We start from the raw sequence: 115,343 nt of genomic DNA, 5'->3' as shown, positions 1-115,343 counted from the left end.
GACGTAGTCGATCGCGAATCGCTCTGCGGCCCAGAGTTGGCCGTTGATGGGGTTGAGGGCGGTGCGGTGCGCGCTGGTGTCACAGCAGCCGTCAGCGTCGACCCAGCCCGGCCCCCTCAGCGGCGGATCGATGACCACCGGTTTGCGACTCTGCACGGTCACGGGTGCGACGTCGATGGTCTGCGTGGCGGGAAACAGCGGTGGCTGCGGTGCCGAGTTGGACAGCGAGATGGCGTGCGTCAGACGCGTCGGCGCCGGTGCGTCCTTGTCGATCGCGACGTCGAGCCAGATCGCCGCACTTTGCCCCGGGCCGATTGTCGTTGTGGGAGCGGTGTTTCCGAGTATGCGCATCCATGGCGTCAGCTGGTCGCCTGCGAGGTTGAGCATCGCGACGTCGCGGTCCAGCACCGTCACCGACGTCAGCGTCACCTCCTGGGCCAACACGTTGGTCAGCCGGATCTCGTACGCCAGATGGGTTTTGCCGTCGGTGGCAGGCACGGGGACGGGTTCGGCCACCGCCTCGCCGATCAGCGGCGTCGCGACCGACGGTGCGGGCCCACGGGTGGGTCCGGCGGCCGTCGACTCGGCCGGCGACGCCGGCGGTGACTGGTCGGCCGCCGGTGCGCACGCCGTCAGCAGCACGGCGGCGCCCAGCACCGTCAGCGCCGTTCTCACGCGACTTCGCCCGGGGTGGCGTCGGGGTCGATCTCGGTTTCGGTGCGGAACATGAAGAAGAACACCGCCCAACCGATGGCCGCGATGAAGATCCAGCTGATCAGCCGGTAGATGAGCATCGCGGAGATGGCCGATGCCAACGTCATACCGCTCGACACCAGGCCGGGCACCAGGACCGCCTCCACGACCAGCAGACCACCCGGCATCAGCGGGATCGATCCGACCGCCCGCGCCGCGACGTAGGCCACGATCACCCCGAGTAGCGACGGCTTGCCGCCGGCGGCGTAGCAGGCGCACAGCAGCGTGCCGACACCGGTGACGAGCGTGAACATCGACCAGACGAACGCCACCCCGAGCTGCCGCTGGCTGAGCTTCACCGATTCGAGTTGCTCCAGCGTCTCGCGCCACTTGCCCAACCCGTTGTGGGCCGGCTTGGCGCGCAGGTAGTTCACCCACGACAGCACCCGGACGCCGACCCCGTCGAGCAGATCCGGCCGCGACGCGACCGTCTGCGCGAGCAGGATCAGCATGATGAACCCGCCCAGCGTGAAGATCAGCGAGAACGGATTGTGCCTGGCGCCGAGGAAGAACGCGCTGCCCAGCCCGAGCAGGGTCAGGCTGATGACCTGCAGCGCCCCCGACATGACCAGCTGCCAGGACGCGATGACCGGCGTGGCGCCCCAGAGGCGCTGCTGGCGGTAGATGAAGGTGGCCGACAGCACCGGTCCGCCGGGCAGCGTGGTGCTCAGCGAGTTGCCGGCGTAGAAGGCGGCCTGCGAACGCCACTGCCGCACCGGAACCCCGGCCGAGCGCAGCAGCTTGCGCTGGATGTCGCCGAAGAAGTGCATCGACGCGAGCGCGGCGCCGACCGCGGCCAGCGCCCACCACCAGTCGGCGGTGTAGAGGCTGTGCCACGCCTTGGCCAGTTGGTCCCACACCAGACCGAGTTCGACGGTGAGCACCACGACCGCGACGGCGAGGATCGTCCACCGCAGCCACCAGTGCTTCCCGCGCGCGGGCCGCCCCTGGCTGCGGGCTCCGCTCGCAGGCGCGTCGTGGGCCACGTCATAGAGAGTAAGGCGTGGCGTGGCGGAGTCCGCGAGATCCGTCCGCTGCGCGCGCAGGCCGTTACGCTATCGGGATGCCCGCCGGCTCATTCACCGATGACGAGGCGGTCACGCCACTGGTTCGCAAGGCCGCGGCCTGGTCCTGGCGGTTGCTGATGATCTTCGCCGCCGTCTTCGTGCTGCTGTGGACGGTCAAGCGACTGGAGATCATCGTCGTGCCGGTGGCACTGGCCACGATCCTGGCCGCGCTGCTGCTGCCTGCGGTCGACTTCCTCGACCGGCGCGGCGCACCGCGGGGTGGCGCGGTGGCGCTGATGCTGCTCAGCGGCTTCGCGGTGGTGGGCGGGATTCTCGCATTCGTCGTCAGCCAGTTCGTCGAGGGCATACCGGGCCTGGTCAACGAGGTCAGCCGCAGCATCGACGGCGTGCGGAACTGGTTGATCGACGGCCCGCTGAATTTGAGCAGAGCGCAGGTCGACAACGCGGGCAACGCGGCGATCGAAGCCCTGCAGAGCAATCAGGAGAGGGTTACCTCCGGCGCGCTGTCGACGGCAGGCACGGTGACGGAGATCGTGACCGGCGCCGTGTTGGTGTTGTTCACGCTGATCTTCCTGCTGCAGGGCGGGCGCAACATCTATGAGTTCCTCACCCGGATCTTTCCGGTGAGCGTGCGCGAGCGGGTCCGCGAGGCGGGTAAGGCGGGCTTCCGCTCGTTGATCGGCTACATCCGCGCGACGTTCCTGGTGGCCCTCGTCGACGCCGTCGGCATCGGCACCGGCCTGGCCATCATGGGGATCCCGCTGGCGCTCCCGCTGGCCTCGCTGGTGTTCCTGGGCGCCTTCATCCCGCTGGTCGGCGCGGTGGTGGCCGGTGCGCTCGCGGTCGTGGTCGCGCTGCTCGCCAAGGGCTTCATCTACGCGCTGATCACGCTCGGCCTGGTCATCGCGGTTCAGCAATTGGAGGGCCACGTGCTGCAGCCGCTGGTGATGGGCCGAGCGGTGTCGATCCACCCGCTGGCCATCGTCTTGGCCATTGCCGGCGGCGGTGTGCTGGCAGGCATCGTCGGAGCGCTTCTCGCCGTGCCCGCACTGGCGTTCCTCAACAGCTCGATCCGGGTGCTGACGGCCAGAGACCCCGAGGCCGAACAGGCCGCGCTGGAGTCCGAGGAGGGGCCGCTGGTCAGGGCCGAGTCGGACGACGTCGGCGAGAGCTAGCGGACGTCCGCCGAGAGTAACGCCGTGGCGTTACGTTCGCCGACGGGCGGGCTGGCCGCGGGCCTAGATCCGGCCCTCGCGACGCAGCAGATCCTGCGCGCTGACCCCACCGCCGCGGCGCTTGCGCTCCTCGTCCTCGCGCGTGTTGAGCTTCTCGGTCGCGGCCTCGGCGTCCGGCGTGGTCCCCAGCTTGCGCGGCGTCGGGATGGCCGTGGTCGCATCCGGATCTGCCGTGCCTTCCGGCGGGGTGCCCTGTTGCCGCGGTGTCGGAATCGCGGTCGTCGGCTCGCTGTCCGGAGCGGGCCGTGCCGGACGCGGACCCCGTGCCCGGCCTTCCGGCGGGGTCCCCACCGGCATCGCCCTGGTCGCGTCGCCCGACGGGCGTCCCTGCGGCGCCGGAGGCGGCGGCGCACCGCTGCCACGCAGTTCGCCGAGCCACGACTCGATCTCGCGTTCCTCCCGCGGGCGTGCCGGCGGGGCGGGCGGCCGGGCGGCGTGCCGCGTTGCGGCGGCGGCGTTGGTGACCGCGTTGCGGACGGCGTTCTTCGCGCTCGACAACCGCGTGGTCTGCGGTTCGTCGGAGGGCGCAGCGGGCGGCTGCGCGGTCGGGATGCGCGTCGTCCCCGCGACGGACGGACCACTGGCACGCGGCGGCACGGCCACCCGCGTCGCACCGGGCCGAGACGAGCCCTCGACCGCCGGATGCGTCGGATCGTGCGGCGGCCGGGGCCTCTCAGACGGGCGAGGCGGCACCGGTGCGCCCGCACCGACCAGCGCGCGTTCGTCCTCGACGGAGTCCCGAACCGCGGGCCGCTTGCGCTCGTCGGGCAGCTCGGTCTCGCCCAGGCCGAGCCGTTCCTGGATCCGCTTCATCCAGCGCGGCGCCCACCAGCAGTCGTCGCCGAGCAACTTCATGATCGCCGGGACCAGGAACATTCGGACGATGGTCGCATCCAGCAACAGCGCGATCAGCAGGCCGAACGCCAGGTACTTCATCATCACCAGGTCGGAGAAGACGAATGCGCCCGCGACGACGGCGAGGACCAGCGCGGCGCCGGTGATCAGCCGTCCCGTGGTCGCGGTGCCGATCCGGATCGCCTCGGCGGTGGACAGGCCGCGTTCGCGCGCCTCCACCATGCGGGACACCAGGAACACCTCGTAGTCCGTCGACAGACCCCAGATCACCGCGATGATCAAGCCGATCATCGGCGCCATCAGCGGCTGTGGCGTGTAGTTCATCAGGCCGGCGCCGTGCCCCTCGACGAACATCCACGTGAGCACGCCCATCGTCGACCCGAGCGTGAGCGCGCTCATCACCGCGGCCTTGATGGGCAACACCACCGAGCCGAACGCCAGGAACATCAGGATCGTCGTGGTGATGATCAGGATGGTGACCATCAGCGGCAGCTTGTCGAACAGGCTGTGAATCGAGTCCTGCTCCAGAGCCGGTGTGCCACCGACAGAGATAGTCAGGCCGCGCGGCGGGGTGATCGCCCGCAGTTCGGCGACCTTCTTCGCGGCGTCGTTGCGGTCGACGAGGCCGTTCTGGATGACGCGGACCGACGGGTCGCTCGACTCGCCGCCGCGCGGTTGCCACATCTTCGACGGGTCACCGTCCGGCTCGATGAAGCCGGGGATGGCCAGGGCCTCGCTGCGGATCTCCGCGATCTGCTGATCGGTCACCGGCTGGCCGTCGGTGTTCTGGATGACCAGCGTCAGCGGTTCCGTGCGGAACCCGGGGAAGCTCCTGTCGAAGTCCTCCTGCGCGACCCGGACAGAGTTGTCGGGCGGCAGGTACTTCTCGCTGATGCCGCCGAGCGCGAGTTGGCCCAGCGGGATGATCAGCAGAATCATCGCGATCGCGATGGGTGCGGCGAAGGCGACCGGACGCTTCATCACGACGTTGACCAGCTTGCCCCAGAAGCCCTTCTCGACCTCGGCGCGCGTCTTGGTCTTCTGTGTCTTCTCCGCGAGCCAGTTCAGCCACCACACGATCGGCTTGTGGGCGATCGGGACGAACCGCGCGAGCGTCACGCCGGCGACGACCACGGCGACGAAGATCACGATGCCGAGCAGAACCCAGTACAGCGCGGTTCCGATGACGTCGGCATCCTTCAGCGCGCTCACGCCGTACGCGAGTCCGCCCAGCAGCGTGATGTAACCGAGGATCAACCCGATGAGCGCGAACTGAGCGCCCTGCTCGCCGGTCTCCTTGATGCGCTTGCGCGCGATGTGGCCCAGCGCGATACCGACGGGTGGAAGCAGCAGGCCCGCGGGGATCGAGGCGAGCGCCAATGTGTTGGTGCGCGGGTTGCCGGTGACGGGCGTTGGCGAATTCGGCTGCGTGAACTTCAGCAGCCAACGCACTCCGAGCGCATCCACCCTCGGGCCGAGAATGCCCAGCGCAGCGGGCAGAACGGTGATCGACAGGATCGCCGCGAGCATCACCGACGCGATGATCGCGTAGGTGATCGACTTCAGGAAGCCCTGCGGGAACAGCAGCAGCGGCACCGACGACGCCACGAGGATGACCGCGGAGAACATGATGGTGCGGCCCGACGTCATGACGGCGCGGCGCACGGCGGCCTGGGTGTCGTAGCCCTCGGCCATCTCCTCGCGGAACCGGCTCACCATGAACAGGCCGTAGTCGACCGCGATGCCGAGGCCCATCAGCGTGACGACGGGCTGCGCGAAGAAGTGCACCGGCATGAACTCGGCGAAGAGCCGCATGATGCCCAGCGCGCCCGCGATGGTCAGGCCGCCGATGACGCCCGGGAGGGCCGCCGCGATCACACCGCCGAACACGAAGAACAGCACCACGCACACCAGCGGGATGGCGGCCACCTCGGCTCGCTGCTGGTCCTCGCCGATGGTGCCGGTGAGCTCGCTCGCGAGCGGGTTGAGGCCGGCGAGCTGGATGTTGCCGTCGTTGATGGCCCGCAGGTCGGGTTCGACGGCCTGGTAGTTCTTCAGGATCGAGTCGTCGTCGTCGCCCTTGAGCGGGATGCTGACGAACGTCTTCGAGAGATCCTCGGTCTTCATCTGCTGGACCGTCGCGAGGGTGGTGGTGGGTGCCTTCAGCCACCCCACCCAGGCCTCGATCTGGTCCGGATTGTCGGCCACCAGCTTGTCGAGCTCGTCGGTGGTCTTCTTCATCCAGTCCGGATCGTCGACCTTCTTACCGTCAGGCGGCGTCAGGATCGCGACGACGTGGCTGGTCCGGTCTCGTCCGTAGGCCTTGTCGGCCGCAATCGAGGCGGCCACCGACTGGCTGCCCTCGTCGTAGAAGCCACTCTGGGTGACGTGCTCCCCGAGGCTGATCCCGTACACGCCGCCACCAAGGCACAGCGCCACCATGATTCCGATAACCGCGTATCGGAACTGGTACACCGTTCGACCCCACCAGGCGAACACGTAAGCTCCTTACGTCCACAAAATTTCTAGGCGACTTTCGCGCATTTCAGTTGTTGACGCGCGAGGTCAGTAGCGAGGACAGCGGCCGGAATGGCTGCAGCCATGCCCCCTGCTCGGGCAGCGAATCAAGTCCGATCCGCGGTAGCGGCTCCCGGAAAACACCAGGAATGTCCTCCAGGTCGACGAACTCCAAGGTATCCGACGCTAGCGCCCAGCTCGCATGTTCGCGAAATCCGAGCACCTGGACCGGAATGCCGTCGCGGGCGATTTCCTCCAGCGGCAGTTTGAACGCCTGACCATCGGCGGAGGCGACCAGCACGCCGGCCAGTCCCTCGCTGCGCCGCAGCGCGATGTGGTTCAGCATGTCGCTGTCCACGTCGCTGTCCTCGTCGATCTTCGGCTTCGCGAACACCGCGAAACCCACGTTACGCAACGCCTCCACCCATGGCCGGACCACGTCGGCGCTACCGGGGGCGATGTTGGTGAACACGGTGGCCTCCGGCTCCAGCGAGACAGGCCCGGCCGCGGCCCCGATCTGGGTGGACAACTCGGCGGTGCGCGACAACAGCCACCGGCCCAGGGCGTCGAACCGCGGGCGGTGCGCGGCGGTCGGCCGGCCACCGAGGAGCGAGCCGAGGCCCATGTCGAGGTTGGGGGCGTCCCAGACCAGCAGCACGCGGGCCGTCGCGTCGGCGGCCGCCGGCGGCGGGGGCGTCACGTCCCCGACGTGCTGGATGTCTTCAGTGAGGCTCATGGCTTCTCCCAGAGCAGTTCAGTGACGGCACTGCCCGCATGCTGCGCCTTGTTCTCGTACTTCGTGACGGGCCGTTGCACCGAGATGGGCAGCCCATGGGTGGAGGTGACGCGGCGCAACCGCGGTTCGGCGTCCCCGACCTCGGCGATGTGCTCGGCGTACCCGGCGTGGTCGGTCGCCGCGTGCAGGATCCCGCCCGGGCGCAGCCGGTCGGCGATCAGCGCGACGGTGGCCGGCTGCAGCAGCCGGCGCTTGTGGTGACGGGCCTTGGGCCACGGGTCGGGGAAGAAGACCCGCACCCCGGTCAGGGAGTCGGGGCCGAACATGTGCTCGAGCACGTCGACGCCGTCGCCGCGGACCAGGCGGATGTTCGTCACGCCCGCGCGGTCGATGCCGGACAGCAGCTGAGCCAGCCCGCGCCGGTACACCTCCACGGCGACGACGTCGATGTCCGGCTCGGCCTGGGCCATGGCCAGCGTCGAGGTGCCCGTGCCGCAGCCGATCTCCAGCACCACCGGCGCGGTGCGGCCGAACCACGCCTCGGTGTCCAGCCGGGGAGCGGGGCCGTCGGTATCGCGTGCGTGCATGCCGATCTCCGGCCACAGTCGGTCCCATGTCGCCTGCTGAGCGTGGGACAGCGTGGTGCGCCGGGTGCGGAAGCTGGTCACCCGCGGCAGCCGGTGCTGGCTCTCGGCGAGGACGTCGGGGCCCGCAGCCGACACGTCGGCGACGTCGGACCCGGGCAGATGCATCCGTCCATGGTCGCTCATCGACCGATGAGTACCCGCATCGTGTTACATATTGATACCCAACAGTTGCCTACCACTGGTACTGGCCGGATCTGTCCCCAGACCGCGACCCGACGGCTCGCACCAGGCGCGGGAAGCTGCCACCATCGTCTGGTGGTCCGATGCGGCGCCGTGGTCCCGACCGGGCAGGCCTTGTGAATTTCGCCGACGTGCTCACGGATTTCGTCGACGACGCGTGCGATCGACGAGTGACGCCGGTTGTCCGGCGCGTCACCGCTCCGATCCGCGTCGCGGTGCGGGGTCGCGACGGCGTCGGTCGCGGCACGGTGGCCGCCGCGCTGGCCGGCGCGGGCGTGGCGGTGACGACGGATCCCGCGGCGGCCGACGTCGGCGTGGTGGTGATCGCCGAGGTGCTCAAACCCGAGGACCGCGCACTGCTCGACGGGTTTTCGGGCCCGGCCGTCGTCGTGCTCAACAAGGCCGACACCACCGGATCCGGGACCGGCGGACCCGTGGTGGTGGCGCACCGCCGCGCCGCCGGTTACCGCGCGGTGACCGGGGTCCCCACCGTTCCGATGATCGCGCTGCTCGCCGACGTCGCCCTCGACGACGAGCTGATCGGGGCGCTGCGGACCCTGCGGAATGCGCCGGCCGACCTGTCGTCGGCCGACGCCTTCGTCGCGGGCCCGCACCCGGTGAGCGCACCGGTGCGGCAACGCCTCATCGCCACGTTGGACCGGTTCGGCATCGCGCATGCGGTGCTGGCCCTCGACGGCGGAGTCGCGGCCGGTGCGCTGTCGGGTCACATGCGCCGGCTCAGTGGGCTCGATCGGGTCGTCGAGCAGGTGGACGCCGCGGCCGCACCGCTGCACTATCGCCGGATACGGACGGCAGTCATCGAATTACGGGCGCTGGCCACGCAATCCGGCGACGACCGGCTGACCGCCTTCCTGCGCACCGACACCACCGTGTTGGCGGTCATGACCGCCGCCGTGCACGTCGTGGAAGCCGCCGGGGTGCGCGTCGACAGGGGTGACGATGCGGCGGCTCACCTCCGGCGCGCGGTGCACTGGCGGCGGTACGGCCGCGGGCCCGTCGGTCCGCTGCACCGGGCCTGTGCGGCCGACATCACGCGTGGCTCGCTGCGGCTGCTGGAGCGGGACCGGTGAGCGCCGCGGACGTGGCGGCAGTCGATGCCATGGTCGCCACGATCGGTCCCGAACTCAGCCCGCCCGCCGTGCGCACCCGGGACGTCGTGCTGGTGACCGGACCCTGGCTGGCGGGCACCACGAGTGTGCTCACCGCACTGCGGGAACGCATACCCGAGTGCGTCTTCGTCGAGGAGTTGAGCCGGGCCGACGCCCCCGCCGCGGTGGTGTTCGTGGTGTCGGCAGCGTCCGCGCTGAGCGAATCCGACTGTGCGCTGGTCGATCTGGCCGCAGGCAACACCGACCTGGTGATCGGCGTGGTGTCGAAGATCGACGCGCACCGCAACTGGCGCGAGGTGCTGGCCGCCGACCGCACGCGGCTGGCGGCGCGGTCACCGCGGTACGCGCACGTGGCGTGGGTGGGTGCGGCCGCGGCGCCCGACCTCGGCGAGCCACGCGTCGACGAACTCGTCGGCGCACTGCGGCAGCGGATGGCCGAACCCGACTTGCACAAACGAAACCGGCTGCGCGCGTGGGAGTCTCACCTGCGGACGGTGATGGACCGCTACCGCAGCGAGGGTGAGGGCGTCGATCGGCAGGCGCGGGTGGCGACGCTGCACAGGACCCGCGAGAACATTGTCCGCGGCCGTCGTACCGCCAGATCGGAGCGGACCATCGCGCTGCGCAGCCAGATCCAGCAGGCGCGTGTGCAGCTCGGCTACTTCGCACGCAATCGGTGCAGCTCCGTGCGCGCCGAACTAGCCGAGGACGCCTCCGAGCTGGCGCGCGGGCGGTTGCGGGGATTCGAGCCGCGGGTGCGCGAGCGGATCGCTGCCGTGGCGCTGGAGGTGGATGACGGCATCACCGAGCAACTCGGCGATGCGGCCGGCCAGCTCGGTCTGCCCGCCGCGCCGGTCCCCGCACCGCCGCCGCCGCCCGAGATCGCGCCACCGCCGCTGCAGTCGCGGCGGCTCCAGACCCAGCTGACGACGATCCTCGGGGCGGGATTCGGGCTCGGGGTGGCGCTCCTGGTGACGCGGCTGTTCGCCGGGCAGGCTTCGGGCCCCTCGGTCGGCGGGCTGGTCGCCGGCGGGCTGGTCGGGCTGGTGCTCACCGTGTGGGTGGTGGGCATCCGCGGGTTGCTGCACGACCGGGCGGTGCTGGACCGGTGGGTCACCGAGGTGACCACCACCCTGAAGTCGGCACTCGAGGAACGGGTCGCGACCCGCGTGCTGGCCGCCGAGACCGCCTTGACCTCGGCGGCCGCCGCTCGCGACGAGCGGGAGAGCGCCACGGCCGAGGACCGCGTAGCCGACATCGACGCCGAACTGCGCGCGCATGCCACCCAGACCGCGCGGGCCGCGGTCACGCGGGACCGGCGGCTGCCGTCGCTGCAGCGCGCACTCGAGGTCGTGCGCAGCGAACTGGCCGCCCCGGAGGTCTGCATCGAAGACGCATCGGTACCCCGATAACCCCCGGAAGCGGGTTTTCTGAATCGTTCCTGTGAGTGATCGGACATAGTCCCGATTCACCGCGGGTATCTCACCCGCGTTAACCTCTGTACAGGGAGACCGCGGCGCCGCCTGATTCCTGTTTGGCCGGTGCACACGGATTCTTCGAGTCCTGGCAGACAGATACACAGGAGATTTTGATGACCGCAGCGACCATCCCAGGTCTGGACACCGCACCGACGAAGCATGAAGGTCTGCTCGCTTGGGTCCGGGAGGTCGCCGAGCTGACGCAACCGGATCGCGTGGTGTTCGCCGACGGCTCCGACGAGGAGAACGCGCGCCTGTGCGAGCAACTGGTCGACGCGGGCACCTTCCGGCAGCTTGACGACGAGAAGAAGCCCAACTCCTACCTGGCGCTGTCGGACCCGTCGGACGTGGCGCGCGTCGAGTCGCGCACCTTCATCTGCACCGAGAACGAGATCGACGCCGGCCCCACCAACAACTGGATGGACCCGGCCGAGATGCGCGGCATCATGACCGACCTGTACCGCGGCTGTATGCGTGGCCGCACCATGTACGTGGTGCCGTTCTGCATGGGCCCGCTCGGCGCCGAGGACCCCAAGCTCGGTGTCGAGATCACCGACTCGGAATACGTCGTGGTGTCGATGCGCACGATGACGCGCATGGGCAAGGCCGCGCTGGACAAGATGGGCACCGACGGCTTCTTCGTCAAGGCGCTGCACTCGATCGGCGCGCCGCTGGAGCCCGGCCAGAAGGACGTGCCCTGGCCGTGCAACGACACCAAGTACATCACCCACTTCCCCGAGACCCGCGAGATCTGGAGCTACGGCTCCGGCTACGGCGGCAACGCGCTGCTGGGCAAGAAGTGCTACTCGCTGCGCATCGCTTCGGCGATGGCCCGCGACGAGGGCTGGCTCGCCGAGCACATGCTGATCCTCAAGCTGATCTCGCCGGAGAACAAGGCGTACTTCGTCGCCGCGGCGTTCCCCTCGGCCTGCGGCAAGACCAACCTCGCGATGCTGCAGCCGACCATCCCCGGTTGGCGGGCCGAGACGATCGGCGACGACATCGCGTGGATGCGGTTCGGCAAGGACGGCCGCCTGTACGCGGTCAACCCGGAGTTCGGCTTCTTCGGCGTCGCGCCGGGCACCAACTGGAAGTCCAACCCGAACGCGATGAAGACCATCGAGGCCGGCAATACCGTCTTCACCAACGTCGCGCTGACCGACGACAACGACGTGTGGTGGGAGGGCCTCGAAGGCGAGCCCGATCACCTCATCGATTGGAAGGGCAACGACTGGATCTTGCGCGAGACCGAAAGCAAGGCCGCGCATCCGAACTCGCGCTACTGCACCCCGATGTCGCAGTGCCCGACGCTGGCCCCCGAGTGGGACGACCCGCAGGGCGTGCCGATCTCGGCGATCCTGTTCGGCGCGCGCCGCAAGACCACGGTGCCGCTGGTGACCGAGGCCCGCGACTGGCAGCACGGCGTCTTCATCGGCGCGACCATGGGCTCGGAGCAGACCGCGGCCGCCGAGGGCAAGGTCGGCACCGTGCGCCGCGACCCGATGGCGATGTTGCCGTTCCTGGGCTACAACGTCGGCGACTACTTCGCGCACTGGATCAAGCTGGGCAAGGAGTCCGACGAGTCGAAGATGCCGAAGATCTTCTTCGTCAACTGGTTCCGCCGCGGTGACGACGGCCGCTTCCTGTGGCCGGGCTTCGGCGAGAACAGCCGCGTGATGAAGTGGATCATCGACCGCATCGAGCACCGGGCCGGCGGACGCACCACCCCGATCGGCACCGTGCCGACCGCCGAGGACTTGGATCTCGATGGTCTTGACGTTGATGCCGCCGACGTGGACGCCGCGCTGGCGGTCAACGTGGAGGAGTGGCGCCAGGAGATTCCGCAGATCGAGGAGTGGTTCGAGTTCGTCGGCGAGAAGCTGCCGACCGGCATCAAGGACGAGTTCGACGCCCTGAAGCACCGCCTGGCCGAAGCCGAGTAGCTCGCGAGCAGACGCAAAAGCCTCCGAATCGCGCACCTTTCGGGGGTTTTCGCGTCTGTTCGTGAAGTGACACCCACCCACTTGACACCTGTCAATTCGCGGCGTCGTAAAGTCAGCACATGCAGATCCGCGAACATGCCGAGGCCACCCCCGACAAGCCCGCCGTCATCATGCATCCGTCAGGCGTCGTGGTGACCTTCGGTGAGTTGGAAGCGCGCGCGAACCGGCTGGCCCATCACTTCCGGCAGGCCGGGCTCGCGGAGGGCGACACCGTCGCGATCCTGATGGAGAACAACGAGCACTTTCACACGGTGATGTGGGCGGCCAGGCGCAGCGGGCTCTACTACGTGCCGATCAACACGCACCTCACGGCCGCCGAGGCGGCGTACATCCTCGACAACAGCAACGCCAAGGGCATCATCGGGTCGGCCGCCCTGCACAGGACGCTCGAGGGCCTGGCAGCCGAGCTGCCGCGCGGCCTGCCCGAGCTGCTGCTCATCGCCGACGCCGATCTCGACGGGTGGCAGCGGTACCCCGAATGCGTTGCGGACCAACCCGAAACACCGATCGCCGACGAGATCGAGGGCGATCTGCTGCAGTACTCGTCGGGCACCACCGGCCGGCCCAAGGGCATCAAGCGTGAGTTGCCGCACCTGCCGCCCGCCGAAGCGCCGGGCCTGATGACGATGCTGGTCGCGGTGTGGATGCAGCCCGACTCGGTCTATCTGAGCCCCGCCCCGCTGTACCACACGGCCCCGTCGGTCTGGTCGATGACGGTGCAGTCCGCGGGCTACACCACCGTGGTGCTGGAGAAGTTCGACCCCGAGGGCGCACTCGACGCGATCCAGCGTTACGGCGTGACGCACGGGCAGTTCGTGCCCGCGATGTTCACGCGGATGCTCAAACTCCCGGAGTCCGTGCGCAACTCGTACGACGTGTCCAGCCTCAAGCGGGTCATCCACGCCGCTGCGCCGTGCCCGGTCGAGATCAAGAAGCAGATGATCGACTGGTGGGGGCCGATCGTCGACGAGTACTACGCCTCCTCTGAGGCGCACGGTTCGACACTGATCAGCGCGGAAGACTGGCTGGCGCACCCCGGTTCGGTCGGCAAGCCGATGATGGGCGCCGTGCACATCGTCGACGAGGACGGCAACGAGCTGCCACCCGGTGAGGCGGGCGAGATCTACTTCGAGGGCGGTAACACCTTCGAGTACCTCAACGACCCCGAGAAGACGGCGAAGTCACGCAATACGCACGGCTGGATGACCGTCGGCGACATCGGCTATCTCGACGAGGAGGGCTACCTCTACCTGACCGATCGTCGCCATCACATGATCATCTCGGGTGGTGTGAACATCTATCCGCAGGAAGCCGAGAACATGTTGGTCACGCACCCGAAGGTGTTGGACGCGGCGGTGTTCGGCGTTCCGGACGACGAAATGGGCCAGAGCGTCAAGGGTGTGGTGCAGACCGTTGACCCGGCCGACGCCACCGGTGAGTTCGGCGACGAGCTGCTGGCGTGGCTGCGTGACCGGCTCGCGCACTACAAGTGCCCGCGGTCGCTCTCGTTCGAGGCTCAGCTGCCGCGCACCGACACCGGCAAGCTGTACAAGCAGGAGCTCATCAAGAAGTACTCGTGATCGGCATGAACTCAGTCGAGCTGGCCGCGGGCATCACCGTCGCGATCGAAACACCATCCGACGATGCGAGTTTCACGCTGTCCGAACGCGACGGTGATGACCGGCGCGTCGTCACGGTGCCTTCGGTGGCCGACGCGGTCGACGAGCTTCGGGAGCGCTGTGACCGGTGGCCGCTCGCCGCGGCGATCTGTGACGACGTGTTGCGCGCCGTCGACCCCGACGCACCGGCGTTCGCCGGTCTGATCACCGAGTCGCTGGCGTACTCGACGCTGCAGTCCGGTCCGGAGTTCGCGCGCTGGCTCGCGGGACGCGGCCCGGCGGAGGTTCCTGCGCTCGTCGAACCCGTACTGGTTGACCGCATCGACGACTCGTTGCTGGTGCGGTTCAACCGCCCCCAGCGCCACAACGCGTTCTCCACCGACGCCCGCGCGGCCCTGCTCGACGCGCTGGAGGTCGCCCGCCTGGACCCGTCGGTCACCGAGGTGGTGCTGTCCGGCACCGGTCCGTCGTTCTGCAGCGGCGGTGACCTCGCGGAGTTCGGCTCGTTCGTCGACCCGGCCAGCGCGCATCTCGCACGCACCCGCCACAGCCCGGCACTGGTCCTCGCCGAACTGGCCGGGCGCCTCGGCGATCGTTGCCGCGCCGAGGTGCACGGCCGGGTGCTGGGCAGCGGATTGGAGATGGCGGCGTTCTGCGGGCATGTCCGATCGACCGCCGACGCCGTGTTCGGCCTGCCGGAACTCAGTCTCGGCCTGCTGCCCGGCGCCGGCGGCACCGTCAGCATCACCCGCCGTATCGGCCGGTGGCGCACGGCTTTTCTGGTGCTGTCGGGACGCACCATCGACGCACCGACCGCCCAGCGGTGGGGCCTGATCGACGACATCGCTAGTCCGAGCGGCGCAACGTGACCCGGTAGGTGTACTGCTCGGGCAGAAAGTGGCTGACCGACAACTCGACGGGCCGGCCACCGGCATCGGAGTACAGCCGGTCCACCCGCAGCATCGGATGGCCGAGCCCGCAACCGACCGCGTCGGCCACGTCGGCGGCGGCGGGCGCGACGGTGATCGACTGTGCCGCTTCGGCGATCGGCTCGGTCAGCAGCGGCTCGAGCAGGCCGATGACCGTCTGCGTGCCCACCGAACCGTCGCCGAGGTTCGGCAACACCAGGGCCGCCGCCCACGGCACCAGGTGCACCGTCGTCGACACGAACGGCACGCCTGGATCCGTACCGTGCAGCCGGCGGAACACCACCGTGTAGACGATGTCGTCGTCGAGGCGCAGCCTGCTGGCCGCGTCGACGTCGACCCGCCTGCGCAGCCCGCTGAGCACCTCCATCGTGGTGTCGTCGGACAGGCTCATCAGATCCTCGATCGAGCCGAGCTGGCGCAGGTACCGCCGGCCCGGGTCGCTGGCGTACGTGCCGCGGCCCGGCACCCGGTACACCACCCCCTCGGCGACCAGATCCTGAAACGCCCGTCGCACCGTCTGCCGCGACAACCCGTGCATCGCAACGAGTTCCGACTCCGTCGGCAACCGCACCCCGTCGCCGTACCGCCCCGCCGCGATCTCGTCGCGCAATTGCTCGCGCAGGGCCTGATACGCCGGAGGGGCCTTCACTACAGACCGCCCCGGGCCACCAGTTGCGAGGCGATCACGTTGCGCTGGATCTCGTTGGTGCCCTCGCCGACGATCATCAGCGGGGCGTCGCGGAAGTAGCGCTCGACGTCGAACTCCGTTGAGTAGCCGTACCCGCCGTGGATGCGCACCGCGTTCAACGCGATCTCCATCGCGACCTCGGAGGCGAACAGTTTGGCCATCCCCGCCTCCATGTCGCAGCGTTCACCGCTGTCGTAGCGTTCGGCGGCATACCGGGTCAGCTGGCGCGCCGCCGTCAGCTTGGTTGCCATGTCGGCCAGGTAGTTGCCGATGGACTGGTGCTTCCAGATCGGCTGGCCGAAGCTCTCGCGGTCCTGCGCGTAGCGCAGCGCATCCTCCAGCGCGGCGGTCGCGACGCCGAGTGCGCGCGACGCCACCTGGATCCGACCCGTCTCGAGGCCCTTCATCATCTGGGAGAACCCCTTGCCCGGCTCGCCGCCGAGGATCGCCGAGGCGGGCACGCGGCAGTCCTCGAAGACCAGCTCGCACGATTCAACGCCCTTGTACCCCAGCTTGGGCAGATCCCGCGACACCGACAACCCGGTCGTGCCCTGCTCGACGAGCACCACCGAGATGCCGCGGTGCCTCGGCGTGGCAGTCGGATCGGTCTTGCACAACAGCGCGATGAGCGCGGAGCGGCGCGCATTGGAGATCCAGGTCTTCGAGCCGTTGATCGCGAGTCCGCCGCCCTCGGACGGCACCGCCGTCGTCGCCATGTTCTGCAGGTCCGAGCCGCCGCCCGGCTCGGTCAGCGCCATCGTCGCGCGCACCTCGCCGGTGGCCATCGGCGGCAGGTAGCGGCGCTTCTGCTCCTCGGTGCCGAACAGCGTGAGCAGCTTGGCGACGACGGTGTGCCCGCCCATCGCCCCGGCCAGGCTCATCCAGCCGCGCGACAGCTCCTGGGTCACCTCGACGTAGCACGGCATCGACACCGGCGACCCGCCGTAGGACTCCGGAATCGCCAGGCCGTAGATCCCGATCTGCTTCATCTGCTCGATCCACGCCTCGGGGTAGGTGTTGGCGTGCTCGACCTCGCGAACCCGGGGTTTGACGTCACGGTCGATGAACGCGCGCACGGTCTCGACCAGCATGGCCTCTTCGTCAGTCATTATCCGGCCATATTGACACTTTGTACGGCCAAATGCCAGCATGGCAGCCGTGAGCGGACCGTACTTCGACGACCTAGAGGTCGGTCAGGTCTTCGACACCGCACCCGCGATGACGTTGACCGCGGGCGCGGCGGCCGTGCACCAGTCGATCATCGGCGACCGCCTGCACCTGGCCCTGGACGCCGGTCTCGCGACGGCCGTCACCGGTGCGACGGGCCCGTTGGCGCATCCGGCGCTGGTGTGCGATGTGGCGATCGGCCAGACGACGCTGGTGACTCAGCGGGTGAAGGCCAACCTGTTCTACCGCGGCCTGACCTTCCACCGGTTCCCGGTGATCGGCGACACCCTGTTCACCAGGACGGAAGTGGTTGGTCTGAAGCAGAATTCGGCCAAGCCCGGCCGCGCGGCGACGGGTCTCGCGGCACTGCGCATGACCACCGTGGACGACGTGGGCCGGCTGGTCCTCGACTTCTACCGGTGCGCGATGCTGCCGCTGAGTGACGGTGCCACCGATACCGGCCACCGCGACGACCTGTCGACGGTCGGCGCCGCTTCCCCACCCACACCGGATCCGACCGCGGCCTGGGACGCCGATGCCTACCGCGCCAGGGTCAGGGGCGCGCGGTTCGATCCGACGCTGACGGGCACGGTGCTGCACAGCAGCGCCGACGTGGTGAGCAGTGCACCCGAGTTGGCCCGGTTGTCGCTGAACATCGCCGCCACGCACCATGATTCGCGGGTCGGCGGGCAACGGCTGGTGTACGGCGGGCACACCATCGGCCTGGCGCTGGCCCAGGCCTGTCGCCTGCTCCCCGACCTGGTGACGGTGCTGGGCTGGGCATCGTGCGACCACACCGGGCCGGTGTACGAAGGCGACACCCTCTACAGCGAACTGCACGTGGAGGCCGCGACCCCGTTGTCCGGCGGCCGTGGCGGTGTGCTGAGCCTGCGCTCGATCGTGTCCGCGGCGGGGGAGCCGGAACGGCCGGTGCTGGACTGGCGGTACACCGCGCTGCAGTACTGAGCACAATGGAGTCGTGACGTCGTTGGTCGTCCCGAGCGCTGTGCTCTCCCGGGCACGGCGGGTCGCCGACGCCTTCGAGGTCTTCACCGGCGTCAACGTCGAGGCCGACGAGCTGATCGGCGGGCGGGCCGCGCTCCTCGACATGGCACCGCGGGGACGGATATCGGCGGGCGGTGCGACGCGGCTCATGCCGTGCCGCGACGGGTGGTGCGCGCTGACGCTCTCCCGCGCCGACGACGTCGACGCGGTGCCCGCACTGCTCGGCGTGGACCGGGTCGACGACGTGTGGACCGCGGTGCAGGCCTGGGTCGCCGACAGCGATGCCGCCGATGTGACCGAGCGCGCACGGCTACTCGGCCTGCCCGTGGCTGCGCTCGCCGAGACACCGGCGGAGCCGCCGCGCGTCTACCCGTTCGGCGCCGCGACGACGACCCGCGGACCCGCGGACCTGTTGGTCGCCGACCTGTCGGCCATGTGGGCCGGACCGTTGTGTGGACGGCTGCTGGCACGCGCAGGCGCGACCGTCGTGAAGGTCGAGAGCACGACGCGGCCCGACGGCGCCCGCAGCGGACCGCGGGCCGTCTTCGACTGGCTCAACACCGGCAAGCTCTCCTACGCGGCCGATTTCGCCGACCCGGTGAGCGTGCGCGCTCTGCTCGAGGTCGCCGACGTGGTGATCGAGTCGTCGCGGCCCGCCGCGTTGACGCGCCGCAACCTCGGGGGGACGGACGTGGCGCCCCGCGACGGTCGCGTGTGGCTGCGCATCACCGGCCACGGCACCGACGGCGAGCGCGCGAACTGGGTCGCCTTCGGCGACGACGCGGCGGTGTCCGGCGGACTGGTCTGCGGAACCGCCGACGACCCGACGTTCTGCGGCGACGCGATCGCGGACCCGCTGACCGGCCTGGAAGCCGCGCTCGCGGTGGCGCAGTCGCTTCGCAGCGGCGGCGGTGAGCTCATCGAGATGTCCATGGCGGCCGTCGCCGCGACCTACGCCGAGCAGCCGGTGAGCGGTGATACGGCCTGCACGGCAACGCCGGACACATCGGCGCCCGCCGCGGAACTCGGCGCCGACAACGAGGCCGTCGACGACCTGATCGCCCGGCGGCGGTTCGCGGCGTGCTGATCCAGCGGGCGACGCTGCTCGACGGGGCGGCGGTCGACATCCGCGTCGGTGAACGGATCGTGACCGTGGCCGACCGGCTCGCCCCCCTGGCCGGCGAACAGGTCTACGACGCCGCGGGCAAGACCGTGATCCCCGGCATCCACGACCACCATGTCCACCTGCGCGCGGCCGCCGCCGCACTGACGTCGACCCGCGTCGGCCCCGCCGAGGTGCACGACCGCGCGGAACTGGCCCGCGCGCTGGCCACCGCGCAGGTCGGTGACGACGGGTGGATCCGGGCGGTCGGCTACCACGAGGCCGTTGCGGGACCCCTCGACCGTGCCGTGCTCGACGAGGTGTCGCCGCCGGCTCCGGTTCGCGTGCAGCACCGCAGCGGCGTGCTGTGGACGCTGAACTCCCTCGGCCTTGCCCGTGTCGGCCTGGCCGACCACGCCGACGGACGGCTCCGCAGCGCCGACCGGTCCTGGTCGGATGCGCTGCAGCGCACCGAGATCAAGCTCGAGCAGGTCAGCCGACGGCTTTGTGCGCACGGTGTCACCGGTATCACCGACGCCACGCCCGACTTGGACGGCGCCGACATCGTCAAACTGATGGAGGCGCACCGGCACGGGGAACTGCGGCAGCGGGTGCACTGCCTTGCGCCCGGTAAGCGCATCCTGCACGACACCGAACTCGACCTCGACGATCTCACCGCGTGGGTCGCCGAGCGGCACGCCGACGATGCGCCCGTGGCCGTCCACTGCGTGACCGCCGCCCAGCTCGTCATCGCCCTGGCGGCGCTGCAGAGCACCGGCGCCCACCCGCACGACCGCATCGAACACGCCGCGGTCGTGCCCGACGACAGCGTGGCGGAGCTGGCATCGACCGGGGTCACGGTGGTCACCCAGCCGAACTTCGTCGCCGAGCGCGGCGACCAGTACCTGCACGACGTGCCCGCACCCGAACAGCGCGAGTTGTGGCGGGTGGCTTCGCTTCTGCGTGCCGGGGTGCCCGTCGCTCTGTCCACCGACATGCCGTTCGGCGACGACGACCCGTGGCGGGCGATGCGCGCGGCCGTGCACCGCAGGACTCGCAGCGGCGCGCTGCTGGGCGCCGAGGAGCGCATCTCGCCACCGGTCGCGCTGGGCATGTTCTTCGGGACGGCCGGACAGCCGACGCGTCAGCGCACCGTCGCGCCCGGTCAGCCCGGCGACCTGGCGGTGCTCGCCGCACCGCCCACCGAGGTGCTGGAGGGGCTGGACTGCGGTCTGGTCGCCGCCACGGTCATCGCCGGCGACGTGGTGTACGAGCGGGGCTGAGTCAGGCGGCCGCCGGCGCCAGCGTGCGGCGCAGCATCGCGCACTGGCTGTCGAAGAAGGATCGCGAGACCTCGGCTTTCGGCACGATGCCGTCGAACCCGTGGAAGGCCCCCTCGACCACCTCGACTTCGCACGGCACGCCCGCGGCGCGCAGGCGCTCGGCGTAGGCGAGGTCCTCGTCGTGGAACAGGTCCAGCGTGCCGACGCCGATCCATGCCGGCGGCAGCCCGTCCAGGTCCGTCCGCCGGGCAGGCACCGCGACGTCGCGGTCGGCGTCGCCGAGATAGGCCGACCAACCGAACTTGTTGCTGGACTGGTTCCACAGCCGGTGGCCGGGATGGTCCAGGCTGGCACGGTCGACGGTGCGGTCGTCGAGCATCGGATACACCAACAACTGGGCCGCAGGCGTCACCTCGCCGCGGTCGCGGGCCAGCAGAGCGAGCGTCGCCGCCAGGCCACCGCCCGCGCTGGCGCCGCCGATCGCGACCCGGCCGGGGTCCACCGACGGCAGCGCCGTCAGCCAGGTCAGCGCCGAGTAGCAGTCCTCCAGCGGCGCCGGATAGGCGTGCTCGGGTGCCAACCGGTAGTCGACGGAGGCCACGGTGACGCCGAGCTCCCTGGCGAACCGGCGGCACAGTTCGTCGTCCTGGCCGGGATGGCCGATGACGTAACCGCCGCCGTGGATCCACAGCAGCGCGGGACCGTTTCCCGGGCTGCTCGACGGCCGGAACAGTCGCACGCCGACGCCCGACGACAGGGTGAGCGCCTCGACGTCCTTGGGTACCCGCCGCCACATCTGGCGGGTCACCAGGCGGATCATCGGAAGCGTCACGGGCGTGACGACCTGCTTGGGGATGTAGCGCGCGATGCGGCGCAGGTCGGGGTGGAAGTCGCTGGGCGGCATCGGACCAGTATTACTTGAGCAGCGGGTCGCGGGGCAGGCCGAGGATCCGCTCGGCGATCGTGTTGCGGGTGATCTCCGAGGTGCCGCCCGCGATGGTCATCGCCCGGTTGCCGAGATAGGCCTGCGTCAGCGTCGGAGTCTGCCCGACGACGGCCGCCGACCCCGCCAGTTCCATGGCCAACTCGGTCATCCGCTGACCGCTTTCGGCCACCAGCAGCTTGGTCACGTTGCCCTCGGGCCCCGGCTCGGAACCTGCGATCGCGCGAGTCACCCGCCGCAGGTTCAGCAGCCGCAGCGTGTGTGTCTCCGCGATCACCTCGCCGGCCCGCCGGACGTAGTACGCCCGCGACTCGGCCGGTGCGTTGTCGAGCAGCTTGATGAGGTCCTCGGCGCCGAACCCGGTGGTGCCTCCGGAACCGCCGCCGATCGAGATGCGTTCGTTGCCGAGCGTCGCGCGGGCTACCAGCCAGCCCTTGTTCACGTCGCCGACGACATCGGCGTCGGGCACGAACACATCGTCGAAGAAGACCTCGTTGAAGTGGGCGTGCCCGGTGAGGCCGCGCAGCGGATTCACCGTCACCCCTTCGGCGTTCATGTCGATCGCCATCATCGTCACGCCCGCGTGCTTGGGCGCGTCGGGGTCCGTGCGGACGGTGGCCAGGCCCCACTGGCACATGTGCGCCAGGCTGGTCCACACCTTCTGGCCGGTCACCCGCCAGCCGCCGTCGACCTTCTTGGCCGACGTGCGCACCGCGGCCGCATCGGAGCCCGCGCCGGGTTCGGAGAACAGCTGGCACCACATCACCTTGCCGCGCAGCACCGGTTCCACCCAGCGTTCGCGCTGGTCGTCGGTGCCGGCCTGGGCGATCGTGAGCGTCACCCAGCCGGTGATGCCCATGTCAGGCCGCTCCACACCGCCGAACTCCTCCTCGATGACGAGCTGTTCGAGCACGTCGGCGGCCCGGCCCCACGGCTTGGGCCAGTGCGGGACGAGATAGCCGGAGTCGACGAGGAAGTCGCGCTGGTCCTCGGACGGCAGCGAGCGCAATGTGGCGACGGCCTCGCGGGCGTGCTCGCGGAACTGCTCGGCCTCGGGCGGCAGCGTGAACGACGCGCCGTGCGCCTGGCCGCTGCGCTGCGCCTCGACGACGTCGAGCAGGGGGTCGGCACCCTCGCCCATCAGCGCGGCGAGGGTGCGGGCGCGCCGCAGGTACAGGTGGGCATCGTGCTCCCAGGTGAAGCCGATGCCACCGTGCAGCTGAATATTGTTCTGCACGTTGAAGATCTGGGTGCGGATCGCATGCGACGCGGCCACCGCGGCGGCGAACCACGCGCTGTCCAGATCGTCGGCGCGCGCCGCGTCCCACGTCGCCGCCGTGGTCGCCTCCGCGTTGACCAGCATGTTGGCCGCGTGGTGCTTGACCGCCTGGAAGGTGCCGATGGTGCGGCCGAACTGCTCGCGCACCTTGGCGTAGTCGACGGCCATCTCCAGAGCCGCCCAGCTGACGCCCACCGCCTCGGCCGACGCGAGAATGCGAAACACCGTGCGCGCCTTGCGCGCGGCGCCGCGCAGCAGGTGATCGTCGGCCACCGCCACGCCGCGCAATGCGACGGATCCGATGCTGCGCGTGGTGTCCATCGACTCCAGCGCCGTGACGGTGACCCCGTCCGCTGAGTTCTCTTGGCTGGCGTCGACCACCGCGACGTCGTCCCCCGCCACGATGACCAGCAGGTCCGCGTCCGGGGCGCCCAGCACGGCGGGGCACTCACCGGTCAGCGTCCCGTCCGAACCGACGGTCACGCTGCCCGAGACGGCGAGCGCGCCGACGATGCTCCCGTCGGCGAGACCGGGAAGGCTTTGTGCGCGAACCGAATCCGAAGCGCACCGGTCGATCACCACCGCTGCGGCGACGCTGGGCAGGAACGGACCGGGGCACAGTTCGTGGCCCTGTGCCTCGAGCACCACCGCGAGTTCGGCGAGGCCGAACCCCGATCCGCCGTGTTCCTCGGCGATGGCCAGACCGGTCCAGCCCAGCTCGGCCGCGGCGGTCCAGATCTGTTGCGGATGACACGGCCCGCCGTCCAGGGTGGCGCGGGCTGCCGCCCGGCTGTTGACCCTGCTGAGCTGGCCGAACGCGGAATCGGCCAGGTCGATGTGCTCTTCGGTGATGGCAAGGGCTGACTTACTCACGGTGGAAGTCCTCATTCGCTCGGCTTACAGTTGGCGCTCGTCCTGTCACGCTAGCCCCAATGCGCAGGTCACGGTACGGCGGGAGGCCGTCACATCCGGACCGCGAAAAAGTCACAAGTAGACACTTCGCCGAATGTTGTCCTTGCGGCACGGACCTCGGGGGTACGCTCGCGCCATGTCCCAACGACCGGAGCCCCGGTATCCCGGACCGACCTCTTGGACGCGTGCGCGGTGGTTGTTGAACGCCGGTCCGTCGGACTACATCATGGCGATGGGTGTGGCCTCGGCGTCGCTGCCGGTGATCGGGAAACACCTTAGGCCGCTTGGCGCTGCGACCGCGATGGGCGTCTGGGGCTACCGTCATCTGCCCGAGGTCCTCAACGCGACGGCGAAGTCGTGGTTCAGCCCGGGCAACGCCGAACTGAAGCGATCCGAACGCAACAGCACGAACGCCGTGACCGAGGCCGCGCTGCGCGGCGTCGTCAATGCCAAGGACCTCGCGATCGACTGGCCGGCGCCTGAACCGCTGCCACCGTTGTGGAACATGCGCCAGCACCGGCGCAGCGTCTACCGGACGTCGGTGCAGTACGGCCCGCGGCCCTCCCAACTGCTCGACGTGTGGCGGCCCAAGGAACTGCCGTCGGAGCCCGCGCCCGTGCTGATCTTCGTGCCCGGCGGCGCGTGGGTGCACGGCAGCCGCCTGCTGCAGGGCTACGCCCTGATGTCGCACCTCGCACAGAAGGGCTGGGTGTGCCTGTCCATTGGCTACCGCGTGGCCCCGCACCACCCGTGGCCCGCCCACCTCACCGACGTCAAGACCGCGATCGCCTGGGCCCGCGCCAACGTCGACAAGTTCGGCGGCGACCGTCATTTCGTCACGATCGCGGGCACCTCGGCCGGCGGGCACCTGTCGGCGCTGGCCGGCCTGACCCCCAACGACCCGGAGCTGCAGGCCGAATTGCCGGAAGGCTCCGATACGTCTGTCGACGCGGTCATCCCCATCTACGGCCGGTACTGCTGGGAGGACCGCTCCACCGTCGAGCGGGTGCGGTTCGTCGACTTCCTCGAACGCGTGGTGGTCAAGCGCAGGCTCGCCGAGCACCCCGACGTCTTCCGCAAGGCGTCGCCGATCGCACGGGTCCACCCCGACGCACCGCCGTTCCTGGTCGTCCACGGCACCGGCGACAGCGTCATCCCGGTCGCGCAGGCCCGCTCCTTCGTCGAGCGGCTGCGCGGCGTCTCCCGGTCGGTGGTCAGCTACATCGAGTTGCCGGGCGCGGGCCACGGCTTCGACATGATCGACGGGGCCAGGACCGGTTCGACGACGACCGCAATCGGCTTGTTCCTCAACCAGATTCACCGAAACCGAACGCTGATCGGCGCCAAAGAGGTTATATAGGCACCTCCGGAGAGGGGGTGGCGAGGTGAAGAGGCTCAGCGGCTGGGACGCCGTGCTGCTGTACAGCGAGACGCCGACGGTGCACATGCACACCCTCAAGCTGGCGGTCATCGAGCTGTCCGAACTGGGTGACCGCCGGTTCGGCATCGACGAGTTCCGCCGGGTCATCCACGGCCGGCTGCACAAGCTCGACCCGTTCCGGTACGAACTGGTCGACATCCCGTTCAAGTTCCACCATCCGATGTGGCGGGAGAACTGCGAAGTCGACCTCGACTACCACGTGCGCCCCTATCGGGTCGACAGTCCCGGTGGCCGTCGGCAGCTCGACGAGGCGGTCGGCCGGATCGCCGGCACCCCGCTGGACCGCGGCAGGCCGCTGTGGGAGATGTACTTCATCGAGGGTCTGGCAGGAGGCCGCATCGCCGTGCTCGGCAAGATCCACCACGCGCTGGCCGACGGGGTGGCATCGGCGAACCTGCTGGCGCGCGGCATGGACCTGCAGACCGGGCCGCAGGGCGAACGCGACTCCTACGCAACCGATCCCGCACCCGGCAAGGCCGAGCTGGTGCGGACGGCCTTCGCCGACCACATGCGCCAGATCGGCCGGCTACCGGGCGTCATGCGCTATACGGCGCAGGGCATCCAGCGGGTCCGCAAGAGCAGCAAGAAGCTCTCGCCCGAACTCACCAGGCCGTTCACCCCGCCGCCCTCGTTCATGAACCACCGCGTCGACGCGCAGCGCAGGTTCGCCACCGCGACGCTCTGCCTCGCCGACGTCAAGGAGACGGCCAAGCACCTCGGCGTGACGATCAACGACATGGTGCTCGCGATCTCGGCGGGTGCGCTGCGCAAGCTGTCGCTGATGTACGACGGACACGCCGACCATCCGCTGTTGGCCTCTGTGCCAGTCAGTTTCGACTTCTCACCCGACCGCATCTCGGGCAACTACTTCACCGGCGTGATGATGGTGGTGCCCATTCAGCTCGAGGACCCGGTGGAGCGGGTGCGTGCGGTGCACGAGGCCGCGACGGACGCCAAGGAGACCCACCACCTGATGGGGCCGGAGCTGGTGAGCCGGTGGTCGGCCTACTTCCCGCCCGCGCCCGCCGAACGGCTGTTCGCCAAGCTGGCCGAGAAGGACGGCCAGAACAAGGTGCTCAACCTGCCGATCTCCAACGTGCCAGGCCCGCGTGAGCACGGTCGGGTCGGCGGCGCGCTGGTCACCGAGATCTACTCCGTCGGCCCGCTCACCACCGGCAGCGGCCTGAACATCACCGTGTGGAGCTACGTCGATCAGCTCAACATCTCCGTGCTCTCCGACGGCGCCACGCTGGCGGACCCACACGAGCTGACCGACGCGATGGTCGAGGCGTTTGTCGAGATCCGCCGCGCGGCAGGGCTTTCCGAGCAGCTGACGGTCGTCGAGTCCGCGATGGCGTGAGCGCGGGGCCACGTCAGCGCTGGGCGGCGTCGGCCTGCGGGGTGGCGGCGTTCTCGGTGTACTTGGTGTGCACCCAGGACAGGAACGTCTCGACCGCCTGCGCGCTGTAGTGCGCCCGCGGCGAGCCGTAGAAGTCGAACGCGTGCTGGGCGTGCGGGATCTCCGCATACGCGACGGTGGAGTCCGACACCGCGCGCAGTGCCTCGGCGAACTCACGGCCCTCGCCGACCGGGATGATCGAGTCGTCCTGGCCGTGCAGCACGAAAAACGGTGGCGCATCGGGCCTCAACCGCATGATCGATGACGCGTCGACGTAGACCTGCTTGTGCTCGGCGATGCGCTTCTTGACCACGAACTTCTGCAGGAACGCGATGAACTCCCGGCGACCGGAGCCTTTCGCGGACACCCAGTCGTAGCGGCCGTAGATCGGAACCGCGGCGGCGACGGACGTGTCGACCTGCTCGAAGCCGGGCTGCCATTGCGGGTCGTCGGGCGTCAGCGCCGCCAGCGAGGAGAGGTGGCCGCCGGCCGAACCACCGGTGATCGCAACGAAATCCGGGTTGCCGCCGTAGTCGGCGATGTTCTCCTTGATCCAGGCCAACGCTCGCTTGACGTCCACGATGTGGGCCGGCCACGTGTTGCGCGGGCTGACCCGGTAGTCGATCGACACGCACACCCAGCCACGCTCGGCCAGGTGACTCAACAGCGGATAGGCCTGCGGCCGGCGCATGCCGATCGCCCAGGCGCCGCCGGGCACCTGCAGCAGCACGGGGGCCTTGCCGTCGCGGGGAAGGTCGGAGCGGCGCCAGATGTCGGCCCGGTTCAGGCGGCCGTGCGGGCCGTACTGCACGGTGTCGGCCCGTTCGACGTAGCGGCGCCGGACGAGTTCGTTCGGGGGGATACCGACCAGGCGGCGCCGCCGCGCGGGCTGCGACCTGGCGGCGATCGCCTCGTAGTCGTCGCCCAGCGCCTCGCGTAGCGGCTCCTCGAAATAGGGCCGCGACTTCACATTGCGGTACATGATCAGGCCAAGCAGCGCCCACGCGACGGCGGTCAGCGCCAACGCGATTCGTCCCCGCGCGCCGCGGAAGTCGCCGCGCAGGCCGCGCCGGGCGGCGTCCAGCATCGAGGCGGCCAGGTAGAGGGGCGCGGCCTCGGTCGTGGGCCAGCCGAACGCGAACACGGGCAGCGTGCTGTAGCCGTCGCGGCCGAGGGGTTGCACGCCGTTGGCGGCGTTGGCGAGTTCTGCCGCCGCACGCAGCAGCGGGTAACGGCGTTTAGTCTTTGCGGTCATCCTGCCCCGTCATATCCGCGGCACCGGCCGTTGAAACCACCCCGGTCAGCCCAGGACCGGGAGACGACGTTCGGCGGCCAGTTCGTCGAGCGCGCGCTGCATCACGTGGCGTACGTGGGCGTCGACCTCGTCGATGTCGGGGTTCTCCCCGAACTCCTTGACGATGTCGATCGGCGGCAGCACAGCCATGACGATCTTGGATGGCAGCGGGATGTTGGGCGGTACCACCAGCGACAACCCGAACGGGAAGCCGAACGAGATCGGCACGATCTTGGCGCGGGCCAGGCGAGCGATGGGCCCGAGCCGCTCGGCGAGCCACGTGCCCCGCGACAGGAAGATCTGGGTCTCCTGGCCGCCGATGCCGACCGTCGGGACGATCGGGACGTCGGCGTTCAGCGCCGCCTTCACGTAACCGGTGCGTCCGCCGAAGTCGATCACGTTCTCCGAGAACGTCGGGCGGTACACGTCGTAGTCGCCGCCGGGGAACACCACCACGAGGCCACCGGAGCGCAGTGCCTCGTCGGCGTTGCGGTGGTTGGCGCTGATGTAGCCGATCTTGCGGAAGAACTCCCCCGTCGGGCCGACCATCAGCATGTCGTGGCTCAGCGTGTACAGCGGCCGGTCGTAGCCGTGGTGCTCGTAGAAATCCGCGGCCAGGATGGGCACGTCCATCGGCAGAATGCCGCCGGAATGGTTCGACACCACCAGCGCTCCGCCCGCAGGCAGGTTCTCCAGGCCGCGCACCTCGGACCGGAAGTAGCGTTTGAGGAACGGCCGGGTGATGGCCATGACGCGTTCGGTGAACCCCGGATCCCACTTGGTGAGCTGCGACGGCTCGATGTCGGCGGTGGCCATCGGATCCCCTCCGGTTGAAAAACTGAAACGTGTTCTAGTTTAGCCGAGCGTGTCTGTGCAGGCCAAACGCCACTGGTTTGTGGCCTTGCCGGTGCGGCTACCTTATCCACATGGACGTCCGCGACCTACTTGCGGACCGCTACGAGCTGCGGGGCATCCTCGGCCGCGGCGGGATGGCCGAGGTCCACGACGGATGGGACACCCGGTTGCAGCGGCCGGTGGCGGTCAAGCTGCTGTATCCGGCCTTCAACGCCGACCCCGACATGCGGCGCCGGTTCGAGGACGAAGCTCGTGCGGCCGCGGGGCTCAACCACCCCAACATCGTGGCGGTGCACGACAGCGGTGAGCACGACGGCACCCCGTTCATCGTCATGGAGCGCCTGCCAGGACGCACGCTGCACGACGAGATCGCGATGGGACCGATGCCGCCGGAGCGGGTGCGCGCGATGCTGAACGACGTGCTGGGCGCCCTCAGTTGTGCACACGCCGCTGGCATCCTGCACCGCGACATCAAGCCCGGCAACGTGATGATCGCGCCGACCGCGATGAAGGTGGGCGACTTCGGTATCGCCAAGACCGCCGGTGCCGCGCTCACCGCGACCGGTCAGATCGTCGGCACGATGGCCTACATGAGCCCCGAGAGGGTGGCGGGTGCGCCCGCGTCGGTGGCCGACGACCTGTATGCGGTCGGCGTGATGGCGTATGAGGCGCTGACCGGCACCCGCCCTTACCCGCAGGAGAACCCCGCCGCGCTGCTGCGGGCGATCCTCGACTCCCCGCCGCCACCCATCGGCGCGGTACGCCCCGACGTGGACCCGGTGCTCGCGGCCGTGATCGACCGGGCCATGGTTCGCGACCCGAGTCGGCGGTTCGGCAGCGCCGGGCAGATGCACGCGGTGCTCGCCGGTGCCGCGCCCGCGCTGCCGATGGGAGCCCCGGCCGAGGGTGCGCCGAGGCCCGCGACGAAAGTCCTCGCCGAACCGATCGCTCCGTCCGCCAACTACTTCGTTCCGCCGGCGCCGCGACGCCGGCCGATGAGCCGGGAACGCAAGCTGCTGCTGGCGGCCGCCGCATTCGTCGCGCTGACCGTCGCGGCGCTCGCATTCGCGCTCGACCCGTCGTCGAGCACCCAGACGCCGCAGCCGATCAGCACCAGCACCCCGGTGCAGCCTCCTCCGCCCCCGACAACCTCGGCGCCGCCCCCGCCGCCGCCGTCGACCGCCGCGCCCGTCTTCGAGGAACCCCCGAAACCGAAGAAGGGCGGCAACGGCAACGGTCGCGGCAACGGAAAGAAGGGCGACGACTGACGGGCGTTTAGCCGCCGCAGCCAGCGGCTATCCGACGCCCAACATCATCCCGGTCGGCGTCCCCGCGCAGTGCAGCGGATGGGCGGACTCGACCGTCGAGCAAGGGTCGAAAGCGATGGCGACAGGCAGAGGTCGACTCGTCCGCGGAATGACCGTGGCGGGTCGCTACCGGCTCCTCGCTCCCCACGGTGGTCGCCCGCTTCTGCGGTTCTGGCACGCGGTCGAGATCTCGTCGGGGAGGGAAGTCGGCCTCACGGTGGTCGACCCCCGTGGCGAGTTGCCCACGGAGTTCGTAAACGAGATCCTCGCGCGCACCATCCGGCTCAAGGGTTTGGGTACCGCCGGCATCGCCGCCGTCCTCGACGTCCTGCACACCGGCGCATACGGCGTCGTCGTGTCCGAATGGATCCCCGGCCGGAGCCTGCGGCAGGTTGCAGACACCCAGCCCGCTCCCTCGGCCGTTGCCGCGCTGATGCAGTCACTGGCCGCGGCTGCCGAGGCGGCCCACCGGGCGGGCCTCGTCCTGTCGGTCGATCACCCGGCGCGCCTGCGCGTCAGCGATGACGGACATGTCGCGATGGCGTTCCCCGCGATCCTGCCCGAGGCGACCGTCCAATCGGACCTGCGCGGGATCGGTTGCGCGCTGTACGCCCTGCTACTCCTGCAATGGCCCGAGTCGGGTCTGCCCGCAGCCCCAGCAGACATCGATCCGGCCATCCCGTTCCTGCTCTCGACCACCACCGCGGCGCTGTTCCGCGCGACCGGTGGAATATCGAACGCCGCAACGCTTCTCAATCTCCTCGAGCAGGCCGGCGCCGAGGCCGATCCGGAGTCCGACTGCCGCATCATGCCGCCGTTGCCGCCGCCACCGCCGGGCGGTTACGCCGGATTCCGCAACTTCGGGCCCGAAGAGAAGAAGGAGGCCGCGCGTCGCCTCGTGATCCGCACCGGCCTGGGCGCCGCGGCGGCGATCGTCCTGGTCGGGATCCTGGCGCTGGGTTCCTCGCTCAACGGTTTTCTCGAGGCCAACGACGACGCCGTCGCGATGGACGCCGACCAACTCGGATTAGTGCCCACGCAGGCGGTGACCGCGCCGCCCGAGCAGACCAAGGCCATGGGTGGGGTGGCGGCGCCGGGAGGCCGCGTCGCACTCGCGGCGGCGGGTGTCTTCTCCCCGGACGGCTCGCCCGACAGTCCCGGCGACGCCGGGCTGGCGATCGACGGCAAGCCCGACACCGTGTGGTCCACCGACCGCTACTACGACGCCGATCCCTTCCCGAAGTTCAAACCCGGTGTCGGACTCCTCGTTTCGCTGCGTGAGCCGACACCGATCAACGCCGTCACCGTCGAGCAGAACAGCGCCGGGACATTGATCCAGGTACGCGCCGCCGAGAACCCGGAGCCCAAGTCGCTCGCCGACACCGTGGAGCTCACGCCGCCGACACCCGTGCAGCCGGGCACCACGCGGATCCCGGTCACCGACTCCCGACCGGTGTCCCGCGTCGTGGTGTGGATAACGAAGCTGGGCTCCGCCGACGGGCAGAACCGCGCGGCGATCGCCGAGATCGGTGTTCACGCACCCTCGGCGCCTGCCTGATCCCATTCGCCGGCCGTTACGATCAGCCGCGTGAGTGACAACACCGAACCGGCCGTCCTGGTCGAGCAGCGCGACCGTATCCTGATCATCACCATCAACCGACCGCAGGCCAGGAACGCGGTCAATGCCGAGGTCAGTCGTGGCCTCGCCGACGCGATGGACCGACTCGACGGCGACGCCGGCCTGTCTGTCGGCGTGCTGACCGGCGCCGGGGGCTCGTTCAGCGCCGGCATGGACCTCAAGGCGTTCGCACGCGGAGAGAACGTCGTGGTCGAGGGCCGCGGCATGGGCTTCACCGAGCGCCCGCCCGCCAAGCCGCTGATCGCGGCCGTCGAGGGCTACTGCCTGGCCGGTGGTTGCGAACTCGCGCTGGCCACCGACCTCATCGTCGCATCCAAGGAGTCGGCGTTCGGCATTCCCGAGGTCAAGCGTGGCCTGGTGGCCGGCGGCGGCGGGTTGCTGCGGCTGCCGCAGCGCATCCCACCCGCAGTGGCCATGGAGCTCGCGTTGACCGGCGAGAACCTGCCCGCCGTCCGTGCCAAGGAGCTCGGCCTGGTGAACGTGCTCGCCGAGCCCGGAAAGGCGCTGGACGCAGCGATCGAACTGGCGGAGAAGATCACCGCGAACGGTCCGCTCGCGGTGGCCGCCACCAAACGGATCATCGTGGAGTCGCGCGGCTGGAGCCCCGAGGAGATGTGGGCCAAGCAGACCAAGATCCTGGCGCCGGTCTTCATGTCCAACGACGCCAAGGAAGGCGCGATCGCGTTCGCCGAGAAGCGGCCGCCCAAGTGGACCGGTTGCTGAGAGCGTCGCGACGGGGTTTCGAAGCCCCCGTCGTGGGCAACCGGTAGGCGTGGACACGTTGACCCGGTTGAGGCACACGCAGAAGCGGATCTTCAAAGCGCAGCGCCGATTGGTGGTGGCCCAGGCCCTGTTCTGGCCGACCGTGGCGCTGGCATCGCTTTCGGCGGTCGCCGTCGCGGTGGTGCGGTATCGCAGCCGCGAGACCGACGGCCTGCCGACGCCGGTCGACGGTCTCCCGCATCTGTGACCCCCGAGGAGATACCGCATGGCGCAAAGCGACCTGCCGATAGCCGACTACGACCAGCTGCCCATCACCGAACTGCGGCACCGCATCCGGGCGCTCGACGAACCGCAGCTTCGTGCGGTGTTCGAGCACGAGACCGAGCACGGCAACCGCATCCCGGTGCTCGAGGTGCTGCACGCGCGTCTCAAGGAACTCACCCACGGCGCCGAGCCGTCCGACGGTGATCCGAGCAACGCCCCGGGCGTGACGGGCACCGCGGGCGGGTCGCCCGTGCAGGAGTCGACGGCAGCGCAGGCGAACACCCCCTTGCGCCACGGGGTGGCCTACCAGACGCCGTCGCGGGGCAAGCCGTAGCGGCCGTCGTGCACCCGCCGTTGACCTGAACCGCCGTTGAGGTCGCAGGATGGCCTCATGACGCGCACGGCGGCGGGCCTCGACGTGGCTGCCTATCTCGGCCGCATCGGCTACCGGGGATCGACGGCGGCGGCCGTCGACACCCTGCACGGGTTGGTCGCCGCCCACAACCGGTCCATTCCGTTCGAGAACCTCGACCCGCTGCTCGGCATCCCGGTCGCCGACCTGAGCGCGGGCGCGCTCGCCGACAAGCTGGTCACCCGCCGCCGGGGCGGCTACTGCTACGAGCAGAACGGCGTGATGGGCTACGTGCTCGCCGAGTTGGGGTTCGACGTCGACCGGCTGGCCGGCCGGGTGGTGTGGATGAGCAGCTCGGAGGAACTGCCCGCGCAGACGCACGAGGCGCTGTCGGTGCGGGTGCCCGGCGACGACGAACCGTGGCTGGTCGACGTCGGTTTCGGCGGGCAGACGTTGTCCTCCCCGATCCGGCTCGCGGCCGGGTCCGTGCAGGACACCCGCCACGAGCCCTACCGGTTGCGTGAGCACGTCGACGGCCACCTGCTCGAGGCCCGGATCCGCGGCGAGTGGCAGCCGCTGTACACCTTCGACACCCGGCCGCGTCCGCAGATCGATCTCGAGGTCGGGAGCTGGTATGTGTCAACCCATCCGCGGTCGGGCTTCGTCGTCGGCCTGTCGGCAGCCCTGGTCACCGACGAGGCGCGCTGGAATCTGCGCGGCCGCCACCTGGCGATCCACTCGGCGGGTGACACGGAGCGGATCCGGTTCCGGACGGCCGCCGATGTCCTCGACGCGCTGACCAACCGCTTCGGCATCGACCTCGCCGATCTCGGTGACCAGCGTGACGTCGAGGCACGCGTCGCTGAGGTGCTGGACACCTGATCGCAGCAGGAAACGTCATGTCCATCCGGGCGGAACGCGACCATACTCACCAATTGTGAGCGAGGAAGGCCGCCGGGACCGGTTGCGGGAACTGCTCGACGCGGTCGTCGACGCCGCCAACACCGCCGTCGGCGACATGGCGCGCAGCAGCTTCGCCTCGGAGTTCCACTTCTCGCGGCAGGTCCGCAGGCTGACGGGCGAATCGCCGGCCGCGATGCGGCGCCGGATCATGCTCGAACGCGCGGCGTGGCGGCTGCACCGGGGCGAGGGGGTGGCGGCGGTCGCGGCCGACGAGGGATGGTCCTCGGCCGAGGTGTTCTCGCGCGCATTCCGGCGCACCTTCGGAGTGCCGCCCTCGCAGGCCGCCGACGTCCCGTTCCGGGCGACGGCGCCCAACGGCCTGCACTTCCACCCGCCGCACTCGCTGTGGCTCGACGGCGCCGGTGATACGAAGGAGCCCGACATCTCCGCACTGATGGTGGCGCACGACGTTGCCGACACCGCCTACCTCATCGACCGGGCCGCCGGTCTGACCAAACCTCAGTGGACTCAGGAGATCTCACCGGGTCAGGTGGTGCTCGACTGGGACGGGCCCGAACCCAGTGTCGGCGCGGTGCTCGGCGCGATCGTCTGGAGCAAGGAGGTGTGGCTGGCCACCATCGAGGGCCGGGACTTCCCCGACCGCGCCGCCACTCAACCGGAGTCGGCTTCTGCCGAGCAGCTGGCGAGCCGACACACCGAGATCGGGAAGCGCTGGACGGCAATGGTTTCCGAGTACACGGCCGAAGGGCGACTGGGTGACACCGTCATCGACGCACTGTGTGATCCGCCGGAGTCGTTTCAGCTGTACGGCATCGTCGCGCACGTGCTCACCTACGCCGCGCATCGGCGCGGGTTGGTCCGCGCCATGCTGGCGCGTCACGGCGTGGACGTGCACCGAGGCGACCCGCTGGAATGGATGAGGGGCAACTGAATTGGCGACCGTGTACTACACCGCATCCAGCCTCGACGGCTACATCGTCGACGAGGCCGGCAGTTTGGACTGGCTGACCTCCCGTGACATCGACCAGAGCGGGCCGTTCAATTACGACGACTTCATCGCCACGATCGGTGCGGTGGTGATGGGCTCGGCGACCTACGAGTGGATCGTGGCCAACCACCCCGGCGAGTGGATGTACGAGCAGCCGTCCTGGGTGTTGACCCGGCGACCGCACATCATCGCGGACGGGCATCCGGTGCAGACGTTCGGCGGCGAGGTGACCGAAGTGCACCCGAAGCTGTTGTCCGCGGCTTCGGGTAAGGACGTCTGGGTGGTCGGTGGTGGCGACGTCGCCGCGCAATTCGTCTCGGCCGGCCTCGTCGACGAGATGATCGTCAGCTATGCGCCGTGCTCGCTGGGCGGCGGCTCGCGGGTACTGCCGGTGCGCTCGGAGTGGGAGCTGGTCGACGCCGCGGTCAACCGGGAGTTCGCCTGCGCGCGCTGGCGTAGGGCTCAGTGACCGGGAACGCCGTGCCGACGGACGAATTCGCGTGACTTGATGAGGAATTCGAGTTGTGCGGCGACGTCGCGCAGCGGCTCGACGGTGCGGGTCGACCGGCACAGCACGACGGCGCCCTCGAGCGAGGCGATGCAGGTGGTCGCCAGCGAGCCGGCGTCGGGCTCCTCGAACCCGTCCGAGACGAACGCGCGGGTCAGGGCTTCGCGCCAGTGGCTGAAGATGCTGCCAGCGACGGAGGTCAGCTGGGGTTCGTCGTCGGCCGAGCCGATGGCCGCCGCCACCACCGGGCAGCCCGCGGCGAAGTCGCTCTCGACGAGCAACTCCTCCCAGAACACGACGAACTTACGCACCAGATACAGGCCGCCCTTGGCCGCGGCTTCGTCGATGACTTCGGTGATCTCCTCACCGGCGAACTGAAGGGCCTCGGCCAGGATCTGGTTCCGGCCCGCGGGGAAGTGGTGGTAAACCGATCCCCGCGGTGCGCCGCTGCGGGCCAGCACCTCGTCGATGGTGACGCCGGCGGCGCCCCGCTCGCGCAACACCTCTGCGGCGCTGATCAACATCTTGGTGCGCGTGGACCCGCGCTTGTTCGGGATCTTGGTCGCGGCGGACGACAGAACAACCTCCAACGGACGTGCGCGATCAGGCTGCGGGGGTGCGCCGCAGTTGCGACGCGCGCCAGCCGAAGTTGCGCGGGCTGAAGCGGAAGATCGGTCGACGGCGGTCGTGCACACGGTGCGTGAACTGGTGGCCGGCGAAGTTGACCTCAACGATCCACATCGTGCGCCTCCCTGTCTATGACGACGAGCATAGAACCGGTAACACAAGTGCGCAATTAATGTATTCCCGATCACAGCCGCCGGCCGGTTAACCGCTGGTGAACGCGGATCTCGCTGGTTGCCAGTGTTCGGTGTCGACGACGGACTATGGTCTAGAACATATTCACGACGGGCCGCCATGGGACCGCCGGGATCCGGGCTTGTTGGCGGATGAGGCGGCTACGCTCAGCGCATCGAGTCGAAGGGGCGCCATCATGGGTCACTACAAGAGCAACGTCCGCGACCTGGAGTTCAACCTGTTCGAGGTCCTCGACCTCGAGAAGGTGCTGGCGACGGGTCAGTTCGGCGACCTCGACGGCGAGTCGGTGCACCAGATGCTCGACGAGGCGTCGCGCCTGGCCAAAGGTCCGCTGGCCGAGTCGTTCGCCGAGGCCGACCGTCATCCACCCACCTTCGACCCAGCGACGCACGCCGTCACGCTGCCCGAGCCGTTCAAGGAGTCGTTTCGCGCGTGGCACGGGGCCGAGTGGTCCCGCGTCGGGATGCAGGAGGCCATCGGTGGGGTGCCAGCGCCGGCCATGGTGGAGTGGGCGATCAACGAGCTCGCGCTGGGGGCCCAACCCGCCGCCTTCATGTACGAGGGCGGGTCGAAGATGGCCGAGGTGCTGTACGCGATCGGCAACGAGCAACAACGGCACTGGGCCGCGCTCATGGTCGAGCGCGACTGGGGCGCCACCATGGTGCTCACCGAGCCCGACGCCGGATCGGACGTCGGCGCCGCCCGCACCAAGGCCGTTCAACAGGCCGACGGCTCATGGCATCTCGACGGCGTCAAGCGCTTCATCACCAACGGTGACAGCGACGACCTGTTCGAGAACATCATGCACGTGGTGTTGGCGCGGCCGGAGGGCGCCGGCCCGGGCACCAAGGGGCTCAGCCTGTTCGTCGTGCCGAAGTTCCACTTCGACCCCGAGACCGGTGAACTCGGTGACCGCAACGGCGTGTTCGTCACCGGTCTCGAGCACAAAATGGGCCTGAAGACCTCGGCGACCTGTGAGCTGACCTTCGGCCAGCACGGGTTGCCCGCGGTGGGCTGGCTGGTCAACGACACCCACAACGGCATCGCGCAGATGTTCAGGGTCATCGAGTACGCGCGGATGATGGTGGGCACCAAGGCGATCGCGACGCTGTCGACCGGTTACCTCAACGCGCTGGAGTACGCCAAGACGCGGGTGCAGGGCGCCGACATGACTCAGATGACCGACAAGAACGCCCCGCGCGTGACGATCCTGCACCACCCCGACGTGCGCAGGGCGCTGCTGACCCAGAAGTCCTACGCCGAGGGACTGCGGGCGCTGTACCTGTTCACCGCCGCACACCAGGACGTCGCCGCCGCCAAGGTGGTGTCGGGGGCCGACGCCGAGATGGCCGAGCGGGTCAACGATCTGCTGCTGCCCATCGTCAAGGGGGTGGGCTCCGAGCGCGCGTACCAGTGCCTCACCGAGTCACTGCAGACGTTCGGAGGGTCGGGGTTCCTGCAGGACTATCCGATCGAGCAGTACATCCGCGACGCCAAGATCGACTCGCTGTACGAGGGCACCACCGCGATCCAGGCGCAGGACTTCTTCTTCCGCAAGATCGTCCGCGACAAGGGCGCCGCACTTGCGCATCTGGCGGGCCAGATCGAGCGGTTCGTCGACAGCGACGCCGCGCGTGGTGAACTCACCGGGGCGCGCGCCCTGCTGGGCGCCGCCCTGCAGGACGTGCAGGGCATGGCCGCCGCGATGACCGGCTACCTGATGTCCGCGCAGGAGGACGCCCGCGAGTTGTACCGCGTTGGCCTGGAATCGGTTTCGTTCCTGCTCGCGATGGGCGACCTGCTCATCGCGTGGCTGCTGCTGCACCAGGCCGAGATCGCCCTCGCGGCACTCGACGGCAAGCCCGGCGACGACGACCGCGCCTTCTACACCGGCAAGGTCGCCGCCGCGCAGTTCTTCGCCAAGAACATGCTGCCGCGACTGACCGCCCAGCGCGCGATCACCGAGAAGGTCGACCTCAGCGTGATGGACGTGCGCGAAGAGGCGTTCTAGCTAGTCCTCGGGGGTGTAGCCGAACGGCAGCAGCACGCTCTTGTGCTCGACGTAGGCCTCGATGCCCTCGGGACCGTTCTCGCGGCCGATACCGGAGTTCTTGTAGCCGCCGAACGGCGCACCCGGATCGAACGCGTACATGTTGACCGCGTAGGTGCCGGTGCGGATCTTCGACGCGATCTCGAGTGCCTTCTTGTTGTCGGTCGTCCACACACTGCCGGCCAGTCCGTAGACCGAGTCGTTGGCGATGCGGACCGCGTCCTCCTCGGTCTCGTAGGGGATCACCGCCAGCACCGGCCCGAAGATCTCCTCCTGGGCGATCGTCATCGAGTTGTCGACGTCGGCGAACACGGTCGGCTCCACGAACCAGCCGCTGTCCAGGCCCTCGGGGCGGCCCCCGCCGGTGACCAGCCGCGCCCCCTCCTCGACACCCTTCTTGATGTAGCCCTCGACCCGCTCCCGCTGCTTCTCGCTGATCAGCGGGCCGATCGCGGCGTTCGGGTCGTCGGGAAGGCCGACGGGCATCGCCGAGACGAAGTTGGCGACCTTCTCGACGACCTCGTCGTAGCGCGAGCGCGGCGCCAGGATGCGGGTCTGCGCGACGCAGGCCTGTCCGCTGTTCATCACGCCGGAGAAGCCGAGCATCGGCAGGGTGGCGTCGAGGTCGGCGTCCTCGAGGATGATGGCAGCGGACTTGCCGCCGAGCTCCAGGGTGCACGGCTTGAGCTTCTCGGCGGCGAGCTTGGCGATCTCCTTGCCGACCGCCGAGCTGCCGGTGAACGTGAACTTGTCGAGCTCCGGGTTGGCGGTCAGCGCGCGGCCGGTCTCCGGGCCGCCCGGCACGATCGACAGCACACCCTCGGGCAGGCCGGCCTCGGCGAACATCTCGGCCATCGCGAACACCGACAGGGGCGTCTCGGCGGCGGGCTTGAGCACCACCGTGCAGCCGGCCAGCAGCGCGGGTCCGAGCTTGTTGGCGGCCAGGAAGAACGGCACGTTCCAGGCGGTGACGGCGCCGACGACACCGATCGGCTCGCGCACCACCAGCGTCTGGCCGTAGATGCCGTCGCGGATCTCTTTCCACGCGAACTTGTCCGCGGCGCCTGCGAAGTACTGGAACGCCGACATCGCGGCGCCGTACTGCATCATGTCGACGATGGTCTGCGGCTGTCCCGTCTCGGCGGCCAGCAGGTACTTCAGCTCGTCGCCGCGCTCCTCCATGAGCTTGACGGCGGCGCCGAGGATCGCGGCGCGCTCCTGCGGGGACATGTGGGGCCACGGGCCCTCGTCGAATGCCTTGCGGGCGGCCGCACAGGCGGCGTTGACGTCGGCTTCCTTGGCCAGCGGTACCTTGCCGACGAGTTCACCGGTGGCGGGTGAGTGCACCTCGATGACCTCCGACGAGGACGGCTCGACCCACTTCCCGCCGATGAACAGCTTGTCCCATTCGGTCTTGAACGCCACGCTCTGTGTCATGGGCGTCACACTACCTACGATGCGGCGAAAGTAGAACCTGTTGCAGTCGGTGGGCGCAGGACCAGGACCAGGTTGCTCACCGTGAATTCGCGCAGCAGCGGCACGCCGACCAACCGCCAGGCCCATCGTGGGTGGTAGCGGGGGAATGCCGCGACGAGCATTCCGGTGCTCGCCGCCCACTGCAGGCCGTCGGCCGCCGATACCGCGAACAGTGACGAGCCGTAGTTGTTCTTGGGCGGGTGGCCGTGTCGGCGGGTGTAGCGGCGCGCCGCGCGGGCCCCGCCGAGGTAATGCCACCGCCCGGTCTCGTGGCCGCCGAACGGGCCCAGCCAGACGGTGTAGGACAGCACCACCAGCCCGCCGGGCCTGGTGACGCGCAGCATCTCGGCGCCCAGTCGCCACGGCTGCGGCACATGCTCGGCGACGTTGGACGACAGGCAGATGTCGACGCTGGCGTCGGCGAACGGCAGCGCCATCCCCGACGCCCGGACATAGCTGCCGGTGTCGACGTCGACCGCGGGCCCGGCGTGCATCTCGGCCGGATCGGGCTCGACGCCGATGTAGTGGAAGCCGTTGCCGCCGAAAGATTCTGCGAAGTATCCGGGCCCGCCGCCGACGTCGAGAACCGTGCGGCCGTGTGCCGACGCACCGGTCGCCCCGGTCCACAGGTCGGCGACCATCGCGGCGGTGTCCTCGCCGAGTGCACCGTAGAAGCGGGCCGGATCGGTCTGCTCGAAGCGGAACTCGCCGAGCAGGCGCATCGACCGCGACAGCGTCGCACGCTGCGCGAAGCGGTCGGTCACAGCCATGAATCCGGAGCCTACGCAGCGGCTAGTCTGGTCGGGATGTCTGTCCGTTCCGTCCTGCTGCTGTGCTGGCGCGACACCGGCCACCCACAGGGCGGTGGCAGCGAGGCGTACCTGCAGCGCATCGGCGCCCAGCTGGTCGAGTCCGGTGTCGAGGTCACCATGCGCACGGCCCGCTATCCGGGTGCTCAGCGGCGCGACGTGGTCGACGGCGTGCGTGTCAGCAGGGGTGGCGGCCGCTACAGCGTCTACGTCTGGGCCGGCCTGGCGATGGTGCTCGCCCGCATCGGTCTCGGGCCCCTGCGGCGGGTCCGGCCCGACGTCGTGATCGACACCCAGAACGGCATCCCGTTCCTCGCCCGCCTCGCCTACGGCCGCCGCGTCGCCGTGCTCGTGCACCACTGCCACCGCGAGCAGTGGCCGGTCGCCGGCGCGGTGATCGGCAGGCTGGGCTGGTTCGTCGAATCCCGGCTGTCGCCGCGGGCGCACCGCCGCAACCAGTACGTCACGGTCTCGCTGCCGTCGGCGCGCGACCTGACCACCCTGGGGGTGAACCCGGGCCGCATCGCGGTGGTGCGCAACGGCCTCGACGAGGCGCCCGCCGACACGTTGACCGGGTCGCGGTCGAGCACGCCGCGGATCGCGGTGCTGTCGCGGCTGGTGCCGCACAAGCAGATCGAGGATGCGCTCGACGCCGTCGCGACACTGCGAACCCGGGTGCCGGGCCTGCACCTGGACATCGTCGGCGGCGGCTGGTGGCGGCAGCGGCTCGTCGACCACGCAGGACTGCTCGGCATCACCGACGCGGTGACGTTCCACGGTCACGTCGACGACGACGCCAAACACCGTGTGCTGCAGCAATGCTGGGTGCACCTGCTGCCCTCGCGCAAGGAGGGCTGGGCGCTCGCGGTCATCGAAGCGGCCCAGCACGCGGTGCCGACCATCGGCTACCGGTCCTCCGGGGGCCTGACCGACTCGATCGTCGACGGGGTCACCGGGTTGCTGGTCGACCACCGCGACGGGCTGGTCGAGGGCCTCGAGCGACTGCTCACCGACCGGGTGCTGCGTGAGCAACTCGGCGCCAAGGCCCAGGTTCGCAGCGCAGAGTTCTCCTGGGGGCAGAGCGCCGACGCGATGGTCACGGTGCTCGAGTCGGTGCACCGGCGCCGGTACATCAGCGGCGTCGTCTAGCGCCCCACAGCGTCGCGCCGGCGCCGCCGAACAGCAGCGCCAGCCACGCCAGGTGCGCGGCGAGCACGACGCCACGACCGTCGGCGCGGGGATGGTCGCCGCCGACGCGGTACAGCGCGATGTCGTCGTCGCGGTAGGCCACCGGCAAACCCAGTGTCGCCGAATCGGATTCGACGACCACCCAGCCCACGCCCGCCTCGACCAGCCGGTCGCGGTCGGCCCCGGCGCCCAGGATCTCCCGCACACCGCGCGCCCGCGCACCCTCGCCGGGCACCGTTCGGCCGCCGACGGTGAGGTCACCGGTGGTCAGCACCTCGGCACGGACCCAGCGCGGCAGCGGGTCGAGCACCGGCGCCTCGCCCGCCCATGCGAACTGTCGCATGCTGTCGGCCGGCAGCACGGCCACGGGCCTCGGGTCGGCGTTGATCATCGCCGCGACAACGGCCCAGCCGGGTGGGTAGCGCACGGCGGCCACCTTGCCGCCGACCCCCCATGCGAGGTCCGGCAACGTCGCGATCAGTGCCGCGCAGCAGATCGCCGCCGTCGCCGCAGCGGGACGCCGACGGCGCACGGTGAGGACCGCGGCCGCACCCGCCAACGCGTAGGCGGGCATCGCCAACGCCACCCACTTCTGCGCGTCGCGCACCACGCCGAGTCCGGGTAGCGCGCGGATCGCCGCCTCGACGGCCGCCAGGCCCGGACCCGCCGCCATCAGCGCGGGCACCACCACCGCGACGACGCCCAGCACGACGAGCGGCACCGCGGTGGGACGACGCAGCACGACGGGCAGCCCGAGCGCGACCACACCGAGCAACACCGCCGTCGCCACGACCGCGAAAAGCGTTGTGCGCGAGACAGGCACCGCATCGGCATTCCAGATACCGCCCAGGCCGGCCAGGCTCACCAGCGTGCCCAACCCCGGCTCGGCCCGCGCCGCGAACGCCCCGACACCCTCGGCCTGCGACGACGACAACGTATCGGCCACCAGCGCGGCGGTCAGCCAGGGCAGCGCGGTCACGGCCGCGAACCCCAGCGTCAGCGCGGCGCTCTGCCACCGCGGCCGACCCGCACCCGGCGCGGCCACGCACACCAGCGCGACCGTCGCGGCCAGCATGACCCCGGTCGGCGTCAGTCCCGCCAGCGCGATCCAGAACGCCAGCGCACCGACCGCGGCCCCCGAGGAGGCGCCGCGCAGCCGCACCATCGCCGCGGCGACCCACGGCAGGCAGCCGTAGCCGACCAGCAGGCTCCAGTGCCCCTGCAGGAGTCGTTCGGCGACATAGGGATTCCACACCGCTATCGTCGCCGCGACGCACTGGCCGGGCGGCCCCGAGGCCGGCAACACCTGTGCGGCCAGGCGGGCGGCGCCCCAGCCCGCCAGCCACAGCCCGGCGATCAGCAGCAGCTTGACCACCACGCCGCCGTCGACGACCGTCGACGCCAGCGCGACCGCGAAGTCCTGCGGCAGCGCCCGCGGCGCGGCCTCCGACAGGCCCAGCGCGGCGTCGGTGAGATACGAGCGCGGGGTCGACACCGCATCGCGCAGCAACAGGTAGCCCGGCGCGAGCAGCGGCGCCGTCACCGCCAGGGTGAGCACCAGCGCGTATGCCGGGGGGAGGATCCGAGCCACCAGCGGCCGGACCCGGGCGGACGGGATCGAGCGCGCGATCAGACCGGTCGGTCGGGCGGCAGGTCGGTCGGCCGTTGCGTGGGGATCTTCTCGGTCTTGGCCTCCGCACCCGGCACCTTGATGCCCTGGGTGTCGAAGAAGCCGTGGTCGGCCTCGTCGAGTCCCGGGTCGATCAGCGCGGATTCGGCGCGCAGCGTGAACGAGCCGAGCAGGGCGCCGCCGACCAGCAGCACCAGGCCCATCGCGGTGAAGGTGATCGGCAGGATGCGACCCCACAGCGCCACCCGGTCGCGCTCGTCGCCGGCGGTGGCGACCTGGGCCTCGACGGTCTCCTCGTTGTAGGTGACCGTGTAGTCGACGAAGGTCACCTCGGGCTTGAGCGGTTCGCGGGCGTAGTAGTGATAGCCGTGCTCTTCGCGCTTGACGATGGTGCCCGACACCGGATCGACCCAGAAGGTGCGCTCCGCGGCGTAGTAACGCGACATGGTGATCGACTCGTCGGGCTCGCCCGGCACGCCCCACATCGCGGCGCGCGCGGTGACCTCGCCGTCGGCGTCGTCGTCGTAGAGCGATGCGTACCGCACCGGCTCCACCAGCTTGCCGTCGGCGTCGTAGCCGACGTTCTGGCGGAACTTGTAGGTCGTCATGCCGTTGACGTCTTCCTCGCCGTCATAGTTCGCGTCGAACGGCTTCTGGGCGATCGGGTCGAAGACCGAGTACGTCTTCTTCTCGGTGTCGAAGGGGAAGCGGTAGGCCAGCCCCTCGTGCGGCAGCGCGATGTTGGTCGGCGGCTTGTCGTCGTCGATGGCCCGCGGTTTCTGCACCGCACCACCGGGGTTGCTCTCGCTGGACACCGATTCGGCGGTCGAGCGGTTGAGCGTCACGGTGTCGACCATCGCCAGCAACAGGCCGGCGTCCTGCTGCTTGTCGGTGCGCCGCAGCGAGCTGCCGACCTGCAGGGTGACCACGTCGGCGTTCGACGGCGACTCGACGGAGATCTGCTCCTGCAGCGCAAGCGGCACGTCGCGGTCGACGACGAACTTCTCGGCGTTCAGCGAGTTCGGGTCGAACGCGGTTCCGGTGCCCTCGCTGATCAGCGTGGTGTCCAGGTTGAGCGGGATCTTGGCGATCTTGCCCTCGGTATAGGTGGACAGCAACAGCGCGGCGATCAACAGGGCCGCACCCAGCCCCAAGATCCCGCACGCCGCAATACGCAGCGCGACTGCGCGGTTCAAACCGTGCCTCCTTCGACTGCCCGCAAAATCCGTTCGACCCTAACAGCACAAATTAAGGTCGCTGTTTACTCCGAGCGCATTCGCCCGCGGCCCCATGACTACCCGTATTCAGGGTCTTTGCCTCCTCCCGGCAGACTGGGCGGCGTGGCTGACCAAGAAGTGGGCGGGACCCGTGGGTTTCTGCCCGCCGTGGAGGGCATGCGCGCGTGCGCAGCCGTCGGCGTCGTCGTCACCCACGTCGCCTTCCAGACCGGCCACACCGGCGGGGTCACCGGCAGGCTGTTCGGCCGCTTCGACCTCGCCGTCGCGGTGTTCTTCGCGCTGTCGGGGTTCCTGCTGTGGCGCGGGCACGCCGCGGCCGCGCGGGGCCTGCGTCCGGTGCCGCCGACGGGTCACTACCTGCGCTCGCGGATCGTGCGCATCATGCCCGGTTACCTCGTCGCGGTCGTGGTGATCCTGACGCTGCTGCCCGACGCGAAGGCCGACCTCACGGTGTGGCTGGCCAACCTCACGCTCACCCAGATCTACGTCCCGCTGACGTTGACCGCCGGACTGACGCAGATGTGGAGCCTGTCGGTCGAGGTGGCGTTCTATCTCGCGCTGCCGCTGCTGGCGCTGCTGGTGCGCCGGGTGCCGGTGCGGGCCCGGATCCCGGTGATCGCGGCCGCGGCGGTGGCCAGCCTCGGCTGGGCGCTGCTTCCCCTGCAGGCGCCCGACGGCATCAATCACCTCAACTGGCCACCCGCGTTCTTCTCGTGGTTCGCCGCGGGGATGCTGCTGGCGGAGTTGACGGTCGCCCCGGTCGGCTGGCCGCACCGACTGGCGCGGCGGCGGGTGCTGATGGCCGCGGTCGCGGTGGCGGCGTTCCTGGTCGGGGCGTCGCCGATCGCCGGCCCCGAGGGGCTCACCGCCGGCACGGTCAGCCAATTCATCGTCAAGACCGCGATGGGTGCTGTTGTGGCCGGTGCGCTGCTGGCGCCGTTGGTGCTCGACCGTCCCGACACTGCGCACCGGCTGCTCGGCAACTCGCTGATGGTCACGCTCGGCCGCTGGTCGTACGGCCTGTTCGTCTGGCACCTGGCGGCGCTGGCGATGGTGTTCCCCGTGATCGGCGAGTTCCCGTTCAACGGTCACATGCCGATCGTGTTGCTGCTGACCGTGGTGTTCGGGTTCGCGATCGCGGCGGTGAGCTACGCGCTGGTGGAATGGCCGTGCCGAACAGCGTTGCGCCGCTGGGAGTATCGCCATTCGCGGCCGGTACCCCCGCTGGACTCGTCGGTCAGCAGCGCGCCCGAGCCCGTCGCGCGCTAACTGTATTGCGCGGCCCGCCGCGCGATGACTTCATCGCGGACCGCCGACCTGCGCGCCTTGCCCGCGTCGTCGCGCAGCGGCGCGTCGGTGAACTCGATCGTGCGCGGCACCTTGTGCCGCTCGATGCGACAGGACAGGAACTCCACGACGTCGGCCTCGTCGACGCCGTCGGCGTGAACCAGCGCGTGCGGCACCTGCCCGAGATCGTCGTGGGGCACCCCGACCACCAAGCACGACAACACCTTCGGGTGCGCGGACAGTGCCGACTCGATCTCGGCGGGGTAGACGTTGCGACCGCCGACGGTGAACATGTCGACGCGCCGGTCGTTGAGGTACAAAAAGCCGTCTTCGTCGAAGTAGCCGAGATCGCCCAGCGAGTCCCAGCCGTCACGCGACTTTGCGCTCGCGCCGACGTAGCGGTACGTCGGCGCACTGCCGGGTGCCGGGCGCATGTAGATCTCGCCGACCACGCCGGGCGGGCACTCGTTGCCGTCGTCGTCGAGCACCTTCATCTCGCCGGCCACCACGACGCCGACCGAGCCCGGATGGCTCAGCCACTGATCGCCGGAGATGAACGTCAGTGCCTGTAACTCGGTGCCGCCGTAGAGTTCCCACACCGCGCCGGGCCCGAGGATCTCGATCCACGCCTGTTTGATCGCCGGGGGGCACGGCGATGCCAGATGCCAGAACCGCCGGATCGACGACAGGTCGTACGCGCCCGGATCGGCCCGAAGGGCCGGAAGCAGGCGCTGCATGATCGTCGGCACCGTCGCCAGGAACGTCACCCCGTGATCGGTTACCAGCCGCAGGAACTCGTGCGGTTCGAACCTCGGCATCAACACGAGATGATGGCCCTGCACCAGGCCGATCGCGAACGTGGTGAAGCCGGTGTTGTGACTCAGCGGCACCGAGACGAGGTTGACGTCGCCCTCCTGCGCACCGAGCGGATAGCCGGCCGCGGGCGGGAAGCGGCCGTCGCCGCCGGCCTCGATCAGCTTGGGTCTACCGGTGCTCCCGCCCGAGGCCATCGCCTTGAACACCGGCGACACCGCCTCCGGCAGCGGGGCATCCGACAGGCTCGGGTCGGGAACGAAACCGCTCGGCACATGCGGTGTGCGGCCGGTGGGGTCGGCACGGCCGACCACGAGCGCGCGTGGCTTCAACTCGAGCAGCCCGGCCAGTTCGGCGTCGGGCAGCCGGGGGGACAGCGGCTGCGGGACGGCGCCCAGCTTCCACGTCGCCAGCACCGCCTGCACCCACTCGATGGAGTTGGGCAGCACCACCGTCACGTAATCGCCCTGTCGGACACCGAGTTCGGCGTATGCCCGGGCCAGCCTGTTGGTCGAGGCGTCGAGTTCGGCGCGGGTGAGCGTGACGCCCTCGCAAGTGACCGCGGGTGCCCCTGGCGACGCCTGTGCGAGCAGCGCCGCCTGCGTTCCGATGGGTGCGACGTCGGTCATCGTCAGTAGCCGCCCTGGTTCTCGAAGATCCGGCGCGGGTTGTCGACGAGCATGGTGGCGAGCTGTTCGTCGGTGACGCCGCGTTGCTTCAGTGCCGGAATGACGTCGTTGTGGATGTGCAGGTAGTGCCAGTTCGGCATCGTCTGGGGCACAAGGGCTTCGGGAAGCCAGTCGATGAAGCAGGACGCATCGTGTGATAACACCATCTTGTCGGCGTGGCCGCGCTCGCACATCTTCGCGACGGTGCTCACCCGGTCCTCGAAGGACAGGAACACGTCCACCCCGAACCGGTCCATCCCGATGTAGGACCCGTTGCCGATGAGCGCTTCCAGGTAGTCGAGATCGGTGGTGTCCCCGGAGTGCCCGATGACGACGCGCGACAGGTCGACGCCCTCCTCGGTGAAGATGCGCTGCTGCTCGAGGCCGCGCTCGGTCGCGGCGTGGGTGTGCGTCGAGATCGGCACGCCGGTCCGGCGGTGCGCCTGGGCCACCGCCCGCAACACCCGCTCGACACCCGGGGTCACGCCGGGTTCATCGGTGGCGCACTTGAGGATCGACGCCTTGACCGGTGTGCCGGCGATGCCCTGCTCGATGTCGCGGACGAACATGTCGACCATCGGCTCGCCCAGTGGGGTGTCGGGGCCGCTGAAGTGGAAGAACATCGGCACGTCGTTGTAGGTGTACACACCGGTGGCCACGATGATGTTCAGGTCGGTCTGTTCCGCGATGCGTGCGATACGCGGGATGTACCGGCCCATGCCGATCACGGTCAGGTCGACGATGCTGTCGACGCCGCGCGATTTGAGCTCGTTGAGCCGGCCGATCGCATCGGCCTCCCGCGCAGCCTCGTCACCCCAGACCTCGGGGTAGTTGGCGGTGATATCGGGCGAGGAGATGAAGACGTGCTCATGCATGAGCGTCACGCCCAGGTCCGCGGTGTCGATGCTTCCGCGGGCGGTGTTGAGGTGCGGCACCCTGCCGATGCTAGGAGGCGGACGGACCGCTCCGAGCTCTAATCGGCGGAATCGCCGACGCCGCGACGGCCGCGACGGAGATCAGCGCCAGCAGCTGCACACCCCACGAGTGGCCGACGTAGCCGTCGACCGACCGCCACGGACCCTGGCTGAGCACCGCGCCCGCCGCGATGAGGCCACCGGCCGCGGCGCCGACGGTGAGCGATTCGCAGAGCTTCTCGCGATTGCACAGCCAATGTCTCAGCGCCAGAGCGATACCGATCACGACGGCGCCCGCCCCTCCGGAGATGACCGCGCCGACGGCGAGCACCGCGAGGCTGCCCGCGACCGGGCCGGGCCGCCACACCCGGGCGGGCTCGTCGGGTGGACGGCGTCTGCGCGCCGGGAGCAACGCCAACAATGCCAGCACGGGCAGCAGCGCGAGCCCGCCGATCAGCCCGGCCCGGTAGGGCGCGTTCAACGGGAAGGTCAGCGTGACGGGACCCTCGGTTCCCGGGGGCAGCACCCAGCCCTGCTGCCATCCGTTGACGGTGACCGGCGTCAGGCGTGCCGTGCCCGCGTGGGCCACCCAGCCGGGGTTGACGCTCTCGGGCACGACGAGCACCCGTGAGGCGGGCGACGGTGCGACGGTCACGTCGCGGCGGTCCGGGCCCCAGGCGACGAGTTGCGCGGGAGTGGCCGTGGCCGTGGGTAGTTCGCGCGCGCGGGGGCCGGTCAGCTGCGCACCGTCGACGACGAACGCGGCACCGGGGCTGATCACCAGCTCCTGCTGTCCCGCGGGCAGGGTGATCGGCTTGTCGCGGCACGACCGGGCGGCGATCGGCTCGCCGTCGAGCAGCGCGCCGACGGTGGTGGCCACCGAGGTCTGCACGAACTGCCCCGCGATGCCGATGACCGGCCCACGGCCGCAGGGCAATTCGACCGGACGGTCGCGGTTGCCGGCGGCGTCGGCGGCCGCGATCGGCGCTCCTCGCGCGTCGAGCGCCGTCACCTCCGCCAACCCTGGTGGCTTGAGTTGGTCGAAGCCCAGAGCCGTGCGGTCGATGACGTCGTCCCAGTCCAGGATCGACAGCGTCACGGTGTCGGTGACGCGCGGATCGAGGTCGAGCGTCTGCGCGCCCGCGTCGCCGGCCATCGGCCGCACCTGCGGCCCGTCGCCGAGATCGACGGCGACCAGCGTCGGGTGGGCGGGCAGCGCCGACGAACTCGGCGTCACCCGCAGCGCCGCGACCTCACCGGGCTTCGGCAGTTTCAGCGTCAGCGTGGGTGGCGACTTGTGTTGCACGACGCGCTGTGGCGCCGTCCACGCGGTGCCGGGGTCGCCGTCGGCGGCCGCGTAGGCCGAGCCGAGAACGTCGATCGGGTCGGCCTCGCCCGCGGCGCGGGTGGTGCCCGGCGCGGCGATCAGGTCGGCGAGGTTCGGCCCCTGCCGGGCCCGCACCCACACCGTCGGTGTCACCGTGATCTGCGTGGGCACCGTCAGCGTGCGGCTGAGGTTCACCGGCTCCTCGGGGGACAAGGCCATCGTCGCGGCGCACCTGATGCCCGTCGGGCTGGGCGCGCAGCCGGCCCGGCCCAGCAGCTCCGAACCCAGATCCCATTGCGCGACGGCCGAATCCGGTGGGGGGCCGGGAACGTCGACGGTGCGGCGCAGGTTCACCGGGCTGGCGAAGCCGTTCGCGTCGTACTGGGTGACGGCGACGTCGGTGACGCCGAACTGCACGCCGGCCGACCCGTCGTCGGTGGCGACCGCGGTGATCCGCACCCACGGCGACTCCCCGTAGGGCAGCGCGGCGGTCAGGGGCTTACCCGCCTCGTCGAACCGCAGCGTGCTGGTGCCGTTGACGGTGGCCACCTCGATGCGGCGAACCTGCGCACCGACCGCGGTGGCGCTGGGCGTCACCGTGATGGTGGCGTTGGTGACGGGGCGGTCGAAGTCGACCTGCAACCACTGGCCGATCGCCGACTGTAGCGCGTTGGACACCCAACTCGTCGATGCGTCACCGTCGATCGCGGCGGCCGGGCCCGCGGCCGGTGCGACATTGGGCAGCGCGGTCGAGTCGGCGGCCGAACTCGACACCGAGACCCGCCCGCCGGTCCACCGGCCGTAAGCGAGGTCGGCGCCGGGGGAGGGGTAATTGATGACGCGGTTGTGGGTGTGCCGCGCATCGTCGGGGGTGCGGATCGCCGACGAGTGGTCGTCGACGCGGCCGTAGTCGGTCTCGCGCGCCAGTGGGGTGTCGGTGACGGTGACCACGGGAGCGGACAGGCCGGCCGCGCGGGCGTCCTGGGTGAGCAGCACCGGCCCCAGCGGGGGCTGGTCGAGCAGGCGGCGCCGCTCGTCGAGGCGCAGCACGGCCTCCGGCGCCCCGTCGACGCGGGCCATGCGGTCGGTGTCGACCAGGTGGGGCCCGACGGGGGTGGTCGCGTCGACGCGGTAGACCTCGACGGCCGGGTAGCGCGGCCGCAGTCCGCTGTCGGTGATGAAGCCGGCCAGTGTGCCGGGGCCGACCGGTTCGCCGAACTCGGCGACCTTCTGCAGCCCGGGCGACCCGTCGATCGCGCGGTGCACCAGCACCGGGCGGGCCGACCGGGATGTTTCCGGATCGAGGTCGTTGCGCACGACGACATGCGAAATCCCCTGGCGCGCAAGCGTATCGGCCAGCCCGGCCGAGGGCCGCCCCGCGGCGAACAAACGCTGCACGGAGTCCAGTGCACGGATGGTCTGCGGCGGGGTCAGCGGGATCGAATCGCGCACGCCCCACGCGCTGTCACCGAGCACCTGCAGCGGTTCGTCGTGGCTGTTGCCCCAGACCTGGTTGGCGAACGGGGCGCCCGGCGCCACCAGAACCCGGCCACCGTCGGTGTTGTGGTCGTCGAGCCAAGCGGCGGTGTCATGCCAGTACTGCGGGATGGCGTCGAAAGCGCCTGGCGGCGTGAGCCGTCCGGTCCACGCCAGTGATGTTCCGGCGGCCAGTGCGACCAGGACGACGACGCCGACCGCGACACGTTTGTCGCGTTCGGGATGCGCCAACGCGGTCGTCCACTCGGAGCGCGGTGCGCTGCCGGGCAGCGAGATGCGGCCCAGCAGATGGGCCAGGCCGAGCGCCAGCGGCAGTCGCAGCAGGGGTTCGAGCTTGTGCAGGTTGCGCAGCGGCGTGCCCGCCGCATCGAGGAACTGCTGAACCTGTTGAGCGACGGGCGATCCCAGCCCGCCGGAATAGCCGGCGGCCAAGAGCGCGACACCGATCAGCAGGATGGTGATGAGCCGGCCGCGGGCAGGCATCGATCGCATGGCCAGCCCGGCGAGGCCGGCGGCGGCCACCAGCGTGGTGGCAAGCACCGCGACCGACGCGGTCACAAGCGACGCGCCCGCGGTTGCGTTCGGTGCGACGAACGGCGTCCATGCGTCGGTGCCGCGCAGCATCTCGGTCAGCGACATCCACCGCGTGGTGACACCGGAGGACTCGATGTAGTCCAGGAACGGCGGGCTGATCCGGCCGAGCAGCACCAGTGCGACCACCCACCACAGCACCGCCAGCGTCATGCACAGCCCCCACCACGCGGTGAAGCGCCACCACAACTTGTTCGGCCGGTGGCAGGCGAGCCAGATCACGGCCGCCAGGCACCCGGTCAGTGTGGCCACCGCGTTCACCGCGCCCATCAACGCGATCGCCACGGCGGACCGCGCCGCCAGCACCCGCACATCGCCGGATCCGCGCAGCGCGACGATGACCGGCAGCAGCACCCACGGCGCCAGCATCATCGGCAGCGTCTCGGACGAAATCGCCCCGATCGTGGTCAGCACCCGCGGCGACAGCGCGAACGCGGCCGCGGCGATCACCCGCGACGTCGTGCTGCCGATGCCCCGCCCATCGTTCAAGGCCTCGGCGACCCGCAGCAGTCCCCAGAACCCGACGACGAGCAGCAGCGCCCACCACAACCGCTGCGTCACCCAGCCGGGCAGGCCGAGCACGTCGCCGAGCAGGAAGAAGGTGCCGTGCGGGAAGAGGTAGCCGTAGGCCTGGTTCTGCGCCTGCCCGAACGGCAGTTCGCTGTTCCACAGGTGGAACGCCCGTGCCAGGAACCGCAGCGGATTGGCGGTCAGGTCGAGCTTGGTGTCGGGCGAGATCTGTCCAGGCGACTGGGCGAAAGTCAGGAGCAGTGCCGCCGCGGCGACCATCCACAGCCAGCGCCGCGACAACGGCGCCGGGATCTCAGGTGCGGTCGCCGTACTCGACCCTGTTGAGCACCGATGACGCCGGATCGCCCGCCTGCAGGGGAGGCCTGCTGTCCTGCTGCACCATCAGCGTCACACCGAAGACCGCCGCCGCGCCCAGCAACAGGCCGACCACAATGCTGGCGGCGGCGGGTACGAGGAACCGATCCATGTGGCAAAACTAGCATGCGGCCAATGTCCGCAGCTCAACGCGTGTTCCGGCGCTCACGGACGCGGCGCGACGACCACGGGATAGATCCGCGCGCCCCATGCCGTTAGTGTCGGGGGCCATGGCTCCCACACTGTCGAGGTCGAGAGCACTGCCCGCACTGGCGGCGCTGTCCGGCTTTCTGCTGGCGTGCTCGCCGGCGCAGGAACCCCCGGCCCCATCGTCTGCCATGCCGTCGCCGACGATGGCCGCCACCGCCGTGCCGCAAGCCCCCGCGCCGCCCGCGCCTCCGGCCGCCCCGGCGTGCGGTGACCCGCAGGCGATGCTGGCGGCGATGTCCACCCGCGACAAGCTCGCCCAGCTGCTGATGGTCGGGGTCACCGGCGCGGCCGACGCCCGCGCGGTCGTCGACACCCATCACGTCGGCGGCATCATGATCGGCAGCTGGACCGACCTGTCGATGCTCGGCGCTCCACTGCTTGACATCGCGGGCGCGGCAAACCCGTTGCCGCTGGCCGTGAGCGTCGATGAGGAAGGCGGCCGGGTCTCGCGGCTGGCGTCGATCATCGGTTCGCAGCCGTCGCCGCGGGCGCTGGCGCAGTCCAGCACCCCCGAGCAGGTCTACGACATCGCGCTGCGACGCGGACAGGCGATGCGCGGTCTGGGCATCACCATCGACTTCGCGCCGGTCGTCGACGTCACCGACGCGGCCAACGTCGACGGCGTCATCGGGGACCGGTCGTTCGGATCGGATCCGACCGTCGTCACCGACTTCGCGGGTGCCTACGCCCGCGGACTGCGCGACGCCGGCGTACTGCCGGTCCTCAAGCATTTCCCCGGCCACGGCTCCGGGTCGGGCGATTCGCACACCGGCAGCGTCACCACCCCGCCGATCGCGGATCTGCAAGCCACGGACCTGGTCCCGTACCGGACGCTGAGCGGGCAGGCGCCGGTCGGCGTGATGGTGGGCCACATGCAGGTGCCCGGCCTGACCGGCAGCGATCCGGCCAGCCTGAGCCCGGCGGCGTATGCGCTGCTGCGGTCCGGCAACTACGGTGGCCCGCCCTTCAACGGCCCGGTGTTCACCGACGACCTGTCGTCCATGCAGGCCATCTCCGACCGGTTCGGCGTGGCCGAGGCCGCGCTGCGCGGGCTGCAGGCCGGCGCCGACACCGCGCTGTGGGTGACCACCGGCGAGGTGCCCGCCGTGCTGGACCGGCTGGAGAAGGCCGTCGCCGCCGGCGAGTTGTCGATGGCAGGCGTCGACAACTCGGTGCTGCGGATCGCGGCGATGAAGGGGCCCAACCCGCGCTGCTAGTTCCCGCCCACCAGCCGCTGCTGACGCCTGACGGTCACCCATTGCTTACCCTGGTGGGATGGCCGGAGGTACCAAGCGTCTGCCCCGCGCGGTGCGCGAGCAGCAGATGCTCGACGCCGCGGTGCAGATCTTCTCGGTCAACGGCTATCACGAGACGTCGATGGACGCCATCGCCGCGGAGGCACAGATCTCCAAGCCGATGCTGTACCTGTACTACGGCTCCAAGGAGGAGCTGTTCGCCGCGTGCCTGGACCGCGAGCTGGGGCGGTTCGTCGACGAGGTGCGCAGCCAGATCGACTTCAAGCAGAGCCCGAAGGAACTGCTGCGCAACGCGGTGCTGGCGTTTCTCAACTACATCGACGCCAACCGGGCGTCGTGGATGGTGCTCTACAACCAGGCCACCCACTCGCAGGCGTTCGCGCACACCGTGCGGGAGGGCCGCGAACGGATCATCGACCTGGTCGGCAGGCTGCTGACGGTCGGCACCCGAAATCCCGATCCCGACACCGACTTCGACATGATGGCCGTCGCGCTGGTGGGTGCCGGGGAGGCGATCGCGGCGCGGGTCAGCACCGGCGACGCCGACGTCAACGAGGCCGCCGAACTGATGATCAACCTGTTCTGGCGTGGCCTGAAGGGCACCCCCTCCGACCACTCCGCCGAACCCGCGGGGAGATCGCAGAATTAGGCTGTCTGAAATTCCACCCTGCCCCATAGCCCATACCGAACCGCGCCCGCATTCACCACTTCGACGAGTTCGGACTCGCGCCCGACCCCGGCGACGTCTCATCGATGAAGCCGGCATCAAACCCGCGCGGCTCAAGGAGCCTCTCTTGTGACCGTTGACCGTGTGTGCGGCCGTCCGCGAGAATGCCTGCATGGGCGAGGTTCGAGCCAAGAACCTGATGAGCCCGGACGAGACACTTGAGTTCCAAGGGATAAAGGTCCAGCAGGTCGATATCGGTGACCTGACTGTGGGGCGGATTGTGACGCAGCCAGGATGGCGATGGTCCACGCACGTGCGTCCACATGTCGGCGGGGACTGGTGCGAGGCGCGTCACGTGGGGGTCGTGTTGTCGGGCCGGTTCGAGGTCGTGATGCGCGACGGGACCACGCTCCAGTTCGGGCCGGAGGACGTCTTTGAGATCCCGCCCGGTCATGACGGGTACACCCTCGGGGAGGAGCCGTGCGTCCAGATCGAGTGGTCGGGGTTGCGGGCCTTCGCGGGATTCCGGCTCGCCGGCACATACAACCGGGCTCTGGTCACGCTGCTGTTCACCGATCTCGTGGGCTCTACGGCGATGGCAAAACGACTGGGCGACGCCGCCTGGCGAGATGCGCTCTCCGCACACTACGAGGCGACCCGGGTGGCGTTGGAGCGCCACCACGGCCACGAGGTCAACACCACCGGAGACGGCCTGCTCGCGACCTTCGATGGGCCGGCCGCTGCCTTGCGCTGCGCCGCGGCGGTAGGCCGGGCGGCTCGTCGGGAAGGCCTGCAGATCCGTGCCAGCGTGCACGTCGGAGAGGTGCAACTAGTGGGCAACGACGTGCGCGGCGTCGCGGTGCATGAAGCGGCACGGATCCTCAGCGCGGCGGCGCCCGACGAGATCCTGGTGTCGACCACGACGCGCGCATTGGCGGGCAACGCGGGGTGGGTGTTCCGGCCCCGGGGCACGCACGTTCTCAAGGGTCTGCCGGGCGAATGGGAGCTCTTCGCATGCTTCGAGGTAGAGGAGCCCAAAGCAGGGAACAACGAGTGACCGTCCAGAACCGGGCACTGATCGTCGTCGGAACACCTAGGTACCTGAGAAAGTCGGATGCCCTGTGCGGGGCCGAACGGGTGGTGTGGTTTTCCAGACCTGCGGCCCTTGATCTCGGCTCGATACCACTGGATTGGCAAATCGTGGCCCGGATTTGCGAGCCGAGACTACGATTTTGACGGCAACCGGACGCAGTTGCGAGCGTTCGTCCTGGAGCAATAGCGGCCCCACTTGGGAGGTCCTCTCATGGCTCATCCGTCGATCGATCCGACGTTCTACCGGACCGCTGCCGAGGCTGCGGCCGCCCCCGGCGAGCAGCTCGCATACGTGGTGGCCTTTGACCGCGCCGCGGAGAAGCACGACGCGATGACTGTCATCGATGTGAATCCGGCCTCTGACAGCTATGGGCGAGTGGTCGGCTGGACCGACGTTCCCGGTCGCGGCGACGAGCTTCATCACTTCGGCTGGAACGCCTGCAGCAGCGCCCTGAAACACGAGGGCCACGACATGCACGGTCTTCAGCGCCGCTACCTGCTAGTTCCGGGCCTGCGATCGTCCAGTATCCACGTGTTCGACACCCACACGGACCCACGAAACCCGACGCTGATCAAGACGATCGACAGCGAGAGCCTCTCCGATAAAGCCGGGTACTCGCGTCCGCACACCCTTCACTGCGGACCCGACGGTGTCTTCCTGACCTGCCTGGGTGGCCCTGAGGGCAACGACGACGGACCGGGCGGAATCGCCCTACTCGACCATGCGACCTTCGACGTCCTGCGGGCCTGGGAGACCGACCGCGGGCCGCAGCACTTCCACTACGACGCCTGGTGGCACCTCAATCAGAACGTGCTGATCTCCAGTGAGTGGGGCAGCCCCTCGATGATCGAAAACGGCCTCGTGCCGGAATTGCTGCTGGGCCAGAAGTACGGGCACGCCATCCACTTCTGGGACCTCGCCAAGGGCGAGCACCAACAGCGCGTCGACTTGGGCGCTCAGCACCAGATGGCGTTGGAGGTGCGCCCGTCCCACGACCCCGAGGCGACCTGGGGCTTCGTCGGCGTGGTGATTTCCACCGAGGACTTGTCCGGTTCGGTCTGGCGCTGGTTCCGCGACGAGCACGAGTGGAAGGCCGAAAAGGTCATCACCATCCCGGCCGAGCCCGCCGACCCAGACCTACTGCCTCCGGCGCTCAAGCCGTTCTCCGCGGTCCCACCACTCATCACCGACATCGACCTGTCGGTCGACGACCGGTTCCTCTACGTGTCGTGCTGGGGCACCGGTGAGATGAAGCAGTTCGATGTGTCGGACCCGGCGAAGCCGAAGCAGGCGGGATCCGTGCGGCTCGGCGGGATCGTCGACCGGGCACCACATCCGGCGATGCCCGACATGCCGCTGGCCGGCGGGCCGCAGATGGTCGAGGTGAGCCGCGACGGGAAGCGGGTGTACTTCACCAACTCGCTGTACGGGGCGTGGGATGACCAGTTCTACCCCGACGGCGTCGGCGCGTGGATGGCCAAGCTCGACGCGGATCCCGACGGCGGGCTGAGCATCGACGAGAACTTCTTCCCGCACGGCCAGGAGTTCCGCGGCCTGCGGGTACACCAGATTCGGCTGCAGGGTGGCGACGCGTCGTCGGACTCCTACTGCTACCCCTGATTTGCACCGCACTGCCAGAAAAGCAACATCGCCCCACGCGTCGGCTACAGCTGAGTCACGGTGCCGATCAGATGAGGCTCGCGCTTCTTCATGTCGCGCAGCATCAGTTCCCAGCCACCCGCTGAACTCCGGTTCACGTAGAGTCCGGCGCTCGCGGGCAGCACCACCGGCTTGGCGAACTTCACCGAGTACTTCACCGAGTCCGGCAGCTGACCCTCGATGTTCGCCAGAACCGCAGCGGCGCTGAACATTCCGTGCGCGATGACGCTCGGGAAGCCGAACAGTTTGGCCGCAACCGAATTGGTGTGGATCGGGTTGTGGTCCCCGCCCACCGACGCATACCGGCGAATCTGCCCCGGCGTGATGCGCAGTATCGCGTTCGGCGGGCCGAGTTTCGGCGGCTTCTGCGGTGGCGGCTTCGGCTCGTCGGACAGGCTGGTGCGCTGCTGGTGAAGGAACGTCGTCACCTGGTGCCACGCCTTCTCGTTGCCGACGCTGATATCGGTGACGATGTCGACCAGCAGGCCGCGCCGGTGCTCGCGCAGGTTCTCCGCGCGCACCCGCGCCGACACCGTGTCGGTGACCGCGATCGGGCGGTACTGGATGATGTGGTTCTCGATGTGCACCGAACCCATTGCGGCGAAAGGAAAGTCGAAGCCGGTGACCAGTGACATCAGCGTCGGGAACGTCAGCGCGAACGGATAGGTCAGCGGCACGGTGTCGCCGAAGCGCAGCCCTGTCACCGCCGCGTAGGCCGCCACATTGTCGGGGTCGATGCTCAGGTCCTCGACGGTCAGGGTGCGCTCGGGCAGCGTGCCCCCGCGCGGCACGACGGGCAGGGCGCCCGCGGCGGCGCGCACCAGGTTCATCAGCCCGGACGGTTGCGACACGTCAGGCCCCCAACCAGGCCTGGCCACACACCCGCACCGTATTGCCGGTGACGGCGTTGGACGCCGGGCTGGCGAAGTAGGCGATGGTCTCGGCGACGTCGACCGGTTGCCCGCCCTGGTACAGGGAGTTCAGCCGCCGCCCGACCTCGCGGGTGGCCAGCGGGATGGCCTCGGTCATCTTGGTCTCGATGAAGCCGGGCGCCACGGCGTTGACGGTGACGCCCTTGTCGGCGTAGGCGGCCGACAGGCTGTCGGTGAGCCCGATCATGCCGGCCTTGGTGGCCGCGTAGTTGGTCTGCCCGCGGTTGCCCGCGATGCCCGCCATCGACGACAGCCCGACGATCCGGCCGCCCTCGCCGATCGTGCCGTTGCCCACCAGTCCCTCGGCGAGAGCAAGCGGGGCAACGAGGTTCACCGCGACGACGGAGTCCCAGCGCGCCTCGTCCATGTTGGCGAGCAGCTTGTCGCGGGTGATGCCCGCGTTGTTGACCAGGATGTCGGCACGGCCGCCGTGGTTGTCGCGCACATGCTCGGTGATGCGGTCGACGGCGTCGGGGGCCGTGACGTCCAACGCGAGCGCGGTGCCGCCCACCTTGGTGGCCGTCACGCCCAACGCCTCCTTGGCGCCCTCGACATCGATGCACACCACCTTCGCACCGTCGCGGGCGAAGACCTCCGCGATCGTCGCGCCGATGCCGCGCGCCGCGCCGGTCACGATCGCGACCTTGCCGTCCAGCGGGCGATCCCAGTCGGCCGGCGGCGCCGAGTCGCCCGCGCCGACCCGGAACACCTGGCCGTCGACGTAGGCCGACCTGCCCGACAGCAGGAACCGCATCGTCGACTCCAGGCCGGTGGCGGCCGGCTTGGCGTCGGCAGACAGGTACACCAGGTTCACCGTGGCGCCGCGGCGCAACTCCTTGCCCAGCGAGCGGGTGAACCCCTCGAGCGCACGCTGCGCGATGCGTTCGTGCTCGCCGCCCGCCTCGTCGGGGATGGTGCCGACGACGACGACGCGCCCGGACGGCCCGAGGTTGCGCAGCAGCGGGGTGAAGAATTTGTACAGCCCCTTGAGGCCGGCGGGTTCGGTGATGCCGGTGGCGTCGTAGACCAGCCCGCCGAACGAGTCGGCCCAGCGACCGCCGAGGTTGTTGGAGACGACGTCGTAGTCATCGGTCAGTGCGGCGCGCAGCGGTTCGACGACGCGGCCCTCACCGCCGATGAGCAGCGTGCCCGCCAGCGGGTCCTCGCCGGGCTTGTACCGGCGCAGCGTCTCGGGCTGCGGGACGCCGAGTTGCTTGGCGAGGAACGATCCGGGCGCCGAGTGGACGATTTGCGAATACAGATCGGAAGCCATGGGACGAACTTACTCCAGAGTAAGAAGGGTGGGTACTATGGGTGCATGCCTAGTAATACCCAGCGTCGGGTCGCGATCCTCGGCGGAAACCGGATCCCGTTCGCGCGCTCCGACGGCGCCTACGCCCACGCCTCCAACCAGGACATGTTCACCGCCGCGCTCGGCGGGCTGATCGACCGGTACAACTTGTCGGGGGAGACGCTCGGCGCCGTGATCGGCGGGGCGGTGCTCAAGCACAGCCGCGACTTCAACCTGATCCGCGAGTGCGTGCTCGGCAGCGCGCTGTCGTCGTACACGCCGGCGTTCGACATCCAGCAGGCGTGCGGCACCGGCCTGCAGGCCACGATCGCCGCGGCCGACGGCATCGCGGCAGGGCGCTACGAGGCGGCGGCGGCCGGCGGGGTCGACACCGCCTCGGACGCGCCGATCGCGCTCGGCGACAACCTGCGGCGCACGCTGCTCGGGCTGCGCCGGGCCAAGTCCAACGTCGACCGGCTCAAGCTCGTCGGCAAGCTGCCCGCGTCCGTCGGTATCCAGATCCCGGTCAACAGCGAGCCCCGCACCGGGCTGTCGATGGGTGAGCACGCCGCCATCACCGCCAAGGAGATGGGCATCAAGCGCACCGACCAGGACGAACTGGCCGCCGCCAGCCACCGCAACATGTCCGCCGCCTACGACCGCGGCTTCTTCGACGACCTCGTCACGCCGTTCCTCGGCGTGTACCGCGACAACAACCTGCGCGCCGACTCGTCGGCGGACAAGCTGGCCAAGCTCAAGCCGGTGTTCGGCGTCCGCAACGGCGACGCCACCATGACCGCGGGCAACTCCACGCCGCTGACCGACGGCGCCTCGGTGGCGCTGTTGGCCACCGACGAGTGGGCCACCGCGCACGGCATCGAACCCCTGGCGTACTGGGTCGACGGGGAGACCGCTGCGGTCGACTACGTCAACGGCAAGGACGGCCTGCTGATGGCGCCGACGTACGCGGTGCCGCGGTTGCTGGGCCGAAACGGGTTGTCGTTGCAGGATTTCGACTTCTACGAGATCCACGAGGCGTTCGCGTCGGTGGTGCTCGCGCACCTGCAGGCCTGGGAGTCCGAGGAGTACTGCAAGGAGCGGCTGGGCCTGGATTCCGCGCTCGGCTCGATCGATCGCTCGAAGCTCAACGTCAACGGGTCGTCGTTGGCCGCGGGCCATCCGTTCGCCGCGACGGGCGGCCGCATCGTCGCGCAACTGGCCAAGCAGCTTGCCGAGAAGAAGAAGGAGACGGGCCAACCGGTGCGCGGCCTGATCTCCATCTGCGCGGCGGGCGGACAGGGCGTCGCCGCCATCCTCGAGGCCTAGAAAAAATATCTCGCCGACGCTGTAACGGTCGCCGAAGCGGGGTCGATACACCGGGTAGCTCCGTATTGCCGTCTGACCCCCCGACCCGACGGCAATACGGGGCTCTTAACGTTTCGGCACGCTAACCTTCCGGCGGCGGATCCTTCCTCGCCTTGACCGGCCCGACCGGCGCGGGTGCGAACAGGCTCCCACCGACGCTGCCCCGCGCGGTGCGCACGGCCACCAGTGTCCAGGTGCCCAGCAGGGCGACGTAGGCGATGGCGGCGGCGACCCGGAACGCCGGCAGGCCGGTGTGGTTGGCCAGCTGTGTGGTGCCCGTCACGAACGTCCCCACCGGGAAGGTCAGGCTCCACCACGTCAGCGCGAACGGCATGCCGCGGCGCAGCGTGCGCAGGGTCAGCTCGGTCGCCAGCACGATCCACAGCACCGCGAATCCCCACACCGGCACCCCGAACAAGACCGCGAAGACGTTCATGGCCGAGGCCAGCTCGGGTGGCACCGCCCCGGCGGCGTGCGCGCCGAGCAGGCCCGCCGCGGTGATGCCCTGACCGAGTGGGCCCAGCACGATCCAGAGCGTCGGCACCCGAGCGGTGCCCGAGGTCCCGTACAGGGCCAACCGGCTCCAGATCATCGTGATGATGATCAGCGCGGCGATCAGCGACAGCCCGAACATCGCATAGCAGCCGTACAGCATCGTGGCGCGCCCGGTTCCCGGCGCCATGTGGGGGATCAGCAACGCGCCGGACGCGGCCGAGACCATCGGCGGTACGACGGGCATCAGCCACCCGCCGAACGCCGCGTCCGGTTCGACGTTGAGCTGGGTGAACATCAGGAACGGAATCGTCGCCGCGGTGAACAACCCGCCGATCGTGCCCGCCGTCCACAGCACCCACGCCAGGTCCACGGCCATCCGTTCACCGATCAGGTCCTTGCCGATCAGCAGCGCACCGGACCCGACGGTCAGAAGCGCCATGGGTGCGGCCCCGTAGAAGTGGGTCATCTGCGGGTTGCGGGCGTGGCTGCGCGCCACCACGGGGTGCCGGACGCGTTGGGCGGTCACCGCGACGATCAGCACCACGAGCAGCGCCGCGGCGAACACCCACACCACCCGCGAGAAGACATGCAGGCCGACAACGTGCACGGGCAGCGTGGCGCCGGCCGTCGCGACGATGCCGGTGCCCATCACCGAGGCGAACCAGTTGGGCCCGAGGTGTTGTAGCCGCGCCAGCTCGCTCGTCATCGGCTCAGTATGTTCGCTTCGTCGTGCTTCGATGGACGCATGCAGATCAGCCTGAGCATCGTCGGACTCAATGTCGGAGGTCCCTCGCCGGTCGACGCACTGGTCGGCAATCTCGCCAAGCTGCGCGACGAGGGCTTCCGCAGGATCTGGATGGCCCAGCTGCCCTACGACGCCGACCTCCCCATCGCGCTCGGGATTGCGCTGCGGGAGGTCGACGGCATCGAGGTGGGGTCGGGTGTCATCCCGATTCAGGTGCAGCACCCCATGCAATTGGCTCAGCGTGCGCTCACACTCTCTCTGATCGGCGGTGGGCGCTTCGCTCTCGGTATCGGGATGAGTCATCGGATGGTCGTCGAAGGTGTCTGGGGTGCGTCGTGGGACAAGCCCGTGCGCCAGATGCGCGAGTATCTCGACGGCCTGCAGCCGCTGCTGGCCGGGCGGGCGGCCGACGCGTCGGGCGACTTCTGGACGACGCGGGGTTCGCTGCAGATTCCCGGTGCGCCGGCGCCGGATGTGTACCTCGCCGCGCTCGGTCCGCAGATGCTTCGGCTGGCCGGCCGCCGCACCAGGGGAACGCTGACCTGGATGACCGGACCCCGAACACTCGCTGAGCATGTGGTGCCGACACTGCGCGGGGCGGCGGCCGAGGCGGGCCGCGCCGAAAGCGATGTGCGCGTGGCGGCTTCGCTGCCGGTCAGTGTGACCGACGACGTCGACGGAGCGCGCCGACAAGCCGCCGAGGAGTTCGCGATCTACGGAACGTTGCCCTCATACCGGGCGATGCTGGACCGCGAGGGGTACGCCGGACCCGAGGACGCGGCGATCATCGGGGATGAGCAGACGGTGTCCGAGCGTCTCGACGAGTTGAGCGCGGCGTGCGTGGACGAGTTCACCGCCTCGGTCTTCGACTCCTCGCCGGAAGGCCGGGCGCGCACCCGCGCGCTGCTGCTGACGAAACAGACCTGAGCGGCCGAAATCACCTCTGGTGCGACGCCGTTCACCGGCGTACGATCGATCGCACGACGGGTTCGGGAGTGACTGATCCGAAGAGTCGGCAAGGGTTGAAAGCCGACCGCGCGAGACTAATGTGACGCACCTGGTGTCCTCCCGAACCCGCCCTTTTTGTTCTGGGGCCGGTCTTTACTTGAATTCCTGAATCGACCAGACGGTCAGGTATGCCAGCCCGAAAAACGCCGCGACGGCGATCGCCACTCCGGTGGACGTGGTGTCGGCGAACGGGGACCGGACCCACTCCAAGGTCGATTCGACGACGGCGTCCGGCCGGGTGACCAGATCCCAGGAGTTCCAGCGCTGAAACCGGCCGATGACCACCCCGACCGCACACAGCCCGACCGACACGACCACCGTCGACCACCCGGCCACGGCGCCGAAGTCGCGTTCGATGCGCCCGTGCACCAGTCGCATCGACACCACCCCGAGGATGATGCCCGTCCAGGCGGCGAATCCGTACTGCAGCACGTGACGCCAGAGTTCGTAGCCCTCCCCGAGGTGCACCAGGTCGGTCACCAGGTACGGCGCGTTCGGCAGGAACGCCAGCCAGCCCAGGCCCAACGGCAGCAGCCACAGACGTCGGCGCACCGCTGCGAACGCGGCGGCGACGAACATCGGAGTCCACGCGAGGAACAGATTCCACACCAGGAACTTCGTCGGGTAGTACCGGGACGCCGTCGGATCGGTGATTCCCAGGACCAGCGTCAGCAGGGTCGTCGCGAGCAGCGAGACACTCAGGACGACGACGCGCGACGCCGGAATCATCCGTCCAGTTTGCCCAACGGCCGGCGAGGTGCGGGTGACGCAGAAACGCAAAACGCCCCCGGGAAGAGACCGGGGGCGTTTTGGTCGGAGGTCGGCGAGAAAGCTTAGAACGCCGCCTCGTCCAGTTCCATCACCTCGTTGTCGAGGTTCTCGACGACACTGCGGGTGCTGGTGAGCAGCGGCAGGAAGTTCTTCGCGAAGAACGACGCGACCGCGACCTTGCCCTCGTAGAAGGACTTGTCCTCACCGGTGACACCGCCGTCGAGCGCCTCGATGGCCACCGCGGCCTGCTGGGCCAGCAGCCAGCCGATGACCAGGTCGCCGACGTTCATCAGGAAGCGCACGGAACCGAGGCCCACCTTGTACAGCTCGGCGGGGTTCTCCTGCGCGGCCATCAGGTAGCCGGTCAGCGTCGCGGCCATGCCCTGGACGTCCTCCAGCGCGGTGGCCAGCAGGGCGCGCTCGGCCTTCAGCCGGCCGTTGCCCGACTCGTTGCGGACGAACTGCTCGATCTGGCCCGCCACGTGCGCCAGCGCCTGGCCCTTGTCGCGGACGATCTTGCGGAAGAAGAAGTCCTGCGCCTGGATGGCCGTGGTGCCCTCGTACAGCGAGTCGATCTTGGCGTCGCGGATGTACTGCTCGATCGGGTAGTCCTGCAGGAAGCCGGACCCACCGAAGGTCTGCAGCGACTCGGTGAGCTTGGCATAAGCCTGCTCCGAGCCGACACCCTTGACGATCGGCAGCAGCAGGTCGTTGACCCGGACCGACAGCTCGCCGTCGATACCGTGCACGGCCTCGGCGACCGCCTTGTCCTGGTACGTCGAGGTGTAGAGGTACAGCGCGCGCAGACCCTCGGCGTAGGCCTTCTGGGTCATCAGCGAGCGACGCACGTCGGGGTGGTGCGTGATGGTCACGCGCGGCGCGGTCTTGTCGGTCATCTGCGTCATGTCGGCGCCCTGCACGCGCTCCTTGGCGTACTCGAGGGCGTTGAGATAACCGGTCGACAGCGTGGCGATCGCCTTGGTGCCCACCATCATTCGCGCCTGCTCGATCACGTCGAACATCTGCGCGATGCCGTTGTGCACCTCGCCGACCAGCCAGCCCTTGGCGGGCACGCCGTGCTGGCCGAAGGTCAGCTCACAGGTGGCCGAGACCTTCAGGCCCATCTTGTGCTCGACGTTGGTGACGAAGACGCCGTTGCGCTCGCCGATCTCACCGGTCTCGAAGTCGAAGAGGAACTTCGGCACGAAGAACAGCGACAGACCCTTGGTGCCCGGACCGGCGCCCTCGGGGCGGGCCAGCACCAGGTGGAAGATGTTCTCGAAGAGATCGTCGGAGTCGGCCGATGTGATGAAGCGCTTCACGCCGTCGATGTGCCACGAGCCGTCGTCCTGCTTGACGGCCTTGGTGCGGCCCGCGCCGACGTCGGAGCCGGCATCGGGCTCGGTGAGCACCATGGTGGCGCCCCAGCCGCGCTCCGCGGCGAGGACGGCCCACTTCTTCTGCTCCTCGGTGGCCTGCTTGTAGAAGATGCTGGCGAACCCGGGGCCGCCGGCGTACATCCAGGTGGCCGGGTTGGCGCCGAGCAGGTGCTCGTGCAGCGCCCACACCAACGCGCGGGGCATCGGCATACCGCCGAGCTCCTCTTCGATGCCGACCCGGTCCCAGCCGCCGTCGGTGACGGCGCGCACGGACTTCTTGAACGACTCGGGCAGCGTCACCGAGTGGGTCTTGGGATCGAACACCGGGGGGTTGCGGTCGCCATCGGCGAACGACTCCGCGATCGGCCCCTCGGCCAGGCGGGCCATCTCGGCGAGCATCTCCTTGGCGGTGTCGGCGTCCAGATCGGCGTAGTCGCCCGCGCCGAGCGCCTTGTCAACGCCGAAGACCTCGAACAGGTTGAATACCTGGTCACGGACGTTGCTCTTATAGTGGCTCACAGTTCCTCCTCGGTGAGATAGCCACTTGTGGTTGGGTACTCGGGATAAGTTACCCACCAGTAACTGTCTCGAATAATACCCATCAGTAACTTCAACTCAAACCTGCCGCGAGCAATTTCCGCGGGCGCACTGACCGGCTGGTTGGTCGACCAGCCAAATCTGCAGTTGACACCCGTCTGAGCAGCGGCTTCGCCCCGCTGTGAGAATCGTCACGCCAACGCCGGATAGGGTGTGCCGATGCTTCGTGTCGCGGTCTGGGGGACGGGGAACATGGGGGCGACGGCCATCCGGTCGACGGTGGCCTTTCCGGGCCTACAGCTCTCGGGTGTCATCACGTCGTCGCCGGACAAGCACGGACGCGACGCGGCCTCGTTCGCCGGGCTCGACGTGGCCACCGGCGTCGAGGCCACCACGGACATCGATATCGCGCTGGCCGGCTGCGACGCCGTGGCCTACATGGCCTCCGGCGACATCCGTCCCGACGAGGCGGTCGACGACATCGAGCGCTGCCTGCGCGCCGGCAAGCACGTCGTGACGCCGTCGCTGTATTCGCTCTACGACCCCCGCTCGGCACCCCCGGAATGGGTGGACCGGCTCGCTCACGCCGCCGAGGAGGGTTCGGCCACGCTGCTGGTCAGCGGCGTCGATCCCGGCTGGGGCAACGACGCGCTCGCGGTCATCGCCGCGGGGTTGTGCACCAGGATCAAGACCATCCGCTGCCAGGAGATCTTCGACTACTCCACCTACAACCAGCCCGAGGCGGTGCGGCTGCGCTGCGGTTTTGGGGGGTCCATGGAGGAGGTGCCGATGATGCTGCTGCCGTCCGTCCCGACGATGGTGTGGGGCGGCAACATCCGGCTCGTCGGGCGCGGCCTGGGCATCGAGATCGACGAGATCACCGAGGAAGTGGAGCGCCGCCCGCTCGAGGAGTCCGTCGACACCGTGATGGGCCGCTTCGAGAAGGGCACGCAGGGCGCGTTCTGGTTGAAGGTCATCGGCAAGTCGGGTGGCCGCGAACGCATAGTCATCGACCACATCACCCGCATCCACGTGTCGTGCGCGCCGGACTGGCCGTATCCCGACGAGGGCGTGGGTGACCATCGGGTGATCGTCGACGGCGACCCCCGGCTGACGATCACGACACGCGCCGACGTGCCCGGCGGCACCAGGGCCGACGGCGGCAACACGACCGCGGCCAACCGCCTGCTCGGTGCGCTCGACTGGCTGGCTCGCCAGAAGCCCGGCATCTACGACGGCCTCGACGTGCCACTGCAGACGGCGCTCGCACCCGAGGTGCAGCGGGCGCGCTGGGCCGACTGAGGTTTCTCCTGCGCGAGCGCACAGTCTTGTACGGCCTCGCACGCATTTCCCCAGGAGGGGCTGTACACAGCCGAGCGTTCGCCGGCGGTCAGTCGGACTGCGCGTCGGTTGCCGGCGTTTCCGCGTCGGGCAGCTGACCCACGAGATACTCGGCGAGCCCGCCGATGGTCGGATAGTCGAACACCGCGGTCGCGTTGATCGTGAACGCGCCGCCGAACTGACTGTGCAACCGGTTGCGGAGTTCGATCGCCATCAGTGAATCCGTCCCCAGGTCCAGGAACCGGCTCGTTGCGGCGGGCGGTTGGGCCAGTCGCAGGAAGTTCTGCACCTCGCGCTGCAGGAACTCGGTCACGAAACCGACGCGCTGCGGCACCGGAATCTCCTGCAGCTGCCGGAGCAACTCACTGTCACCGGTTGCCTCCCCGGCCGCACTCGGCAACACCAGGTCGAGAATCGGTGGACGGGCAGCGCCCAACAACTTCGCGGCGCGCTGCCAGTTGGCTTTGATGACGGTTGCCTGCCCGGCGCCGTTCGCGACGACCTCGGCGAGCGCGCCCAATGCGGCCGAGGGCTCCAGGGGCACCAGGCCCTGGGCATTGAGGTTGTTGCGTGCGGCTTCCGAGGAGGCCATGCCGCCATCGGCCCAGGGACCGAAGTTGACGCCGGTGGCAGGCAGGCCGCGCGCTCGTCTCTGCGCGACGAGCCCGTCGAGCAGCGCGTTGGCCGTCGCATAGTTGGCCTGACCGGGTGAACCGAACACGCTGGACACCGAGGAGGACACCAGGAAGAAGTCCAGCTCGTCGTCCTTGGTCAGGCGGTCCAGATGGTAGGCGCCGAATCCCTTGGGCGCCAGTGTGGTTCGGAACCGTTCCAGGCTCTGCTGGGAGAGCAGCGCATCGTCGAGCACGCCGGCCAGATGTGCAACTCCGGCCAGCGGCGGCAACTCCGTGCGGATCCGCTCCAGCAGCGCCGCGACTTCGGACTCGTCGCCGACGTCGGCTCTGAACACGTGAATGCGGGACTTGTAGCGCTCGGCGACCTCCTCGATGGCCCGTTGCGCGTCCGCATCCGGCGCACGGCGGCTGGTCAAAACGAGGTCACCGGCGCCGAGTTGCGCCAGATATGCCGCGGTGTGCAGACCGATCGCACCCAGTCCACCAGTGATCAGATAGCTCCGATCGGGCCGCGGCTGCAGCGGATTGGGCATCTGCAGCACGATCTTGCCGATGTGCCGCGCCTGCTGCATGCGGCGGAACGCGGCCCTCGCCTCGGTCAGCGGGTAGATCTCGGCGGGCAGCGGTGCCCACTCGCCCGTGCCCAGCCCGTCCGACACTTCACCCAGCAAGCCACGAATGCGCTCGGGCTCGCAGAGGGTCACCGTGTCCAGCGCGACGATCTCGTAGGCGATGTCGGGACGGGCCGCCGCCATCTGCTCATGAGTCCAGATGTCACGCTTGGCGATCTCGGCGAACCGGCCGTTCTGGGCGGTGGCCCGGACCGTCGCTTCGACGAACCCCTCGTTGGTCAGGCTGTTGAGCACCACGTCCACGCCGGCGCCGTCGGTGTCCGCGAGGATCTGGTCGGCGAAATCCGTAGTGCGCGAATCGTAGACGTACTTGACGCCCATCCTGTGCAGCGTCGCGCGCTTGTAGGTGCTGGCGGTCGCGAAGACGACGGCGCCGTGCTGCTGCGCCATCTGGATGGCGGCCAGTCCGACGCCGCCGCTGGCGGCGTGGATGAGCACGCGATCACCGGGTTGCAACTGCGCCCAGTCGAACGCGAGCCGGGCGGTGAGCGCGGCCGCGGGAATGGTGGCCGCGGCTACCGGGCTCAGCCCGTCGGGCACCGGGGCCACCAACTGCGCAGGCACGTTGAACCGGCTGGAGAACGCGCCCTGCATGAAGCCGTAGACGCGCTGACCCACCTCGAGTCCGCTGACACCGCCGCCCAGTTGTGTGACGACGCCGGCGAAGTCCCCGCCGATCGGTCCGGGGTCGCCCGGGTAGAGGCCGAGGACGTTGAGCACATCCCGGAAATTCAGACCCGCGGCCTCCACCCGGACCTGCACGTAACCCTCGTCCGGCGCCGGCACGTCCGCCTCGGTCAGACGCAGGTTGTCGATCGCTCCGCGTTCGGTGGGCGCCAGGACGTAGTCGCCTCCGCGCGGCACCGTCAGATGACCGCTGCGTGCCCATGGCAGCAACCGTGAGGCCAGCAGCTTTCCTTGGCGCAGAGCCAGTTCGGGTTCCTCGACGGGGGTGGCCAGCAGATCGGCCAGCGCCTGCACAGCCTCTGGCGAACCGTCGCAGTCGACCAGCCTGCAGCGCAGTGCCGGTTCCTCGTTGATCGTGGTGCGCCCGAATCCCCACAGCGCCGCCTGGCCCGGGTCGACCGGCTCCCCGGACTCGGTGGCCACGGCTCCCTCGGTGACGATCCAGAGACCATTCGGAAGTTTCACGGTGCCGTTCTGCACGCCGCGTTGCACGGCGTGCACGGCGCCGAGCAGGTTGGCGATTTCGGCTTCGACCCGCGCGGCGACGTCGGCGCCTGCCTCATGTGCGCTCGGCGCTGCCGCGCGCCAGACGACGCCGGAGAACGGCAGGCCGCGCTCGTGGGCGTCGGCCAACAGCTGTCCCAACGGCTCCGTATCGGCGTTCCGGTCGAACGGGATGCAACCCGGCACGGCGGCGGCCAACTCGTCGAATCCGGCGATCAGCCAGGTGCCGTTACCGGCGGCCCCGGCGTCACCGCTCGACGCCGGCAGCGGCACCTCGTGCCAGCCCAGGGTGTAGAGCAGCCGGGTGGCATCCCCGCCGAGGCCGCGCAGCAGGGCCTCACGGGGTGCGCGTTTGACCGTGAACTCGCGAATGCCGCCGAGGTGGCGGCCATCCCGGCTGACGAAATCGAGGTCGAACGTTTGGGTTTCGCTCGTCAGCTCGCTGCTGTGCCACCTCGCGCGGCAGTAGAACCGTCGAGGCATCCGCTCGCGCAGCGTCACTTGGCCGTACCGCAACGGCAGGAACAGATCGCTCACGCCCTGTTCGGCCGCGAGGAGTGCCGGGAACGCCGGGAAGGCGACGCCGGTGCACAGGTCCATCAGCACCGGGTGCATCGGTTCGCTTCCGAGGTGTTCGGCGAGTTCTTCGCCGACGACGACGTCGCCGATCGCCTCACCCTCGCCGAGCCACAGCGACTTCAGGGAGCCGGACCAGGTCGGCCCCCATGCCAGCTCCATATCGGCGAAGGTCTCGAACAACTCCTGTGGGCGCATCCGGTTGCACCGCTCGATCGCCTCGTCGACCGGATCTTCCTGCGGTGCCGGTTCGTCAGGATCGGTGCCGCTGCTGACACCGCTGACCACGGTGCCGTCGGCGTTCAGCGACCAGTCGGCGCCCCGTTCCCCGTACGGCCGGCTGTGTACCTGAAAACCCCACTCGCCCTCGCTCTCCCGTGGATGCAACGTCAGCTGCACCTCGCGGGAACTCTTCTCGGGCAGAATGATCGGCTCGTAGAAGAAGACGTCCTTCACCCGCGCCGGCGGACCGACCGCGGCCAGCGCCATCGCGGCATACGTCGCCCCGGGTACGACAACGGTGCCGTAGATGACGTGGTCGCACAGCCAAGGCTGCGACTTCACCGACAGCCTGCTGGTGTAGACGGTGTCGCCGGAGGCGAGGTCCTTCGCGCTACCCAGGATCCCGGAGACAGCGGCACCCACACCTCCTTCCACGGCCATGCCTGCCGTCCTCGGCCAGAAGCGCCGGCGCTGGAAGGGATATGTCGGCAGTTCGAGAGTGCGACGCGGACGGCGCTGCGGCGCAGCGAAATCGGGTCGGTGGCCGCCTACGTAGGCCGCGGCCAGCGCATCGGCGATCTGGCGCCGGTCGCCGACACCCCTGCGCAGCGACACGATCGCCCGCGGCGCGGCCACGTGCTCCGGCCAGACCTGCACCGCGGCGCCCGTCAACACCGGTTGCGGACCGATCTCCATCAGCACCGAGCAGCCCAGCGCCGCCACCGTGCGCACACTTTCGGCGAATTGCACCGGCTGACGGGAATGCCGCCGCCAATAGTGCGCGTCGAGCGGTGACTGGGCGGTGAGCACGGCGCCGGTGCGGTTGCAAACCAGCGGCAAGGTCGGGGCAGCGATTTCGACCTGTGCTGCGTACGACTCGAACTCGTCGAGCACCGGGTCGAGCAGTTCCGAGTGGAAGGCGTGGCTGGTCTCCAGCCAGGTGCAGCGGATCCCCTCGTTAGCCAGTCGGCCGACGATCTGCTCCAGATCCTCCCCAGGACCCGACAGCACGGTGTTGGGTCCGTTGTAGGCGCCGACCGACACTCGCGGGGACTCGCCGGCGATCTGCTCGACGTGCTTGGCGTCGGCGAAGATCGCCACCATCCGCCCGCCTTCGGGCAGGCTGCCGAACAGCCGGCCGCGTTCGGCCATCAGCCGTGCGCCGTCCTCGAGGCTGAAGACGCCGGCCACACATGCCGCCGCGTACTGGCCCACGCTGTGCCCCAGCACCACGTCGGGTTCTATGCCCCACGACTGCCACAGCCGGGCCAGACCCATCTCGACGGCGAACAGCGCCGGCTGCGCAAACGACGTGTGCCGCAACCGTTCTCCGGTCTCCCGATCGCCGGCGAACAGCACCTCCAGCAACGGGTGCGCCACGATGTCCTTGACCGCGTCCGCGCACCGCGTGACGGTCTCGGCGAAAACCGGCTCAGCGTCGAACAACTCACGCGCCATCCCCGGATACTGGCTGCCCTGCCCGGTGAACAACCACGCCGTCGTCGGGTGGTGCGTGTGCTCGCCACGCACGACACCGGGGCGGGTGCGGTTCTGGACGAGGTCGGCCAGACCCTGACGGGCCCCCTCGACCGAATCCACGACCATCGCGGCGCGATGCTCGAAATGCGAACGGCCCGTCCCGGCGGTGAGGCACACGTCGGCGAGGTCGGCATCGGGGTGCACGCTCAGCCAGGAGTCATAGCGCTGCGCCAAGGCCACCAGCGCTTCCGGTGATCGCGCGGACAGCGGAAGCACATGGACGGGCCGCGCATCGGTGTCCGGTTCCTCACCGGCGATCGCCGACGGCGCCTCTTCGATCAGGATGTGGGCGTTGGTGCCGGTGAACCCGAAGGAGCTCACGCCGGCGCGCCGGGGCCTGCCGTTGGCGCGCCACGGAACCGCCTTGTCCACGACCTGCACCGGCAGCGAGTCCCACGGAATGTGCGGCGACGGCGTGTCGAAGTGCAGGCTCTGCGGCAGCAGCTCGTGCTGCAGCGACAACACGACCTTGATCAGACCTGCTGCCCCGGAGGCCGATTCGGTGTGACCGATGTTGGTCTTCACCGATCCCATCAGCAGCGGTCGGTCCGCGTCACGCGAGTCGTCGTAGGCGGCTGCGGCCGCCTGGACCTCGATCGGATCGCCCAGCGGGGTGCCCGTTCCGTGCGCCTCGAGGTAGTCGACATCCCCACCGGTCAGACCGGCGCGGGCCAGGGCGGCCTCGATAAGCCGTTGCTGCGCACCGCCATTGGGCACCGTCAAACCGCTGGAGGCGCCGTCCTGGTTGACTGCGCTGCCGGGAATGACGGCCAGGATTCGGTCGCCGTCGCGTACCGCGTCGCTCTGCCTCTTGAGTACCAGGATGCCGCAGCCTTCGCTGCGCACGTAGCCGTCGGCGGAGGCGTCGAAGGTCTTGCATCGCCCGACGGGGGAGAGCATCCTGGCGCGCGAAGCGGCGATCACCGTCACCGGGCTCAGCAGCACGTTCACCCCGCCGGCCAGCGCCATGTCGCAGTCCCCGGTGCGCAACGCCAGACAGGCCTGATGAACGGCCACCAGCGCCGAGCTGCATGCGGTGTCGACCGCCACCGCGGGTCCTTCGAGTCCGAGGGCGAAGGCGACCCGGCCGGCGATGGCGTTGAGGGCATTGCCGGTGATGAAGTAGGGCTCGATCTTGTCGACCGACTGCGACGACAACAGGTGCGCATACTCGTTGGCGGCCACCCCGGCGAAGATGCCGGTTCGGCTGCCGCGCAGCGCGGATGGCGCGTAACCAGCCCGTTCGAGACCTTCCCAGACCGTTTCGAGCATCAGCCGTTGCTGCGGCTCGATCCAGACGGCCTCGCGCGGGGAGATGCCGAAGAACTCGGGATCGAATCCGTCGATCTCGTCGAGGAATCCGCCGTAACGCGTGTAGGTCTTCCCCGGGGTCTCCGGGTCCGGGTCGTAGAACTCGTCGATGTCGAACCGGTCCTCCGGGACTTCCCGGATCGCGTCGACCCCGCCGGACAGCAGCTCCCAGAATGCTTCCGGGTCGGGCGCGCCGGGGAAGCGGCACGACACCGCGACGATCGCGATCGGTTCGTCCGTGCGCATCGTCGCCGCCATGGCCGGCTGTCTCCCGGAGGTGGCCTGCTCGGCCAGCCCGAGCACCTCGCCGAGCAGGTAGTCGGCCGCGTCGGACAGCCGGGGGTGATCCATCACCAGGGTGACGGGAATCTCCTTGCCCACTCCCTGCTCGATACGGCGCCGCAGCTCGACGGCCATCAGCGAATCCATGCCGAGGTCGAAGAACCCGGCGTCCTCGCGGATCTCCGCGGCGTCCACGCGCGTCACCTCTGCCACGGCGTCGCGCAAGTAGCCGGTGAGAAGCCGCTTGCGCTGCTGCAGCGGAGCTCCTGCGAGCCGCTCCACCAGCTGGGTCTTCCCGGACGGCGTCGCAGCGGACGCCGCCGACGCCGACTGGGCGGGCACCTCGCGTTCCAATTCCGTCAGGAATGCACGCCTGCCCGCCTGCTGGTAGAGCGGGAGGAAGCGGGCCCAGTCGATCCGGGCCACCACTGCCTGCCCGGCGCCCAGTGCCTCAGAAGCGGACATGGCATCGGCCAGACCCGCGAGCGCATCGGCGGGTGCCAACGCCCGGACTCCGCGCTGGTCCAGCCGCGCACGGGCCTCCGCGTCGGCCATTCCCGCCGACCAGGGACCGAAGTTGACGCTGATCGCGGGAATGCCCTGCTCGCGCAAGCGCCAGGCCAGCCCGTCGAGGAACGCGTTCGCCGCGCCGTAGGCGCTCTGACCGAATCCGCCCCAGACCGAGGCGATCGACGAGGTACTGACGAAGAAGTCGAGCGCCAGGTCGGCGGCCGCCTCGCTCAGATGCCAGGCACCCCAGACCTTTCCAGCGAAGACGCGGTCCACGTCGGCGTCGTCCAGGCTGGCCAGCGGTGTGGTGCCGATCTCGCCGGCAGCATGGACGATGCCGGCCAGGGGCGGTAGCTCGGCCTGCATGCCCGCCAACAAGCGTGCGACGTCGTGCGCATCGGCGATGTCGGCGGAGATGACGCGAATTTCGCAACCGTGCCGTTCGCCCAGCGCGTCGATGCGTTGCTGGGCGGTGTCGCTCGGCGCGCGCCTGCTGGTCAGCACCAGATGGCCGGCGCCGTTTTCGGCCAGCTGTCCGGCGATCTCCAGTCCTATCGATCCCAGCCCGCCGGTCACCAGATACGTTGCGTCAGAGCGCAGTTCCAGCGGTGCAACACTGGGCTGCCCGGCACGCCGAGTGAGCCGGGGGACGTAGACCGCCCCGCCGCGCAGCGCGATCTGGTCCTCGGTGATGTCGGGGCCGCGCGGCGCGGTGATCTCGTCGATGAACCGAGACCACTCGTCGGCGGTGCCTTCGGCCAGATCCGCCAGTCCGCCCCACACCTGCGGAAGCTCCAGCGACGCGGCACGGCCGAATCCCCACAGGCAACTCTGTTCCGGCGCAACGGGGTCCGAGTCGGTGATGCGCTGTGCGCCACGGGTCACCATCCAGATGGGGACCCGCACCTCGGCGGCCGACGCGGCGCGGAACAGCCGCCGTGTCGCGCCCAGGACTCGGTGTTGCATCCGCAGCAGCGACTGCATCGACGGTGCGGATCCCTCGAGGGCCGCGACATTTACGATGCGCAGCACCGAATCATCTTCTGCCGCAGTGCGTATCGCATCGGCGAGCTCTGCCTCGTCCGCGTCGTTCACCGGCAACCCGATGATCCGGTGCCGGTGGCCGCGTGCATCCAGCACGTCGATCAGAGATCGGACCGGATCGGTGTCGTCGCCGACGAGGATCCAGGTGGATCCCGCGCCGGCATCCGCGCCGGCAGGTGCAGCGGTGGTCTTCTCCCAGCGGATCTCGTAGCGGTCGTCCGCGATGGAGCGAGTCGTACGCTGCTGGTTGTGTTGTGCCGCGAGCTTGGTCAGCACATTGCGGGTCTGCTCGTCGTCGCTCACCCCCTCGAGGAGGGCCGCGAGCTCCGCGATCCGGCCGTCCTCGAGGAGGCGGACGGCCTCGGTACGCGGGCCCCGGTCGTCATCCCGGTTCTCGGTCGGGTGCTCCACCCGGTTGTCCCGGAACCAGTACTCGCGATGCTCGAACGGATAGGGCGGCAGGTCGAGCTTTCGCGCGCCGGCGTGCCGAAACGCCTCGAACTCGGGCAGGTGCCCCAGAACATAGGCGTCGGCAACGGCTTCGGTGATCTGCCGGTGATCGGCGGTGTTACGCCGCATCGATGCGATCGCGCGCGGCGCGGTGGCCGGGTCGGGCCACGCCCCCAGCGCCGCCGCGGTGAGCACCGGTCGCGGGCCGATCTCCAGCAGCACCCTGCAGTTCAGTTCGGCAAGGGTGCGCACGCTCTTGGCGAACTCCACCGGCTGGCGTGCGTGACGACGCCAGTATGCGCCATCGAGCTGCACGCTTCTCCCGAGCGCGGCGCCGGTGCGGTTGTCAATCAAGATACGTTGTGGTGCACGGAAATCGAACTGCTGCGCATACGACTCGAAATCGTCGAGAATCGGGTCCAGCAGCGCCGAGTGGAACGCGTGACTGGTGTCGAGCCAGTCACAGCGGACACCGTCGGCCGCCAATGCAGCCACCGCCCTCTCCAGATCCTCTGCGGGTCCGGACAATACGGTGTTGGCCCCGTTGTAGGCGGCGACCGACAGGCTCGGGAACCCATCGGTTAGGTTCTCGGCACGCTCGGCGGCGGTGAACACCGCAACCATCCGGCCGCCCGCAGGCAGGCTGCCGAAGAGGCGGCCACGTTCGGCCATCAGCCGAGCGCCGTCCGCGAGTCCGAACACTCCCGCGACGCAGGCCGCCGAGTACTGGCCGACGCTGTGGCCCAGCACCACGTCGGGCTCGAAGCCCCACGACTGCCAGAGGCGGGCCAGGCCCATCTCGACCGCGAACAACGCGGGCTGCGCGTAGCGGGTCTGCCGCAAGGTCTCTTCGCCTTCGGGGTCGTCCACATCGAAGATCACGTCGAGCAAGGGCTTTTCGAGAACATCGGCGACCGCAGCCGCGCACCGCTTCATCGTCTCGGCGAACACCGGCTCGGTCTCGAACAGCTCCTGGGCCATGCCGGCGTACTGGCTGCCCTGGCCGGTGAACAGCCACGCCGTCTTCGGTGTGTCGTGGGATTCGCCGCGAACCAGGCCGGGGGCCGGGCGATCGTCCGCGAGGGCGGCGAGCAGTTCGACGGCCGACTCCTTCGAATCGGCCACCAGGGCGGCCCGGTGCTCGAGGTGCGCCCGCGCCGCGCCTGCGGTGAAGCAGACGTCGGCCAAGGTGGCGTCCGGGTGCGCGGTCAACCAGCCGCGGTACCGGTCGGCGAGCTGGACCAGGGCGGCAGGTGTCCGCGCCGAGAGTGGCAGCAGACTGAACTGCCGCTGTTCGATCGGACTCGCCTCGGGTTGCGGTGCTTGGGCGGGCGCTTCTTCGAGGATGACGTGCGCGTTGGTCCCGGCGAACCCGAACGAGCTCACCCCTGCGATCCGGGGACGGCCGTTGCGCTCCCAGGGCAGGGTCTCCTTCACCACCTCTATCGGGAGCCGGTCCCAGGGAATGTGCGGCGATGGGTTCTCGAAGTTGAGGTGCTTCGGCAGGGCCTCGTGCTCGAGCGACAGGATGACCTTGATGACGCCCGCGATCCCCGCGGCCGCTTCCAGGTGACCGATGTTCGTCTTCGCCGAGCCGATCAGCAGCGGTTGGTCGGGTGCTCTTCCGGCGCCGAACACCGCGCCTGCGGCCTGGGCCTCGATCGGGTCGCCCAGCGATGTCCCGGTGCCGTGCGCTTCGAGATATCCGACCGCGCCGGGTTCGACGTCGGCGCGCATCAGCGCATCGGCGATAACCCGTTGCTGGGCCACGCCGTTCGGCACGGTCAACCCGCCGGATGCGCCGTCCTGGTTGACCGCACTGCCGCGGATCACGGCCCGGATCCGGTCACCGTCGCGAATCGCGTCCTCGAGGCGCTTGATGACGATGACGCCGCAGCCCTCGCCGCGCACGTAGCCGTCCGCGGCCGCGTCGAACGTCTTGCACCGGCCGTCGGGCGCGAGCATGCGCGCGCTGGAGAACGTGATCATGGTCGCCGGTGTGAGCAGGACATTCGCACCGCCGGCCAGCGCGAGGTCGCACTCCCCCAAGCGGAGCGCCTGGCACGCCTGATGGATTGCCACCAGCGACGAGCTGCACGCCGTGTCGACGGCGACCGCTGGACCCTGCAACCCCAACCGATAGCTGATCCGGCCCGCAGCTGCGGCATTCGACGTCCCGATGGCCATGTAGGCCTCGATCTCGGGATACGTCAGCTCGTCGGAGACCATTCCCAGGTAGTCGTGGGTGGCCAACCCCACGAACACGCCGGTGTTGGTGTTGGCCAGCGCCGTGGGCGCGGTGCCCGAATGTTCGACCGCTCGCCACGCCGTCTCCAGCAGGAGCCGGTGCTGCGGGTCCATCAGCCTGGCCTCGCGCGTCGACATACCGAAGAACGGCGCGTCGAATCCCGTCGCCTCCTCGACGAAACCGGCACGACGGGTCACGACCTTGCCGGGTGTACCAGGTTCCGGGTCGAAGAATTCGTCGGCATTCCAGCGGTCCCCGGGCACCTCCGATATCGCGTCGCGCCCCTCGCGCAGCAGGTCCCAGAACTCATCGGCGTCCCGGGCGCCTGGAAATCTCGCCGCGTAGCCGACGATTGCATAGCGAGTGGCCGGCTCGTTCGGATGTGCGGCGGATCCCATGCCGTTGTTGTCCTCCCTTGCACCGGCGGTCAGATGACATGCGGGAGACATGTTGCGCCCGGAAATAATTCCCCGACGCACACTATGGCAGAAGGACCTGCGCTACGCGCGTTGCCGCTACCCGGGGTTCGACCGGCGCCGAGCGGCTGCGCAAGAAGCCGGAGTATGTTGATCCGGCAACGGCAGATACCGGATCCGGAGCCGCCTCAGCGGGTTGGACGGGGAGGACCAAGTTTGCGCATCGGCAAGATCACGGTGGGCGCACTCGATGAATGGTCGCTGAATCCGGGCTCTGTCACCTCCTGGCATCCGACCGCCGCCGCTGCCGAACGGGCGCGACAAGCGCAGGTCAGTCCGGTGCCGGTCAGCTACATGCAGCGCCAGCATCTGCGGAATTACTGCGAGCGCAGCGCCGCGGGACTGAATTTCTCCCGGCAGATCATCGCCAGCTGTGAGGTGCCCGGTCAGTGCGATATCGCGGCCATGGACCACGCCGTGAACGCATATCTACGACGGCACGACACGTTCCGCAGCTGGTTCGAACACACCGGTGCCGGAGAGTTCGTCCGGCATGCCATCGATGACCCCTCCGACATCGAATTCGTGCCGGTCGATCACGGCGACATGAGCGTCGAGCGGATACGCGCTCATGTCGTGGCCATCCCCAGTCCGTTGGAGTGGGGCTGCTTCACCTTCGGAATAATCCAGAACGACGGCCACTTCACGTTCTTCGCCGCCATGGATCACGTCCACGGGGACGCGACATTGATCGGCACGACAATGCTGGAAGCGAACGGAATGTATTCGGCGTTGAGCGGTGGCGGCGAGGCCCTCGCGCTTCCCGATGCCGGCAGCTTCGACGATTTCTGTGTCCGCGAGCGCGAACGCACATCGGAATTGACCGTGGATTCGCCCGAAGTGCGGGCCTGGATCGAATTCGCCGAGAGCAGCGGCGGCGGTTTTCCCGAATTTCCGCTTCCGCTGGGCAATCCGCTGGATTCGACCAGTAGTGGCATGACCTCTGAGGTCTTGATGGACCCCGCTCAGACGGAACGATTCGAAGCGGCCTGCGCGGCGGCCGGTGCCCGCTTCGTCGGCGGTTTGTTCGCCTGCCTCGCCCAGGTGGAGCACGAGCTGACGGGAGCTCTCACGTACCACGGGCTGACCCCGAGGGATTCCCGCGCCGCGACGGACAACTTCATGACGCAGGGGTGGTTCACCGGCCTCGTTCCGATCACCGTGCCGATCGGCGCGGCCTCGTTCGGCGATGCCGCCTGGGCGGCGCAGGCGTCGTTCGACTCGAACCTGAACATGGCCAAGGTGCCGTATTACCGCGTGCTGGAGTTGGCGCCCTGGCTGAGCTGGCCGCGGCCGAATTTTCCGGTGTCGAATTTCTTTCACGCCGGCGCCGCTCCGCTCAACGCCGTTCTCGCCGCCGCCGATCTGGGCCTCGCGGACAATATCGGGATTTACCCCGACGGCCGGTATTCCTACCAACTGACGATCTACATATTCCGATACGGCGAAGGCACGGTGATGGCGATCATGCATCCGGAGAATCCGGTCGCCAGGAAGTCGGTGTCGCGCTACATGAAGGCGATGAAGTCGGTTTCCGTGCTGGTCGCCGACAGCGGGCACTGGGGGCTCGTCGCATAGCGTGGGGGTAGTACGGGTGAGGGCGATATGCGCCGGCTAGCCGATGTCGTGGTGCGGTGGCCCTGGGCGGTGATCGGGGTTTGGGTCGCGATGGTGATCGCCCTGCCGTTGTCGTTTCCGTCGCTCGGCGAGATGGCGCAGAAGCATCCGCTCGAGATCCTGCCGGGCGATGCGCCGTCGAGTGTCACCGCCGAGAAGATGGCCCGAGCCTTCCAGGAACCGGGTTCGGACAATCTCCTCGTCATCGCGCTCATCAACGAAGACGGGCTCACGCCCGCCGACGAGGCCACCTACCGCAAGCTCGTGGACGCCGTGCACGACGACGTCACCGATGTCGTCTCGGTGCAGGATTTCGTCAGCACCCCCCAACTGCGGCCGTTCCTGACGAGCGAGGACAAGACGACCTGGGTGCTGCCGGTCAGCCTCGAGGGTGAGCTGGGCACGCCGCGCGCCTACGAGTCGTTCAACCGGGTCGCCGACATCGTCAGACACCACGTCCCCGCGACCGACGGCTCGCTGACGGTGCATGTCACCGGCCCCGCGGCCACCGTCGCGGATCTCACCGTCGCCGGCGAACAGGATCGGCTGCCCATCGAGATCGCGATCGCCGTGCTGGTTCTCGCCGTGCTGTTGCTGGTGTACCGCAGCGCGGTGACGATGCTGCTGCCGTTGGTCACGATCGGATCGTCGCTGCTGATCGCGCAGGCCGTGGTGGCCGGATACTCCGCGCTGACCGGTGCGGGTGTCTCGAATCAGTCCATCGTGTTCCTGAGCGCGATCATGGCCGGGGCCGGAACGGATTACGCGGTCTTCCTGATCAGCCGCTATCACGACTATCTGCGGTCGGGCGACGGTTACGACCATGCGGTCAAGGCGGCGATGATCTCGATCGGCAAGGTCATCACCGCATCCGCCGCCACGGTCGGCCTGACGTTCCTGCTGCTGAGCTTCGCGAAGATGGGCGTGTTCAAGACAGTCGGGGTGTCGTCGGCGATCGGCATCGGCATCGCTTTCCTCGCCGGAGTGACCCTGCTCCCGGCGATTCTGGTGCTCGCCGGACCGCGCGGCTGGGTCAAACCGCGGCGCGAGCTGACCGCCCGGTTCTGGAGGCGTTCCGGTGTGCGCATCGTGCGCCGGCCGGTGCCCCATCTCGTCGGCAGCCTGCTCGTGTTGGCGCTGCTGGCCGGTATCGCGGTCTTCGCGCGCTACAACTACGACGATCGCAAGGTCGTCCCGGCGTCGGCGCCGAGTTCGGTCGGGTACGCCGCGCTGGAGCGCCATTTCCCGGTCAGCCGGTCCATCCCCGAATACATCCTGGTGCAGTCGCCGCACGATTTGCGCACGCCGCGGGCCCTCGCCGACCTGGAGCAGATGGCCTCGCGCGTCGCGCAGCTGCCGGACGTCGGTCTGGTCAGCGGCATCACCCGGCCCCTCGGCGAGGTACCACCCGAGTTCCGGGCCACCTACCAGGCGGGCATCGTCGGTACCCGGCTGGCCGACGGCTCCGCCCAGATCGGTCAACGCACCGGCGACCTCAATCGGTTGACCGACGGGGCCACCACGCTGGCGGAGAGCCTCGCCGACGTGCGCGGTCAGATCAACACGATCGCGCCCAGCATCCAGGATCTGGTCGACACGTTCTCGTCGGTGCGCACCGAGTACGGCGGCGACAAGCTGGTGCGCGACGTCGAAACCGCGGCCAAGCTCGTCGCCAGTATCAACGCGCTCGGCAACTCCATGGGCGTGAACTTCCGCGCCGTCAAGGACATGTTCGCCTGGATCGGCCCGGTTCTCGCGGCGCTTCAGGGCAATGCGGTCTGCGACGCCAACCCCTCCTGCGTCGACACCCGCTTGCAGTTCCAGCGGCTCGTCGCCGCGCGGGACGACGGGAGCCTCGACGAGATCAACGGTCTGGCACAGGAACTCCAGGGCGTCGAAGACAGGCAGACCCTCAACGAGGCGGTGGCCAAGCTCAACTCCGCGATGTCGAACGTGACCAAGGCGGTCAACGCGATGGGCCTCGACCGGCCCGGTGGCCCGCAGGCGGGCCTGGCCGAACTGCAGCAAGGCGCCAACCGCCTGGCCAACGGAAGCCGAGAAGTGGCAGGCGGGGTGGATGAACTCGTCAATCAGGTCAAGGTGATCGCCGCCGGGCTCAACGAGGCGTCGACGTTCCTGCTGACGATGAGGGACGACGCCGCGGACCCGTCGCAGGCGGGGTTCAACATTCCGGCCGAAGTGTTCAACCTGCCGGACTTCCAGAAGGCGGGTGAGGCCTACATCTCGCCGGACGGCCGCTCGGTGCGATACCTGGTGCAGACGAAGCTCAACCCGTTCAGCAGCGAGGCGATGGATCAGGTCGGTGAGATCTCTGACGTCGCCCGCGGCGCCCAGCCGAACACCACGCTGGCCGACGCGACGATCTCGATGGGCGGGTTCCCGGTCGCGCTCCGCGACACGCGGGACTACTACCAGCAGGACATCCGGTTCATCATCGCCGCGACCCTCATCGTGGTGCTGTTGATCTTGATGGTGCTGCTGCGTGCGGTCATCGCACCCCTGTACCTGGTCGGTTCCGTGGTGATCTCCTACTTCGCGGCCATCGGTATCGGCGTTCTGACGTTCCAACTGATCCTCGGTGAGGAATTGCATTGGAGCGTGCCGCCATTGGCCTTCGTGGTGTTGGTCGCCGTGGGCGCCGACTACAACATGCTCTTCGTGTCGCGACTGCAGGACGAATCTCCGCGCAGCGTGCGTTACGGCGTCATCCGGACCCTGGGTTCCACGGGTGGCGTGATCACCGCCGCGGGGCTGATCTTCGCCGCCTCCATGGGCGGGCTGTTGTTCTCGAGCATCGGCATCGTGGTCCAGGGCGGTTTCGTGATCGGGGTGGGGATCCTGCTGGACACCTTCGTGGTGCGTACCATCACGGTGCCCGCCATCGCTGCGCTGGTCGGTCGGGCGAACTGGTGGCCGTCGCGGACGGCTGACGCTGCCCCCGCCGACCGTCTCCGAGCGATCTCGACGAGCTGATATGGACATGCCGTGACAACACCGCCTGAGTCGTCGATCCTGTCGATGCTGCACGGCCGCGCGAGCCTGCGCCCCGACGACGTCGCGTTCACCTTCACCGATTACGCCCACGACTCGGCGGGCATCTCCGAGAGTCTCACGTGGTCGCAGCTGGCACGCCGAACGATGAACGTGGCCCGCGAGATCCGGCGCCACGGTTCGGCCGGTGACCGGGCGGTGATCCTCGCTCCGCAGAGCCTCGAGTACGTCCTGGCGTTCCTGGGATCCATGCAGGCCGGTCTCGTTGCGGTGCCGCTTCCGATGCCGCTTCCCGGCGCGGGACACGACCGGGTGAGCGCGGTCCTCGACGATACGGAGCCCTCGGTCGTCCTCACGACGTCGGCTGCCGCGGCCGACGTCGGCGATTTCGTCGCTCGGTGTCGTTCGGGCACGACGCCGACGATCGTCGAGATCGATTCGTTGAACCTGGACGCCGAGGACGGACCGGAGCTCGCCCCTTCCGAGTGGCCGAGCATCGCGTACCTGCAGTACAGCTCCGGCTCAACGCGCGTGCCGACCGGGGTCATGCTCTCGCACCGCAACCTGACGGTGAATTTCGAGCAGGTGATGCGGACGTTCTTCGCGGGTGTCCGATCCTCAACCGATGTCACGTTTGTGTCGTGGTTGCCCTTCTACCATGACATGGGTCTGGTGCTGGGCGTCTGCATGCCCATCTTGAGCGGCCATCCCGCCGTGTTGACGAGCCCGGTGGCGTTCCTGGAGAGGCCGTCCCGGTGGATGCGTGCGCTGGCCGAGAATCCTGGTGCCTTCTCGGCGGCGCCGAACTTCGCCTTCGAGCTGGCCGCCCGCAAGACCACCGACGAGGACTTGGCCGGGCTCGACCTCGGTGGGGTGGTGGGCATCATCAACGGCGCCGAACGTGTCGAGCCGGCCACCCTGGAACGCTTCGCAGATCGCTTTGCGCACTTCAACTTCCGGGACCACATGCTGCGCCCGGCCTACGGCCTGGCGGAGGCAACGGTCTTCGTGACGGCGGGCACCTGGAGTGAATCGTCGCCGGCGGCCTACTTCGATACCGACGAACTGGGTGCGGGCCGCGTTCGGCCCTGCGCAGCTGGGAAAGGTACGGCGCTTGTCAAATACACAGTGCCGCAATCCCCCTCGCTGCGAATTGTCGACGGAGAGACGCATCGCGAGTGCCCGCCGGACCTGATCGGCGAGATCTGGGTGCACGGCGAGAATGTCGCCGAGGGCTATTGGCGCAAGCCGCCAGAGGAGCAGACTTGCTTCGGCGCAACACTTGTCGAAGCAATGCCCGGCAGTCCGGACGGGCCGTGGCTGCGTACCGGCGACCTCGGCTTCGTCCACCAAGGCGAGCTGTTCATCGTCGGCCGCATCAAAGATCTGCTGATCGTCCGGGGCCGCAATCACTACCCCGAGGACATCGAGGCCACGGTGCAAGAGATCACCCGCGGTCGCGTCGCCGCGATAACGGTTCCGGTGCACAGTGCCGAGAGCCTGGTCACCGTCATCGAGGTGAGGAACCCGAGTGACCTCGACGACGACGCGATCCGCCGGCTCAGCGCGGTGAAAAGCGATGTCACCGCAGCGATATCCAATGCGCACGGCCTGAGCGTCTCCGATCTCGTGCTGGTACCGCCCGGGTCGATTCCGACGACGACGAGCGGCAAGATCCGGCGCGCCGCCTGCGCCGAGGAGTACCGGCAGGGCCGATTCACGCGGTTGGACGCCTGTGCGGCCGGGTCGGCGGAGTAAGGTTCGGTGCAGTGCGGCCGGGTAGGGCGGGGAGGTCTGCGGAGGGCATGAAACGACTTCTCGCAGTCGGCACTGCGCTGACAACCATCGGCGCCGCGGGCGGTCTCGGCTTCGGGATCGCGACCGCCGATGACGCGGCGGTGACACCGGTCCCGCCGACCCCCGCCACCTCAACCGACGGTCCGCCGGCCCTGGGCACACCGGGTAGGGCGTACGCCCTGGGCGGCGCTCACGTCCTGGGCATTCCGTACGACGAATACATCATGCGCACGGGCGCGGACTGGTTCCCGGGACTGAACCGGCAGATCGTCGACTACCCCGCCGGGCAGGTGCAGGGACACACCCTGGAACGGTTGTTCCCGGGCATCGGTCGGCTGGACGACTCCTTTCCCGGCTTGGGCATCGACGGCCCCAGCGTCGGCGAATCGGTGGACGTCGGAGGGCCGAATCTCATCGGCGCGATCCGCGAGGGCGGTTCCGGCACAGCGATCGGCCTGTCCGAGGGTGCGATGGTGCTCAACGACGTCCAGGCCAGGCTGGCATACGACCCCGCCGCCCCGCCCCGTGACCAGTTGAGCTTCGCGATGTACGGCGACCCGGTGGCACGGCACGCCTTCGGCGAAAGCTTCCTGACCCAGATGTTTCCCGTCGGCAGCGTCGTGCCCGCGCTCGACTACCGGATCCCGCCGCCGGTGGAGAGCCAGTACGACACCTATCAGTTCGTCTCCGCCTACGACAGCATCGCCGACTGGCCGGACCGGCCGGACAACTGGATATCCGTCGCCAACGCGATCGTGGGCCTCGCGACCGGTCACACCGCTGTCGCATTCACCAAGCCGAGTATGGTGCCGCCGCAGAACATCCGGACGACCGTCAACTCCAGGGGCGCGAAGACGACCACCTTCATGATTCCCGAGGAGCACCTCCCGCTGGTGTTGCCCTTCAAGTATCTCGGGGTGCCCAAGGAGACGCTGATCGAGCTCGACGGGGTGCTCAAGCCCTACGTGGACGCGGGCTACTCCCGCAACGACAACCCGTTGACCGCTCCGATCACCGTGGATCCGGTGAACGGTTACGATCCCGCGGCCGTCACCGCACCGGCCACCCAGGCCGCCTTCGGCGGTGGCGCCGATCCGGTGTCGCAGTTGCTCGCCGGGCTGCAGTACGTGCTGAACAATCAGCCCAAGCCCTAGCTTCGCGAAGCCAGCACGCCCACGACGAGCAGCACGCAGCCGAAGGCCGCCAACAGCGCAGCGACGTCGCGCCTGCGCCGCGACCGCAGCCAGCCGTGCAGCGAGGTCATCGACGCCTGCGTCCGCGCCGGCGCCACCAGGTAGGCCAGCAGCGGAACCTCGACGAGCGCGAAGGCCACGGCGTTGAACGTCACCAATGCGCCGATCTGCGTGGCGGTGTCGAGGCCGGAGGCGGCGATGACGGCCAGCGCGGCAAGGTAATCGATCGAGGGCAGGGCGATGCCGAGCCCCGCCATGCCCGCCACCCACAGTGAGCGCCCGTGGGCGAGCCGGCGGGCCCACCCCGGGATGCGGTCGAGCCGGCGGCGAGGACGTGTGGCCGGGACGGCGATGACGGCGGCCGTCAGCAGCGCGAGCACCCCGATCGCGATCTGCACCCTGGGCAGTGTGAACTGTGCGGGACTCACCGCCGAGCGCACCGCGAACAGCACCACCAGACCGACGGTCACACCCATCGTGAAGCCGCCGCCCAGAAACGCGAGCAGCTGCAGCACCGGCCGTGGACGGTTCAGCATCAGGACGGTCATCCCCAACCGGAACGGCTCGAAGCTCACGGCGACGGCCATCACCAGGAGGACGATCCACATGACGGGCGTCAGGTTACCGCCCGCGGAAGCCGCACCGTGGGGCGGCAAGGAGTCGCGTGTGAAGATGGAGCCGATGAGCAGTCCAGATCTGACCCCGTCGACTCTGCGCGAAGCCTTCGGGCACTTCCCCTCCGGCGTCATCGCGATCGCGGCGCAGGTCGAGGGCACCCGGGTCGGGCTGGCGGCGAGCACCTTCGTGCCCGTGTCGCTGGACCCGCCGCTGGTGTCGTTCTGCGTTCAGAACACCTCGGAGACCTGGCCGAAGCTCAAAGATCTGCCGTCGCTCGGCATCAGCGTGCTCGGCGAGTCACACGACGAAGCCGCCCGCGCGCTGGCCGCCAAGACCGGCGACCGGTTCGCCGGCCTGCAGACTGTGTCGCGCGAGTCCGGGGCGGTGTTCGTCGAGGGCACCAGCGTCTGGCTGGAGAGCGCGATCGAGCAGTTGGTCCCCGCGGGCGATCACACCATCGTCATCCTGCGGGTCAACGACATCACGGTGCACTCCGACGTGGCACCGATCGTCTTCCACCGCAGCACCTTTCGCCGCCTCGGCGGCGGGTGACGCAAGAGGTCAGGGGCGGGCGCTGAGCTCGTCGCGGTAGCCGCTGATGCGCTGTTCCAACTCGGCGGCGTCGGCGTCACGGCCCTCCTTGCGGGCAAGCTCGGCGCGGGTGGAGAGCTCTCGGATCGCGGTGCGAATGTCGTTGATGCTCTGGGGCTTCTCAACAGTCACAGTGCTGCCTTTCGTCGGTGAGTGTTTATGCTCCTCACGTCCGCGGTGATTGGCCGCTACCTGCAGACTACCCACGCACCCCTCGTCGTCAACGCCTCCGGAACAACTTGTCGCCGAGCCACACCACCGGGTCGTACTTGCGGTCGGCGGCGCGCTCCTTCATCGGGATCAGCGCGTTGTCGGTGATCTTGATGTGTTCGGGGCAGACCTCGGTGCAGCACTTGGTGATGTTGCAGTAGCCGAGGCCGTGGACCTCCTGGGCATCCTCGGCCCGCCGCGCGTGCACGTCGAGCGGATGCATGTCGAGTTCGGCCTGCCGCATCAGGTAGCGGGGGCCGGCGAACGCCGCCTTGTTCTCCTCGTGATCACGCACCACGTGACAGACGTTCTGGCACAGGAAGCACTCGATGCACTTGCGGAACTCCTGCGACCGGTTCACGTCTTCCTGCGCCATCCGGTACTCGCCCGGCTGCAGATCCTTCGGCGGTGTGAACGCCGGTATCTCCCTGGCCTTTTCGTAGTTGAAGGACACGTCGGTGACGAGATCGCGGATCACCGGGAAGGTGCGCAGCGGTGTCACGGTGACGGTCTCGTCCTCGTCGAACGTCGACATCCGCGTCATGCACAGCAGCCGCGGGCGACCGTTGATCTCGGCCGAGCAGGACCCGCACTTGCCCGCCTTGCAGTTCCACCGCACCGCGAGGTCACCGGCCTGGGTCTGCTGCAGTCGGTGGATGATGTCGAGCACCACCTCGCCCTCGTTGACCTCGACGGAGAAGTCCTTCAGCGCGCCCCCGTCCCGGTCGCCGCGCCACACCCGCATCTTCGCCTGATAGCTCATGCGCCTCTCCTTGACGAGTGGTTGGCGAGTTCTTCGTGGGTGAAGTACTTCTCCAACTCTTCGATGTCGATCAGCTCCAAGAGGTCGTCGCGCATCGGCACCTGGTCCTGCTTGGTGATGGTGATTTGTGGAACGGACGGGTCCGCCCCGTCTTCCTGGCCGGTGCGGCACACCAGCAGGGCCTTGCGCCACGACGACTCCATCTTCGGGTAGTCGTCGCGGGTGTGGCCGCCGCGGCTCTCGGTGCGCTCCAGCGCGGCCTTGGCGATGCACTCGCTGACCAGAATCATGTTGCGCAGGTCGATTGCCAGGTTCCAACCCGGGTTGTATTCGCGGCCGCCCTCGACCTGCACGTGCTTGTAGCGTTCGCGCAGTTCGGTCAGCTTGTCCAGCGCCCCTTGCACCTCATCGGCCTTGCGGATGATGCCGACCAGGGTGTTCATCGTGTCCTGCAGGTCCAGCTGCAGCGTGTACGGGTTCTCCGGCTTGTCACCGTTGGTGGCGCGCTCGAGCGGCGCCAACGCCAGCTTGGCGGCCTCCGACAGGGCCTCCTCGGACACCGACGGCGGATTCGACAGCGCCCTGACGTAGTCGGCCGCGCCCATCCCGGCCCGGCGACCGAACACCAGCAGATCCGACAGCGAGTTACCGCCGAGCCGGTTGGAGCCGTGCATGCCGCCCGCGCACTCCCCGGCGGCGAACAGGCCGGGCGTCTTGGCGGCTGCCGTGTCGGGGTCGACCTCGATGCCACCCATCACGTAGTGGCACGTCGGGCCGACCTCCATCGGCTCCTTGGTGATGTCGACCTCGGCCAGCTCCATGAACTGGTGGTACATCGACGGCAGCCGGCGCTTGATCTCCTCGGCGGGCAGCCGCGAGGCGATGTCGAGGTAGACGCCGCCGTGCGGGGTGCCGCGGTCGGCCTTGACCTCGGAGTTGATGGCGCGGGCCACCTCGTCGCGGGGCAGCAGGTCGGGGGTGCGGCGCGCGGAGTCGTTGTCCTTGAGCCACTGGTCGGCTTCGTCGATCGACTCGGCGTACTGCCCCTTGAACACCGTCGGGATGTAGTCGAACATGAAGCGCTTGCCGTCCGAGTTCTTCAGCACCCCACCGTCACCGCGGACGCCCTCGGTGACCAGGATGCCCTTCACGCTGGGCGGCCAGACCATGCCCGTCGGATGGAACTGGACGAACTCCATGTTGATCAGCGTGGCGCCCGCGCGCAGCGCCAGCGCGTGCCCGTCGCCGGTGTACTCCCAGGAGTTCGAGGTCACCTTGTAGGACTTGCCGATTCCGCCCGTGGCAAGCACCACGGCCGGCGTCTCGAACACGATGAAGTTGCCGGTCTCGCGGAAGTATCCGAAGGCCCCGCAGATTCGGTCGCCATCCTTGAGCAACTCGGTGATCGTGCACTCGTGGAAGACCCGGATCCGCGCCTCGTAGTCGCCGAGTTCTTCCTTGTCCTCCTGCTGCAGCGAGACGATCTTCTGCTGCAGGGTGCGGATGATCTCCAGGCCGGTGCGGTCGCCGACGTGCGCCAGCCGCGGGTAGGTGTGGCCGCCGAAGTTGCGCTGGCTGATGCGTCCGTCCTTGGTGCGGTCGAACAAGGCGCCGTAGCTCTCGAGTTCCCAGACGCGGTCCGGCGCCTCCTTGGCGTGCAGTTCGGCCATCCGCCAGTTGTTCAGGAACTTCCCGCCGCGCATGGTGTCCTTGAAGTGGACCTGCCAGTTGTCCTTCGGGTTGGCGTTGCCCATCGCCGCCGCGCAGCCACCCTCGGCCATCACGGTGTGGGCCTTGCCGAACAACGACTTACTGATGACGGCGACCTTCATACCGCGTTCGCGCGCCTCGATCACCGCACGCAGACCTGCGCCGCCGGCCCCGATCACGACCACGTCGTACGAGTGCCGTTCGACCTCAACAGCCATGAAAAATCCTCACTAGCAGTAATGGAATGGGCTTGTCAGCCAATGAATCTCAGGTCAGAGATGGTACCGCTGGCCACCAGCATGATGTAGAAGTCGGTGAGCATCAGCGTCCCGAGCGTGATCCACGCGTACATCTTGTGCCGGGTGTTGAGCCTGCTGATCTGCGTCCACATCCAGTAGCGCACCGGGTGTTTCGAGAAGTGCTTGAGCCTTCCGCCGACGACGTGGCGGCAGGAGTGGCACGACAGCGTGTAGACCCACAGCAGGATCACGTTGACGACGAGAATGATGTTGCCCAAACCGAATCCGAAGCCGGACGGCGACTGGAACGCGATGATCGCGTCGTAGGTGTTGATCACCGAGATGATGGCGGCGATGTAGAAGAAGTACCGGTGGGTGTTCTGGATGACGAGCGGGAAACGCGTCTCACCCGTGTAGGTGGCGTGCGGTTCGGCGACCGCGCACGCGGTGGGCGCCTGCCACACCGTGCGGTAGTAGGCGCCGCGGTAGTAGTAGCAGGTCAGCCGGAACAGCAGCAGGAAAGGCAGGGTGACGGCGGCGTAGGGCAGCCACCAGACGTCCGGGAGGAACTGGCCGAAGTGGCTCGCCTCCGGAATGCATCCCGATTGCGTGGCCTCGTTCCACTTGACGACGCACGGGGAGTAGAACGGCGTCAGGTAGTGGTATTCGGCGACGTAATAATTGTTCTGCAGGAACGCGCGCACCGTGGCGTAGATGACGAAGGCGGCGAAGCCCAGATCGATGATGACCGGTGACTGCCACCAGCGGTCGGTGCGCAGCGTGCGCTGTGGGATCTGGGCGCGGTTCGGCGAGAAGACGCCGGTCGCCTTGCGGTCGGCGGTGGGTGCGCTCACTGTTGCCTTTCGATGTCGGGATTCTCTCGGTGTCGGCGACGGTCCGCGATCAGCGGACGCCGCCGAGCCCCTCGTCGTCGACACCGCGCCAGAAGTCGGTGTCGTACTGGGTGTCCGGGATGGGGATGCGCTCACCGGCGTGGCTTTGGTGCACCACGCCGCGGGCCAACTCCAGCTCCTCGGCGTCGATGTCGAGACGGTCGATGTCGTTGAGGATGCGTTCGGCGTCATTGACGATGCGACGCGTGGCGGGGCTGTCGCCGTACCTCGAAGCCAACGACGTCACGCACCGCCGCAGGCTTCCGATTAGCTCGTGCAGCTCGGTGAGTTCTGTCGTGCTGGACATTTGACCTCCTTGGGCTGAAGGGTGTCAGGAATCACAGTACGACACCCGGTGCTGGCTACATCATGCAGTGCAGGGTGAGACAGGTCACGTCAAACGGAAAGGACCAGGCGCGATGCCCGATGACGTTCTCAAGCAGCGAGCAGACAACCTGCTGGCACTGCACCAACCGGGCAATCCGGTGATCCTGCCGACGGTCTGGGACGCGTGGTCGGCCAACCTGGCCGTCGGAGCGGGCTTTGCTGCGCTGACCGTAGGCAGCCACCCGGTGGCCGACTCGGTCGGCAAGCCGGACAACGAAGGCATGTCGTTCGACGACGTCGTCACCCGGGTCAAGCAGATCACCGCGGCGGTCGACGTCCCGGTCTCGGTCGACATCGAATCCGGTTACGGCGAATCACCGTCGCGGCTGATCGAGGGTCTGCTCGAGGCCGGCGCCGTCGGGCTGAACATCGAGGACACCGTGCACGGCGAGGGCGGCAGGCTGCGCTCGGCGACCGAACACGCCGAGTTGGTGGGTGCGCTGCGCGAGGCCGGCGACGCGACCGGCGTGCACGTGGTCGTCAACGCGCGCACAGATCTGTTCCTGCGCAAGGACGGTGACGACGCCGACCGCGTGGACCGTGCCATCGCGCGGCTGACCGAGGCCGCTTCGGCGGGCGCCGACGTGCTGTACCCGGTCGGTCGTCACGATCCGGATACGCTGCGCCGCCTGACATCCGAGCTTCCGCTGCCGGTGAACGCCATCGGGCTGCCCGACCAGGACGATCCGGCGTCGTTCGGCCCGCTGGGCGTCGCGCGCGTCAGCTTCGGGCCGTTCCTGCAGGCGGCGTTGGCCACGCGGGCCAAGGAGCTGCTGGCGCGCTGGGTGTGAACACGCCAAAGCCGGTGAAACCGAAGGGCTCCACCGGCTTTGGTGCCGCGAGTGTTACTTGCTCTCGATCGCGATGCGCTGCGCTTCGGCGCCCTTGTGGGCACCGGCCACGCGCACCGTCAGCACACCCGCGTCATACGAGGCCGTGATCGCCTCGCTGGTGACATGGCCGGGCAGCTTGAACGAGCGGCGGAACGATCCGTAGCGGACCTCGCGCAGGGTGCGCCTGTCGCTCTCCTCGGCGCGCTCGTCGCGGCGCTCGCCGTGGATCACCAGGTGGCCGCGCTCGACCTCGACGGTCACGTCCTTCTCGACGTCGACCCCGGGCAGCTCGACGCGGACCAGCGCGTCGTCGCCGTCCTTGACGATCTCGGCGGCCGGGGTGAACGCGCCGGCGAACCAGTCGTCGGCGGTGGCCGGACCGAAGAAGTCGCGGACCCAGCGGTCGACGTCCCAGGCCGGGCGGGTGCGCAATGCCAGAGTGCTCATGTGTCTCGTCTCCTCAGTTGACGGGGACCGGCACCGCGCCGGTCGGCTACTCAGTTGAACTTGAGTGACACACGCTCATGTTCCGCCTGGGCGTTCGCTCTCAGTGAAGGCCTCTCTCCACGGCAACCCGCGCCCTCTCACAACCGCGGTCGGCCCGCGGTGAGCACACCGTGATCGGCGCTTCACACGAGGCGACATATCGGCAATATCGGCTGCTTAGCCTCGGCGGCATGCGGTCAACAAAGAACGTCGTGGTCGTCGGCCACGGCATGGTGGGTCACCGATTCGTCGAGGCGCTGCGCTCGCGCGACGCCGACGGCGCATGGCGGGTGACCGTGCTCGCCGAGGAGGCCGACGCCGCCTACGACCGGGTCGGCCTCACCGGCTACACCGACCACTGGGACCGGAGCCTGCTCGCGCTGACCGGCAACGACTATCCCGGCGACGACGTCGTCGAGCTACGGTTGGGCAGCAAGGTCATCGGCATCGACCGCGCCGCCAAGTCGGTGCGGACCGCCGACGGGCGGTCCGTGGACTACGACGCCCTGGTGCTGGCGACGGGTTCGTACGCATTCGTCCCGCCGGTGCCCGGACACGACCTTCCGTCGTGCCACGTCTACCGCACCTTGGACGATCTCGACGCCATCCGGGCCGACGCGATGCGGGCGCTGAAGTCGGGCGAAGGGGTCGGGGTGGTGATCGGCGGCGGTCTGCTGGGCCTGGAGGCGGCCAATGCCCTGCGCGCGTTCGGCCTGACCGCGCATGTCGTCGAGATGGCCCCGCGCCTGATGGCGCAGCAGCTCGACGAGGCGGGCGGGGCGCTGCTCGGCCGCATGATCGGCGACCTCGGTATCGCGGTGCACACCGGCGTCGGCACCCAGAGCATCGCGCCTGCCCAACGCAACCGGCCGGTCCGGCGCTCGGCCGACAACGACCTGATGCGGGTGACGCTGAGCGACGGGTCGTATGTCGACGCCGGCTTGGTCGTCTTCGCCGCCGGCGTGCGTCCCCGTGACGAGCTGGCCCGCGAGGCGGGTCTGGACATCGCCGAGCGCGGCGGTGTTCTCACCGATCTGTCCTGCACGACAACGGATCCCGACATCTACGCGATCGGCGAGGTGGCCGCGATCGAGGGCCGCTGCTACGGCTTGGTGGGCCCCGGTTACACGAGCGCCGAGGTGGTGGCCGATCGACTGCTGGGCGGCGCCGCGGAGTTCCCCGAGGCCGACCTGTCGACCAAGTTGAAGCTGCTCGGCGTCGACGTGGCCAGCTTCGGTGACGCGATGGGCACCACGCCGAACTGCCTGTCGGTGGTCGTCAACGATCCGGTCAAGCAGACCTACGCCAAGCTGGTGCTCTCCGACGACGCCAAGACCCTGCTGGGCGGCATCCTGGTGGGCGACGCGGCGGCCTACGGCATCCTGCGGCCGATGGTCGGCGAAGCACTGCCGGGTGACCCGCTCGGGCTCATTGCGCCGGCCGGATCGGAGAGCGGGGCCGGTGGCGCCTTGGGCGTCGGCGCGTTGCCCGCCGCCGCGCAGATCTGCTCGTGCAACAACGTCACCAAAGGCGACCTCACCGAGGCCATCGCGGGCGGCTGCTGCGACGTGCCCGGCCTGAAGAAGTGCACGCTGGCGGGCACCTCCTGCGGCTCCTGTGTTCCGCTGCTCAAGCAACTGCTCGAGGCGGAGGGCGTCGAACAGTCCAAGGCGCTGTGCGAGCACTTCAGCCAGTCGCGCGCCGAGCTGTTCTCGATCGTCTCCGCCGGGCCTTCCGAGTCCACCCGCACCTTCTCCGCGCTCATCGAGCGGTTCGGCACCGGAAGGGGTTGCGACATTTGCAAACCCGTCGTCGCGTCGATTCTCGCGTCGACGAGCTCGGAGCACATTCTCGACGGCGAACAGGCCTCGCTACAGGATTCCAACGACCACTTCCTGGCCAACATCCAAAAGAACGGCAGCTATTCGGTCGTGCCGCGCTCGCCCGGCGGCGAGATCACCCCGGAACAGCTGATCCTCATCGGCGAGATCGCCAGGGATTTCGACCTCTACACCAAGATCACCGGCGGTCAGCGCATCGACATGTTCGGCGCGCGGGTCGACCAGCTGCCGGAGATCTGGCGGCGGCTGGTCGAGGGCGGCATGGAGTCGGGCCACGCATACGGCAAGGCGCTGCGCACCGTGAAGAGCTGCGTCGGCAGCACCTGGTGCCGGTACGGCCAGCAGGACTCCGTCGACATGGCGGTCACCATCGAGAAGCGCTACCGGGGCCTGCGCGCGCCGCACAAGATCAAGATGGCCGTCTCGGGGTGCGCACGCGAATGCGCGGAGGCCCAGAGCAAGGACGTCGGCGTCATCGCCACCGAGCAGGGCTGGAACCTCTACGTGTGCGGCAACGGCGGCATGTCGCCGCGGCACGCACAGCTGCTGGCCAGTGACCTCGATGACGAGACGCTGATCCGCTACATCGACCGGTTCCTGATGTTCTACATCCGCACCGCCGACCGGCTGCAGCGCACGGCGCCGTGGCTGGAGGCCATGGATTTCCCGGACAAGACGGGCTTGGAGCACCTCCGCGACGTGGTGTGCAACGACTCGCTCGGCCTGGCCGCCGAATTCGAGGAGGCCATCGAGCGGCACGTCGCCGGTTATGCGTGTGAGTGGAAGGGCGTGCTGGAGGATCCCGAGAAGCTCTCGCGGTTCGTGTCGTTCGTCAACGCGCCAGAGGTCGCCGATCCCACCGTCGAATTCACCGAGAGTTCGGGGCGCAAGGTCCCGCTCGCGATGCCGAAGGTGCCCACACGATGACGCTGCTCAACGAGACTGACACCTGGACCACCGCCTGCCGTTACGACTTCCTGATCCCCAACCGGGGCGTCGGCGTGCTGCTGGCCGACGGCGCCCAGGCGGCGTTGTTCCGGCTCGACGACGGGACGCTGCATGCCGTCGGCAACGTCGACCCGTTCTCCGGGGCGGCGGTGATGTCACGCGGCATCGTCGGCGATCGCGGGGGGCGGGCGACCGTCCAGTCGCCGATCAAGAAGCAGGCCTTCGCGCTCGACGACGGTGTCTGCCTGGACGACCCGGACGTGTCGCTGCCCGTTTACGCCACCCGGATCACCGCCGACGGCCACGTCGAGGTCGGCTCCTGACGGTCTTTGCGGCCCTACGCGGCCAGCGGCACCCAGGCGCGGCGGAAGCGGTTGGCGATCAACCGGACCATCGCCGGGTGCGTGCCCAGCGGGTCGGCCACCGCGTCGGCACCGCTGTTGCGCAACCGGTCTTGAAAAAGGCCTTCCGCCAACAGGTATGAGGCCACCACCACCCGCCGCGCACCGCCTTGCCGGAGCCGGGTGACCGCGTCGGCAACCGTCGGCTCGCCGGTCGCGGCGTACGCCAGTTCCACCCGCTTGCCGATCACCGCCGACAGCAGCGCGGAGGTCTGGCGCAGATCCGACTGGGCACCCGCATCGGAGGTTCCGGCGGCCGCCAGTACCACGGAGTCGCCCAAGCGCCAACCACATTCGGTCAACCGGTCGACCAGGACGCGCGTCAGTTGGGGGCTGGGTCCGAGCGCTTCGGTGATCGTTGCATCCGGGTGCTCGCTGGCCGCCACGTGTGCGGGGATGTCGTTGTTGACGTGATACCCGCGTGCCAGGAACGCAGGCACGACGACGGTGGGTCCCGACAGGCCGCGCAGTAGCTCGCTGGGCGTCGGCCCGAGTACGTCGACGAACGCCACGTGCACCGGCGCGGCCAGGGCCGCCGAAACCCGTTCGGCGAGATCGCCGATCAGGGCGACGCCACTCTGTTTGCGCGTACCGTGCGCCACCAGGAGATTGTTCATCGCGCGTGCGCCTGGGGGTACCACCCGCTCGCGGGGGAGTCCTCGTCGACGGCCAACCGGTAACCCCGCTTGACCACCGTCGACACAATGTTCTTGTCGCCCAGCGCCGTACGCAGCCGAAGCACCGCGGTCTCCACGGCGTGGGTGTCGGTGCCGCTGCCGGGCAGCGCGCGAAGCAGGTCGGCGCGCGACACCACCGCGCCCGGGCGGTGGGCCAGCGCGCGGATCGTCGCCATCCCGGCGGGCGACACCGCCTTGACCACGCCGTCGACCAGCACGCAGGTACCGCGGATCTCGAGCAGGTGACCGGCCACCCGCACGGTGCGGGCACACAACAGCGGCAGCTCGTCGGTGATGTGACGAGCCAACGCGCCCAACCGCATTCGCTCCGGTGCCGACGTCGGAACACCGATGCGCGCCAGCGGCCGCGCGGTCACGGGCCCGACGCACATCGCGTGCACGTCACCGCGCAGGGCGGAGAGTACCCGGTCCTCGAGGCCCATCTCGCCGGCCCGCATCAACACCGAAGCGACCGCGGGCGCCGAGGTGAAGCTGACGGCGTCGAATTTCTCGTCGGCGATGCCGGCCACCAACTGGTCGAAGTCGCCGTTGCGCGGGGCCGGGTGCCACCGGTACACCCGGATCGGCACGACCTCCGCACCCGCGGCGCGCAGCTCGTCGAGGAACTCGGGGAACGGATCCCAGTCCTCGGTGGCGCCGTGCAACTGGACGGCGATGCGCTTCCCGGCGATGCCGCCCTCGACGAGATAGTGCAGCACCTCGCGCGAGGACTCCGACTCCGGCGACCACTCCTCGGGCAGGCCCGCGGCGCGCAGCGCACCCGTCGCCTTGGGGCCGCGCGAGACGACGCGCGCCTTGCTCAAGGCGAGGATCAGTTCTCCCGCCGACCCCCAGCCGTCGGCGGCGGCGATCCAGCCGCGCAAGCCGATCCCGGTGGTGGCGATCACGATGTCGGGAGGCAGGTCGATCAGCGCCTCGGTGTTGGCGCGCAACGAGTCGTCGTCGGGCAGCGGCACCATGGTGATCGCCGCCGCGCTGGTCACCGTGGCGCCGCGGCGTTGCAGCAGCGCGCTCAGCTCGTCGGCACGTCGGGCGGAGGTCACCGCCACCCGAAACCCGGTCAGCGGTGCCCAGTCGGGCTCACTCATGTGTTCTGTGTATTCAGCCGATGTTTCCAAGTGATTACTTGGCCATTGCGTGGTCGTGTCCGTCCCCCGCGAATGCCCATGAAACCGACGCTAAGCAGGCTTTATTGCCGCAGCGTGCGCTGCGGTGACCCGGCTGTGAACTTCAGCTCACCCGGCGCGTGCCGGTGGTGTGAGCCCTACCAGACGTCGCCGTCGCGCCAGTCGCAGGTGATCTCGGCGGTCCGGTCCAGCTCGACACTGACGGGAAGGACGAACAGCGCGTTGTCGTCGTCTGGGGTTCGGGTCAGCCCGGCCGGGGCCAGCACCGAGGTCGGGCCCTCCCAGGGCAGCCAGCCCCTGGCCGTGTAGATGTGCCTGGCCGCCTCGGACGCGCTGAGCGCACCCAGCTGGTAGGCGCCGCGCACCACCTGCTCGACGGCGTCCATCACCGCCCGTGCGAGTCCCTGCCCGCGCCAGTCCTCGCGCACGGCGACACCTTCGACGTAGCCGCACCGCAGCGCGGCGTCGCGGTACAGCAGTCGCCGTTGCACCACCGCGGCGTGGGCGATCAGGGCGCCGTGGTCGAAGATCATCGCGTGCATGCCGCCCAGCGAGTGCTCCCAGTCGGCATCGGTGAACTCCCCGCCGAACGCCTCGATGACCATCTGCCGCGCTTCCTCGCGGGTGACGGGATCCAGGTCCGAGGTGTGGATCAGGCGCGCCGTGTGGATGCGCACGACGGGAGCATGAGGTTCCTGAACATGCACACTGCGTTTCTACCAGCGTGGCGCGCCGCTGTCTGTATCCAACGCGCGCGAACGGACTAGTCGTTCTCGAACGGTCGTCGCGGCCGTGACCAATGCATCCGCACGGTCTGCCCGGGGCGAACCTGGCCGACCTTGTCGATGTCCTCGTCGGCGATGACGCCGATCACCGGGTAGCCGCCGGTCACCGGGTGGTCCGGGCCGAGGATTACCGGAAAACCGTTCGGCGGCACCTGAATTGCCCCTCTGGTGGCTCCCTCGCTGGGCAGTTGGCGGTCCGGCCAGCGGTACTCGATCGGCATGCCGACCAGCCGCATGCCAACGCGGTCGCTCTTGTTGGTGGCCTGCCAGTTGGTGCGGATCAGGATGTCGGGGTCGACGAACCAGTCGTCACGCGGGCCTGGCACCACCATCAGTTCGAGCACGTCGTCGGAGATGGCGGCCACCGGCGCCTGGTCCAACTCCGGGAACTCGGTGCTGTGCTGGCCGACCGGCAGCACGTCACCCGGCCGCAGCGGATGTGGGCCGATCGCGGACATCACATCGTAGGACCGCGAGCCCAGCACGGGTTCGACGTCGATGCCGCCGCGCACCGCGAGATAGGTGCGCAAGCCGGCGTGCGGGGCACCCAGCGTGATCACCTCGCCGTCGTGAGCATAGTGAATGCTGTTGGTGCCGAACGGGACTCCGTTGACCGCGGGGTCGGTGTCGGCCCCCGTCACGGCGATCGCAACCCCCTCTTTGCCGCCGCCGAGCACCCGTGCCTTCAGTCCGCCGAACGTCACCTCGATGGTGGCGCGGTCGCCCGGGTTGGCGACGAGCCGGTTGGCCAGCGTGTGCGACCGGCGGTCGGCCGCTCCGGAGCGCCCGACGCCCATGTGCGCCAGCCCCGGCCGGCCCAGATCCTCGATCAACGCCAGCGGTCCGGATTGCAGGATCTCGAGTGTGGTGGTCATGACACATCCCTTTCCTGAACCGCCCGGAATTGCACCCACATTCCCGAGGTCAGCAGGGCCGGGTCCGCCCGGTCGATGTCCCACAGCACCGCGTCCGTGCGGCCGATGAGCTGCCAACCACCCGGCGACTGTCGCGGGTAGACACCGCTGAACTCGCCCGCGAGGCCGACGCTGCCTGCGGGCACCGCCGTCCGGGGTTCCGGGCGACGGGGTACCTCGAGGCGGGGATCGCCGCCGACGAGGTAGGCGAAACCCGGTGCGAAGCCCCCGAATCCGACCCGCCAGGGTCGGCCGGTGTGCGCCGCGACCACCTGATCGACCGTCAGCCCCGTGAGCCGCGCGACCTCCTCGAGGTCCGGGCCGTCGTAGACGACGTCGATCGTGACGTCGGCGGGTCCGTGCGGAGTCAGCGCCGCGGCGGCGTCCGCAGCGGCCCTTAGGGTGCCCACCCGCTGACGGGTCGGCGCCTGATAGCGGGGCCCGGCCAGCTTCAGCAGCACCGTGCGGGCGGCGGGCACGATGTCGAGGACGCCGAGCAACTCGGCACCTCGGATCGCGTCGGTCCACGCCAACACGTCGGCGGTGCTGTCGAACTCGAGCAGCAGCGCCGCATCACCGTAGTCACGTAGAGAAATGGGACCGGTGCGCCTGGCGCCCGCGTCCATCACGTCGGCTGTCACGCTCATGACCCGAACTTACCCGCGAGTAGCTACCGATAGTCGTGCTCTGTGAGCCTTGCCAGAGGAGCCTTAACGAAGCCTCAAACGGCGGGCTGGTACGTCGGCTCGCGGTGCTTGATGAACGCGATGACCCGATAGGTCACCGGCAGCACGACCACCTCCACCGCGGTCTTGTATATCCACCCCAACGCCACGTAGGTGAGAAAGTCGCGCCACGTGCTGATCCCGATAGCGGCGGCCGCGATGCTGCAGAACACCAGCGTGTCAGCGAACTCGCCCACCACCGTCGACCCGATCAGCCGCGCCCACAGCTGCTTTTCTCCGACCCGGGCCTTGATCCACACCAGCACGTACGCGTTGAGTGTCTGACCGACGATGAACCCGGCGAGCCCGGCGATGATCAGCTGCGTGAACGGTTTGACCACGGCTTCGAATGCCGCCTGGTTGGTGTAGAAGTCGGCGGGCGGCAGCACCGCGGTGAGCCAGAAGGTGAACGCCGCGAGGGCCTCCATCGCGAACGCGATGAAGATCGCCCGCCGCGTCGCGGCGAAACCGTACACCTCCGACAGCACGTCACCGATCACGTAGGTCAACGGGAAGACGAGGAAACCGCCGTCGGTGATCAGCGACCAGTCGCCGACGATCGGGCCGAACGCGATGCCCTTGGTCGCCGCCACGTTGGAGATCAGCACCAGCCCGGTGAACACCGCGACCAACGTCGGATAGTAGGCCGATCCGGTGGTGGCGAACCCGCGGTGCTCTTTCTCCAGGGTGGCAGTCACCCCGCCATCTTCTCAGGCCAGCGCTTGCGCGATGCGTGCCGGCAGTCGGTCGGCCACGACCGGATAGGACAGCGGCGAGGCGAACACGATCGCACCCGCGAGTTCCTTGCCCGCGAACAGGTTGCGCTTGCCCGACTGCGCGATCTTCGGATCGGCCAACAGGGCCGCCTGCTCCTCGTCGCTCTCGGTGGCCCAGATCAACAGTTCGGCATCGGCCAGGCCGGCGGCGACGGCGAACCCCATCTGCGTCAGGAAGTCGCTGCGCCACGGCGGCGTCAGCTGTTGCGGCTCGCCGCCGTCCATGCGGCCGGCCAACAGCAGCACCTTCGTACCGGCGAACGCGGGGTTCGCCTCGGCGACGGCGGTGAACTTCGCCTCGACCGAGGCGATCAGAGCCCGCATCTCGTCGTGTTTGAACACCGCCTGCCCGATCGTGCTCGCCTGGTCCTTCCACGGTTCGAAGAACGCGTCGCGGCCGGACTGGGCGACCGTCGGGGCGATCGCCGAGAGCTTCGTGTAGGTGTCCTGGTCGAGCCCGGCGTTGGTGGCGACGATCAGGTCGGGCCGCAGCGCCGCGATCTGGTCGACGGGGACGCCGTCGGCGAGGTTTAGCACGGTGGGCTGGGCACCGCCGAGTTTCGGCTGCGCCCAGGGCCATACGGCGAACGGTTCGCCGCCGAACCAGTCGGTGACGGCGATCGGGACCACGCCGAGTGCCAGCAGGTCGTCCTGTCCGGTCAGGCCCGCGCTGACCACCCGGGTGGGCGGCGCGGGGATTCTGGTCTCGCCGAAGACGTGCATGACGGTCACCGATCCGTCGTCGGCGACGGTGCCCGGCTTGTCCGAACCGCAGCCCGCGGCGACGAGCGCGGCGCCCGCGGTCATCGTCAGAAAGGCTCGCCGGGACAGCCGAGTGGGCACCCGCCGAGCCTAACCATCCCTGGGCGAAATCAGGTTCCGGTACGGAAAACGCCGCAATCGCGTGTCACGACCAGGATCTCGCGGGCGCGATGGACTACAGGATGACGTTAGTCGATTCGATCGGCGGCGCCTCGCCCGACGAGGTGAGCACATCGCCACGGTTGACGTCGCTCTTGACGACGCCCTTGAACAGCACGCCGACGTTCTCGCCCGCCGTCGCCTCGTCGAGTTGCTTGCGGAACTTCTCGATCGCGTCGACCGTGACCCCGAGCCCACCGTTGATGTGCACGGTGTCGCCGACGTGCAGCGTGCCGGTCTCGACGCGGCCGGTGACCACCACGCCGCGGTTGCGGATGACGAAGACGTCGTCGACGGCCATCCGGAACATCAGGAGTGCGCCAACTTCTTGTTGCCCAGCCGGTTCAACCAGCCGGGCGAGAATCGCGAGCTCGCGGCGAGCACCTTGGCCTTCTCAACCACCCGCAAGCGCACTCGGTGCACAGCGCGGCGCGTCGGCGACTGTTCGGTGGGGGCAGCATGCGCGAGTCGCATGTTGATCAACCGGGTGAGCCAGACGGGGGAGAACCGTGACCCGGTTGCGAGCACCTTGGTCTGCCAGCCGACCGGGAAGTGCACCTGGTGCATGGCGCGGCGCAGCCATGACGGCTCGGTGGCCTTCACGACGGCGTCGGCGATGTCCTGGGCGGTCAGCCGGATGCCGAGCGAATCGGTTGTGCCGGTCTTGATGTTGTCGGTCATGGCGGTCTGCACGTACAGCGGCCACATGGCGATGACGCGGACGCCGTGGCGGTTCCACTCGATGTCGAGTGCCTCGGTGATGCCGCGGACGAAGAACTTGGAGGCGCTGTAGTTGGCCAGTTCGGCCTGCCCGTAGATCGCCGAGGCGGAGGCGAGGTTGACGACGACCGAATCCGGCGTCTTGCGCAGGTAGGGAAACGCTGCGTACAGACCGTTCACCACGCCCTTGGCGTTGATGTCGATCTCCTTGAAATGCCCGGCCAGGTCCATCTCCTCGAACCGGCCTGCGCGCAGGATGCCCGCGTTGTTGATCATCACGTCGAGCCGGTCACCGGCGGCTGTGGCGAACTCGCGGATGCGCTCGGCCATCTCGTCGGGATCGGTGACATCGAGATGACCGGTGTAGGCGGTGGCGCCGAGCTGCTGGATGTCGTCGGCCAGCGTCTTGAGCCCGACCTCGTCGATGTCGAAGCCGCCCACGACGTACCCGTTGCGGGCGAAGGTCAGGGCGGTGGCGCGGCCGATTCCGGCGGCGGCTCCGGTGATGAAGACGGCTTTGTTGTTGGGCATACGTCATCATTGCCCACGTCGGCGGCTGGGCAATCAAAGTCGGTGATTACGGCGCGCTGAAAGGCATCCCGGCTTCGATGAAGTCGAGGGCGCGGTACATGTCGTCCTCGGCCGACCCCTCGGCCCGATCGATCACCGCTATCAGTGCGCCGGTGAGCGCCCCGTAGAACGCCTTGGCCTCGAAATCGTCCAGGTTGCGGCGCAACCGGCCGTTCTCCGTTGCCACAAGGCGCCCGATCGAGCGGCGGTAGGCGTCGAACTGGGCTGCCTTGAGCTCGGGAACCGAGAACACCACACGTTGTCTGGAGCGCTCGAATGCCCAGTCGCTCTCCGAGACGGTGGCTGCGGTGATCTGCAGAGCGCTGCGGAACGCGGCGAATGACGAAAGGCTCGCGGGTTGTCGGGCGAGCACGGCGAGGAACAGGCGTTGCAGATCGTCGGCCATCAGCACGGCCTCTTTGGTGGGAAAGTACCGGAAGAACGTGCTGGGCGAGATGTCGGACGCCTCGGCAATCTGCTCGATGGTCGTGTTGGCGTACCCGTCGGCCCCGATCAGCCGCATGGCCTCGCGCCGAATCGTGTCGCGGGTCCTGATCTTCTTGCGGTCGCGAAGACCCAGTCCGTCCTGTGTGCCCCCCATGGCCGAATTGTGTCAGGCAAACACCAGCGACACGCCGAGAGTCACCATCGTGACGGCGATCAGCCCGTCGAGGATGCGCCACGTCATCGGCGTGGCGAAGAGTCCGGCGAGTCGTCGGGCGCCGAGTCCGAGGCTGAAGAACCACACCGCGCTCGCTGTCACCGCACCGATCCCGAACAGCCATCGTTGGTCACGGTGTTCGTTGGCCAGCGCGCCGAGCAACACCACGGTGTCGAGATAGACGTGCGGATTGAGCCAGGTCAGCGCCAGGCAGGTGACCAACACCTCGAGCAGTCGCGCCGGGGCCTTCTCCGACGGGGTCAGCGCCGACGGCCGCCAGGCGCGCCGCGCCGCCAGCATCCCGTAGCCGACGAGGAACGCGGCGCCGCCGAATTTGGCGACCGCGACCGCGCCCGGGTGTGCGGCGATGAGCACACCGAAACCCGCGATGCCCGCAGCGATCAGGACGACGTCGGAGATCGTGCACACCGCGGCGACCGCCAGCACGTGCTCACCGCGGATGCCCTGGCGCAGCACGAACGCGTTCTGCGCGCCGATGGCGGCGATCAGCATGAACGACGCCAGGAAGCCGACGAACAACGGGGAACTCATGGCCTCGACGGTAGGCACTGCCGACGATGCAGTACAGCTAATGATTCTGAAGAAGCATAAGCGGCGCTAAAGGTCTCTGTACCGCGCTCCGGCCGGCTGTCCCGGTTCTGGCAGCGCCTGTGTCGTCACGGCTGTTCAGCCTCGCTAATGATTCTCAGAACCAATTAGCATCCCTGATGTGCAGATCGACGGCCAACAGCTTGCCGCGTTCGCGGCGGTGATCGGACAAGGATCGTTCGACGCGGCGGCCGCCACGCTGCATGTCACGCCGTCGGCGATCAGCCAGCGCATCAAGGCCCTCGAACAGCGAGTGGGCCAGGTGTTGGTGGTGCGGGGCAGGCCGTGTGCGACGACGCCGGCCGGCGCGCCGTTGTTGCGACTGGCGGCGCAGATGGCGTTGCTGGAGGCCGAGGCGTTGACCGAGATGGGCGGCGGAACCGGCGGCGCACCGCGAATTGCGGTGGCGGTCAACGCCGATTCGATGGCGACCTGGTTCACGGCGGTGTTCGACGCGCTGGACGGCGTGCGTTTCGACATCCGCATCGAGGACCAGGACCACTCCGCCCGGTTGCTGCGCGAAGGCGTGGTGATGGGTGCGGTGACGACCGAACGTACCCCGGTGTCGGGGTGCCTGGTGCGGCCGCTCGGCGTGATGCGCTACGTCCCGGTGGCCAGCCCGGGATATGTCGCGCGGTACCTGCCGGACGGGTTCACCGCCCCGGCGGTGGCGCGGGCGCCGTCGCTGGCGTGGAACCGCGACGATGCCTTGCAGGACATGTTGGTGCGCAGGGTGTTTCGGCGTGACATCGACCGACCGCAGCACTTCGTGCCGACTGCCGAGGGTTTCGGTGCGGCGGTGCAGGCGGGATTGGGGTGGGGGATGTATCCCGAGACGCTGGCGGCCGGTCGCCTGGAGGACGGGTCCTTCGCCAGGATCGCGCGGGCGCACCTTGACGTGCCGCTGTTCTGGCAGTGCTGGAAGATCGACAGCCCGATGGTCAACGCGATCACCGACGCGGTCAGGGCGGCCGCCTCGGCCCTACGGCGGCGCAGCTAACACCGGTGGACCGGCTGCGGCGATGACGCTCCTGCGCCGGGACGTGGCGCTAGGGTGGCCTCATGTCGACCACCGCGGGCGTTGGCGCGGATGCCCGCAGGAGGCCCAAGGACCGCAAGCAACAGATCGCGAGGGCTTCGGCGGAGGCCTTCAGTGAGCTCGGCTACCACGCTGTCAGCATGGAGGACATCGCCTCGCGGGTCGGGGTGACCGCGGCGTCGCTGTATCGGCACTACGCAGGCAAGTACGAGCTGTTCCGTGCCGCCGTCCTCGGCCTCGGTGAGCAGCTGGTCTCCTGCACCGACTTCGTCGACGACGTCGCGGGCAGTCCCGCCGGCGAACTGTGGGACGCCATCGTCGACGCGCTCATCGAGACCACGCTGCGCAACAGGTCCAGCGGCGGCCTCTACCGCTGGGAGGGCCGCTATCTGCGTCCCGAGGACCAGTCGCTGCTCAACGAGCAGATCAAGCTGGTGAACCGCCGGCTGCAGCGCCCGCTTCGCGAACTGCGCCCCGGCCTGCAGAGCAGGAAGCGATGGATCCTGTCGTCGGCGGTGCTCAGCGTGATCGGCAGCATCACCGATCACCGTGCCAAACTTCCGACCGACGACCTGCGAATGTCATTGGCGCGCATGGCACGCGACATCCGAAACGCCGAACTGCCGGACGAGACCGCCGACACGACGCCGCTGCGCGCATTGCCGATCAGCGCCGCAGGGGACTACGAGCAGATCCTGCACACCGCCATGGTGCTATTCAACGAGCGTGGTTATCGCGAGACCGGGATGGACGACATCGCCGCGGCGACCGGACTGCCGCTGTCGAGCATCTACCGCTTCTTCACGGGCAAGGGCGCGATCCTCGCGTCGGTGTACCGGCGGGCCGCCGATCGGGTGTCGGGGGACCTGGCGTTGATCCTCTCCACCACCGCCGATCCCCGTGAAGTGGTGGCGCGGTTGATCGACGCGTATATCTGGCGGTCCTTCGTCGACCCCGAACTGGCCTACGTCTACTACGCCGAGCGCGTCAACGTCCCTGCCGAGGATCGATTGGCGCTGCACAACATTCAACGCGCGACCGTCGAGGCCTGGGTTCAGCAGGTGGTCGGCGCGCGGCCGGGGATGCCGGCAGCGGAAGCGCGGTTCGCCGTGCACGCGGCCTTCGCGCTCGTGGTCGACCTGGGGAGGCTGGCGCGCTACGAGAACACCGAGTCGTCGCGGCTGATCGTCGGCCGGCTCTTGAGAGTGATTCTCCTGGGAGAAGATTCGGCGAACAACCCGCGACGGCGACGCGCACCCAGGCGGTAGCTAGCTGTGTTCGGTCGTCAGGTACTCGAGCAGGCCGGTGATCTCCAGGATGCGGTTCAGATGCGGCGGCCGGTGGTCGAGGTGCATGTTGACGCCGGCCTCGGCGCTGCGGCGGTGGAGGAGCAACAGCGCGGAGAGTCCCGCCGAGTCGCAGAACGTGAGGTCGCTGAAGTCGAGGTGCAGATCGCGTCCACCGGGCCGCGCGGCCAGCAACTGGGACGCCGCGTCGACCAATTCATCGGCGGTCGCGTAATCGAGGTCACCGGCGACGTGCAGACGCGACGACGAGGCTGTGGAGTCGATGCTCACTGTGAAGTTCATGCTGTCGGTGTGGGGTCGAAGGACATTTGGTTGAGAGAATCGTGCGCGGCGTGCAGCATGCGCTGCGCGCGTGGAAGATTCTGCAGCTGAGCGGCCAAGAGATCCAGTGCCGGATGAAGCGACGCCGCAGGTACTCGGCGGGCCTCGAGGATGCTGGCCGTCCAGGTGATGAAATTGGTGAACAACTCGTCGTCGTCGGTGTAGATCGCCGTCGCGAGGAAATCGACAATATAGGCGATGTCCTCGGTCGTGTGCTGGCGCTGGAGGTCGGTGTAGGTGCGCATCGCGGGGAAGAGGTCCGCAAGGTCGTCGACGGTGGCCTTGACCAACTGCGCGGCTCTCGCGGTGATCAGCGGGTACTCCTGGTCAGCCAGATGGGGAAGGTCGCCGCGTGGGTGGTCGCTGCTGAAGCGCATCGCGAATCCCCGGCTCAGGCGTTCCGCGGCGGCACGGGCATCAGGTGCCCACGCGTCGGCACCCAGTAGGTGGGCGTAGCGGCCGTCGGTGCCGAATGCCGCACCGCCGGCGAGGACGCGCACGCCTGCGGACTGACAGGCGGCGATCGCCGCGTGCGCAGTGGGCAGCAGGGTCGGAATGGAGCAGGACACCGCGACGGCGTCGGGTCCGTGCTGGTGCAGGTGGGCGATCAGGTGGGGGGTCGGCACATGCGCCCCGAGGAAATCGACGTCCCAGCCGCGTAACCGCAGCACTTCGGCGAGCAGCCGGGCAGGCAGGGCGTGCCATTCCCCGTCGACACACGCGACGGTCACCCGTCCCATGTCCGCGGAACGTCGACAGGCCGGATGGTGCGACAAGAGCGCGATCACGTGGTCGTTGATCGCGGTGGCGGCGTGCTCCTGGGCGACGGTGATCCGGTTCGCGGCCCATTCGGTGCCGACCCGGTGTTGCACGTGCGCGATGACGTCGAGCAGCACGTCCTCGGGCGTCACGGCCGCATCCACGGCCCCGCAGACGGTGGCCGCCGCGGCGTACTCGTCGCGGTCGATGACCGCTGCCCACAACCGCTCCCTCAAGGCCTGCAGGTCGGGGGTGACAGCCGGAGTGCTGGTGTCAGGAGTGCTCACGTCGGGTACCAACCCGCGGGTTGTCCACCGGCAGCGGTCGAGCGGTTTCCGCGTGGGGCCGTCATGGCCACTACCGCCATGTCGTCGTGCGGGCGGCCGTTCACCCACTGCGCGGAAACCATCATGATCCGCTCCGCCACGGCTTCGGCGGGCAATCCCGAACACTGTTCGAGGGCGGCCGACAGGCGCTCGTCGCCGAAGATGTCGTCGCCCAGAGGCCCGCCGCGCGCCTCCGTCACGCCGTCGGTGTAGAGCAGGCACGTTTCGCCTGGGTCCAGCGAGGTCTCGAACGATTGCGCCGTGAATTGTGGCAACACGCCGACCAGTGTGCCGTGCGTGTCGGCCCGTTCCACCCTGCCGTCGTTGCGCAGGATGAACGGTGCAGGGTGCCCGGCGCACGTCAGTCGCAGCATGAACGCGCCGTCGCGCTGCCAGACAGAGGCCAGTACCAGGGTGGCGAAGCGGGTGCCGTCAGGACCCAACAGTGCTCTGTTGAGCAGTCGTAGAACGCATTCGTGATTGCCGGCCAGCGGTGCCAGCGCCTGCAACGTGTTGCGGATCTTGCCGGTCTGCACAGCCGCCTCGAGGCCCTTGCCGCAGACGTCACCGAGTACGACCAGCGACTCGTCTTCCGGCCTGTTCGCGGGATGGGCGTCGTAGAAGTCGCCGCCGACAAGCTCGTGGTCCTCGGAAGCCCGGTAGCCGCCTGCGAGTTCCAACCCGTGCAGCCGGTTGAACCGGGGCGGAAGCAGTTCGCGCATCAGTGTGCGGGTGAGCGACGACTGCTCGGCGAACAGTCGCGCCGCGGACAGGGCCGCACCGGCGCGCGCCGCGAACGACCGGACGAACAGTTCCTCACCTCCATCGAACTCGGAACGCGAGTCGCGCCGCAGCAGCACCAGCGCACCCGCCGCTACGCCGTGTCCCGGCAGCGGTGTGATCACCGCCGACCCGACTGGGCCGGCGAAATGCTCGGGGATAAGCCAGTCCGGCAACGCCGCAGGGTCGATCCAACGAGGGGGCACCGGAGGGAAGCAGCGAAGCGCCTCGCCGAGGCCGGCCACATCAGTCGGGTCGGCGTCGACTCGGCGCTGTTCAACCGCGCCGTTGGAGCCACTGCAGACAATGAGCGCTCGGCGTCCGCTCGGGGGCGCGACCACCACCGCAGCCTCGGCGAGACGCCGGGCGGCCAAGTGCGCGGCGGCCTCCATGCAGCGGTCGTAATTCAGCGACGCCATCAGCACGGCGGATGCTCCGTCCAGAAACGTCGCGCGCTCCCGTTCGCGGGCCAGATCCGACTCGATGTCATGCAGTGAGCGACCGACGTCCTCGATCAGCCACCACGCCACCCGATCACCGGGCAACGCAGTGGGGTGTGCGGTGAACTCGCGCCCGCCCACGATGCCCGAAGTCTTCGGCGGCTGCGGTCCGGGTCGGACGAAATCGTCGTGCGCACGCGAGAGCCACGGCGGCGCGAACTGCCGCAGCGGGCAGCCCGTCGCAGCGCCCGGGAGTACGGATCGCGCCGACTCGCTCAGCCCTGTCACGACTCCCGCTCGACTGACCACTAGCACAGGGTGAGGCACAGAAGTCCATGTGACGTCAGGACCGGCCTCGAAGCCCATGCAAGCCTCCTCATGAGTCGGCGTCCAGGATCCGCACCGACCACGGTTTTCAGCCGAACTTGCGAGAGGTACCACCGGTCACTATTCCCCACGAGTGCGATCGCCACAACGTTCGGAGGTCGAACCGCAATGCGAGGCCGCGTGCCGTGCAGGTCAGCCCCGCAGCGTCGTCGACGGCGCCCGTCCGTAGGTGCGGCGGTACAGCGCGGAGAACCGGCGCAGGTACTCCATCGGCGAGGTGTCGAGGCAGCGCCGGAAGGTGTACTGCAAGGTGCGCGCGGTGACGTGGACGGCGGCGCGGTCGGCGGCGTCGGGGTTCAGCGCGGCGTTCGTGGGCAGGGTGGCGATGACCATCGACGCCAGGAACGACGCGGTCGAGGCGGCGACGAGCGGGGACGTCTCGGTATCCTCGCGTGCACCGCGGCACGCACGAAGTCGATCGCGGCGTCGAGTTGACGGGCCGCCCTGCTCGACCGCGGCCGGTGGCCGAGTAGCCGAACGGGCTCGTCGGAGCGGCCCGAGGCCGGTGACGCGACGCGGTGAGCAAGTGGGGTCGAACATGGTCACGTCATATGTGGCCGCGAAGACCCGTCCCGAATACGGGAGTTCCGGCGGCGAGACGAGGGCCACGTCGCCGGGGGAGAACACGTCTTCGGCGCCGCCGGCGATCGCGACTTCGACCCGGCCGTCGTGGACGCGGCCCAGACACACCTGGCCGAGGGGATTGGCGTCGTAGGACATGTCGTAGGTGAACTGCAGTTCGTCGAAGCTGATGTCGCCGAGCCACTTTCGGGTGATCCGCGTCGACGACTGTTCGCCTTCGCGGCCGATCGACATCTTGGGGTATGCCGAGCCGGGGATCATGGCACCTCGCGTCTTCCGCAAGATAATCGGCGGGGCACGGGCTCCACCCCAGATGGCTCAGACTTCACCGTGTCCCTAGAAGGCGATGACGCCGCGGATGTTGCGTCCGGCCCGGAGATCCTTCATCGCCTCGTTGATGTCGTCGAGCTTGTACTTCTGGGTGACGAGTTCGTCGAGCTTGAGGATGCCGGCTTCGTACATCGACAACAGTTTCGGCATCGCGTCTCGGGGGTTCATCTCGCCGTAGAGCACCCCTTTGAGCGTCTTACAGGAGCTGACCATGTCGGGCAGGATCAGCGGGACCATCATGTCGCTGACCTTGGCCATGCCGGTGAGGACACAGGTACCGCCCTTGCGCAGTAGCGCCATTGCCACCATCACGAGATCGGGCGGCACCACACCCGGCGTCAGCACGACGCGGTCGGCCATGACGCCCCAGGTGATCTTCTTGACGAGGTCCAGTGCGGCACCGGCGTCGACGGCCGTGTGCGTCGCACCGAACGTGGGCGCGGTCTCGCGCTTGAACTCGTTGGGGTCCACGGCCACGATGTGTTTGGCTCCGGCGACTTTCGCGCCCTGCACGGCGTTCATGCCGATGCCGCCGACGCCGACGACGACGACGGTGTCGCCGGGCTCGGTGCCCGCGGCCACCGATCCGGAGCCGAAACCGGTTGTCACGCCACACGAAACGAGCGACGCTGCCTCCAGCGGAATCCAATCGTGGATCTTGACCAGTGACCGCTCGGATGCGACGACGTACTCGGAGAACGTGCCGACCTGCATCATGGCCATCAGGTCCTCGTCGCCGAGATGACGGCGCCGGGTCCCGTCGGTGGTCATGGCCTTGTTGTAGATGTCGGTACCGACGTCGCAGAGATAGGTGTGTCCGGTCGCGCACCAGCGGCAGTTGCCGCATGCCGGAAGAAACGAGATGGCAACGTGGTCACCGGGTTTGAGGGTCTTGACCTCGGGTCCGACCTCCTCGACGACACCCGAGCCCTCGTGTCCGCCGAGCATGGGAAACCATTCGGGCGCCGGCACGCCGGAGGCCCGCATCATCTCCTCCATCTCGGCACTCGGCACGCTGTCGCCGGTGTAGAAGTGCTCGTCGGAGTGGCAGATGCCGGCGTAGGCCATCTTGACCAGCACCTCGCCGGCGCGGGGCGGGTCCAGTTCGACGTCGGCGACCTCCCAGTCGACGCCGACCCCGCGCAACACCGCCGCCTTGGATTTCAACGGGCCTCCGTAAGCAGCTCAGGCGTCGGCCGTACGACGCGGACGGGCCGTCCGCTCGTCGGCCAGTCCGCGCACGAGGAATGCGCGGACGAAGTCTGCGACCGCGTCATCGTCGCGCATGTCGACGGTAGGAGAGGGAGTACTGAAGAGCGAGAACATTATTCGTGCGATCCACTCACTTGCCGCCCCGACGTGGAGATCCCTGCGCACCTCGCCCGTGACTCGGCCCGCGGCGAGATACGGCGCGACGAAATCGGCGCACTCCTGCAGCAGCACCGCCGAGTCGCGTGTGAGCAGTACGGTGACTTCCTCCTCGTCGAAGTATTTTTCGCCTTCGACCACCCGGCGTGCCTGCGTGACGAACACGCACGCGTTGACCAGCTTGTCCTCCATGGATTCGCCGCGGTTCACGACCTTGGCCATGTTGCGGTAGAACCGCTGCGACGCCGCCTCGGCGCACGCCTCGACAATCGCGGCCTTGTCCTTGAAGTACTCGTAGATGGTGCTGCGCGACACATCGGACTTGCGGGCGATGTCGACGATGGTGGTCTTGCGTAGCCCGTAGGTACGGAAGCAGGCGAATGCGCCCGCGATGATCGCCTCGCGGGTCTCGGTCGCAGTCGCCTGCGTCATGGCAACGACCATAAGCCACTACACCGGTGCGAGAATCAGTCCGCTGGTGGGCACGCCGGTGCCAGATGTGACCAGCACGTGTTCGACGTCGTCCACCTGGTTGTACGACGTACCACGGATCTGCCGGACGCCCTCGGTGATGCCATTCATCCCGTGGATGTACGCCTCACCGAGCAGCCCACCGTTCGTGTTGATCGGCAGTGAACCGCCAACCGACAATTCGTCGACGGAGACGAAATCCTTGGCTTCGCCGCGTCCGCAGAAGCCGAGTTCCTCCAGTTGGGTGAACACGAACGGGGTGAAGTGGTCATAGAGGAACGCCGTGGTGATGTCGGAAGGCGTCAAACCCGAGTCGCGCCAGAGCTTGTCACCGACGACACCCATCTCCGGGAGCCCGGCGATGTCCTCGCGGTAATAGCTCGTCATCACCTCACCGTCGTAGGCAGCGCCCTGCGCCGCCGCAGTGATCACCGCCGGCGCCTTGGCCAGGTCTCGTGCCCGCTCGGCACTGGTGACGACGATCGCTACCCCGCCGTCGCTCTCCTGGCAGCAATCGAGCAACCGAAGCACCGGTTCGATGATCCACCGCGAGTTCTGGTGATCCGCCAGGGTGATCGGCCGCTCGTAGAACCAGGCGTCCGGATTGTTCGCGGCGTGTTTGCGGTCGATCACCGAGATCTTGCCGAAATCCTCGTTCGTCGCGCCGTAGGTGGACATGTACCGCTGCGCGTGCAGCGCGACCCAACCCGCCGGTGTCATGAGCCCGAACGGCGCGTACGGGGCCAGCCATAACGGAAGTGCGGTCGGCTGGCGCCCTGCGCCGCCGAACCGGAACCCGGACCGCTCGTTGAAGGCGCGGTAGCACACCACGACCTCGGCCACCCCGGTCGCGACCGCCATCGCGGCCTGCAGCACGGTCCCGGCCGCTGCGCCGCCGCCGTGCGGAACGCGGGTGAAGAACGTCAGATTGCCGATGCCCACGTTGCGGGCGACCTCGATCTCCTCGTTCTCGTCGACGGTGAAGGTCACCATGCCGTCCACATCGGCGGGTTTCAGGCCCGCGTCGTCCACCGCGGCCTTGACCGCCTCGCAGGCCAGTTGCATCTCGCTGCGGCCCGATTCTTTGGAGAACTCGGTCTGGCCGATGCCGACGATCGCGGCTCTCCCGCCGATGCCGGTCACGCGCTCGCCCCGTCGAGGAAGCTGAGCACCGCGGTGCCCGAGACGTGGTCGCCGAGGCTGTTGGTGCCCTTGAACGTCACCTCGGCGAGGCCTTCGGAGTCGGCGGAAGCCTTGCGGGTCACGCTCCCGGTGAAGGTCAGCGGGTCGTTCGGATACGCCGGTACACCGAGCCGGATCGACAGCTTCTTCACCATCGCCTCCGGGCCGGCCCAGTCGTGCAGGAACTTCACACACAGCCCGTTCGTGGTGAGGATGTTGAGGAAGATGTCCGTCGAGCCTTGCGAATTAGCGAAGTCACGGTCGTGGTGGACGGGCATGTAGTCCCGCGACGCGATGGCACCCGCGACGATCAGGGTCGTGGTGACCGGGACCTCCATCGGCGTGACGGCGTCGCCGAGGGTGATCGATTCCCACGCCAGGGTCTGGGTGCGGCTGACGGTCGAGGTCATCGGATTCCTTCCCGATAGGTGCTGCCGAGGCGGGCCAGCTGCTCCGACGCCGACCCGAGTGATAGTTCGATCTGCTTGGCCCACAGGAAATATCGCGACAACGGGTAGGTGATGTCGATACCCATGCCGCCGTGCACCTGTTGTGCGGTGGCCGCCACGCGAGCTCCCGCCTCAGCGGCCCAGAACTTTGCGATGGCCGCTTCCCGCTCGACGGGACGTCCTACGGCGACGAGCCAGGCCGCATGCCAGGCGGTCCACCGAATCGCCTCGACGTCGATGAACGCGTCCGCCATCCGCTGCTGTACTGCCTGAAAGGATCCGATCGGCCTGCCGAACTGCTCGCGCTCCGAGGTGTAGGACGCCGCGATCCGCAGCGCCCGCTCGGTTACGCCCAATTGCATGGCGGCCAAACCGATCAGCGCCCGCAAGCGCAGCGACGTGACGGCGTCCGGACCCGCCTCGAGCCGATGCCCGGCGCGCACCACCGCGCCGTCGAGTGCCACGTCGGCGTACGGCTCACCGTTGGTGACCGTCACCGGTCGCACGTCGACACCCCGTGAATCGAGGTCGAGCAGGTACAACCCGGCAGTGCCGTCGGCCGTGGCGCTCACCACCATCGCATCGGCGAGTTGCCCGGCCGGTACCAGTTGCTTGGAGCCGTCCAGTCGCCAGCCGCCACCGTCGCGCCGTGCCATCGTCCGCGGGCGGCAAGGGTCGGATCGCCCGGACTCCGCGATGCCTGCGGTCAGGATGCGGGTCCCGGCGACGACGCCGGGCAGGTACTCCTGCCGAATCGTCGAATCACCGTGGCGGGCAATGCTGTCCGCGCCAAGCAGCAGCGTCGCGTAGGCGGGCACCGGCGCCACGCTCCAGCCCACCTCGACGAGCAGCATAGCCAGCTCCAGGAAGCTGCCGCCCGTCCCGCCGACCGAGTCGGGCAGGGCGATGCCGAGCAGGTCGGCGGAGGCGAGCTCAGCCCAGAGTGCGGCGTCGTGCCGGGTGCCGTCGTCCTCCAGCGACGTCAGGTGCTCGGGGGTGGTCCGGTGCTCGAACAACTGACGGGCGACCTTGCCGACCGCCACTTGTTCCTCGGTGAAGGTGAAGTCCATCTGTGCGCCTACAGGGCCGCCGGACGGAACTGGTGCAGGACCAGGCCGTCGTCGTTGAACGCTTGGTAACGCACCTCGACCGCCATGCCGACCTTGACGTCGGCGGGGTCGATGTCGCGCAGGTTCGACACCATCCGGACGCCCTCCTCCAAGTCGACCAGGACGACGATGTAGGGATATTCGAAGAACGGCAGCGGCGGATACTGTGGCATCACATAGCTGTAAACCGCTCCCCGCCCGGCTGATT

The 115,343-nt window shown here is 68.9% G+C and carries 93 protein-coding genes and 1 pseudogene (2 of these 94 cut by a window edge); 39 read left to right on the top strand and 55 right to left on the bottom strand.

Going from position 1 to position 115,343, the window contains the following annotated elements; translation table 11 throughout:
* Nucleotides 1–675: the 5' portion of a M23 family metallopeptidase gene (locus ABGB19_RS12185; protein WP_347686193.1), read on the bottom strand. Its footprint begins 549 nt before the window's first position; 675 of the gene's 1,224 nt are visible here — the first part of the coding sequence; the start codon lies at nucleotides 673–675; its stop codon lies off the left edge, out of view.
* Nucleotides 672–1,739, bottom strand: a complete 1,068-nt coding sequence (locus ABGB19_RS12180; RefSeq protein WP_347686192.1) for a YbhN family protein — start codon at nucleotides 1,737–1,739, stop codon at nucleotides 672–674. The genes ABGB19_RS12185 and ABGB19_RS12180 overlap by 4 nt, the downstream gene beginning before the upstream one ends.
* A 77-nt stretch (nucleotides 1,740–1,816) precedes the next feature.
* Between ABGB19_RS12180 and ABGB19_RS12175 the strand changes: the two genes are divergently transcribed.
* A complete protein-coding gene (locus ABGB19_RS12175) occupies nucleotides 1,817–2,956 on the top strand; it encodes an AI-2E family transporter (protein WP_347686191.1) in 1,140 nt (379 codons plus the stop codon).
* A gap of 63 nt (nucleotides 2,957–3,019) precedes the next feature.
* Here the strand turns inward: ABGB19_RS12175 and ABGB19_RS12170 are convergent, their stop codons facing one another.
* The 3 genes from ABGB19_RS12170 to trmB are packed head-to-tail and all read right to left on the bottom strand — an operon-like array spanning nucleotide 3,020 to nucleotide 7,894.
* Complete coding sequence (locus ABGB19_RS12170) at nucleotides 3,020–6,370, bottom strand: MMPL family transporter (protein ID WP_347686190.1); 3,351 nt, start codon at nucleotides 6,368–6,370, stop codon at nucleotides 3,020–3,022.
* A gap of 46 nt (nucleotides 6,371–6,416) precedes the next feature.
* Nucleotides 6,417–7,124 (bottom strand): NYN domain-containing protein, encoded by a 708-nt coding sequence (locus ABGB19_RS12165; protein ID WP_347686189.1) that lies wholly within the window; start codon nucleotides 7,122–7,124, stop codon nucleotides 6,417–6,419.
* On the bottom strand, nucleotides 7,121–7,894 hold the full coding sequence (trmB, locus tag ABGB19_RS12160; RefSeq protein WP_347686188.1) for a tRNA (guanosine(46)-N7)-methyltransferase TrmB: 774 nt from the start codon (nucleotides 7,892–7,894) through the stop codon (nucleotides 7,121–7,123). Before trmB ends, ABGB19_RS12165 begins: the two co-directional genes overlap by 4 nt.
* Nucleotides 7,895–8,121: 227 nt before the next feature.
* Between trmB and ABGB19_RS12155 the strand changes: the two genes are divergently transcribed.
* From ABGB19_RS12155 to ABGB19_RS12135, 5 genes are all read left to right on the top strand, one after another.
* Entirely contained in the window at nucleotides 8,122–9,042 is a 921-nt protein-coding gene (locus ABGB19_RS12155) for a hypothetical protein (protein ID WP_347686187.1), read from the top strand.
* On the top strand, nucleotides 9,039–10,493 hold the full coding sequence (locus ABGB19_RS12150; RefSeq protein WP_347686186.1) for a hypothetical protein: 1,455 nt from the start codon (nucleotides 9,039–9,041) through the stop codon (nucleotides 10,491–10,493). Before ABGB19_RS12155 ends, ABGB19_RS12150 begins: the two co-directional genes overlap by 4 nt.
* A gap of 179 nt (nucleotides 10,494–10,672) precedes the next feature.
* The gene (locus ABGB19_RS12145) at nucleotides 10,673–12,502 is read left to right on the top strand and encodes a phosphoenolpyruvate carboxykinase (GTP) (protein ID WP_347686185.1); all 1,830 of its coding nucleotides are present in this window, start codon (nucleotides 10,673–10,675) and stop codon (nucleotides 12,500–12,502) included.
* Between the two features lie 119 nt (nucleotides 12,503–12,621).
* Nucleotides 12,622–14,142: a fatty-acid--CoA ligase FadD4 gene (fadD4, locus tag ABGB19_RS12140; protein ID WP_347686184.1), complete on the top strand. Its 1,521-nt coding sequence runs from the start codon at nucleotides 12,622–12,624 to the stop codon at nucleotides 14,140–14,142.
* A gap of 5 nt (nucleotides 14,143–14,147) precedes the next feature.
* A complete protein-coding gene (locus ABGB19_RS12135) occupies nucleotides 14,148–15,050 on the top strand; it encodes an enoyl-CoA hydratase/isomerase family protein (RefSeq protein ID WP_347686183.1) in 903 nt (300 codons plus the stop codon).
* Here the strand turns inward: ABGB19_RS12135 and ABGB19_RS12130 are convergent.
* Both ABGB19_RS12130 and ABGB19_RS12125 read right to left on the bottom strand, forming a co-directional pair.
* On the bottom strand, nucleotides 15,028–15,759 hold the full coding sequence (locus tag ABGB19_RS12130) for a GntR family transcriptional regulator (RefSeq protein WP_347686182.1): 732 nt from the start codon (nucleotides 15,757–15,759) through the stop codon (nucleotides 15,028–15,030). The two genes, ABGB19_RS12135 and ABGB19_RS12130, sit on opposite strands and share 23 nt — an antisense overlap.
* The gene (locus tag ABGB19_RS12125; RefSeq protein WP_347686181.1) at nucleotides 15,759–16,907 is read right to left on the bottom strand and encodes an acyl-CoA dehydrogenase family protein; all 1,149 of its coding nucleotides are present in this window, start codon (nucleotides 16,905–16,907) and stop codon (nucleotides 15,759–15,761) included. Before ABGB19_RS12125 ends, ABGB19_RS12130 begins: the two co-directional genes overlap by 1 nt.
* 40 nt (nucleotides 16,908–16,947) lie before the next feature.
* Between ABGB19_RS12125 and ABGB19_RS12120 the strand changes: the two genes are divergently transcribed.
* The 3 genes from ABGB19_RS12120 to ABGB19_RS12110 are packed head-to-tail and all read left to right on the top strand — an operon-like array spanning nucleotide 16,948 to nucleotide 20,355.
* Complete coding sequence (locus tag ABGB19_RS12120; RefSeq protein ID WP_347686180.1) at nucleotides 16,948–17,931, top strand: MaoC family dehydratase; 984 nt, start codon at nucleotides 16,948–16,950, stop codon at nucleotides 17,929–17,931.
* Nucleotides 17,932–17,944: 13 nt separating this feature from the next.
* On the top strand, nucleotides 17,945–19,057 hold the full coding sequence (locus ABGB19_RS12115) for a CoA transferase (RefSeq protein WP_347686179.1): 1,113 nt from the start codon (nucleotides 17,945–17,947) through the stop codon (nucleotides 19,055–19,057).
* A complete protein-coding gene (locus tag ABGB19_RS12110) occupies nucleotides 19,051–20,355 on the top strand; it encodes an amidohydrolase family protein (RefSeq protein WP_347686178.1) in 1,305 nt (434 codons plus the stop codon). The genes ABGB19_RS12115 and ABGB19_RS12110 overlap by 7 nt, the downstream gene beginning before the upstream one ends.
* A 1-nt stretch (nucleotide 20,356) precedes the next feature.
* Here ABGB19_RS12110 and ABGB19_RS12105 read toward each other — a convergent pair whose 3' ends face one another.
* On the bottom strand, nucleotides 20,357–21,259 hold the full coding sequence (locus tag ABGB19_RS12105; RefSeq protein WP_347686177.1) for an alpha/beta hydrolase: 903 nt from the start codon (nucleotides 21,257–21,259) through the stop codon (nucleotides 20,357–20,359).
* A 10-nt stretch (nucleotides 21,260–21,269) separates the two neighbouring features.
* Nucleotides 21,270–23,450 carry an acyl-CoA dehydrogenase gene (locus ABGB19_RS12100; protein ID WP_347686176.1) on the bottom strand — a complete coding sequence of 727 codons (2,181 nt, stop codon included), beginning with the start codon at nucleotides 23,448–23,450 and terminating at the stop codon, nucleotides 21,270–21,272.
* 175 nt (nucleotides 23,451–23,625) lie between these two features.
* Between ABGB19_RS12100 and ABGB19_RS12095 the strand changes: the two genes are divergently transcribed.
* Both ABGB19_RS12095 and ABGB19_RS12090 read left to right on the top strand, forming a co-directional pair.
* On the top strand, nucleotides 23,626–24,849 hold the full coding sequence (locus tag ABGB19_RS12095; RefSeq protein WP_347686175.1) for an alpha/beta hydrolase: 1,224 nt from the start codon (nucleotides 23,626–23,628) through the stop codon (nucleotides 24,847–24,849).
* Nucleotides 24,850–24,874: 25 nt separating this feature from the next.
* Complete coding sequence (locus tag ABGB19_RS12090; RefSeq protein WP_347686174.1) at nucleotides 24,875–26,290, top strand: wax ester/triacylglycerol synthase family O-acyltransferase; 1,416 nt, start codon at nucleotides 24,875–24,877, stop codon at nucleotides 26,288–26,290.
* Between the two features lie 13 nt (nucleotides 26,291–26,303).
* Here ABGB19_RS12090 and ABGB19_RS12085 read toward each other — a convergent pair whose 3' ends face one another.
* Both ABGB19_RS12085 and ABGB19_RS12080 read right to left on the bottom strand, forming a co-directional pair.
* Nucleotides 26,304–27,584, bottom strand: a complete 1,281-nt coding sequence (locus ABGB19_RS12085; RefSeq protein WP_347686173.1) for an alpha/beta hydrolase — start codon at nucleotides 27,582–27,584, stop codon at nucleotides 26,304–26,306.
* A gap of 45 nt (nucleotides 27,585–27,629) precedes the next feature.
* Nucleotides 27,630–28,439 (bottom strand): lysophospholipid acyltransferase family protein, encoded by an 810-nt coding sequence (locus ABGB19_RS12080; protein ID WP_347686172.1) that lies wholly within the window; start codon nucleotides 28,437–28,439, stop codon nucleotides 27,630–27,632.
* Nucleotides 28,440–28,549: 110 nt separating this feature from the next.
* On the opposite strand from ABGB19_RS12080, the gene ABGB19_RS12075 reads away from it, so the two are divergent.
* The 8 genes from ABGB19_RS12075 to ABGB19_RS12040 all read left to right on the top strand — a co-directional run bounded on the left by ABGB19_RS12075 (nucleotide 28,550) and on the right by ABGB19_RS12040 (nucleotide 35,144).
* The gene (locus ABGB19_RS12075) at nucleotides 28,550–29,746 is read left to right on the top strand and encodes a serine/threonine-protein kinase (RefSeq protein WP_347686171.1); all 1,197 of its coding nucleotides are present in this window, start codon (nucleotides 28,550–28,552) and stop codon (nucleotides 29,744–29,746) included.
* 115 nt (nucleotides 29,747–29,861) lie between these two features.
* Nucleotides 29,862–31,343, top strand: coding sequence for a protein kinase family protein (locus ABGB19_RS12070; protein WP_347686170.1), 1,482 nt, complete (start codon nucleotides 29,862–29,864; stop codon nucleotides 31,341–31,343).
* Between the two features lie 21 nt (nucleotides 31,344–31,364).
* Nucleotides 31,365–32,147, top strand: a complete 783-nt coding sequence (locus ABGB19_RS12065) for a crotonase/enoyl-CoA hydratase family protein (RefSeq protein WP_347686250.1) — start codon at nucleotides 31,365–31,367, stop codon at nucleotides 32,145–32,147.
* A 49-nt stretch (nucleotides 32,148–32,196) separates the two neighbouring features.
* Nucleotides 32,197–32,394 (top strand): hypothetical protein, encoded by a 198-nt coding sequence (locus ABGB19_RS12060; RefSeq protein WP_347686169.1) that lies wholly within the window; start codon nucleotides 32,197–32,199, stop codon nucleotides 32,392–32,394.
* An 18-nt stretch (nucleotides 32,395–32,412) separates the two neighbouring features.
* Entirely contained in the window at nucleotides 32,413–32,745 is a 333-nt protein-coding gene (locus tag ABGB19_RS12055; RefSeq protein ID WP_347686168.1) for a hypothetical protein, read from the top strand.
* Between the two features lie 57 nt (nucleotides 32,746–32,802).
* Entirely contained in the window at nucleotides 32,803–33,645 is an 843-nt protein-coding gene (locus ABGB19_RS12050; RefSeq protein ID WP_347686167.1) for an arylamine N-acetyltransferase, read from the top strand.
* A gap of 55 nt (nucleotides 33,646–33,700) precedes the next feature.
* Nucleotides 33,701–34,618: a helix-turn-helix domain-containing protein gene (locus tag ABGB19_RS12045; protein ID WP_347686166.1), complete on the top strand. Its 918-nt coding sequence runs from the start codon at nucleotides 33,701–33,703 to the stop codon at nucleotides 34,616–34,618.
* A 1-nt stretch (nucleotide 34,619) separates the two neighbouring features.
* Nucleotides 34,620–35,144, top strand: coding sequence for a dihydrofolate reductase family protein (locus ABGB19_RS12040; RefSeq protein WP_347686165.1), 525 nt, complete (start codon nucleotides 34,620–34,622; stop codon nucleotides 35,142–35,144).
* Here ABGB19_RS12040 and ABGB19_RS12035 read toward each other — a convergent pair.
* Nucleotides 35,138–35,707 (bottom strand): TetR/AcrR family transcriptional regulator, encoded by a 570-nt coding sequence (locus ABGB19_RS12035; RefSeq protein ID WP_347686249.1) that lies wholly within the window; start codon nucleotides 35,705–35,707, stop codon nucleotides 35,138–35,140. The genes ABGB19_RS12040 and ABGB19_RS12035 overlap by 7 nt on opposite strands.
* Before the next feature lie 79 nt (nucleotides 35,708–35,786).
* Nucleotides 35,787–35,924 carry a hypothetical protein gene (locus ABGB19_RS12030; protein WP_347686164.1) on the bottom strand — a complete coding sequence of 46 codons (138 nt, stop codon included), beginning with the start codon at nucleotides 35,922–35,924 and terminating at the stop codon, nucleotides 35,787–35,789.
* Between the two features lie 253 nt (nucleotides 35,925–36,177).
* Here ABGB19_RS12030 and ABGB19_RS12025 point away from each other — a divergent pair, with 253 nt between their 5' ends.
* A complete protein-coding gene (locus ABGB19_RS12025; protein ID WP_347686163.1) occupies nucleotides 36,178–38,013 on the top strand; it encodes an acyl-CoA dehydrogenase in 1,836 nt (611 codons plus the stop codon).
* On the opposite strand, the gene ABGB19_RS12020 is transcribed toward ABGB19_RS12025, so the two are convergent.
* Both ABGB19_RS12020 and ABGB19_RS12015 read right to left on the bottom strand, forming a co-directional pair.
* Nucleotides 38,014–39,489 (bottom strand): aldehyde dehydrogenase, encoded by a 1,476-nt coding sequence (locus ABGB19_RS12020; protein ID WP_347686162.1) that lies wholly within the window; start codon nucleotides 39,487–39,489, stop codon nucleotides 38,014–38,016.
* 14 nt (nucleotides 39,490–39,503) lie between these two features.
* Nucleotides 39,504–40,298 (bottom strand): class I SAM-dependent methyltransferase, encoded by a 795-nt coding sequence (locus ABGB19_RS12015; RefSeq protein WP_347686161.1) that lies wholly within the window; start codon nucleotides 40,296–40,298, stop codon nucleotides 39,504–39,506.
* Between the two features lie 36 nt (nucleotides 40,299–40,334).
* On the opposite strand from ABGB19_RS12015, the gene ABGB19_RS12010 reads away from it, so the two are divergent.
* Nucleotides 40,335–41,486: a glycosyltransferase family 4 protein gene (locus ABGB19_RS12010; protein ID WP_347686160.1), complete on the top strand. Its 1,152-nt coding sequence runs from the start codon at nucleotides 40,335–40,337 to the stop codon at nucleotides 41,484–41,486.
* Here the strand turns inward: ABGB19_RS12010 and ABGB19_RS12005 are convergent.
* Together ABGB19_RS12005 and ABGB19_RS12000 are read right to left on the bottom strand one after the other, a co-directional pair.
* Entirely contained in the window at nucleotides 41,470–43,116 is a 1,647-nt protein-coding gene (locus ABGB19_RS12005; RefSeq protein WP_347686159.1) for a hypothetical protein, read from the bottom strand. The genes ABGB19_RS12010 and ABGB19_RS12005 overlap by 17 nt on opposite strands.
* A gap of 38 nt (nucleotides 43,117–43,154) precedes the next feature.
* A complete protein-coding gene (locus tag ABGB19_RS12000) occupies nucleotides 43,155–44,351 on the bottom strand; it encodes a DUF3068 domain-containing protein (protein ID WP_347686158.1) in 1,197 nt (398 codons plus the stop codon).
* Between the two features lie 198 nt (nucleotides 44,352–44,549).
* Between ABGB19_RS12000 and ABGB19_RS11995 the strand changes: the two genes are divergently transcribed.
* Complete coding sequence (locus ABGB19_RS11995; protein WP_347686248.1) at nucleotides 44,550–45,662, top strand: acyltransferase; 1,113 nt, start codon at nucleotides 44,550–44,552, stop codon at nucleotides 45,660–45,662.
* Here the strand turns inward: ABGB19_RS11995 and ABGB19_RS11990 are convergent.
* Genes ABGB19_RS11990 through ABGB19_RS11975 form a run of 4 tightly spaced genes read right to left on the bottom strand, consistent with a single transcriptional unit; the run spans nucleotide 45,659 to nucleotide 52,487 of the window.
* Nucleotides 45,659–47,122 carry an AMP-binding protein gene (locus tag ABGB19_RS11990; protein WP_347686157.1) on the bottom strand — a complete coding sequence of 488 codons (1,464 nt, stop codon included), beginning with the start codon at nucleotides 47,120–47,122 and terminating at the stop codon, nucleotides 45,659–45,661. The two genes, ABGB19_RS11995 and ABGB19_RS11990, sit on opposite strands and share 4 nt — an antisense overlap.
* Before the next feature lie 2 nt (nucleotides 47,123–47,124).
* Nucleotides 47,125–48,096, bottom strand: a complete 972-nt coding sequence (locus ABGB19_RS11985; RefSeq protein WP_347686156.1) for a phosphotriesterase-related protein — start codon at nucleotides 48,094–48,096, stop codon at nucleotides 47,125–47,127.
* A gap of 10 nt (nucleotides 48,097–48,106) precedes the next feature.
* Nucleotides 48,107–52,279, bottom strand: a complete 4,173-nt coding sequence (locus ABGB19_RS11980) for a DUF3367 domain-containing protein (RefSeq protein ID WP_347686247.1) — start codon at nucleotides 52,277–52,279, stop codon at nucleotides 48,107–48,109.
* Between the two features lie 34 nt (nucleotides 52,280–52,313).
* On the bottom strand, nucleotides 52,314–52,487 hold the full coding sequence (locus ABGB19_RS11975; protein ID WP_347686155.1) for a DUF2613 domain-containing protein: 174 nt from the start codon (nucleotides 52,485–52,487) through the stop codon (nucleotides 52,314–52,316).
* A gap of 118 nt (nucleotides 52,488–52,605) precedes the next feature.
* Between ABGB19_RS11975 and ABGB19_RS11970 the strand changes: the two genes are divergently transcribed.
* From ABGB19_RS11970 to ABGB19_RS11955, 4 genes are all read left to right on the top strand, one after another.
* The gene (locus ABGB19_RS11970; RefSeq protein ID WP_347686154.1) at nucleotides 52,606–53,802 is read left to right on the top strand and encodes a glycoside hydrolase family 3 N-terminal domain-containing protein; all 1,197 of its coding nucleotides are present in this window, start codon (nucleotides 52,606–52,608) and stop codon (nucleotides 53,800–53,802) included.
* A 58-nt stretch (nucleotides 53,803–53,860) separates the two neighbouring features.
* The gene (locus ABGB19_RS11965; RefSeq protein ID WP_347686153.1) at nucleotides 53,861–54,490 is read left to right on the top strand and encodes a TetR/AcrR family transcriptional regulator; all 630 of its coding nucleotides are present in this window, start codon (nucleotides 53,861–53,863) and stop codon (nucleotides 54,488–54,490) included.
* Nucleotides 54,491–54,680: 190 nt separating this feature from the next.
* Entirely contained in the window at nucleotides 54,681–55,565 is an 885-nt protein-coding gene (locus ABGB19_RS11960) for an adenylate/guanylate cyclase domain-containing protein (RefSeq protein WP_347686152.1), read from the top strand.
* A 246-nt stretch (nucleotides 55,566–55,811) separates the two neighbouring features.
* Nucleotides 55,812–57,221, top strand: coding sequence for a selenium-binding protein SBP56-related protein (locus ABGB19_RS11955; protein ID WP_347686151.1), 1,410 nt, complete (start codon nucleotides 55,812–55,814; stop codon nucleotides 57,219–57,221).
* A 44-nt stretch (nucleotides 57,222–57,265) separates the two neighbouring features.
* On the opposite strand, the gene ABGB19_RS11950 is transcribed toward ABGB19_RS11955, so the two are convergent.
* Together ABGB19_RS11950 and ABGB19_RS11945 are read right to left on the bottom strand one after the other, a co-directional pair.
* A complete protein-coding gene (locus ABGB19_RS11950) occupies nucleotides 57,266–58,111 on the bottom strand; it encodes a MaoC/PaaZ C-terminal domain-containing protein (RefSeq protein WP_347686150.1) in 846 nt (281 codons plus the stop codon).
* A gap of 1 nt (nucleotide 58,112) precedes the next feature.
* Nucleotides 58,113–59,465, bottom strand: coding sequence for a 3-oxoacyl-ACP reductase (locus ABGB19_RS11945; RefSeq protein ID WP_347686149.1), 1,353 nt, complete (start codon nucleotides 59,463–59,465; stop codon nucleotides 58,113–58,115).
* A 45-nt stretch (nucleotides 59,466–59,510) separates the two neighbouring features.
* Between ABGB19_RS11945 and ABGB19_RS11940 the strand changes: the two genes are divergently transcribed.
* A complete protein-coding gene (locus ABGB19_RS11940; RefSeq protein WP_347686148.1) occupies nucleotides 59,511–60,809 on the top strand; it encodes an acetyl-CoA C-acetyltransferase in 1,299 nt (432 codons plus the stop codon).
* A 121-nt stretch (nucleotides 60,810–60,930) separates the two neighbouring features.
* Here the strand turns inward: ABGB19_RS11940 and ABGB19_RS11935 are convergent, their stop codons facing one another.
* Nucleotides 60,931–62,049: a TDT family transporter gene (locus ABGB19_RS11935; protein WP_347686147.1), complete on the bottom strand. Its 1,119-nt coding sequence runs from the start codon at nucleotides 62,047–62,049 to the stop codon at nucleotides 60,931–60,933.
* 39 nt (nucleotides 62,050–62,088) lie between these two features.
* Between ABGB19_RS11935 and ABGB19_RS11930 the strand changes: the two genes are divergently transcribed.
* The gene (locus ABGB19_RS11930; protein WP_347686146.1) at nucleotides 62,089–63,015 is read left to right on the top strand and encodes a TIGR03564 family F420-dependent LLM class oxidoreductase; all 927 of its coding nucleotides are present in this window, start codon (nucleotides 62,089–62,091) and stop codon (nucleotides 63,013–63,015) included.
* A gap of 174 nt (nucleotides 63,016–63,189) precedes the next feature.
* Here ABGB19_RS11930 and ABGB19_RS11925 read toward each other — a convergent pair whose 3' ends face one another.
* Complete coding sequence (locus ABGB19_RS11925; protein WP_347686246.1) at nucleotides 63,190–63,822, bottom strand: DUF1361 domain-containing protein; 633 nt, start codon at nucleotides 63,820–63,822, stop codon at nucleotides 63,190–63,192.
* A gap of 107 nt (nucleotides 63,823–63,929) precedes the next feature.
* Complete coding sequence (locus ABGB19_RS11920; protein WP_347686145.1) at nucleotides 63,930–65,765, bottom strand: acyl-CoA dehydrogenase; 1,836 nt, start codon at nucleotides 65,763–65,765, stop codon at nucleotides 63,930–63,932.
* A 237-nt stretch (nucleotides 65,766–66,002) separates the two neighbouring features.
* Here ABGB19_RS11920 and ABGB19_RS11915 point away from each other — a divergent pair, with 237 nt between their 5' ends.
* Nucleotides 66,003–67,085 (top strand): dihydrodipicolinate reductase, encoded by a 1,083-nt coding sequence (locus ABGB19_RS11915; protein WP_347686144.1) that lies wholly within the window; start codon nucleotides 66,003–66,005, stop codon nucleotides 67,083–67,085.
* Between the two features lie 88 nt (nucleotides 67,086–67,173).
* Here the strand turns inward: ABGB19_RS11915 and ABGB19_RS11910 are convergent, their stop codons facing one another.
* Nucleotides 67,174–78,162, bottom strand: coding sequence for a type I polyketide synthase (locus ABGB19_RS11910; RefSeq protein WP_347686143.1), 10,989 nt, complete (start codon nucleotides 78,160–78,162; stop codon nucleotides 67,174–67,176).
* A gap of 234 nt (nucleotides 78,163–78,396) precedes the next feature.
* On the opposite strand from ABGB19_RS11910, the gene ABGB19_RS11905 reads away from it, so the two are divergent.
* The 4 genes from ABGB19_RS11905 to pe are packed head-to-tail and all read left to right on the top strand — an operon-like array spanning nucleotide 78,397 to nucleotide 85,820.
* On the top strand, nucleotides 78,397–79,818 hold the full coding sequence (locus ABGB19_RS11905) for a condensation domain-containing protein (RefSeq protein ID WP_347686142.1): 1,422 nt from the start codon (nucleotides 78,397–78,399) through the stop codon (nucleotides 79,816–79,818).
* 27 nt (nucleotides 79,819–79,845) lie between these two features.
* The gene (locus ABGB19_RS11900; protein WP_347686141.1) at nucleotides 79,846–82,851 is read left to right on the top strand and encodes an RND family transporter; all 3,006 of its coding nucleotides are present in this window, start codon (nucleotides 79,846–79,848) and stop codon (nucleotides 82,849–82,851) included.
* 12 nt (nucleotides 82,852–82,863) lie between these two features.
* Nucleotides 82,864–84,627, top strand: coding sequence for an AMP-binding protein (locus ABGB19_RS11895; RefSeq protein ID WP_347686140.1), 1,764 nt, complete (start codon nucleotides 82,864–82,866; stop codon nucleotides 84,625–84,627).
* Nucleotides 84,628–84,674: 47 nt separating this feature from the next.
* Complete coding sequence (gene pe, locus ABGB19_RS11890; protein ID WP_347686139.1) at nucleotides 84,675–85,820, top strand: acyltransferase PE; 1,146 nt, start codon at nucleotides 84,675–84,677, stop codon at nucleotides 85,818–85,820.
* Here the strand turns inward: pe and ABGB19_RS11885 are convergent.
* Entirely contained in the window at nucleotides 85,817–86,467 is a 651-nt protein-coding gene (locus ABGB19_RS11885) for a GAP family protein (protein WP_347686138.1), read from the bottom strand. The genes pe and ABGB19_RS11885 overlap by 4 nt on opposite strands.
* Before the next feature lie 73 nt (nucleotides 86,468–86,540).
* Between ABGB19_RS11885 and ABGB19_RS11880 the strand changes: the two genes are divergently transcribed.
* Complete coding sequence (locus ABGB19_RS11880; RefSeq protein ID WP_347686137.1) at nucleotides 86,541–87,029, top strand: flavin reductase family protein; 489 nt, start codon at nucleotides 86,541–86,543, stop codon at nucleotides 87,027–87,029.
* A gap of 9 nt (nucleotides 87,030–87,038) precedes the next feature.
* On the opposite strand, the gene ABGB19_RS11875 is transcribed toward ABGB19_RS11880, so the two are convergent.
* The 5 genes from ABGB19_RS11875 to ABGB19_RS11855 all read right to left on the bottom strand — a co-directional run bounded on the left by ABGB19_RS11875 (nucleotide 87,039) and on the right by ABGB19_RS11855 (nucleotide 91,190).
* Entirely contained in the window at nucleotides 87,039–87,200 is a 162-nt protein-coding gene (locus ABGB19_RS11875; protein ID WP_347686136.1) for a hypothetical protein, read from the bottom strand.
* An 88-nt stretch (nucleotides 87,201–87,288) separates the two neighbouring features.
* Complete coding sequence (locus tag ABGB19_RS11870) at nucleotides 87,289–88,041, bottom strand: succinate dehydrogenase/fumarate reductase iron-sulfur subunit (RefSeq protein ID WP_347686135.1); 753 nt, start codon at nucleotides 88,039–88,041, stop codon at nucleotides 87,289–87,291.
* Entirely contained in the window at nucleotides 88,038–89,969 is a 1,932-nt protein-coding gene (locus tag ABGB19_RS11865) for a fumarate reductase/succinate dehydrogenase flavoprotein subunit (protein WP_347686134.1), read from the bottom strand. Before ABGB19_RS11865 ends, ABGB19_RS11870 begins: the two co-directional genes overlap by 4 nt.
* 35 nt (nucleotides 89,970–90,004) lie before the next feature.
* The gene (locus tag ABGB19_RS11860) at nucleotides 90,005–90,844 is read right to left on the bottom strand and encodes a hypothetical protein (protein WP_347686133.1); all 840 of its coding nucleotides are present in this window, start codon (nucleotides 90,842–90,844) and stop codon (nucleotides 90,005–90,007) included.
* Nucleotides 90,845–90,893: 49 nt separating this feature from the next.
* The gene (locus ABGB19_RS11855; RefSeq protein WP_347686132.1) at nucleotides 90,894–91,190 is read right to left on the bottom strand and encodes a hypothetical protein; all 297 of its coding nucleotides are present in this window, start codon (nucleotides 91,188–91,190) and stop codon (nucleotides 90,894–90,896) included.
* 112 nt (nucleotides 91,191–91,302) lie between these two features.
* On the opposite strand from ABGB19_RS11855, the gene ABGB19_RS11850 reads away from it, so the two are divergent.
* Nucleotides 91,303–92,061, top strand: a complete 759-nt coding sequence (locus ABGB19_RS11850) for an isocitrate lyase/phosphoenolpyruvate mutase family protein (protein WP_347686131.1) — start codon at nucleotides 91,303–91,305, stop codon at nucleotides 92,059–92,061.
* Nucleotides 92,062–92,115: 54 nt separating this feature from the next.
* Here the strand turns inward: ABGB19_RS11850 and ABGB19_RS11845 are convergent, their stop codons facing one another.
* The gene (locus tag ABGB19_RS11845; protein ID WP_347686130.1) at nucleotides 92,116–92,550 is read right to left on the bottom strand and encodes an Hsp20/alpha crystallin family protein; all 435 of its coding nucleotides are present in this window, start codon (nucleotides 92,548–92,550) and stop codon (nucleotides 92,116–92,118) included.
* A 230-nt stretch (nucleotides 92,551–92,780) separates the two neighbouring features.
* Here ABGB19_RS11845 and nirB point away from each other — a divergent pair, with 230 nt between their 5' ends.
* Nucleotides 92,781–95,357 (top strand): nitrite reductase large subunit NirB, encoded by a 2,577-nt coding sequence (nirB, locus tag ABGB19_RS11840; protein WP_347686129.1) that lies wholly within the window; start codon nucleotides 92,781–92,783, stop codon nucleotides 95,355–95,357.
* Nucleotides 95,354–95,701, top strand: coding sequence for a nitrite reductase small subunit NirD (gene nirD / locus ABGB19_RS11835; protein ID WP_347686128.1), 348 nt, complete (start codon nucleotides 95,354–95,356; stop codon nucleotides 95,699–95,701). Before nirB ends, nirD begins: the two co-directional genes overlap by 4 nt.
* 14 nt (nucleotides 95,702–95,715) lie before the next feature.
* Here nirD and ABGB19_RS11830 read toward each other — a convergent pair whose 3' ends face one another.
* From ABGB19_RS11830 to lysE, 11 genes and pseudogenes are all read right to left on the bottom strand, one after another.
* Complete coding sequence (locus ABGB19_RS11830; protein WP_347686127.1) at nucleotides 95,716–96,396, bottom strand: sirohydrochlorin chelatase; 681 nt, start codon at nucleotides 96,394–96,396, stop codon at nucleotides 95,716–95,718.
* The gene (locus tag ABGB19_RS11825; RefSeq protein ID WP_347686126.1) at nucleotides 96,393–97,565 is read right to left on the bottom strand and encodes a uroporphyrinogen-III synthase; all 1,173 of its coding nucleotides are present in this window, start codon (nucleotides 97,563–97,565) and stop codon (nucleotides 96,393–96,395) included. The genes ABGB19_RS11830 and ABGB19_RS11825 overlap by 4 nt, the downstream gene beginning before the upstream one ends.
* 176 nt (nucleotides 97,566–97,741) lie before the next feature.
* Nucleotides 97,742–98,311 (bottom strand): GNAT family N-acetyltransferase, encoded by a 570-nt coding sequence (locus tag ABGB19_RS11820; protein WP_347686125.1) that lies wholly within the window; start codon nucleotides 98,309–98,311, stop codon nucleotides 97,742–97,744.
* Nucleotides 98,312–98,367: 56 nt separating this feature from the next.
* Nucleotides 98,368–99,264, bottom strand: coding sequence for a 5-oxoprolinase/urea amidolyase family protein (locus ABGB19_RS11815; RefSeq protein ID WP_347686124.1), 897 nt, complete (start codon nucleotides 99,262–99,264; stop codon nucleotides 98,368–98,370).
* Entirely contained in the window at nucleotides 99,261–99,950 is a 690-nt protein-coding gene (locus ABGB19_RS11810; protein ID WP_347686123.1) for an allophanate hydrolase subunit 1, read from the bottom strand. Before ABGB19_RS11810 ends, ABGB19_RS11815 begins: the two co-directional genes overlap by 4 nt.
* A 74-nt stretch (nucleotides 99,951–100,024) precedes the next feature.
* The gene (locus ABGB19_RS11805; RefSeq protein WP_347686122.1) at nucleotides 100,025–100,726 is read right to left on the bottom strand and encodes a queuosine precursor transporter; all 702 of its coding nucleotides are present in this window, start codon (nucleotides 100,724–100,726) and stop codon (nucleotides 100,025–100,027) included.
* 12 nt (nucleotides 100,727–100,738) lie between these two features.
* Entirely contained in the window at nucleotides 100,739–101,647 is a 909-nt protein-coding gene (locus ABGB19_RS11800) for an ABC transporter substrate-binding protein (RefSeq protein WP_347686121.1), read from the bottom strand.
* Nucleotides 101,648–101,741: 94 nt separating this feature from the next.
* On the bottom strand, nucleotides 101,742–102,035 hold the full coding sequence (locus ABGB19_RS11795; RefSeq protein ID WP_347686120.1) for an EF-Tu/IF-2/RF-3 family GTPase: 294 nt from the start codon (nucleotides 102,033–102,035) through the stop codon (nucleotides 101,742–101,744).
* 146 nt (nucleotides 102,036–102,181) lie between these two features.
* A pseudogene (locus ABGB19_RS11790) lies at nucleotides 102,182–102,976 on the bottom strand (SDR family oxidoreductase); the annotation flags it as partial.
* Nucleotides 102,977–103,022: 46 nt separating this feature from the next.
* A complete protein-coding gene (locus ABGB19_RS11785; RefSeq protein WP_347686119.1) occupies nucleotides 103,023–103,616 on the bottom strand; it encodes a TetR family transcriptional regulator in 594 nt (197 codons plus the stop codon).
* Between the two features lie 12 nt (nucleotides 103,617–103,628).
* Nucleotides 103,629–104,228 (bottom strand): L-lysine exporter, encoded by a 600-nt coding sequence (lysE, locus tag ABGB19_RS11780; RefSeq protein ID WP_347686118.1) that lies wholly within the window; start codon nucleotides 104,226–104,228, stop codon nucleotides 103,629–103,631.
* Between the two features lie 169 nt (nucleotides 104,229–104,397).
* On the opposite strand from lysE, the gene ABGB19_RS11775 reads away from it, so the two are divergent.
* Together ABGB19_RS11775 and ABGB19_RS11770 are read left to right on the top strand one after the other, a co-directional pair.
* Entirely contained in the window at nucleotides 104,398–105,285 is an 888-nt protein-coding gene (locus tag ABGB19_RS11775; protein WP_347686245.1) for a LysR family transcriptional regulator ArgP, read from the top strand.
* 62 nt (nucleotides 105,286–105,347) lie between these two features.
* Entirely contained in the window at nucleotides 105,348–106,592 is a 1,245-nt protein-coding gene (locus tag ABGB19_RS11770) for a TetR/AcrR family transcriptional regulator (protein ID WP_347686117.1), read from the top strand.
* Here ABGB19_RS11770 and ABGB19_RS11765 read toward each other — a convergent pair whose 3' ends face one another.
* From ABGB19_RS11765 to ABGB19_RS11720, 10 genes are all read right to left on the bottom strand, one after another.
* On the bottom strand, nucleotides 106,593–106,913 hold the full coding sequence (locus ABGB19_RS11765; RefSeq protein WP_347686116.1) for an STAS domain-containing protein: 321 nt from the start codon (nucleotides 106,911–106,913) through the stop codon (nucleotides 106,593–106,595).
* Nucleotides 106,910–107,998, bottom strand: a complete 1,089-nt coding sequence (locus ABGB19_RS11760; RefSeq protein WP_347686115.1) for a cobalamin B12-binding domain-containing protein — start codon at nucleotides 107,996–107,998, stop codon at nucleotides 106,910–106,912. Before ABGB19_RS11760 ends, ABGB19_RS11765 begins: the two co-directional genes overlap by 4 nt.
* Complete coding sequence (locus ABGB19_RS11755; protein WP_347686114.1) at nucleotides 107,995–109,623, bottom strand: PP2C family protein-serine/threonine phosphatase; 1,629 nt, start codon at nucleotides 109,621–109,623, stop codon at nucleotides 107,995–107,997. Before ABGB19_RS11755 ends, ABGB19_RS11760 begins: the two co-directional genes overlap by 4 nt.
* A gap of 153 nt (nucleotides 109,624–109,776) precedes the next feature.
* A complete protein-coding gene (locus ABGB19_RS11750) occupies nucleotides 109,777–110,487 on the bottom strand; it encodes an AraC family transcriptional regulator (RefSeq protein WP_347686113.1) in 711 nt (236 codons plus the stop codon).
* Nucleotides 110,488–110,562: 75 nt separating this feature from the next.
* Complete coding sequence (locus ABGB19_RS11745; protein ID WP_347686112.1) at nucleotides 110,563–111,723, bottom strand: NDMA-dependent alcohol dehydrogenase; 1,161 nt, start codon at nucleotides 111,721–111,723, stop codon at nucleotides 110,563–110,565.
* Between the two features lie 18 nt (nucleotides 111,724–111,741).
* On the bottom strand, nucleotides 111,742–112,356 hold the full coding sequence (locus ABGB19_RS11740; protein WP_347686111.1) for a TetR/AcrR family transcriptional regulator: 615 nt from the start codon (nucleotides 112,354–112,356) through the stop codon (nucleotides 111,742–111,744).
* Between the two features lie 18 nt (nucleotides 112,357–112,374).
* Nucleotides 112,375–113,538, bottom strand: a complete 1,164-nt coding sequence (locus ABGB19_RS11735) for a lipid-transfer protein (protein WP_347686110.1) — start codon at nucleotides 113,536–113,538, stop codon at nucleotides 112,375–112,377.
* The gene (locus ABGB19_RS11730) at nucleotides 113,535–113,987 is read right to left on the bottom strand and encodes a MaoC family dehydratase (protein ID WP_347686109.1); all 453 of its coding nucleotides are present in this window, start codon (nucleotides 113,985–113,987) and stop codon (nucleotides 113,535–113,537) included. The genes ABGB19_RS11735 and ABGB19_RS11730 overlap by 4 nt, the downstream gene beginning before the upstream one ends.
* Nucleotides 113,984–115,096, bottom strand: coding sequence for an acyl-CoA dehydrogenase family protein (locus ABGB19_RS11725; RefSeq protein ID WP_347686108.1), 1,113 nt, complete (start codon nucleotides 115,094–115,096; stop codon nucleotides 113,984–113,986). The genes ABGB19_RS11730 and ABGB19_RS11725 overlap by 4 nt, the downstream gene beginning before the upstream one ends.
* An 8-nt stretch (nucleotides 115,097–115,104) precedes the next feature.
* Nucleotides 115,105–115,343, bottom strand: partial view of a Zn-ribbon domain-containing OB-fold protein gene (locus tag ABGB19_RS11720; protein WP_347686107.1) — the 3' portion only. The gene runs 166 nt beyond the window's last position; 239 of the gene's 405 nt are visible here — the last part of the coding sequence; the start codon falls outside the window, past its right edge; the stop codon is at nucleotides 115,105–115,107.

The organism is Mycobacterium sp. B14F4 (assembly GCF_039871645.1).
Classification (GTDB): Bacteria; Actinomycetota; Actinomycetes; order Mycobacteriales; family Mycobacteriaceae; genus Mycobacterium.
Note: the sequence above shows the minus strand (reverse complement) of the source record. Positions and strands in the feature narration are given on the sequence as shown.

Bases quoted from the DNA above. Each gene is read 5' to 3' on its own strand.
- ABGB19_RS12175 (WP_347686191.1), top strand. From the start codon at position 1,817: ATGCCCGCCGGCTCATTCACCGATGACGAGGCGGTCACGCCACTGGTT.
- ABGB19_RS12165 (WP_347686189.1), bottom strand. From the start codon at position 7,124: ATGAGCCTCACTGAAGACATCCAGCACGTCGGGGACGTGACGCCCCCG.
- trmB (WP_347686188.1), bottom strand. From the start codon at position 7,894: ATGAGCGACCATGGACGGATGCATCTGCCCGGGTCCGACGTCGCCGAC.
- ABGB19_RS12145 (WP_347686185.1), top strand. From the start codon at position 10,673: ATGACCGCAGCGACCATCCCAGGTCTGGACACCGCACCGACGAAGCAT.
- fadD4 (WP_347686184.1), top strand. From the start codon at position 12,622: ATGCAGATCCGCGAACATGCCGAGGCCACCCCCGACAAGCCCGCCGTC.
- ABGB19_RS12135 (WP_347686183.1), top strand. From the start codon at position 14,148: ATGAACTCAGTCGAGCTGGCCGCGGGCATCACCGTCGCGATCGAAACA.
- ABGB19_RS12125 (WP_347686181.1), bottom strand. From the start codon at position 16,907: ATGACTGACGAAGAGGCCATGCTGGTCGAGACCGTGCGCGCGTTCATC.
- ABGB19_RS12120 (WP_347686180.1), top strand. From the start codon at position 16,948: ATGGCAGCCGTGAGCGGACCGTACTTCGACGACCTAGAGGTCGGTCAG.
- ABGB19_RS12105 (WP_347686177.1), bottom strand. From the start codon at position 21,259: ATGCCGCCCAGCGACTTCCACCCCGACCTGCGCCGCATCGCGCGCTAC.
- ABGB19_RS12095 (WP_347686175.1), top strand. From the start codon at position 23,626: ATGTCCCAACGACCGGAGCCCCGGTATCCCGGACCGACCTCTTGGACG.
- ABGB19_RS12085 (WP_347686173.1), bottom strand. From the start codon at position 27,584: ATGACCGCAAAGACTAAACGCCGTTACCCGCTGCTGCGTGCGGCGGCA.
- ABGB19_RS12080 (WP_347686172.1), bottom strand. From the start codon at position 28,439: ATGGCCACCGCCGACATCGAGCCGTCGCAGCTCACCAAGTGGGATCCG.
- ABGB19_RS12075 (WP_347686171.1), top strand. From the start codon at position 28,550: ATGGACGTCCGCGACCTACTTGCGGACCGCTACGAGCTGCGGGGCATC.
- ABGB19_RS12070 (WP_347686170.1), top strand. From the start codon at position 29,862: ATGGCGACAGGCAGAGGTCGACTCGTCCGCGGAATGACCGTGGCGGGT.
- ABGB19_RS12055 (WP_347686168.1), top strand. From the start codon at position 32,413: ATGGCGCAAAGCGACCTGCCGATAGCCGACTACGACCAGCTGCCCATC.
- ABGB19_RS12050 (WP_347686167.1), top strand. From the start codon at position 32,803: ATGACGCGCACGGCGGCGGGCCTCGACGTGGCTGCCTATCTCGGCCGC.
- ABGB19_RS12035 (WP_347686249.1), bottom strand. From the start codon at position 35,707: ATGTTGATCAGCGCCGCAGAGGTGTTGCGCGAGCGGGGCGCCGCCGGC.
- ABGB19_RS12030 (WP_347686164.1), bottom strand. From the start codon at position 35,924: ATGTGGATCGTTGAGGTCAACTTCGCCGGCCACCAGTTCACGCACCGT.
- ABGB19_RS12025 (WP_347686163.1), top strand. From the start codon at position 36,178: ATGGGTCACTACAAGAGCAACGTCCGCGACCTGGAGTTCAACCTGTTC.
- ABGB19_RS12020 (WP_347686162.1), bottom strand. From the start codon at position 39,489: ATGACACAGAGCGTGGCGTTCAAGACCGAATGGGACAAGCTGTTCATC.
- ABGB19_RS12015 (WP_347686161.1), bottom strand. From the start codon at position 40,298: ATGGCTGTGACCGACCGCTTCGCGCAGCGTGCGACGCTGTCGCGGTCG.
- ABGB19_RS12010 (WP_347686160.1), top strand. From the start codon at position 40,335: ATGTCTGTCCGTTCCGTCCTGCTGCTGTGCTGGCGCGACACCGGCCAC.
- ABGB19_RS11995 (WP_347686248.1), top strand. From the start codon at position 44,550: ATGCGCGCGTGCGCAGCCGTCGGCGTCGTCGTCACCCACGTCGCCTTC.
- ABGB19_RS11990 (WP_347686157.1), bottom strand. From the start codon at position 47,122: ATGACCGACGTCGCACCCATCGGAACGCAGGCGGCGCTGCTCGCACAG.
- ABGB19_RS11980 (WP_347686247.1), bottom strand. From the start codon at position 52,279: ATGGTCGCCGCGGCGGCACTGCTCCTGACTTTCGCCCAGTCGCCTGGA.
- ABGB19_RS11975 (WP_347686155.1), bottom strand. From the start codon at position 52,487: ATGGATCGGTTCCTCGTACCCGCCGCCGCCAGCATTGTGGTCGGCCTG.
- ABGB19_RS11970 (WP_347686154.1), top strand. From the start codon at position 52,606: ATGGCTCCCACACTGTCGAGGTCGAGAGCACTGCCCGCACTGGCGGCG.
- ABGB19_RS11965 (WP_347686153.1), top strand. From the start codon at position 53,861: ATGGCCGGAGGTACCAAGCGTCTGCCCCGCGCGGTGCGCGAGCAGCAG.
- ABGB19_RS11960 (WP_347686152.1), top strand. From the start codon at position 54,681: ATGGGCGAGGTTCGAGCCAAGAACCTGATGAGCCCGGACGAGACACTT.
- ABGB19_RS11955 (WP_347686151.1), top strand. From the start codon at position 55,812: ATGGCTCATCCGTCGATCGATCCGACGTTCTACCGGACCGCTGCCGAG.
- ABGB19_RS11945 (WP_347686149.1), bottom strand. From the start codon at position 59,465: ATGGCTTCCGATCTGTATTCGCAAATCGTCCACTCGGCGCCCGGATCG.
- ABGB19_RS11940 (WP_347686148.1), top strand. From the start codon at position 59,511: ATGCCTAGTAATACCCAGCGTCGGGTCGCGATCCTCGGCGGAAACCGG.
- ABGB19_RS11935 (WP_347686147.1), bottom strand. From the start codon at position 62,049: ATGACGAGCGAGCTGGCGCGGCTACAACACCTCGGGCCCAACTGGTTC.
- ABGB19_RS11930 (WP_347686146.1), top strand. From the start codon at position 62,089: ATGCAGATCAGCCTGAGCATCGTCGGACTCAATGTCGGAGGTCCCTCG.
- ABGB19_RS11915 (WP_347686144.1), top strand. From the start codon at position 66,003: ATGCTTCGTGTCGCGGTCTGGGGGACGGGGAACATGGGGGCGACGGCC.
- ABGB19_RS11910 (WP_347686143.1), bottom strand. From the start codon at position 78,162: ATGGGATCCGCCGCACATCCGAACGAGCCGGCCACTCGCTATGCAATC.
- ABGB19_RS11900 (WP_347686141.1), top strand. From the start codon at position 79,846: ATGCGCCGGCTAGCCGATGTCGTGGTGCGGTGGCCCTGGGCGGTGATC.
- pe (WP_347686139.1), top strand. From the start codon at position 84,675: ATGAAACGACTTCTCGCAGTCGGCACTGCGCTGACAACCATCGGCGCC.
- ABGB19_RS11885 (WP_347686138.1), bottom strand. From the start codon at position 86,467: ATGTGGATCGTCCTCCTGGTGATGGCCGTCGCCGTGAGCTTCGAGCCG.
- ABGB19_RS11880 (WP_347686137.1), top strand. From the start codon at position 86,541: ATGAGCAGTCCAGATCTGACCCCGTCGACTCTGCGCGAAGCCTTCGGG.
- ABGB19_RS11870 (WP_347686135.1), bottom strand. From the start codon at position 88,041: ATGAGCTATCAGGCGAAGATGCGGGTGTGGCGCGGCGACCGGGACGGG.
- ABGB19_RS11865 (WP_347686134.1), bottom strand. From the start codon at position 89,969: ATGGCTGTTGAGGTCGAACGGCACTCGTACGACGTGGTCGTGATCGGG.
- ABGB19_RS11855 (WP_347686132.1), bottom strand. From the start codon at position 91,190: ATGTCCAGCACGACAGAACTCACCGAGCTGCACGAGCTAATCGGAAGC.
- ABGB19_RS11850 (WP_347686131.1), top strand. From the start codon at position 91,303: ATGCCCGATGACGTTCTCAAGCAGCGAGCAGACAACCTGCTGGCACTG.
- ABGB19_RS11845 (WP_347686130.1), bottom strand. From the start codon at position 92,550: ATGAGCACTCTGGCATTGCGCACCCGCCCGGCCTGGGACGTCGACCGC.
- nirB (WP_347686129.1), top strand. From the start codon at position 92,781: ATGCGGTCAACAAAGAACGTCGTGGTCGTCGGCCACGGCATGGTGGGT.
- nirD (WP_347686128.1), top strand. From the start codon at position 95,354: ATGACGCTGCTCAACGAGACTGACACCTGGACCACCGCCTGCCGTTAC.
- ABGB19_RS11830 (WP_347686127.1), bottom strand. From the start codon at position 96,396: ATGAACAATCTCCTGGTGGCGCACGGTACGCGCAAACAGAGTGGCGTC.
- ABGB19_RS11825 (WP_347686126.1), bottom strand. From the start codon at position 97,565: ATGAGTGAGCCCGACTGGGCACCGCTGACCGGGTTTCGGGTGGCGGTG.
- ABGB19_RS11815 (WP_347686124.1), bottom strand. From the start codon at position 99,264: ATGACCACCACACTCGAGATCCTGCAATCCGGACCGCTGGCGTTGATC.
- ABGB19_RS11810 (WP_347686123.1), bottom strand. From the start codon at position 99,950: ATGAGCGTGACAGCCGACGTGATGGACGCGGGCGCCAGGCGCACCGGT.
- ABGB19_RS11795 (WP_347686120.1), bottom strand. From the start codon at position 102,035: ATGTTCCGGATGGCCGTCGACGACGTCTTCGTCATCCGCAACCGCGGC.
- ABGB19_RS11785 (WP_347686119.1), bottom strand. From the start codon at position 103,616: ATGGGGGGCACACAGGACGGACTGGGTCTTCGCGACCGCAAGAAGATC.
- lysE (WP_347686118.1), bottom strand. From the start codon at position 104,228: ATGAGTTCCCCGTTGTTCGTCGGCTTCCTGGCGTCGTTCATGCTGATC.
- ABGB19_RS11770 (WP_347686117.1), top strand. From the start codon at position 105,348: ATGTCGACCACCGCGGGCGTTGGCGCGGATGCCCGCAGGAGGCCCAAG.
- ABGB19_RS11765 (WP_347686116.1), bottom strand. From the start codon at position 106,913: ATGAACTTCACAGTGAGCATCGACTCCACAGCCTCGTCGTCGCGTCTG.
- ABGB19_RS11755 (WP_347686114.1), bottom strand. From the start codon at position 109,623: ATGGGCTTCGAGGCCGGTCCTGACGTCACATGGACTTCTGTGCCTCAC.
- ABGB19_RS11750 (WP_347686113.1), bottom strand. From the start codon at position 110,487: ATGATCCCCGGCTCGGCATACCCCAAGATGTCGATCGGCCGCGAAGGC.
- ABGB19_RS11740 (WP_347686111.1), bottom strand. From the start codon at position 112,356: ATGACGCAGGCGACTGCGACCGAGACCCGCGAGGCGATCATCGCGGGC.
- ABGB19_RS11730 (WP_347686109.1), bottom strand. From the start codon at position 113,987: ATGACCTCGACCGTCAGCCGCACCCAGACCCTGGCGTGGGAATCGATC.
- ABGB19_RS11725 (WP_347686108.1), bottom strand. From the start codon at position 115,096: ATGGACTTCACCTTCACCGAGGAACAAGTGGCGGTCGGCAAGGTCGCC.